The 83202-nt window shown below is 61.7% G+C and carries 90 protein-coding genes (1 of these 90 running past the window's edge); 39 read left to right on the forward strand and 51 right to left on the reverse strand.

The annotated features are described in order from the left end of the window. The 5 genes in view from ACFQ6Y_RS01815 to ACFQ6Y_RS01835 are tightly spaced (at most 45 nt apart) and all read right to left on the reverse strand, a layout consistent with a single transcriptional unit that may run on beyond the window. On the reverse strand, positions 1–185 hold the 5' end (the start) of the coding sequence (locus tag ACFQ6Y_RS01815) for a phosphotransferase enzyme family protein (RefSeq protein WP_378628297.1). It extends 808 nt beyond the left edge of the window; 185 of the gene's 993 nt are visible here — the first part of the coding sequence; it begins with the start codon at positions 183–185; the stop codon falls past the left edge of the window. Between the two features lie 45 nt (positions 186–230). Next, positions 231–1085 (reverse strand): GNAT family N-acetyltransferase, encoded by an 855-nt coding sequence (locus tag ACFQ6Y_RS01820; RefSeq protein WP_378628299.1) that lies wholly within the window; start codon positions 1083–1085, stop codon positions 231–233. A gap of 44 nt (positions 1086–1129) precedes the next feature. Continuing rightward, positions 1130–2212, reverse strand: coding sequence for a PDR/VanB family oxidoreductase (locus tag ACFQ6Y_RS01825; RefSeq protein WP_378628301.1), 1083 nt, complete (start codon positions 2210–2212; stop codon positions 1130–1132). 32 nt (positions 2213–2244) lie between these two features. Further along, positions 2245–3129, reverse strand: a complete 885-nt coding sequence (locus ACFQ6Y_RS01830; RefSeq protein ID WP_378542019.1) for a metal-dependent hydrolase — start codon at positions 3127–3129, stop codon at positions 2245–2247. Continuing rightward, positions 3126–4079, reverse strand: a complete 954-nt coding sequence (locus ACFQ6Y_RS01835; protein WP_378628304.1) for an alpha/beta fold hydrolase — start codon at positions 4077–4079, stop codon at positions 3126–3128. The genes ACFQ6Y_RS01830 and ACFQ6Y_RS01835 overlap by 4 nt, the downstream gene beginning before the upstream one ends. Positions 4080–4224: 145 nt before the next feature. Between ACFQ6Y_RS01835 and ACFQ6Y_RS01840 the strand changes: the two genes are divergently transcribed. Further along, complete coding sequence (locus tag ACFQ6Y_RS01840) at positions 4225–4821, forward strand: TetR/AcrR family transcriptional regulator (protein WP_378530923.1); 597 nt, start codon at positions 4225–4227, stop codon at positions 4819–4821. Between the two features lie 79 nt (positions 4822–4900). Here the strand turns inward: ACFQ6Y_RS01840 and ACFQ6Y_RS01845 are convergent, their stop codons facing one another. Further along, a complete protein-coding gene (locus ACFQ6Y_RS01845; RefSeq protein ID WP_019745679.1) occupies positions 4901–5392 on the reverse strand; it encodes an Lrp/AsnC family transcriptional regulator in 492 nt (163 codons plus the stop codon). Between the two features lie 137 nt (positions 5393–5529). Between ACFQ6Y_RS01845 and kynB the strand changes: the two genes are divergently transcribed. Genes kynB through ACFQ6Y_RS01860 form a run of 3 tightly spaced genes read left to right on the forward strand, consistent with a single transcriptional unit; the run spans position 5530 to position 9009 of the window. Further along, on the forward strand, positions 5530–6261 hold the full coding sequence (kynB, locus tag ACFQ6Y_RS01850) for an arylformamidase (RefSeq protein ID WP_378628314.1): 732 nt from the start codon (positions 5530–5532) through the stop codon (positions 6259–6261). Then, positions 6258–7523, forward strand: coding sequence for a kynureninase (gene kynU / locus ACFQ6Y_RS01855; RefSeq protein ID WP_378628317.1), 1266 nt, complete (start codon positions 6258–6260; stop codon positions 7521–7523). Before kynB ends, kynU begins: the two co-directional genes overlap by 4 nt. A 52-nt stretch (positions 7524–7575) precedes the next feature. Further along, the gene (locus tag ACFQ6Y_RS01860) at positions 7576–9009 is read left to right on the forward strand and encodes an amino acid permease (protein ID WP_378628321.1); all 1434 of its coding nucleotides are present in this window, start codon (positions 7576–7578) and stop codon (positions 9007–9009) included. A gap of 12 nt (positions 9010–9021) precedes the next feature. Here the strand turns inward: ACFQ6Y_RS01860 and ACFQ6Y_RS01865 are convergent, their stop codons facing one another. Then, positions 9022–9708, reverse strand: a complete 687-nt coding sequence (locus ACFQ6Y_RS01865; protein ID WP_378628323.1) for a dienelactone hydrolase family protein — start codon at positions 9706–9708, stop codon at positions 9022–9024. 56 nt (positions 9709–9764) lie between these two features. On the opposite strand from ACFQ6Y_RS01865, the gene ACFQ6Y_RS01870 reads away from it, so the two are divergent. From ACFQ6Y_RS01870 to ACFQ6Y_RS01885, 4 genes are all read left to right on the forward strand, one after another. Continuing rightward, positions 9765–10709, forward strand: a complete 945-nt coding sequence (locus ACFQ6Y_RS01870) for a D-cysteine desulfhydrase family protein (protein ID WP_378628327.1) — start codon at positions 9765–9767, stop codon at positions 10707–10709. After that, positions 10706–11563: a helix-turn-helix domain-containing protein gene (locus ACFQ6Y_RS01875; protein ID WP_378628329.1), complete on the forward strand. Its 858-nt coding sequence runs from the start codon at positions 10706–10708 to the stop codon at positions 11561–11563. Before ACFQ6Y_RS01870 ends, ACFQ6Y_RS01875 begins: the two co-directional genes overlap by 4 nt. A 94-nt stretch (positions 11564–11657) precedes the next feature. Then, entirely contained in the window at positions 11658–12641 is a 984-nt protein-coding gene (locus ACFQ6Y_RS01880; protein WP_378530940.1) for an ABC transporter substrate-binding protein, read from the forward strand. 419 nt (positions 12642–13060) lie between these two features. After that, positions 13061–14227: an alkane 1-monooxygenase gene (locus ACFQ6Y_RS01885; protein WP_378628332.1), complete on the forward strand. Its 1167-nt coding sequence runs from the start codon at positions 13061–13063 to the stop codon at positions 14225–14227. 36 nt (positions 14228–14263) lie between these two features. On the opposite strand, the gene ACFQ6Y_RS01890 is transcribed toward ACFQ6Y_RS01885, so the two are convergent. Next, positions 14264–15181, reverse strand: a complete 918-nt coding sequence (locus tag ACFQ6Y_RS01890; RefSeq protein WP_378628336.1) for a nuclear transport factor 2 family protein — start codon at positions 15179–15181, stop codon at positions 14264–14266. Positions 15182–15213: 32 nt separating this feature from the next. Continuing rightward, entirely contained in the window at positions 15214–15852 is a 639-nt protein-coding gene (locus ACFQ6Y_RS01895) for an NAD(P)-dependent oxidoreductase (RefSeq protein WP_378628339.1), read from the reverse strand. A gap of 167 nt (positions 15853–16019) precedes the next feature. Between ACFQ6Y_RS01895 and ACFQ6Y_RS01900 the strand changes: the two genes are divergently transcribed. From ACFQ6Y_RS01900 to ACFQ6Y_RS01910, 3 genes are all read left to right on the forward strand, one after another. Further along, positions 16020–16991: a serine/threonine dehydratase gene (locus tag ACFQ6Y_RS01900; RefSeq protein WP_378628342.1), complete on the forward strand. Its 972-nt coding sequence runs from the start codon at positions 16020–16022 to the stop codon at positions 16989–16991. Between the two features lie 55 nt (positions 16992–17046). After that, positions 17047–17463: a hypothetical protein gene (locus tag ACFQ6Y_RS01905; protein WP_378447400.1), complete on the forward strand. Its 417-nt coding sequence runs from the start codon at positions 17047–17049 to the stop codon at positions 17461–17463. Between the two features lie 61 nt (positions 17464–17524). Continuing rightward, a complete protein-coding gene (locus ACFQ6Y_RS01910; protein ID WP_378628345.1) occupies positions 17525–18361 on the forward strand; it encodes a DUF1206 domain-containing protein in 837 nt (278 codons plus the stop codon). 19 nt (positions 18362–18380) lie between these two features. Here the strand turns inward: ACFQ6Y_RS01910 and ACFQ6Y_RS01915 are convergent, their stop codons facing one another. From ACFQ6Y_RS01915 to ACFQ6Y_RS01925, 3 genes are all read right to left on the reverse strand, one after another. After that, positions 18381–19688: a serine hydrolase domain-containing protein gene (locus tag ACFQ6Y_RS01915; protein WP_378628348.1), complete on the reverse strand. Its 1308-nt coding sequence runs from the start codon at positions 19686–19688 to the stop codon at positions 18381–18383. Between the two features lie 82 nt (positions 19689–19770). Then, positions 19771–20508 (reverse strand): SDR family oxidoreductase, encoded by a 738-nt coding sequence (locus tag ACFQ6Y_RS01920; protein ID WP_378628351.1) that lies wholly within the window; start codon positions 20506–20508, stop codon positions 19771–19773. Then, positions 20505–21209, reverse strand: a complete 705-nt coding sequence (locus ACFQ6Y_RS01925; RefSeq protein ID WP_378628354.1) for a TetR/AcrR family transcriptional regulator — start codon at positions 21207–21209, stop codon at positions 20505–20507. Before ACFQ6Y_RS01925 ends, ACFQ6Y_RS01920 begins: the two co-directional genes overlap by 4 nt. A 175-nt stretch (positions 21210–21384) precedes the next feature. Here ACFQ6Y_RS01925 and ACFQ6Y_RS01930 point away from each other — a divergent pair, with 175 nt between their 5' ends. Beyond that, entirely contained in the window at positions 21385–22269 is an 885-nt protein-coding gene (locus ACFQ6Y_RS01930) for a DUF4190 domain-containing protein (protein WP_378628358.1), read from the forward strand. Positions 22270–22282: 13 nt separating this feature from the next. On the opposite strand, the gene ACFQ6Y_RS01935 is transcribed toward ACFQ6Y_RS01930, so the two are convergent. From ACFQ6Y_RS01935 to ACFQ6Y_RS01960, 6 genes are all read right to left on the reverse strand, one after another. Then, complete coding sequence (locus ACFQ6Y_RS01935) at positions 22283–22831, reverse strand: hypothetical protein (protein WP_378628362.1); 549 nt, start codon at positions 22829–22831, stop codon at positions 22283–22285. 98 nt (positions 22832–22929) lie between these two features. Continuing rightward, positions 22930–24339, reverse strand: coding sequence for a DUF222 domain-containing protein (locus tag ACFQ6Y_RS01940; protein WP_378628365.1), 1410 nt, complete (start codon positions 24337–24339; stop codon positions 22930–22932). Between the two features lie 116 nt (positions 24340–24455). Then, positions 24456–24887, reverse strand: a complete 432-nt coding sequence (locus tag ACFQ6Y_RS01945; protein WP_378628367.1) for a hypothetical protein — start codon at positions 24885–24887, stop codon at positions 24456–24458. A gap of 21 nt (positions 24888–24908) precedes the next feature. After that, positions 24909–25577, reverse strand: a complete 669-nt coding sequence (locus tag ACFQ6Y_RS01950) for a FadR/GntR family transcriptional regulator (RefSeq protein WP_378628370.1) — start codon at positions 25575–25577, stop codon at positions 24909–24911. A 102-nt stretch (positions 25578–25679) separates the two neighbouring features. Next, positions 25680–26885 (reverse strand): MFS transporter, encoded by a 1206-nt coding sequence (locus ACFQ6Y_RS01955; protein ID WP_378628372.1) that lies wholly within the window; start codon positions 26883–26885, stop codon positions 25680–25682. Positions 26886–27007: 122 nt separating this feature from the next. Next, on the reverse strand, positions 27008–27982 hold the full coding sequence (locus ACFQ6Y_RS01960; RefSeq protein WP_378628374.1) for a helix-turn-helix transcriptional regulator: 975 nt from the start codon (positions 27980–27982) through the stop codon (positions 27008–27010). A gap of 103 nt (positions 27983–28085) precedes the next feature. Between ACFQ6Y_RS01960 and ACFQ6Y_RS01965 the strand changes: the two genes are divergently transcribed. Continuing rightward, the gene (locus tag ACFQ6Y_RS01965) at positions 28086–28553 is read left to right on the forward strand and encodes a VOC family protein (protein ID WP_378628376.1); all 468 of its coding nucleotides are present in this window, start codon (positions 28086–28088) and stop codon (positions 28551–28553) included. Between the two features lie 383 nt (positions 28554–28936). Here the strand turns inward: ACFQ6Y_RS01965 and aztD are convergent, their stop codons facing one another. The 10 genes from aztD to ACFQ6Y_RS02015 form a co-directional block, all read right to left on the reverse strand. After that, positions 28937–30184 (reverse strand): zinc metallochaperone AztD, encoded by a 1248-nt coding sequence (aztD, locus tag ACFQ6Y_RS01970; RefSeq protein ID WP_378628377.1) that lies wholly within the window; start codon positions 30182–30184, stop codon positions 28937–28939. Positions 30185–30246: 62 nt separating this feature from the next. Continuing rightward, entirely contained in the window at positions 30247–31491 is a 1245-nt protein-coding gene (locus ACFQ6Y_RS01975) for a benzoate/H(+) symporter BenE family transporter (RefSeq protein ID WP_378628379.1), read from the reverse strand. Between the two features lie 4 nt (positions 31492–31495). Further along, positions 31496–34198 (reverse strand): LuxR C-terminal-related transcriptional regulator, encoded by a 2703-nt coding sequence (locus ACFQ6Y_RS01980; RefSeq protein WP_378628380.1) that lies wholly within the window; start codon positions 34196–34198, stop codon positions 31496–31498. After that, positions 34195–35580: an MFS transporter gene (locus tag ACFQ6Y_RS01985; RefSeq protein WP_378628381.1), complete on the reverse strand. Its 1386-nt coding sequence runs from the start codon at positions 35578–35580 to the stop codon at positions 34195–34197. Before ACFQ6Y_RS01985 ends, ACFQ6Y_RS01980 begins: the two co-directional genes overlap by 4 nt. Positions 35581–35624: 44 nt before the next feature. Next, a complete protein-coding gene (locus ACFQ6Y_RS01990; protein ID WP_378628383.1) occupies positions 35625–36407 on the reverse strand; it encodes a 1,6-dihydroxycyclohexa-2,4-diene-1-carboxylate dehydrogenase in 783 nt (260 codons plus the stop codon). Next, complete coding sequence (gene benC / locus ACFQ6Y_RS01995) at positions 36404–37957, reverse strand: benzoate 1,2-dioxygenase electron transfer component BenC (protein ID WP_378628385.1); 1554 nt, start codon at positions 37955–37957, stop codon at positions 36404–36406. The genes ACFQ6Y_RS01990 and benC overlap by 4 nt, the downstream gene beginning before the upstream one ends. Before the next feature lie 31 nt (positions 37958–37988). Beyond that, positions 37989–38498 (reverse strand): benzoate 1,2-dioxygenase small subunit, encoded by a 510-nt coding sequence (benB, locus tag ACFQ6Y_RS02000; RefSeq protein WP_378628388.1) that lies wholly within the window; start codon positions 38496–38498, stop codon positions 37989–37991. 11 nt (positions 38499–38509) lie between these two features. Next, positions 38510–39907, reverse strand: a complete 1398-nt coding sequence (gene benA, locus ACFQ6Y_RS02005) for a benzoate 1,2-dioxygenase large subunit (RefSeq protein WP_378628391.1) — start codon at positions 39905–39907, stop codon at positions 38510–38512. A 260-nt stretch (positions 39908–40167) separates the two neighbouring features. After that, entirely contained in the window at positions 40168–41796 is a 1629-nt protein-coding gene (locus ACFQ6Y_RS02010; RefSeq protein WP_378447376.1) for a 4-hydroxyphenylacetate 3-hydroxylase family protein, read from the reverse strand. 11 nt (positions 41797–41807) lie between these two features. After that, on the reverse strand, positions 41808–42377 hold the full coding sequence (locus tag ACFQ6Y_RS02015) for a flavin reductase family protein (protein WP_007729773.1): 570 nt from the start codon (positions 42375–42377) through the stop codon (positions 41808–41810). A 273-nt stretch (positions 42378–42650) separates the two neighbouring features. Here ACFQ6Y_RS02015 and ACFQ6Y_RS02020 point away from each other — a divergent pair, with 273 nt between their 5' ends. Beyond that, positions 42651–43589 carry an AraC family transcriptional regulator gene (locus ACFQ6Y_RS02020; RefSeq protein WP_138870761.1) on the forward strand — a complete coding sequence of 313 codons (939 nt, stop codon included), beginning with the start codon at positions 42651–42653 and terminating at the stop codon, positions 43587–43589. On the opposite strand, the gene ACFQ6Y_RS02025 is transcribed toward ACFQ6Y_RS02020, so the two are convergent. Continuing rightward, the gene (locus ACFQ6Y_RS02025) at positions 43586–44356 is read right to left on the reverse strand and encodes an IclR family transcriptional regulator (protein ID WP_378447374.1); all 771 of its coding nucleotides are present in this window, start codon (positions 44354–44356) and stop codon (positions 43586–43588) included. The genes ACFQ6Y_RS02020 and ACFQ6Y_RS02025 overlap by 4 nt on opposite strands. 199 nt (positions 44357–44555) lie before the next feature. Between ACFQ6Y_RS02025 and catA the strand changes: the two genes are divergently transcribed. The 6 genes from catA to ACFQ6Y_RS02055 all read left to right on the forward strand — a co-directional run bounded on the left by catA (position 44556) and on the right by ACFQ6Y_RS02055 (position 49765). Then, a complete protein-coding gene (gene catA / locus ACFQ6Y_RS02030; RefSeq protein WP_378628397.1) occupies positions 44556–45395 on the forward strand; it encodes a catechol 1,2-dioxygenase in 840 nt (279 codons plus the stop codon). A gap of 29 nt (positions 45396–45424) precedes the next feature. Continuing rightward, positions 45425–46546, forward strand: coding sequence for a muconate/chloromuconate family cycloisomerase (locus ACFQ6Y_RS02035; RefSeq protein WP_378531000.1), 1122 nt, complete (start codon positions 45425–45427; stop codon positions 46544–46546). A 13-nt stretch (positions 46547–46559) separates the two neighbouring features. Then, positions 46560–46841 (forward strand): muconolactone Delta-isomerase, encoded by a 282-nt coding sequence (catC, locus tag ACFQ6Y_RS02040; RefSeq protein ID WP_138870757.1) that lies wholly within the window; start codon positions 46560–46562, stop codon positions 46839–46841. Positions 46842–46847: 6 nt separating this feature from the next. Further along, positions 46848–47765 (forward strand): helix-turn-helix domain-containing protein, encoded by a 918-nt coding sequence (locus ACFQ6Y_RS02045; RefSeq protein WP_378542111.1) that lies wholly within the window; start codon positions 46848–46850, stop codon positions 47763–47765. 153 nt (positions 47766–47918) lie between these two features. Beyond that, entirely contained in the window at positions 47919–49382 is a 1464-nt protein-coding gene (locus ACFQ6Y_RS02050; RefSeq protein WP_378628400.1) for a benzaldehyde dehydrogenase, read from the forward strand. Positions 49383–49399: 17 nt separating this feature from the next. Continuing rightward, on the forward strand, positions 49400–49765 hold the full coding sequence (locus ACFQ6Y_RS02055) for a hypothetical protein (RefSeq protein ID WP_138870755.1): 366 nt from the start codon (positions 49400–49402) through the stop codon (positions 49763–49765). Between the two features lie 21 nt (positions 49766–49786). Here the strand turns inward: ACFQ6Y_RS02055 and ACFQ6Y_RS02060 are convergent, their stop codons facing one another. Further along, positions 49787–50416 carry a response regulator gene (locus ACFQ6Y_RS02060; protein ID WP_378542115.1) on the reverse strand — a complete coding sequence of 210 codons (630 nt, stop codon included), beginning with the start codon at positions 50414–50416 and terminating at the stop codon, positions 49787–49789. Then, on the reverse strand, positions 50413–51600 hold the full coding sequence (locus ACFQ6Y_RS02065) for a sensor histidine kinase (protein WP_378628403.1): 1188 nt from the start codon (positions 51598–51600) through the stop codon (positions 50413–50415). Before ACFQ6Y_RS02065 ends, ACFQ6Y_RS02060 begins: the two co-directional genes overlap by 4 nt. A gap of 169 nt (positions 51601–51769) precedes the next feature. Here ACFQ6Y_RS02065 and ACFQ6Y_RS02070 point away from each other — a divergent pair, with 169 nt between their 5' ends. Next, entirely contained in the window at positions 51770–52360 is a 591-nt protein-coding gene (locus ACFQ6Y_RS02070; protein WP_378628406.1) for a heme-binding protein, read from the forward strand. Positions 52361–52605: 245 nt separating this feature from the next. Next, positions 52606–53556, forward strand: a complete 951-nt coding sequence (locus ACFQ6Y_RS02075; protein WP_378628408.1) for an alpha/beta hydrolase — start codon at positions 52606–52608, stop codon at positions 53554–53556. A gap of 58 nt (positions 53557–53614) precedes the next feature. Here ACFQ6Y_RS02075 and ACFQ6Y_RS02080 read toward each other — a convergent pair whose 3' ends face one another. From ACFQ6Y_RS02080 to ACFQ6Y_RS02090, 3 genes are all read right to left on the reverse strand, one after another. Next, positions 53615–54730: an NDMA-dependent alcohol dehydrogenase gene (locus tag ACFQ6Y_RS02080; protein WP_378628411.1), complete on the reverse strand. Its 1116-nt coding sequence runs from the start codon at positions 54728–54730 to the stop codon at positions 53615–53617. A 79-nt stretch (positions 54731–54809) separates the two neighbouring features. Further along, positions 54810–56537, reverse strand: a complete 1728-nt coding sequence (locus tag ACFQ6Y_RS02085) for a PucR family transcriptional regulator (protein WP_378628415.1) — start codon at positions 56535–56537, stop codon at positions 54810–54812. A gap of 77 nt (positions 56538–56614) precedes the next feature. Then, on the reverse strand, positions 56615–58024 hold the full coding sequence (locus tag ACFQ6Y_RS02090; protein ID WP_378628418.1) for an ABC1 kinase family protein: 1410 nt from the start codon (positions 58022–58024) through the stop codon (positions 56615–56617). A 132-nt stretch (positions 58025–58156) separates the two neighbouring features. Between ACFQ6Y_RS02090 and ACFQ6Y_RS02095 the strand changes: the two genes are divergently transcribed. The 5 genes from ACFQ6Y_RS02095 to ACFQ6Y_RS02115 are packed head-to-tail and all read left to right on the forward strand — an operon-like array spanning position 58157 to position 62039. After that, positions 58157–58576: a MerR family transcriptional regulator gene (locus ACFQ6Y_RS02095; protein WP_003940592.1), complete on the forward strand. Its 420-nt coding sequence runs from the start codon at positions 58157–58159 to the stop codon at positions 58574–58576. Positions 58577–58622: 46 nt separating this feature from the next. Then, positions 58623–59999: an MFS transporter gene (locus tag ACFQ6Y_RS02100; RefSeq protein ID WP_054188462.1), complete on the forward strand. Its 1377-nt coding sequence runs from the start codon at positions 58623–58625 to the stop codon at positions 59997–59999. Further along, complete coding sequence (locus ACFQ6Y_RS02105) at positions 59996–61015, forward strand: ABC transporter substrate-binding protein (protein ID WP_054188461.1); 1020 nt, start codon at positions 59996–59998, stop codon at positions 61013–61015. The genes ACFQ6Y_RS02100 and ACFQ6Y_RS02105 overlap by 4 nt, the downstream gene beginning before the upstream one ends. Before the next feature lie 21 nt (positions 61016–61036). After that, positions 61037–61756, forward strand: coding sequence for a 2OG-Fe(II) oxygenase (locus tag ACFQ6Y_RS02110; RefSeq protein ID WP_054188460.1), 720 nt, complete (start codon positions 61037–61039; stop codon positions 61754–61756). Further along, positions 61746–62039 (forward strand): Ada metal-binding domain-containing protein, encoded by a 294-nt coding sequence (locus ACFQ6Y_RS02115; protein ID WP_007729748.1) that lies wholly within the window; start codon positions 61746–61748, stop codon positions 62037–62039. The genes ACFQ6Y_RS02110 and ACFQ6Y_RS02115 overlap by 11 nt, the downstream gene beginning before the upstream one ends. Here ACFQ6Y_RS02115 and ACFQ6Y_RS02120 read toward each other — a convergent pair. Genes ACFQ6Y_RS02120 through ACFQ6Y_RS02130 form a run of 3 tightly spaced genes read right to left on the reverse strand, consistent with a single transcriptional unit; the run spans position 62002 to position 63300 of the window. After that, positions 62002–62430: a VOC family protein gene (locus tag ACFQ6Y_RS02120; protein ID WP_007729747.1), complete on the reverse strand. Its 429-nt coding sequence runs from the start codon at positions 62428–62430 to the stop codon at positions 62002–62004. The genes ACFQ6Y_RS02115 and ACFQ6Y_RS02120 overlap by 38 nt on opposite strands. Before the next feature lie 40 nt (positions 62431–62470). Further along, the gene (locus ACFQ6Y_RS02125) at positions 62471–62953 is read right to left on the reverse strand and encodes an SRPBCC family protein (RefSeq protein ID WP_003940319.1); all 483 of its coding nucleotides are present in this window, start codon (positions 62951–62953) and stop codon (positions 62471–62473) included. A gap of 2 nt (positions 62954–62955) precedes the next feature. Further along, positions 62956–63300 (reverse strand): helix-turn-helix transcriptional regulator, encoded by a 345-nt coding sequence (locus tag ACFQ6Y_RS02130; RefSeq protein WP_003939956.1) that lies wholly within the window; start codon positions 63298–63300, stop codon positions 62956–62958. Positions 63301–63394: 94 nt separating this feature from the next. On the opposite strand from ACFQ6Y_RS02130, the gene ACFQ6Y_RS02135 reads away from it, so the two are divergent. Further along, a complete protein-coding gene (locus ACFQ6Y_RS02135; protein ID WP_378628427.1) occupies positions 63395–64051 on the forward strand; it encodes an alpha-ketoglutarate-dependent dioxygenase AlkB family protein in 657 nt (218 codons plus the stop codon). A 5-nt stretch (positions 64052–64056) separates the two neighbouring features. On the opposite strand, the gene ACFQ6Y_RS02140 is transcribed toward ACFQ6Y_RS02135, so the two are convergent. Next, the gene (locus ACFQ6Y_RS02140) at positions 64057–64203 is read right to left on the reverse strand and encodes a hypothetical protein (protein ID WP_378628429.1); all 147 of its coding nucleotides are present in this window, start codon (positions 64201–64203) and stop codon (positions 64057–64059) included. A gap of 238 nt (positions 64204–64441) precedes the next feature. Here ACFQ6Y_RS02140 and ACFQ6Y_RS02145 point away from each other — a divergent pair, with 238 nt between their 5' ends. After that, positions 64442–65941 carry a flavin-containing monooxygenase gene (locus tag ACFQ6Y_RS02145; RefSeq protein ID WP_378628432.1) on the forward strand — a complete coding sequence of 500 codons (1500 nt, stop codon included), beginning with the start codon at positions 64442–64444 and terminating at the stop codon, positions 65939–65941. An 85-nt stretch (positions 65942–66026) separates the two neighbouring features. On the opposite strand, the gene ACFQ6Y_RS02150 is transcribed toward ACFQ6Y_RS02145, so the two are convergent. Continuing rightward, entirely contained in the window at positions 66027–66497 is a 471-nt protein-coding gene (locus tag ACFQ6Y_RS02150) for a hypothetical protein (RefSeq protein WP_378628434.1), read from the reverse strand. Positions 66498–66574: 77 nt separating this feature from the next. Between ACFQ6Y_RS02150 and lexA the strand changes: the two genes are divergently transcribed. Continuing rightward, positions 66575–67264, forward strand: a complete 690-nt coding sequence (gene lexA / locus ACFQ6Y_RS02155; RefSeq protein ID WP_317552332.1) for a transcriptional repressor LexA — start codon at positions 66575–66577, stop codon at positions 67262–67264. A 13-nt stretch (positions 67265–67277) separates the two neighbouring features. On the opposite strand, the gene ACFQ6Y_RS02160 is transcribed toward lexA, so the two are convergent. Genes ACFQ6Y_RS02160 through ACFQ6Y_RS02175 form a run of 4 tightly spaced genes read right to left on the reverse strand, consistent with a single transcriptional unit; the run spans position 67278 to position 70617 of the window. Next, entirely contained in the window at positions 67278–67691 is a 414-nt protein-coding gene (locus ACFQ6Y_RS02160; RefSeq protein WP_378628440.1) for a cupin domain-containing protein, read from the reverse strand. 29 nt (positions 67692–67720) lie between these two features. Then, positions 67721–68107 (reverse strand): DUF2255 family protein, encoded by a 387-nt coding sequence (locus ACFQ6Y_RS02165; protein ID WP_378628442.1) that lies wholly within the window; start codon positions 68105–68107, stop codon positions 67721–67723. Further along, the gene (locus tag ACFQ6Y_RS02170) at positions 68082–69554 is read right to left on the reverse strand and encodes an MFS transporter (RefSeq protein ID WP_378628444.1); all 1473 of its coding nucleotides are present in this window, start codon (positions 69552–69554) and stop codon (positions 68082–68084) included. Before ACFQ6Y_RS02170 ends, ACFQ6Y_RS02165 begins: the two co-directional genes overlap by 26 nt. Before the next feature lie 25 nt (positions 69555–69579). Further along, positions 69580–70617: a zinc-dependent alcohol dehydrogenase family protein gene (locus ACFQ6Y_RS02175; RefSeq protein ID WP_378628446.1), complete on the reverse strand. Its 1038-nt coding sequence runs from the start codon at positions 70615–70617 to the stop codon at positions 69580–69582. A 136-nt stretch (positions 70618–70753) separates the two neighbouring features. On the opposite strand from ACFQ6Y_RS02175, the gene ACFQ6Y_RS02180 reads away from it, so the two are divergent. Beyond that, on the forward strand, positions 70754–71638 hold the full coding sequence (locus ACFQ6Y_RS02180) for a helix-turn-helix domain-containing protein (protein ID WP_378628448.1): 885 nt from the start codon (positions 70754–70756) through the stop codon (positions 71636–71638). A gap of 27 nt (positions 71639–71665) precedes the next feature. Here the strand turns inward: ACFQ6Y_RS02180 and ACFQ6Y_RS02185 are convergent, their stop codons facing one another. The 5 genes from ACFQ6Y_RS02185 to ACFQ6Y_RS02205 form a co-directional block, all read right to left on the reverse strand. Then, positions 71666–72808 (reverse strand): diguanylate cyclase, encoded by a 1143-nt coding sequence (locus ACFQ6Y_RS02185; RefSeq protein WP_378531053.1) that lies wholly within the window; start codon positions 72806–72808, stop codon positions 71666–71668. A 118-nt stretch (positions 72809–72926) separates the two neighbouring features. After that, positions 72927–73391: an RrF2 family transcriptional regulator gene (locus tag ACFQ6Y_RS02190; protein WP_378447348.1), complete on the reverse strand. Its 465-nt coding sequence runs from the start codon at positions 73389–73391 to the stop codon at positions 72927–72929. Between the two features lie 61 nt (positions 73392–73452). Then, on the reverse strand, positions 73453–74202 hold the full coding sequence (locus ACFQ6Y_RS02195) for an SDR family oxidoreductase (RefSeq protein ID WP_378628450.1): 750 nt from the start codon (positions 74200–74202) through the stop codon (positions 73453–73455). 74 nt (positions 74203–74276) lie between these two features. Continuing rightward, positions 74277–75125, reverse strand: coding sequence for an LLM class F420-dependent oxidoreductase (locus ACFQ6Y_RS02200; RefSeq protein WP_378628452.1), 849 nt, complete (start codon positions 75123–75125; stop codon positions 74277–74279). Positions 75126–75169: 44 nt separating this feature from the next. Next, positions 75170–75490, reverse strand: coding sequence for a GYD domain-containing protein (locus ACFQ6Y_RS02205; protein ID WP_007729728.1), 321 nt, complete (start codon positions 75488–75490; stop codon positions 75170–75172). Positions 75491–75571: 81 nt separating this feature from the next. On the opposite strand from ACFQ6Y_RS02205, the gene ACFQ6Y_RS02210 reads away from it, so the two are divergent. From ACFQ6Y_RS02210 to ACFQ6Y_RS02225, 4 genes are all read left to right on the forward strand, one after another. Then, positions 75572–75754 carry a hypothetical protein gene (locus ACFQ6Y_RS02210; RefSeq protein ID WP_095972013.1) on the forward strand — a complete coding sequence of 61 codons (183 nt, stop codon included), beginning with the start codon at positions 75572–75574 and terminating at the stop codon, positions 75752–75754. A 44-nt stretch (positions 75755–75798) separates the two neighbouring features. After that, positions 75799–76614 carry a DUF72 domain-containing protein gene (locus tag ACFQ6Y_RS02215; RefSeq protein WP_378628454.1) on the forward strand — a complete coding sequence of 272 codons (816 nt, stop codon included), beginning with the start codon at positions 75799–75801 and terminating at the stop codon, positions 76612–76614. 70 nt (positions 76615–76684) lie between these two features. Next, on the forward strand, positions 76685–77209 hold the full coding sequence (locus tag ACFQ6Y_RS02220; RefSeq protein WP_378628457.1) for a hypothetical protein: 525 nt from the start codon (positions 76685–76687) through the stop codon (positions 77207–77209). A gap of 33 nt (positions 77210–77242) precedes the next feature. Further along, on the forward strand, positions 77243–77698 hold the full coding sequence (locus ACFQ6Y_RS02225; protein WP_030536493.1) for a PPOX class F420-dependent oxidoreductase: 456 nt from the start codon (positions 77243–77245) through the stop codon (positions 77696–77698). A gap of 2 nt (positions 77699–77700) precedes the next feature. On the opposite strand, the gene ACFQ6Y_RS02230 is transcribed toward ACFQ6Y_RS02225, so the two are convergent. Beyond that, on the reverse strand, positions 77701–78141 hold the full coding sequence (locus tag ACFQ6Y_RS02230) for a winged helix-turn-helix transcriptional regulator (RefSeq protein WP_378628459.1): 441 nt from the start codon (positions 78139–78141) through the stop codon (positions 77701–77703). A 120-nt stretch (positions 78142–78261) separates the two neighbouring features. Between ACFQ6Y_RS02230 and ACFQ6Y_RS02235 the strand changes: the two genes are divergently transcribed. Beyond that, a complete protein-coding gene (locus ACFQ6Y_RS02235) occupies positions 78262–78666 on the forward strand; it encodes a PaaI family thioesterase (RefSeq protein WP_069145498.1) in 405 nt (134 codons plus the stop codon). Position 78667: 1 nt separating this feature from the next. On the opposite strand, the gene ACFQ6Y_RS02240 is transcribed toward ACFQ6Y_RS02235, so the two are convergent. Continuing rightward, positions 78668–79183 (reverse strand): MarR family winged helix-turn-helix transcriptional regulator, encoded by a 516-nt coding sequence (locus tag ACFQ6Y_RS02240; RefSeq protein WP_378628462.1) that lies wholly within the window; start codon positions 79181–79183, stop codon positions 78668–78670. Between the two features lie 58 nt (positions 79184–79241). Between ACFQ6Y_RS02240 and ACFQ6Y_RS02245 the strand changes: the two genes are divergently transcribed. Both ACFQ6Y_RS02245 and ACFQ6Y_RS02250 read left to right on the forward strand, forming a co-directional pair. After that, entirely contained in the window at positions 79242–80675 is a 1434-nt protein-coding gene (locus ACFQ6Y_RS02245) for an FUSC family protein (RefSeq protein ID WP_378628464.1), read from the forward strand. A 58-nt stretch (positions 80676–80733) separates the two neighbouring features. Then, a complete protein-coding gene (locus tag ACFQ6Y_RS02250) occupies positions 80734–81333 on the forward strand; it encodes a TetR/AcrR family transcriptional regulator (protein WP_378531068.1) in 600 nt (199 codons plus the stop codon). Between the two features lie 21 nt (positions 81334–81354). Here ACFQ6Y_RS02250 and ACFQ6Y_RS02255 read toward each other — a convergent pair whose 3' ends face one another. After that, positions 81355–81795 (reverse strand): VOC family protein, encoded by a 441-nt coding sequence (locus ACFQ6Y_RS02255; RefSeq protein WP_378628467.1) that lies wholly within the window; start codon positions 81793–81795, stop codon positions 81355–81357. A gap of 172 nt (positions 81796–81967) precedes the next feature. On the opposite strand from ACFQ6Y_RS02255, the gene ACFQ6Y_RS02260 reads away from it, so the two are divergent. Further along, on the forward strand, positions 81968–83131 hold the full coding sequence (locus ACFQ6Y_RS02260; RefSeq protein WP_378531072.1) for an alpha/beta hydrolase family protein: 1164 nt from the start codon (positions 81968–81970) through the stop codon (positions 83129–83131). Positions 83132–83202 lie beyond the last annotated feature (71 nt).

Genomic DNA, 83202 nt, shown 5'->3' on the forward strand with positions numbered 1-83202 from the left:
ACAATCGCGTTCTGGTCACTGATCGCCATTCGGGAGCACTCGAGGGCCGTCAATCCCCAAGTCTGCTCGAGTACCGCCGAGACCCAACGGGTGGCTGCGCCAAAGCCGTTGAATCCGAATCGCTCTTCCAGCGCAGCTTCCGGCTCCACCGTTTCCCAGAGCATGGACAACCCCAGCGGCAACATACTTCGACCTTAGTTGGTGATCTCCGCTGATTGCGGACGATCTCCTCACGCCTTGCGGGAGCTCCTCGACGACCCGGCTGTGCCGATTCCCGAACGTATGCGCACGGTTCGCACGATCTCGTCGAACAGCAAGGGGATCGGGTCGAATGCCACGATGAGCATGATCGCGTCTTTCGGGCCGAGGGAGGCCTGCATCCAGCTGTCGACGGAGTCTTGATCTGACGTGGGCCGTTCGGTCCAAAGCCCGTTCTCGGTGTGTTCGTAGGCATTTTCGATGATCAAAGTGTTCGGGTCGAGTCGGTCGAGCTGACCGAGGTACGCTGCTGCGTCCTTCGCGATTCGCTGGACACGATCGGGAATTTCGGTGGAGATCGGTGACGGATATGCCTTGTCGAGTCCACCTGCGCCTGCCGACCACGCGCCGTAGACGATGGGGTTGGCTGTACGCATGACCGCATACAGTCTGCGCGGCGCCGATTCAACGATTGCGCTACGCAACAGTTCTCGCCAAATTGCGCTCGAGAGACCTGACCCTTGGTAGTTCGGGTGCACTCCCGCCGAGTTGGCATAGAAGCATGACCGTCCGCCGAATTCTCGTTGATTGCTTGCGACCCAGGCTGCGGGAGTACCACTCGCATCGAGCACGACGACCAGACCCTTGAGGTCATCAAGTTTGGCATCGGAGAGCCAGTCGCTCCAGAACTCCGGGGCAGTTCCGGTGAATGTTTCGACCGCAACCGGAACGAAGTCTCTGCGAAGGATTTCCCGGCCGCCGGGCGACAATTGTTTGGCCACGTTTGTCCAATGCAGGCCGGTGAAGCCGGGGCGAACTGCGAATCTCTTGGCGCCGGAGGCTAATTCCGGCGGGCAAAGTGGTGTGACGGAATCGGACGTCGACATGGTTGGTCAGCCTCTCACACTGGGCTTGGATTGATCACTCGCGGTTACAGTTCGATGGTGAGTTGGGCGGAGTTGGCTCGATCGGTGCAGACGAGCATGGTGTCTGGTTCGTCGAGGAACGCTGATCGTCCTCGGCGGTCGACCTCTCCGCTGATGACCCGTACTCGGCACGTGCCGCAGAATCCCTGCTGACACGAGAACCTCACATCGGCCCTTGCGGTTCTTATTGCAGCGAGCGCAGACTGGTCCGCGGCGACGTCAATCGAATCCGTGCTGTGCGCAAATCGGATCTCGAAGGGCTTTCCCCCGACAACAGGTGCGGGGATGAATCTCTCGAAATGCAGACCGGCGGAGCCTGTTCGGTCGAATTCGGCTCGAATGTCGGTCAGGAGGGCCGGCGGGCCACAGAAATAGACGGACGTAGCTGGGCCGGCGTGTGTAAGCAGTTCTGCGGCCGGGCGGCGCGGGCCGGTGAGGATCCGGACCCGGTTGGAGTCCAATTCGCTGATCTCGCCCAGAAACGGCATGGACCGGGTGTCCCGGCCGAGGTAGGTCAGATGCCAATCGACATACGACGACGCCGCGGCACGCACCATGGGCAGAATCGCGGTGATACCGATGCCTGCGGCGATGAAGGTGACTCGGGAGATGTCTGCTCGTGCCAGGTGCGGGTACGCGAAGGGAAACGCGTTTCGAGGGCCGCCTCCGGTGAGTGCGGTACCCGTAGTCACTCGATCGTGAATCTCGGTCGATCCTCCTCCGCCGTCAGCGATCCGGCGGACCGCGATCCGGTAACTACGCGTATCGGTGTGATCGCCGCAGAGCGAGTACTGCCTGATCGTTCCCGAAGGGAGCGTCAGATCGATGTGTGCGCCCGGGTACCACCGCGGCAGGATGGTCCCGTCTGCGGATTCCAGACGCAGGCTCCGCACTCCGTCGGCCTCGAGGTTCGTCTCTGTCACGACGAGGCTCAGTGTCCGGTCGACTGGGGTGGGTTCGATGATGCGCACCCGGCTGGTCACGGCGGAGTATCCGCGGATCAGGGACTGCAGGCCGGACATCAGTCGGTCAGGTTTGTGTGGTCGGCGCAGGGACGCAGGTACGGGTGGGGGACTGAATCGGGTCATTCGCGTACTCCAGATCGGGCGGTGTGCGTTACTCAGGCGGCGGCGCGAGCTGCCGGTGACGAGGCGAGGTAGGCAACTGCTTGGCTGGTCGAGCCGTACCGCGACGGGTGGTAGCCGGGGCGGAAGTACTCGAAGAACATCCGTGTCAGGCTCCACGGACTTGGCATCAGGCCCTTCTTCATCGCCAGGCGAACATCGCGGAGCTTGATCCGCCGGGTGTTTCCGCCGAGCGCAGGATCCACTGACATCATGTAGCGAATGCCCCGCACCCAGAGAATGACGAGCATCGGTGCAGCGATTATCCAAGTACGTACTCTTCGCAGGTAGCCGCCGTCGAGGTGGGTGAAGAGGTCGAACGCCACATGGCGGTGTTCGACTTCCTCGGCCAGGTGCCAGCGGAACAGATCGAGGACTTTCGGGTCGAGGGTTTTGTCCCAGCCTCGGGCGTTGAGCCCCCAATCCCCGAGGTAGGAAGTGAAGTGTTCGAGGGCGGCGACGAGAGCGACACGTTCGAGGAGCCAAGACTGGGCTTTGCGTCCGGTGAGATCACGGTCGCCTAGAAGGCGGCGGAACATCCACCGGATCTGCTCGACGAACGGTTCGGTGTCGAGTCCCTCGCCATTGAGATACTCGAGCAGCGATTGGTGTGCCGAGGAATGTGTCGCTTCCTGGCCGATGAACCCGATCACGTCCGCGCGAACGGCGTCGTCCTTGATCAGGGGCAGTGCTTGTTGGAAGACGTCGACGAAGAACACTTCGCCCTCGGGCAGGAGCATGTTCATCCCGTTTGCCAGGTGCGTAGCGAACGGATTGGCGTCGAAGTAGTGCATCGGCAGCCCGGTCCAGTCCCAGGACACGTTTCGGGCTGCGAGGGCGACCTTGTCTGCGTCTTTGTCGACGTCGGTGTGTGCGCTCATCGTGGTTCTCCGTTCGATTCGGTGGTTTCTTCTGCGTGCTCCCGGGCGAAGGACCGCACGAGATCGGCAACGACTGTCGGGTTGAACAGAGGTATCCAGTGACCGCCGTCGACGGAGTGAACCCGTGAATCGGCTGCCCAGCGACCGATGTCGACTTGGCTTGCGGGAGTGATGAAGATGTCCCGACGGGGAGCAAGAACCTGTACGGGCAGATCAGTGGTGCGCTGTTGCGGGCGAAGCAGGCGCGGAAGCAAGTTTGCGGTGTAGATCCGGAGGGCGCTGCGATTCTCGCGAGCGCGGTGCGCCGAGACCGGGGCGGAACGCGCTGCCGACTCGGAGCTCGAAGTTTCGAAAAGCGAGGCCAGAGTGATTGTTCTGTCGACCAGGCCTAGCCGGCACGCCAGCGGTGCAATCCACGGGAGCTGGAAGAAACCCATGTACAGTGGCGACTTCCACTGTCCCAGAATGTCTTTCCAGCCGGCGGGTCCCGCTGCGAGGCGTGACCGTATCCAATAGGGAACGTGATCGAGGCAAGGTCCGGAGATCGAGGTCAGCGACGCGAAGTGGTGCCTCTGTGCTGAAGCGGTGGCGGCATGCCAGGCCTGCACAGAACCCCAATCGTGCCCGACCAGATGCACCGGACGCCCGGGCGAGACCTCGTCGAGTACCCGACCGATGTCGTCTGCCAACTGGTCGAGTCGATAGTCCCTGATCCGGTTCGGGTGCCCGGACGCTCCCGAACCTCGCACGTCGAAAGTCACCACACGCATCGTCGACGCGAGTTCGCTGGTCACTCCGTCCCAGACCTCGTGGTCATCGGGAAATCCGTGCACGCACAGAACTGTCGGCCCACTCGGGTTCCCCCGCTCGAACACTGCCAGTCGTACCCCGTCCGAGGCTTCGACGAACCGTGTCGCCACGCGAGGAAAAGGTTGGTTCAAGGCTGTCATGTGAAGTCCTTCGTGGATGTGACGGCGGGGTGTACCCGAGCGCCTCGGCCATGTATATGTGAATGGCAGTAACGTATTCTGGATAAGATAGTAGACTGATCGTGCTACCGCAAGGGTCGGTCGCTGAACCCGAGGATGGATACTCATGACACCGAGTCCGCGAGAAACACCGAGTCCGCGAGAACGGCTCATCGCAGGCACGATCGCCCTCGTGCGGGAACGCGGCGTTGCCGGTACGGGAATCACCGACTTGCTGGCTCGGAGCGATACCGCTCGGCGCTCGGTTTATCAGAACTTCCCGAGGGGGAAGGCACAGCTCGTCGAGGAGTCCACGCGGGTGGCCGGGCAGCTGATGAGTTCGATCATCGCGGAATTCACCGCGACGGACGGTCCTGTCGAGAGTCTTGTCGCCTTCGTTCAGATGTGGAAGGACACACTGGAAGCCAGTGATTTCACCGCCGGATGCCCGATCGTCGCTGCGGCACTGGGTGGCACCGAGGCTCCCTTGGCGCCGGCAGTTGCCGCGGAGGTATTCGACGATTGGATGAACCTGCTTGCCGCGCAGCTCGAGCGCGCGGGGGTAGGTGAGTCCGTGGCCCGATCACTTGCCGCGACGACGGTGTGCGCGATAGAGGGCGCCGCGGTCCTCGCCATCTCGTCGCGATCGGTGCGTCCGTTGGATCAGGTTGCCGTGCATCTCGCCGAGCTCGTATCTCTACATCTGGGCGAGCTTCGCTCGTAGAGCGTTCGAGAATCGTTAGACGGGGTGTTCCTCGGCCACCCTTGTTTCAATCTTGCTGTCGTTCAATCGCCCCTGTTGTTCAATCGCCCTGTCGTAGTTCGCTGAAGATCAGGTTGGTCTGTGTGTTGGCGATGGCCGGATCGTTGAGGTGCGCGCTGACGAAATCGCGAAGCCGAGTAGGGGATTCGCACGACACGTGCACCAGAAGATCACGGTCCCCACTCATCAGGAACACTCGCTGAACGGAATCCAGTCCGCTCAGGTGCTCGGCAATTTCCGTCATCCGACTCCTGGCGTGGGAGTGAATCAGAATCGACACCATCGCCGAGATCTCGAGGCCGAGTAGCTCGAGGTCTATGTCTGCGTGAAACCCCTTGATGACGCCCGATTCGCGTAGAGCGCGCATCCGCGCCAGGGCGGTCGACGGCGCTATCCCGACCTTCTCGGCGAGCGCATTGTTGGGGATGCGTGCATCCCGGACGAGTTCGCGGAGAATCGCCGTATCGACGTCGTCGAGCCGAACATGATTCGGCCGCGCCGCGGCAGCTGCCCGTTCGATCGCATTTATCATCCGATTTCTCCCTGTCGTCGCGAAAATATTCAGCAACTATTGACCGCGCCCGTCGATGATTCTAGCTTTTGCCAAACACATCGAATTATCAAACGGTCGAGATCGGCACAGTCGACTGTTGCGACGAAGGGGTCTGGATGCTTCCGAGGATCGGCCGACACACGGGCGACGGACACGCGGGCGACTGGGTGGCACGGTTGATCGACATCAGCCCGACGATCTCCGAATCGACGCCCGTGTGGCCAGGCGATACCGCCTTCACCCGCGCTGTCACGTCAGACCTCGGCGGCAGCGACGCCGTCACGATCAACCGAATCACCACCACTCCGCATATCGGTGCTCACGCCGATGCGCCGGCGCACACCCGCATCGACGGCGCGACTATCGGTTCTGTTCCCCTCGAGCCCTATCTCGGCGAGGCTCTGGTGGTCGACATGACGGGGGTCGACGGTGCCGCCTGCGTCAGGCCCGTCGAAGAGACGGTGGAGCGACTCGGCGGCCATCTGCCGCAACGGCTGATCCTGAGGACGTACCGGAAGTACCCGCGCGAGTGGGACAACGACTTCGCCGGCGTTTCTCCGGAGCTGACGCACTGGTTCGCCGACCGCGGTGGCGTTCTGATCGGAATCGACGGCGCCTCGTTCGATCCGATGGACAGCAAGACCATGGACGGGCACCACGCGGCAAGCGATCGTGGCGTCGCGATCCTCGAAGGACTCTGCCTCGACGACGTCGACGAAGGCTACTACGAGTTGATCGCCCTGCCGCTGAAGTTCCTCGACCTCGATGCCAGCCCGGTACGCGCAGTGCTCCGGACTCTGCCTTCATCACTTTCAACGCCGACACATGCAGGAGAAGAATCGTCATGACATCGACAACCACCCTTTCGTTGGAAGACTGCGTCAAGGCCGACGCAGTGGATCCCTTGAGGGAGTTCCGCCGCGAGTTCGCGATTCCAGAGGGCGTCCTCTACTTCGACGGAAACTCGCTCGGCGCGCGTCCCATTGCTGCACAGGAATACGCCGCGAGAGTGATCGGCGGCGAGTGGGGCAACGGCTTGGTTCGCAGTTGGAACGAGGCTGGATGGTTCGACCTCCCGATCCGCCTCGGTGACAAACTTGCCCCGTTGCTGGGAGCAGGTGAAGGCGAAGTGGTAGTAACGGATTCGACGTCGATCAACCTGTTCAAGGCATTGGCCTCCGCACTGTCCATCGCGGCTGCGCAGGATCCCAGCCGGAAGGTAATCGTCTCCGAGCGAGACAATTTCCCCACTGACCTCTACATTGCGGAGGGCATCATCTCGCTGCTCGATCAGGGATACGAACTACGCCTGATCGACCAACCGGGCGACCTCACCGAAGCAGTAGGACCGGACACCGCCGTAGTGATGTTGTCGCACGTCAACTACCGCACCGGAAACCTGTATGCGATGACGGAAGTCACTGCAGCAGTGCAGGAGCGTGGCGCGCTCATGATCTGGGATCTCGCACACTCGGCTGGCGCCGTCGCTGTCGACCTGGGCGGCGCCGACGCCGACTTCGCGGTCGGGTGCACGTACAAGTATCTCAATGGTGGTCCCGGCTCGCCCGCATTCATCTGGGTCAACCGTCGTCATCAGAACACCGGAATCCAGCCACTGTCCGGGTGGTGGGGGCACGCGCGACCGTTTGCGATGGAGTCGGCCTACGAACCCGGCGCAGGAATACGGCGCTTTCTGAGTGGTACTCAACCCATCACGTCGTTGTCGCTTGTCGAATGTGGTCTCGACGTCGCGCTCAAAGCTGACATGGCCGACATCCGGAGCAAGTCGCTCGCGCTGGCCGATCTCTTCATCGACCTCGTCGAGGAGCGTTGCGCTGCCTACGGTTTGGAGTTGATCACGCCACGCGAACATGAGCGTCGTGGATCGCACGTGAGTTTTGTTCATCCCGAGGGTTATTCGATCATGAAGGCTCTCATCGCGCGGGGCGTCATCGGCGACTACCGCGAACCAGGAGTGTTGAGGTTCGGTATCACTCCGCTCTATCTCGGCTACGCCGACGTGTGGAACGCCGTCGACGTGTTGCGAGACATCCTCGAGAACAAGTCCTGGGATCGCCCCGAATTCCGCGAGCGCGACGCAGTCACCTGATTCTTCCAAGTTTCCGCGGACCGGGAGGTACCGCCTTTCGCAAGGAGCTTTCATGAGTGATTTCAAAAACATTCAGCAGCGAGAATCAGGTCTCAAACGCGAACTCGGCCCCAAGCAGATGAGCATGATCGCGCTCGGCGGTGCAATCGGCACCGGACTCTTCCTCGGCAGTAAGTTCGCCATCGGATTTGCCGGCCCGAGCGTCATCATCAGTTACGCGATCGGTGGGTTGATCGCCCTGCTGCTGATGGGTGCTCTCGCCGAAATGACCGTCGCACATGCGACATCGGGTTCGTTCGGTGCGTACGCAGAGTTCTACGTCGGACCGTTGATCGGCTTCCTCGTTCGCTATCTCTACTGGTCGTGCATCGTCCTCGCTGTCGGTACCGAGGTCACCGCTATCGGTGAATACATGCAGTTCTGGTTCGCCGACGTACCGTCGTGGCTGTGGATCGTGTTGTTCTCCGGAGTGCTGATCGGGGTGAACATGTTCAACGTCAAGGCTTTCGGAACGATGGAGTACTGGTTCTCGACGATCAAGGTCTTCGCGATCGTGGCGTTCATCGTGATGGCAGCGTATGTCGTGTTCGGTAGTGGAAATCCTGACTATGGATTCCACAATTACACGTCGGGTGGCGGATTCTTCCCGAATGGTTTGTCCGGCATGTGGTTTGCCGTGATCGTATCGATCTTCAGCTACTTGAGCATCGAGATGATCGCCATTGCAGCCGGTGAGGCGGAAAACCCGGCAGTGGCGGTGAAGAAAGCATTCCGTGTGACGATCGTTCGGCTGTTCGTCTTTTACATTGCAACGCTTGCCTTGATACTGGCAATCGCTCCGATGGACAAGATCTTGAGCGGCGGAAGCCCTTTCGTCACGGTGATGCAGGTCGTGAAGATTCCGGGCGCAGACAGCGTGCTGAACTTCGTGGTGATCATTGCCGCACTGTCCGCGATGAACAGTCAGTTGTACGTGTCTTCGCGCATGATGTTCTCGCTCTCACGCGCCGGTGACGCACCGGCAATTCTCGGCAAAGTCCGAGCCAACGGCTCACCGGTCAACGCCTTGTTGCTGTCGACGTCGGGTATCGCCGTCGCGACAATTGTCTACGTGCTCTTTCCCGAGCAGGCATTCACCTTGATGATTTCGTTGTCGATGTTCGGGGCTATGGCGACGTGGCTACTGATCTTCGTGACGCACTGGTTCTTTCGCAAGCGGATGAAAGAGGACGGAACAAAGCTCTCCTTTACGATCCCGTTCCTTCCCGTGGGGACAATCCTCGGCGGTGCCCTCATGGTCGCGATTCTGATCACCACGTTGTGGGTCGACGATTTCAAGATGACGCTGGTGTTCGGAGTTCCGTTTGTCCTGGCCGTGATCGGCATCTACTACTTCACTCGATCGCGTCGGGCGCAGAGTCGAGCAATAGATGCCGACCAGATTCAGGACGAGGTCACGGGGACCGTCGTCAAGCGAGTTCCCTGACTCATCTTGGAATCACAGGGTTTCGGCGAAGAACTCCATAGTGCGGGTCCACGCGAGGGCAGCAGAATCTGGGGCATAGTGGCTGGCCGAAGTGTCGTTGTTGAACGCGTGGCCGGCATCGGCATAGCGGTACACCTGGGCGAGGTCGGAGGCAGTTGCGCGCAATTGTTCGACGCTCTCGGGTGGGATGCTCGGATCCAGGTCGCCGTAGTGGCCGAGCCATGGGACCTGCAGTTGCGTAGCGAGTTCGGTGCCTGCCGCAATCCCATTCCATCGGGCTTCTGCAACGCCGCCACCGTAGTAGGTAACGGCAGAATCGACGAGGGGCACCGCGGCGCACCACAGTGACGCGGTGCCGCCCATGCAGAATCCGAGGGAGCCGACCTTGTCTGCTCCCTCGGATCGGCTGTAGTCGACAGCGGCACGTACGTCGTGGCCGATGCTTGTGCTGTCGAGTGCCATGAGCGCGTCCTTGGCGGACGGAAAGTCGGTGAAGGACGTCTGCGCGCCGCGGTGGAAGAGGTGCGGAGCCACGGCAAGGTAGCCGGCATCGGCGAGACGCTCGAGGATGCTCTCGATGTGCTTGTTCACGCCCCACGCCTCTTGGAGAACCACCACCGCATGCTTCGGCTCACCTGGCGAATCCGGTCGGCTGACGGTCAGCGGCACGTCGTGTGTGGTCGTCGTGAAAGTTCCCATATCCAGACTGTAAGCGAGACCAGACTGTAGATGGACCGTCGAACTAGACTCGTCAAATGTTCAGTTCCGCCGTACAACCGATCAGCTTGGGCAGTTGGCCGACGCCCGTCGAACCTTTGGCGCGTTGCGCGCAGGCACTCGGATTGGGGCCGGAAGATCTGTGGATCAAACGTGACGACGTCACCGGCCTGGGCGGCGGCGGCAACAAGATCAGAAAATTGCAGTACACCTGCGCTCAGGCTTTGGCCGTCGGCGCGACGACACTGATCACTACCGGTGCACCGCAAAGCAATCACGCTCGGTTGACTGCTTCGGCAGCAGCTCGGTTGGGATTGCGTTGTGTCCTGGTACTCGGTGGTGCCGAGCCGGAATCCGTGCAGGGCAATCTCATTCTGGATGCACTCGCAGGCGCTGAGATCGTCTGGGCAGGTGGGGACACGGCATCCGCGGTCGACGCCGCGGCGGAGGCTGTCGGTGACTCGGGCGGTGTTCCTTTTGTCATTCCCTTCGGTGGTACCAGCGCGGTGGCCGCGCAGGGATACGTGGACTGCGCACGCGAGATCGAGCAGCAACTCTTCGGCGTCGATCGCGTCGTCGTTGCACTCGGATCGGGCGGAACGATGGCCGGCCTTGTCGCGCATCTCGGCGTCGACAGAGTTGTCGGCGTCGATGTCGGGGCCGTTGCCGACCCGGTGTCGACTGTCGCTGGGTTATTGGACGAGATGCCTGGTCCGACCGTGCGCGCCGAGGAACTTCAGATCCTGCGAAACCAAGTTGGCCAAGGCTATTCGACGCTCACGGAAGCGTCAGCCGGCGCGATCCGATACTTGGCGCGTACGGAGGGCATCTTCCTCGACCCGACGTACACCGGCCGAGCCTTTGCGGGATTGATCCAACTCGCGGAGGACAAAGCCATCACGACGGGATCGAAAACGGTCTTCCTGCACACCGGTGGGTTACCTGGCCTGTTCGGACATCCCGAACTGTCGACGCTGCGGTGAGCGAGCAGATCGACTACCCGCTCAGCAGTCCGCTCGACGAACTGTCCGAGTGGCAACGCGTCGTTCGACCGCTGCGCGTCAGTGCCGACGGGTACCTGCGGTTGGCGACCAATCGGCTGGCCGTCGACTCCGACTACACCTGGGAGATGCACCGCCACAGCGATCACGAATTGCTGTGGGCGATCGACGGTGTTCTCGAGGTCCGTACTCCGGAGACTGTGTACACGGTGCCCAGCGGGGTCAGTCTGTGGATCCCGTCTTTTGTTCCCCACGAGGTGACAGCGCGCAGCGGTACCGAATTGTCGTGCACGTGGTTGGTGGCATCCGACGTGACGGGGTTGGATCGTGTGGTGGCCTTGTCCACCCCGCCGCTGCTCGAACAGGTACTCGATCACCTCACCCGAGACGACTTGACGGATGCGGAGCGTCGGCGAGCCGAGGCGTTTGCCGTCGACCTCGTCGAACCCGTTCCGCGACTGATTTTCGATGTACCGCTGCCGACGACGCCGTGGCTTCGGAAGATCGCAGATCAGTTGGTTGCCAGCCCGGCCGACACCCGATCGGTCGAGGAGTGGGCCACCGACGCGAAGGTCAGTACGAGGACTCTCACCCGAAGGTTTCCGGCCGAGACCGGATTGACCTTCTCGGAATGGCGTATGCGGCTGCGGGCTCATCACGCGATGCAACTTCTGGCGCTCGGTCGAAGCATCTCGTTTGTGGCGCGGAAGACAGGTTTTCGTTCCGAAAGCGCGTTCGGCGCGGCATTCCGTCGAACGATGGGCGTGACTCCGGGCGAGTTTGCAAGCCTGATCGATCATCCGTGCGCGCCAATGACCGATTGGCTACAGGACTAGTCCGAACAGCGACTCAAGGGGCCTCGATCGGACTTGTGTAGCGCCGCAGAATCAACTTAGGGTTGGCTAAACAATCACCCTGTAGGAGTTCTGCGTGCGCGCAATTCGATCATTTTCTGTCGGTTCCAGAGTCATCGCAGCGGCGGCAGCGGCCGTCGTCGGTGCGATGGTGATGACCGGCTGTTCCTCGTCGTCGGCCGATTCCGAGCAGACGGACGTCCGGACCGTCGCGTCGGCGTACGGGGACATCGAGGTTCCGGTTTCACCCGAGCGCGTCGTCGCCGCGTCGTACGACACTCCCTGGCAGCTCATGTCCCTCGGAGTGAAACCAGCTGCTGTGCAGGACTACGGCAAGTGGATCAGTGAATTCACGCCGGAGCAACAGGCCTTCGTCGACGGGCTCCCGACCATCGGGCCTTTCGGGGAAATGAACTTCGAAGCGATCGCTGCGGCAGATCCCGACGTCATTGTCGGCGACGCCGACGAGGTGGACCAAGCGGCGTTCGACCGTCTGTCCGGCATTGCACCCACCGTCATCGTCAAGGGAGAGAGCCGAGGCGACTGGAAAACGATCACCGCCGAGCTCGCTGAGGCAATTGGTAAGACCGACGTGCTCGAGTCGACGCGGACTGCCTACGAAGAGAATCTCGAACGTGTCCGCGGCGAGTACGCCGACGTGATCGCGAACAACAAGTGGATTCACATCTCACTCGGAGACGCCCCCGGCACATTCTCGGTCCAGCAACCCACCGGTGCGATCGGCAATTTGGTCGTCAACGAACTCGGGTTGGCGTACGGGCCTGGTGTACCGACCAATTACACCGACGCCGGATACGAGTCGTATCCGATGGAGCAGCTGGCCGACATCATGAACGGAGTGACGGTCGTGCTGTATCCGCTGAATGCGGACGGATCGACCAGTGCGGCGGTTCAGGCGGTCCTCGACGACAACCTCTTCACAAGGCTGCCGGCGGCGCAGGCCGGGCATGTTTTCGGATTGCAGTCGAGCGTCACCGACTTCGTGACCGCGAACGGTTGGCTGAACGAAGTGACAACGAAGGTGTTCGCAAGGCTCTGACGCTTGCTTACCTTTTGACTGCGCGCCCGCAACTGACCAGTTGAGGGCGCGCAGTCTTTTTGGTCGCCACTACGAGCGGAAATCCTGTCCTCTGCTTATGATTTCTGTCACTGCTGGTTACCGTTACTTCTACGAGGGCGACGCGGTTCGACCTTGCCTTGGCAGGGATCTCCGATCCTCGGCGACGCGCGGAGGTGGTCGCCATCCCCGCAGATCGATGGGGTATTTTGTCCGTATCCACTGTCGGGGTGAACAGTGATGTGCGGGGAGTTTTCATTGAATGCGCGTGCTCTCGCCATGTTTCGTGCAGGGCGCTCTGGATTTCGGGACCATACCCGTCCGGACATTAGTTCTGGTTTGCTGAGCGTGAACGGTGCGTGGGGCGAACCGTTCGAGGGGACGAAAGGCGAGATCGGCGAATGACAGCGACTTCCGACGCACGGCGCACCGAACCGAACGCTGTCCAGAACACAGTCTCGTCGTCCGCCGAAAAGCCGCGCTGGCGCGATCGCAAGAGGTACCTGTGGCCGCTCGGATTGCTCATCCCGCTCAGCCCGTTCATCTCCTGGTTTCTCGTCGACAACCTGCGTCTCGGATTGTTCTGGGCGACTGGCGCGTGGTTGCTGGTCATTGTCATCCCGATCATCGACATGCTGGCCGGTGAAGACGGCGAGAGTCCGCCGGACGATGCGATCCCCGGACTGCAGAAGGACCGCTACTACCGCTGGTGCACTTACGCGTTCCTCCCCTTGCAATATGCCGGTCTGGTCTTTGCCTGCTGGTGCTGGATCAACGCTCCGATGGGAATCGCGGAGAAGATCGCGATGTCGTTCACGGTGGGCGTCGTCGCCGGCGTGGGTATCAACGCAGCACACGAACTTGGCCACAAGAGCGAGAAGGTCGAGCAGTGGCTCGCGAAAGTGGCGCTTGCACAGTCCCTGTACGGGCACTTCTACGTCGAACACAACTTCGGCCACCATGTGCGTGTAGCTACTCCGCAGGACCCGGCCAGCTCGCGGTTCGGTGAGAGCTTTTGGAGGTTCTTGCCACGAAGTGTGGTCGGCGGCCTGCGTTCTGCCTGGCGTATCGAGAGCGCTCGACTCCAGCGGAAAGGCAAGCGAACCTGGAGTTTCGAAAACAACGTCCTCAACGCCTGGGCGATGAGTGTTGTCCTCTTCGCGACGCTGATCGGCATCTTCGGTTGGGAGGTAGCACCCTGGCTTCTGCTGCAGGCAGTCGCCGGATTCACCTTCCTCGAAGCCGCGAACTACCTCGAGCATTACGGTCTGCTGCGTGGCAAGCGTGCCGACGGCTCGTATGTGCGCTGCAGCCCGGCTGACAGTTGGAACAGCGATCACGTGGTGAGCAATCTGTTCCTCTATCAGTTGCAGCGACACAGCGACCACCACGCCAACCCGAAGCTGCGGTACCAAAGCTTGCGCAGCGCAGCCGAAGCCCCGCAACTTCCGGCCGGTTATGCGGTAATGATCGTGATCGCGTGGATTCCACCGCTGTGGCGCCGGGTGATGGATCAGAGATTGTTGGACTACTACGATGGCGACACAGAACGAATCAACGTCGGCTGATCCGCAGCCCTCTCTGAACTGTTCGGAGTTGTCGTCTCAGCGACCGTCGTCCCACACGGTGTTGCCGCTTGCAGTCGTCGACGGGTAGTCCTGGACGGCGTCCCAATGCTCGACGATCTTGCCGTTCTCGTCGAAGCGGAAGATATCCATCGAGCCGCTGCCGGCCGTTCCTTCACCGGACGAAGCGAAGGTCTGGACGAAGACGAAGTCTCCCTCGGCTACCGTTCGCGGAAACTTGGTGGCCTTGTCTCCGGTAACAGGTTCGATCCCGGCCAGTGCCGTGACAAACGCGTCCTTACCGTCTGCGAACGAGGGGTTGTGCTGCGTGTAGGTCGGGCCGACCAGCTGGTCGGCAGCCTCGGCGGCTTTGCCCTCGTTGAAGGCGAGCTGCAGGAATGTCAGGGCGTTGGCAGTGTTGCGCTCCAATACTTCTGACGTCTTGAGCGGCGAAGAGGTGGGCCCGTCGAACATCGTGTTCGGATTCGCGGACGTTTCCGGCACGTCTTGTATGGCATCCCAGTGTTCGACGATCTTGCCGTTGTCGACGCGGAAGATGTCGAACACGGCCTGGCCGCGGTCACCGGGTGCAGAAGTGGTGTGAGACTGGAGGGCAACAAGATCGCCCTCGGCGAAAACGCGAGTGATCTCGGCATGCAACCCGGGTGTGGCCTCGACGTAACCGCCTATGCCGCTGACAAATCCGGCTGCCCCGTCGGCGGCGGTGGGGTTGTGCTGGATGTAGACGTCGCCGATGTACCGGTCGGCAGCCTGCTGAACCTGACGGCCGTTGAACGCCAGTTCGTAGAAATCCGTGACGATGGTCTTGTTGGATTCGAGTTGATCGCCTTGTCCGGCAACAACATTTGCGGACGTCGTAGAACTGCTGGGGGTTGCGGATTCCGTGTCGTTGGAGCATGCGGTGAGCAGGAGGGCGGCGGCAGCGGGGATAGTCATCCAGGCTGCGCGCCTGCGGAGGTTGCCCATGCTCAGTGTGCGACGGTGAAACGCTGGCGACGGTGAGCCGGAGTCTCGATCTCGTCGACAAAAGCGTGTGCGTAATCTTCGCCCGCGATAGCGGAATTGCCTTCGGCGTCCGTCAGGAGAACGTCGCCACCCACCTGGAAGGATCCCTTCGGAGCGACGCCGGCGTGGGCGCCGAACGCTGCGGCCGGGCTCACATAGAACCAGTCGACATTGCTGTCAGTCGCGCGGAGCGCATCGAGGACCTCGGCGTGAGCGAGCGCCTCACCCTTGTATGCATCCGGGAAGTCGGGGGTGTCGACTACGCGTGGCCCGCCCTCGGAGACCAACAAGCTGCCGGCGCCACCGACTACGGCAATGCGAGCACCGTTGCGTGCGGCGGCATCTGCGAGGGGAGTGACGGCGTCGAGCAGGCGCTTGCCGTCGATCTCGCGGGCGGGGATGGCTACGACAACGACGTCGTTGTCCGCCGTGACCTGCTCCACGATCGTGTTGTCGTGAACGGAACCCTGTACGACATTCGCCTCGGTTCCGGACTGCGCACTGCGGGCGACGACGGTCACCTCGTGGCCGCGTGAAGTGGCTTCCTTCGCGATTGCACTTCCTGCAAAACCGTTTCCACCGAATACTGCGATCTTCGACATGGCGTGTGCCTTTCCTTGATGTCGTCGTTGTGCTTGTAGTAGTAAATTTATTCACCTAGAAGGCCGATGTCTCGGTCAGATGCGGGCAGTATTTGGTGAAAAACAGACATCTTGATGACGGTGGACCGACTGCTTCGTGTCGGCGTCGCGAACCGTAGGGTTGGTGCATGACTCTCACCGCCGACAACAACGCAGGTCCGCTGGCAATCGAGCGCTCGGACGTCGAAGCCGCACGGACTCGTATCGCAGGGGTGGCGCGGCATACCCCGATCTTTCGAACTGCGGTGCCGACGCCACACGGCGAGGTACCGGTTCTGTTCAAGCTCGAGTACCTCCAGCACGGCGGTTCCTTCAAAGTGCGCGGCAGTCTCAATGCAGTGGAACGAGCTGTAGCCAACGGCACCATGCCCGATGCCGGCGTGGTGATCGCGTCCGGTGGCAATGCTGCGATCGGAGCCGCGTGGGCGGCGCGGCGACGAGGACTCACATGCACAGTGGTGGTGCCGGAGACCGCGCCCGACGCAAAGGTGAAGGCGCTCGGGGAGTTGGGCGCCACCGTTCACAAGGTAGGCGATCGCTACGCACTCGCTGCTGCCGCTGCGGCGGAGATCGCACGCGCGAGCGGCGCGCTCGAACTGCACGCCTACGACCTGCCCGACATCGTCAGTGGGGCCGGCACCATCGCTCTCGAGATCGAAGACGAGGCGTCCGGACCGATCACGTATTGCATTGCAGTCGGCGGTGGTGGTTTGGTCTCTGGAATCGCCGCGGCGGCACGTCCCGAAGATCAAGTAGTAGCCGTCGAGCCGACCGGAGCCGCCACCTTGCATACCTCGCTCGATGCGGGTCGCCCGGTCGACATCGAAGTGAACAGCATCGCGGGGGATTCATTGGGGGCCACACGCATTGGCGCCATTGCCTGGGCGACACTGCACGAGAGTTCGGTAGACAGTGTTGTGGTCGAAGATGATTCGATCCGGCAGGCTCGGGCATTCCTGTGGCGGGAGTTCCGGATTCTGGTGGAGTTGGGAACCGCAGCAGCATTGGTTCCGGTTCTGAACGGGACGGTTACGCAGCCGTCCGGCGGTGAACTGTGCGTGGTTTTATGCGGCGCCAATACGCATCCGACCGACCTGTAATTTCTGCGGTCTGTTGGGCGTGTGTGAGAAAATCCCAGGTGGGTACCTCCGCAATATGAGTACCAGCAGCATTATCTGGATAATTGTTGCCGTGGTCGTGGTGATAGCGATCGTGGCCGCACTCCTGTGGGTGGCGCGAAACAGACGTGACGAGCGTCGACACATCGAGGCAGAACAGATCCGCGAAGACGTCGCAGACAAGTCGCTGCAAGTCGGCGAGCGCGAGGCGCGGGCAGAAGAGACAGCAGCCAAGGCGCGCATGGTGAAAGCGGAGGCGGACGCCAAAGCGGCGGAAGCGTCTGCGCTGCAACACCATGCAGCGCAGCACCGGAAAGAGGCGACGAGTTCTCGCGAGGAACTGAACCAGCAAAGAGATCACGCAGACACGATCGACCCGAAGGTTCCCAACCCGAAGGTCCCCAACCCCGAAGAACCGCGATCGGCGCCGGATCAGAACCCTCGCAACCCTTGACCTCGAAACCTTTCATGCACGCGTTCGAGGGAAGCGTCGGTCCGTATATGGTTCGTCGATCATGATGAACAAAGAATCGTCACCGCAGAACCAGAAAAGCGTCGCGTCGACGGCCGCTGACGTCGCGCAGAACAACGTCTTCGAGCGCTTTGCCCGTGCCGGATTCATCGTCAGCGGTGTCGTTCACCTGCTGATCGGATATATCGCGATCCGCGTTGCTCTCGGTGGATCCGGGTCTGCGGACCAATCGGGTGCGATGGCCGAGTTGGCAGGAAAGCCAGGGGGCGTCTTCGCCCTGTGGTTCGGCGTCGTCGCCTTCCTTGCCATGGCGTTGTGGAGATTGGCCGAGGCGGCGCTGGGAAGCTCGTCGTCGCCGTCCTCGGACGACAAGAAGAAGGAGTTCTTCGATCGCGCCAAAGCTTTGGGCATCTCGCTCGTCTATTTCGGTTTTGCGTTCACTGCATTCGGATTCGCGCGCGGTAGCGGTAAGTCGAGCAGTGGTCAGAGTGCGGGAATCACGGCACGTCTGATGGAGAACACGCTTGGAACTATCGCATTGGTGCTCGGCGGGATCGTCATCATCGCTGTTGGTCTTTACCACGTGTACAAGGGCGCGAGTCAGAACTTCCTGGATGATCTGAAAGGCACACCCAGCGCCTTCGTGCGCCGACTCGGAACCGTCGGGTACGTCGCCAAGGGCTTGGCCATTGCCGCGGTCGGCATTCTGGTTCTGCTCGCGGTCAACAACTCCGAACCAGGAAAGGCCTCCGGCCTCGACGGAGCGTTCAAGACGCTGGGTGCGCAACCGTACGGAGTCGCCCTGCTGATCCTTGCCGGATTGGGCATCATCACATACGGGCTCTACTGCTTCGTGATGGCGCGCTCGACGAAGATGTAGCGCCCGTAGGTAAGTGGGCCTATCCGAATGATCCGGTCTGGAAGCCGACGTCGCTGCCCGACGAACTTCCGGTCGAGCTACCGAATAGCGGTCGTCTCGGAACCAGATCATGCATCAGGTTCTCTGCTGCAGGGTCGATCATCGCCGCGTTTCCACCGTTCGCCAGAATCGTGATCGACCAGCCACTGTCGGGGACCAACAGGGTGATGCAGTTGGATCCCGTGCTGCCACCGTTCTTCTTGGCGAACCGTTGTGGGAAGTTCGGCGTCGGGGGTTGGAGCTGCCACGCCATTCCCATTCCGAAGGCCGGATTCTCCGGAGCCTGGGTGGCGATCTGATCGAGCGTCGAGGTCAGTACCTGTTTGAGCGGGTTATTGCCGTAGCCGAGAGTTGTTGCGGCCCAGATCGACATGTCCTCAGCGGTGCTGACCAGGCCACCCCCGCCTGCGATCGCACCCGTGTTGTTCCACAGAGGCGCTCTTGTGCCGTCGAGGTAGTACGGAACGGCCAGGTCGGTTGCCTTGGACTCGATCACGGTACCCATCATCCCGAGCGGGTCGGTGATTTCGCGGGCGACTGCCGCCGCGAAAGGCGGCTTTGCCTGTCCCGGAATGATTTTGTCTGCCATGAGTGTGCCGAGCAGTCCGAACCCGAAGTCCGAGTATATCCAGTGGCTACCGGGGGAGAACTCCAAGGCGCCGGCGTCTTGGAGTCCGTCCCAGAGCATATTTCTGGTGTACTTCGCCTTCTCGTCCGTGCACGATTGTGTGGGATCGGCACACCCTGCCGAAAGATTGGGTGGGTCGTCGCTGAGACCGGAGCGGTGGGTGACCAGTTGGCGAAGCGTGATCTCCTCACCACCGCTGCCTTTCGGCAGCGGGTTGCCATCCGAATACTTGCTCGCCAGGTCGTCCAATCCGACTTCTCCCCGAGCGATCAGTTTCGCAAGTAGTGCAGCGGTGAAGGTCTTGGTCTCCGAGGCGATCTCGAATTGCGTTCGCGGAGTGACTCTCACGCCGTTTTCGACGTCGGCATATCCGTAGTGGTACGTCGTCGTGACACCAGCCTTGCGGTTCTTCTCATCCGGTTTGACGATGGCGAAGGCAAGACCGGGAACTCCACTGTTCAACAGTGTCTCTGCGACGCGCTGTACCGCTTGGGCTTCTGCAGGATCGCCGATCCGTGAACCTGGATTGGGTGCCGTGGGGCCGGCGGCGCCGGCGGTCGACGAGGTCGCGAAGGTTATGACGGCGGTTGCCGCCAGCCCTGCAACGCTGATGAACTGTCGTCGTGACGTCCGGGCGGACCCTCGATCCTGGTTTTCCATTGTTTGCACATTACAACCAAAGTCGACTGGTTTGACTGTTTTGTCGGAATTGGCAAGGTGTGGTCCTTAGGGGACAGTGTCGCTAGATCACGCCGCCGTTGACGTAGATGACCTGGCCGTTGACCCAACGAGCTGGGCCGGCGAGGAACGCCACAGCCTCCGCGATATCCACCGGTGTGCCGAGCCGCTCCAGGGGAGCCAGCTTGGACAGATTCTCCACTGTAGCTTCGTCTTTCCCGTCCAAGAACAGATCGGTGGCTGTGGGACCAGGGGCTACCGCGTTGACCGTGATGTCACGTCCGCGTAGCTCTTTCGCGAGAACGAGGGTGATCGCGTCGACAGCACCTTTGGTGGCGGCGTACGCGGCATAGGTCGGGAATGCCAGCTTTTTCACCGAAGTAGAGAAATTGATGATCGCACCGCCGCGCCGGACACGTCTGGCTGCCTGCTGGTCGACCACGAAGGTTCCTCGGACGTTGGTCCGATGCATCCGATCGAAATCGTCGAAGTTCAGTTCGGCAACGGTGGAGAGGATCATGATTCCGGCTGCGTGAACGACGACGTCGATGCCTCCGAACTCCTTCTCTACCGTATCGAACAGTGTGGCGACTTCACCTTCGTCGGCGACGTCGGCATGCACCGCGATGGCGCGACCGCCCGCTGCGACGATGGTGTCGACTGTTTCCTGGGCGCGTTGACGGTTTCCTGAATAGTGCACGGCGACAGCCATTCCGTCGACGGCGAGCTTCTCTGCGGTCGCTCGCCCGATGCCGCCGGAAGCTCCGGTGACGATGGCGACGCGGGTAGTGGTGTCAGTCATGATGTAACTCCTGAACTGGTTTCGGTTGCATCGGACAGCTTGCGGAGCCACTCTCGCAGAAGGCCGACTTCGTTGGCGGAGAGGGAAGTTGAATCTGCGGCGGCCAGTTGGGCGTCGAGAGTGGATGCAACTCTGTTGAGTGAGGTTTCCGGGTGGGCGCCGGGTTCGTCGATGATGGACGCGAAGATTCCGTCGCGAACTCGCTGTGACAGCGTCGGATCAGGGTACTGTTCCGGCCTTACGACGAGCATCAGCGCGACGCCCGCATTGGCGGACATCACCATCTGCGTAGCCACGTCGACCGATACGGTCAGAACGCCTGCGGCAGCACATCGTTCGAGAACCGATCGAAGTAGCGCCTGAGCCTGCAATGCAGTGTCTGCGCTCTGGGCGGAGGGTGAGTGCATCAGCCGGTAGTGAGCGGGATGCGCGAGCGCGAAGGCTGTATGTGCATCCCAGCCGGCCCGTAGATCGGCAACGGGGTCATCGGAAGGTGTCGCAGCGCGTTTGCCTTCGAGATATTCGAAGAAACCTGCCTCGACGACGGCTGCGAGCAGTCCGTCCTTGTCGCCGAACTGGCGGTAGAGCGCGGGGGCGCCGACGCCGGCCATCTCGCACACGGCGCGGGTTGATATGTCGCCGTTGGGGGAGGTGTTGAGCAGCTCGGTCGCTGCGGCCAGAATCTTTGCTTTCGAGCTCATGTAAACAACGCTAACACAAATATGAAATCAACGCTATCAAGGTTTGGGTCATGCGAACGAACTACAGACACAGGGACCAGGGCTTGATCAGATGAGTGAGCCGGTCCGGCGACGGTTCTGTGTGGAGCGACGGCTAAAGCCGTTCTGTTCTCACACTCTGAACGAAGGAATTCTGGTGATCGACTCGGAAACTGCTGTCGCGCCCAATAATTCGCATTCCGGTCATCTGGGTTGGATCCTGCGGGTCGTCAGTGTCGCGGCGTGCGTTGCGGTTGCAACGGTCGTTGTCTCGCTGACGCTCGGGCCGCCATTCGCGCGGGCCTGGGCACAGTGGGTTGCTCGTCATGTAGGTGGGGACTTCGAGACGGGAGTCGTTGTCGGATTTATGGCTGGGCTTCTAGGCATCGCTGTGACTTTGTTTGCAGCGCTGATGAGTTCGTTGGCGTGGCGGCGCCGCGGTGGCCCGGCATTGTCGCTTGGTATCGGTGCCATTGCATTGCTTGCCGTTGTTCCCGGCGCGGTGAATTTGAGTATCGCGGTCGGTGCAGCAGGTTCCGGGGTAAGGGCGGCGGGGAGGATCCTCGACGTCGACGGGCCGGCGTTTCGTGGAGCCTGGGTAGCCGGATCAGTGGCGGGACTGTTGCTGTATATGGTCGGGGCGCTGCTGTTAGGGAGGAGCCTTCGTTCGACATTCGGGCCTGTCAGGCAGGCGGCGGCGGTGCCGCTTCCTGGGGTGGTCGGCTACACCGCCGATGGCCGACCCGTTTTTGCGCAAGTGGGCTTCACATCCGACGGGATTCCGGTACTCGCAGATCAGCTTGAAGTGCGCTATCCAGCGGGACCGGCGGTCGGAACGAATGCCTTGGCCATCGCCGCACTCGTACTTGGAATCTTCGGTGGGGTCTTTGCTATTCCAGTGGGACACGTGTCGCTGAATCAAATTCGCCAATCCGGCGAAAGTGGGCGCGGGTTGGCAGTGGCCGGTCTCGTCCTCGGTTATCTGTCGCTGGTCGTCATCATAGGTTTCGTATTGGTGGCTGTGTCCGCGACGTATCGGTAATTTGGGTCGCGCATCAGAGCGCGGTTGGCTGGAGTGGCTCGATGTCGAAGGTGCGAGGTTCGAACAGACCCAGAGTCCGGGTGCGAATGGAGGGTAAGGCTTCGTGGAAGCTCCCGCCGAGACGGTGGAGGGAGTTGAACGAGCGCGATTCCCAAACCGGAAACTCCCCGTCGGTGCCGCGGGATGCTGTGTCCCACAGCAGTGCGTCACCGTTTTCGCTCCATCCGAAAACCTGCAGCGCGTCGGGGAGTGACCAATTGCCGTCGGGTTCGATCATCCAATCGAACTCGTCATCCCGTCCTTCTCGGTAGACGGACCGAAGATGAGCGGTGAGGTTGCGGGCGCGCGCTTGCCAGCCGTCGGCAAATCCGGGAAGGACGGGCGGATAGATGAGCCAGAGTCCGAAGGTCCGCGCCCAACCTGCGTGCCTGATGAATGCGCGATAAGAATCGGGGAAGCCCTGCCGGTCGGGAAATCGATAGGAATCCATAAGGGCAAAATCGATATGCTCGAGCGTCGGTCGGCCGTCTACCGTAAGCGCGTTGGTTCCCTGTGCAAACACACCCTCAACGCTAGCAATAGCGAATGCCGCGCCGCCTTTTCGGCTATCGAAGCACGCCGGAATGGGTCACCGAGGCGTTTGCTCGGTGACCTCCGGGTTCAGAGTCGTGTGGTGGAGCGGCGGGGTTTCTGGTCCGGGTCGATGCCCGGTGGTGGGATGAACCAGGGCAGGTGATCGGTGCCCATTCGGATTTCCCATTGCCCGGTGAATCCGGGTTTTCGGTGCATCAGGGTGTGGTGGGATCGGCAGAGTAGGACCAGGTTGTCCATGACGGTTGGTCCGCCTTTGGCCCAGTGTTTGATGTGGTGCGCGTCGGTCCAGGCGGGGACGCAGTCGCAGCCGGGGAAGGCGCACCCTTTGTCTCGGGCGATCAGTGCGGTGCGTTGCGCCGCGGTGACAAGCCTTTTCAGTGGGCTGGCGTCGAGTGGGGCACCGTTCTCGTCGAGGAGGACGCTAGAGAGCATGCAGTCGCAGGCGATCATGCGGGTGCGGCCGACGCTCAGCGGTCCCATCCAGGGCATGTGCCCGACATCGAGATCTTGCATGCCAAGATCCGGCCTGTCGAGATCCGGCATGCCAAGGTCCAGGGTGTCGAGGTCGGCACCGTCGGATAGGTCGGGTGTCGAGGCATCACCTGTTGAGTGGCCTGTGGTGGAGGCGCATTCACGATGGAGCGCTAAATCTTTGGCGTTGATGTGCACGTTCAGGTGTGGGCGTTGGCCGCCGTCGATGCCGGTGGCCGCGTTGTCGAGGTAGCGCCGGATGAGTTCTGCCATGGCGTCGGCGTTGCGTGTGGCGGCGGATCGTTTGTCGGGTGTGCCGTCCTCGGCGGGGGTGGGCATCGAGAGGCTGGAGAGGGCTGAGAGAAGCATTTCGCCGGTTACACCGTCGAAATCGCCTCGGACGGCGACTCTTCCGTTGAGGGTGGGGGAGATGCGGAGTTCGTTGCGGTCGGTGTCTTCGCTTGGTGGTGGGTCGTCGGATTCGAACATGTGCTCGAGGACGCTGATGGCGTAGCGCAGTTTGACGGTGGTTGCTTCGGTTCCGGATGCTGCGGCGAGGAGTGTGTCGCGGCAGTGCGGTAGTGCGGCTTCGGGCATTGCTTTGGGTGGGGATTCGCAGAATGCCACGATCAGTGCTGCGTGTTCGAAAGTGAGGTCACCGGCATCGAATTGGTTCTCGATCTCGGGAAATGATCGTAGGGCTTTTCCCAGGGCTGCGATTCTTCTGCCGGCGGGGATTTGCAGCATGGTGTGGTGTGCGAGCCATTCTCCGGTGCCGCGGTAGCAGAGCACTTGTTCGTCTGGGTTCAACGTCAAGGTGTCGAGGGCGGCTACTCGAATGGCTTCCAGGCGAAGGATTTCCGCTGATGCAGCGATGGCGATCTCGCGGACGTCGGTGGGGTGTAGCCGCCACAATCGTGCGCGCACTCCCACGGCGGAGCTGTTGACCACGTCGGCGACAGCATCATTGCCAGTGACAGCGTCGTCGGTGATGTTGATCGTCATGAGAACCCCCCGTTCCACCCCTCATCTTACTCGAACAAACTTTCGAGTCAAGCGCTTTTTTGGGAAGGTGAGGTGGGCCCGTCCGTAGCGATTCTGTTGTTCGAGAGCAGATTCCGTCAATTTTCGGTTCGTTGAAGGAAGGGGCGGGGCCAGGCGCCGAGTGCAAGGACGGCGAGGATCGTCTGGACGAGTCCGGTGGTGAAGAAGATGCCTTGCAGCGGCGACCAGGCGAGAACGATGGCGATCTCGACGAAGATCCAGATCATCATGGTCAGGCCGGCGGCCGCGTGCAGGCCCCACGTCAGGCGGAACCTGTTGTGCTGAGCGAAGAGCGCGGCGGCTTGGATGCCTCCGACGACAACGCCGAGGAGGATTCCGGGCCAGAAATAAGAAGGAAAGACGGTTCCCTCGATCCACTCCGGAGGCAGGCCCATCCCGCCGCCGATCGTCAGGCCCGCCATTCCTACGAGCGCAGAGAGCAGGTTTAGCCACGCGATGGCGGACAGACCGATCCGGAGACCCCGTGGAGGGAGCGATGTGGACGTCATGCCTGACAACGATAGAGAGGGTCAGTCGAGCCCGTCCATGTTCCTGCGCGTTGCCGCGCTGGCAGCGTCGGCATCACCCGCGACGATTGCTTCCACCAGATCTCGGTGGGCAGCGGCTTCGTCGTCGATGGATTGGGGGTTTCGTGCCGTGACGTCGGTGATCACGTCCAGGGCCGAGTTTCGGAGCGTTTCGATGAATGAGTCGAACACCATCGACAACACGCCGTTGTGTGCTGCATTCACCACGGCGCGATGTAGTTCCATGTCAGTGTCGACGAATTCTGTTGGTGTCGAGGCATTTTCACGGGCTTCGAGTGCTGCTCGTAACAGGTCGACGTCGGCAGAGGTCCGACGCATGGCAGCCAGACGGCCCGCTTCCACCTCCAGCAGTCTGCGCACTTCGTAGACTTCGCGGCGGTCCGAGCGTTTGAGCTCTCGCTCGAGTTCTGTGACCGGAGTCGAGGACATGACGTAGGTGCCGGATCCTTGATGAGAGTAGAGCTGTCCCGACGCAATCAGTGCACGCACGGCTTCCCGGCCGGTCGAACGCCCGACGCCGAGGAGTGTGCTCAGATCCTGCTCGTTCGGGATTTTCGTCCCGACCGGCCACTCGCCGTCGCCGATGAGGCGCGCAAGTTCGTCCGCGGCTTTCTGTACCAACGACTGCTGCTTGACCTGGCGCACTGCCATGTATCTGCTCCTGACTGACTCGGTGAACCGCAGTGGAGCGGCCCACCGAGTGATACTTCATGTCCTCCGATGAATCTTCAGACTACGGTGCAGTCTCTTGGTTTATCGAAGGGCGATGACGTCCAGTTCGCGCTCCGTCTCGTCTTCCGGGTCGAGGCGTCGATCGCGCAAGGTGAATGCGATGACGGCTCCGACCAACAGCACTGCAGTTGTCGCCCCGATCGCCATGCGCGGTCCGAAGTGATCTGCCAGGTAGCCGAACAGCGGAGATGCGATGCCTCCCACGGACATCGCGAGTCCGAGCGTCACCCCACTTGCTGTGCCGGGGCGATTCGGTAGGTAGTCCTGAGCCAACGTCACCTGTGGCGCGAAGGGCAGGAACATCGCGAATCCGAGGCAGACGATTCCCAGTTCGGCAATCGCAACCTGCGGGGCGGCAGCGAGCAGTGCCAGTGAAGGTACCGCAAGCAGGTAGCCGAGTCGGATGGATGCGCGTCGACCACGACGGTCCGCGAGGACTCCACCCAGTAGCGTTCCGGCCGCTCCTGCCAATGTGAAGGAGGACAACACGATTGCAGCACTCGAGGATGATCCGTTCAGTCCGTTGAGCACGTACGGTGAGACCAACGACAGTGTGGTCACGTACGGAATCGACCAACAGACCGTTACCAGCACGAGTCGGGTGAACGAGCGCCAATCGTCTGACACGGGACCGTTCGCTGCCAGTTGCGCACTCAGCGACTGGGCTGACTCGGCCTCACCCGTGTTGACCGATCGCGACTGGGCGACCATCCACCAAATAGCCGCCACCACTGCAGGAACTGCGAGTAGGTAGCCGCCGGACAATCCGAGCGAGCCAACGACGAGCGTGACAAACGGTGGCGCCAGCGAGGCGCCCAACGTGCCGCCCACGGAGAACACGCTCATGGCTTTCTGCGAATGACCTCCAGCCGCGCGTGCCAAATTTGTGGCGGGCGGATGGTATGCGGCGATGCCGATGCCTGCCACGGCAATTGCCAGCCAAGTGACGATGTAGGTGGTGCTCATCGCTGCCACGACAATTCCTGCTGCGGCCGTCACAAAACCCGTGGGTACCAGCCAGTTTCGGCTCTTTCGATCGACCAGCATGCCGAATGCGGGTTGCACGACACTGGACAGGCCGGTCGCGGCGAGCGTGATTCCGGCGACTGCGGAGTAGGAATATCCGCGTTCGAGCATCATGAATGGCAGTAGCGCAGGCACAGCCCCCTGGTACAGATCATTCACGACGTGTGTGCCGGTGAGAAATGCAACTTGCCCCTTCTTCATCTCCTTGGGCATCCCTTCGTTCAGGTCTTCAAGTCCTCAGGTCCTCTGAGGACTTGAAAGTTACCACGATCCCGCGGGCGCACGGTTGTGTTGGAGACCTGGATCTCTTTCGAGACGATTGACTAACGCGCAGCAGTCTCAGCATTGCGGGCGGCGAGTTGTGCGAAAGCGTGGGTCAGTTCTGCCGGGCCGACGACTTCGATGTCGGTGTCGAATCGGTTGAAAGAGGCTGCCAGCGCCGTCCACGACCATGATCCGGCTTCCAGGCTGCACTGCTCAGGGCCAAGATCTTCGACGATGCCGTCCCCGACAAAGGGAAGAACATAACTGGCTGGTCGATGGAGAACGACCTTGCCGTGGCACGGCCATTTGTTGATATGTTCCGATCCTTTGAAGCGCGCGGACACGTATTCGCTGACGTCGCCGCCGGGGATTTCCTTCGGCGTGAACCGGGGACCGTTCGGGGTGCGTGGGGTGATGCGATCGGCGCGGAAGATTCGCCAGTCGTCTCGCTCGAGATCCCACGCGACGAGGTACCAGCGACGCTTGGATGTCACCAGATGATGTGGCTCCACTCGGCGTGGGGGTGTTATTTCGCTGTTGTCGGTTGAGTGGTCGTTCGAGTAATCGAAGCGGAGCACCTCGCGAGCGCGTACCGCTGCGGAAATCGCGACGAGCACTTCTGGCGACACAGGGTCTATGCCGCCAGAATCGGTCGGGACCGTGGTGAACGTGAGTGCGTCGAGGCGATGGCGCAGGCGCGACGGCATCACTTGCCGCACCGTGGTCAACGCTCGCACTGCGTCCTCTTCGATGCCGACGCCGGTCAGCGTCGCCGCCTGCAGAGCGACTGCCAAGGCGATGACCTGATCGTCGTCGAACAGCAGGGGTGGTAGCTCGCTGCCGGCGTCGAGTCGGTATCCGCCGTCCGGGCCCATGGTCGCCGCAATGCTGTAACCCATCTCCCGGAGCCGGTCGATGTCGCGGCGGACCGTGCGGTGGCTGATGTCGAGCCGCTCGGCGAGTAGAGCGCCCGGCCAGTCGCGCCTCGTCTGCAAGAGGGACAGCAGATTCAAGAGCCGAGTGGTGGTCGCCATGCCGCCGAGACTACGACGAGTCTAGGACGAAAACAGTCCTATACGGCTGTGAGAGTCGACGTTGTCAGGGAAAACCCGGGCGACGTTCGTACCAGGAGCAGACATGAGCATCAAGACAACGACCCACCTCAACTTCCGCGGAGACGCCCGCGAGGCTCTGGAGTTCTACCAGTCCGTCTTCGGCGGCCAGGTCACGATTGCTACCTACGGCGACTTCGGCATGCCCAAGGATGTGCCTGGCGCTGCGAACATTGTGTTCGGCGAAGTCGAAACCGCGGATGGCTTCAGCGTGATGGCGTACGACATCCCAGGACAGTCGGGCGGTTCGGCCGCCAATGCCGGCACGACGCACCGCGAGAACGGCGCCACGATCACCGACCAACCGTTCTTCGTCTCGGTTCGCGGTGAATCGCTCGAAGAGGTGCAGAGTTACTGGGCCAAACTCTCTGTCGGTGGATCCATCATCGAGGGTCTTGCCGCGGCGGCGTGGAGCCCCGGTTTCGGCATGCTCACCGACGCGTTCGGGGTGACGTGGATCCTCGACGTCGCTGCCGGCGAAAACCCAGCCTGATCATTCAGACGACAAAGCCGCTGGCACCGAAAGGTGTCCAGCGGCTCCAACGCGTCGGTGCCCGTCTTGCGCCTCTCGGCAAGCGGCCACTCGAAGTGGCAATTCTGGGGTGGTACCCGGGGCAAAGAACCGAACACCGACACCATCTCCAACGAGCCTCCACACGGAGTTATTCCATGCTGACTTGTGCCGCGGTCAATCGTGGTCCTGCTCATCGCTCAGCTCCGGCAGAGCTGGCGACAACGGCTTCGATTCTCTGAGGTGCGCGTCGTAGCACCTCGAGGATTGCCTGGGTATGAGATTCCCTGGTCAGTAGGCGAAGCACGAGAACGGCTCAGGCCCTCATCTCGGTGTGAGATGGGGGCCTGAGGTGAGGATCTGAATCAGCCGGTTACGCCGGTCAATTCGTTCGGGGCGTGATCGAGGGTGGTCTCGGTCAGGATGCTGCCGTCCTCGAGGTCGACTGCGATCAGCTTCTTCGACGCGGGGTCGGTGACGTAGGCGGTGTGATCTTCTACGAAGAGCGCGGGCCTGGGCTCTTGCCACTTGGTGGGCTCGGTCCATGCGTCGATAACGGCGATCTTCTTGGTGACGACGCCGGTGTTCGGGTCGATGACATGGATGGCGCCGTCGGTGCCGAGCACCAGTGCCTCTCCGTGCGGTCCGCGGCCGAGTGAGCGGAAGGTGTAGCTGGTGCCGAGGTCGACGAGCTTGAGTTCGGACGTTGTCGTGTTGGTCAAGGAGACCCGTTGCGGCCGTTCGAGTTCGGCGTCCTTGTCAGTCTTGTAGTCACCCAGCACGATATCCGACTCCTCCGAGCCTGCCTGATTTCCGATGCGGCCGTATGCATCCGGACTCTGGACCTTGGTGATCGCTCCGTTCTTGTACACGAGCAACCCGTCCTGGCAGCCCAGCACGATGGCTTCGCCGGCAGCGACTGCTTCGCCGTGGACACCGGGGCACTGTTCGTTGCGCAGGATTTCCTTGCGGTCGGCATCCAGGACGGCAATGCCGTTGCGGGACTCCGAATTTCCGATTGTCGTCAACAGGCTTCCGTCGGCAAGTGCGACGGCAACACCGTGATGGGGTTCCGGGGTGGTGTACGTCTCGACGCGGGGCTGACGTTTTGCCAACTGAACCGGGTCGAAGATCTCGACCAGTCCCGAGCCGTCGTTGAAGAGGACCGTCTTTCCGGCATGGCGTACGACGTGTCCAGGCTCGTTGGCTGCGAACTCGACCTCGGACATCGCGGGATCGGCTGTGTAGTAATGAGAATGGTCACCGTGGGCCGAAGACCACGTGCCGGTGTCGAGCACCTTGAATGCTTCACCGGCAGAGATCATGACGTGGCGACCGTCACCGGCCGGGTTGAGTCGGGTGAAGCCGTCGATCTCGGTCTCGCCGACCACGTCGAGGGAGGTTGCATCCAGCACCAGGACGCCGCCGTCGTACGACACGGCGAGACGTGTTGTTGCCGAGGCCTGTTCGGTTGGTGCGGCCGACGTCGTGGTCGTGATTTCGGGCTGGGCGGAGTCCTTGTTGTCGGACGAGCAGCCCGTAACGAGGGCGAGCGAGAGGCCTACTGATGTGGCAAGGGTGAGGCGCCGCGACATGCGGGTGTTGAGGTGCATGGGTATAGATCTACTGCTTAATGTAAATGATTGTCAAAGTCGTGTATGCGAATGTTCGCATGTCAGGTGTAGTCACCACGCTCGAGCAAGCGCGAGACGATGACCCCGAACACGAGTCCCCAGAAAGCGGCGCCGATATTGAGTAGTTCGATGTCGGAGATCGTCACGAGAAACGCGATCAAAGCGCCGAAGGTGAATTTCCCGCCGAATGCGGTGACGAAGGCTCCCTGTAAGGCCTTGAGCATGGCCAGACCACCAAGAGTGACGATGAACGCAATCGGAGTTCCCAACATCATCGCGACGAACGTCGGGGCGAACAGTCCGAAGACGACGGCGAGTAAGCCGCAGAAGATTCCGGCGGTGTACTGGCGTGTCCGCTCTCCCGACGCCGTGAGCAATGCGTTCGTCGGCCCGGTCAGGCACGTCGACACACAACCCACCGCCGCGTTCACGAGAGAGAACACGCCGCAGGCAACCGTTGCTGTCCCGATCGGCGGTTGATGACCCGCTGCTCGGAGGACTGCGATTCCTTGGCCGTTCTGCACGACGACGACTGTGATCGTCAGCGGTACAACCAGTTCGATCATCGCCTGCCAAGACCAGGTTGGTGTGGTCAGCATTGGATGCGCCAGCCACTCATGAGCGTCGCCGGCGGAGTTGAATCTTCCGGTCGCGAGTATCACGACTACGCCGACGATCAACGCGCCGAGAACGGGCGGAACGAATCTTCCCAACTTGGCGAACACGCTCAGCGCGACAAAGGTGGCGATCATCGGCAGTGCGATCACCGCGTCGTGGGCGGGCGCTTCGACCAAATCAGTTCCGAAATGAAGGAAAACTCCTGCCACCATTGCCATTACGATGGGCATGGGTAAGGTGGCCATGATCGGTGTGACCCACCCGGTCAATCCCAACAACAAGATCAGGGCGCCGGTCGCGAAGAACGCTCCGAGCACGTGCTCCCACGGCAGATGCTCCAACGACGCTCCGACGACTACGGTTCCGGGAATCGTCCAGAAGAAGGCCAGCGGCTGCCGGTACAGCCAGGAAGCCGTGATGGTCAGAATGCCGTTGACGAAGAAGGCACCGAAAAGCCAAGAGGCCAATTGAGCTTGACTCAGTCCACCCGCCAACCCCGCGGCGAGAATGACTGCTACCGGCCCGGTGGCAGAGAAGACGATGCCGATGATTCCGTTGGCGACGGACGTTCCGCCGAAGTCGCGTAAGACCCGCTTCGGGCCGTAGAGCGGGAGGGGTAGTGGCTCGGTGACGACGCGAACGGGCGTGGTCGTCGCAGTGTCCGACATGTTCTCAGTTCTCCTGATGCGGATCCGAAAGCCCCCGGTCGCGGAACAAAGCCGCGAGTTCGCTCCGTGATCGCAGTCCGAGCTTCGCGTACGCGCGCGTGAGGTGATATTGAATGGTCTTGACGGAGAGGAACAATTCGCCGGCAGCTTCCTTGTTGGACTTGCCCGCTGCGACAAGGTCGGCGACGGCTCGCTCTTGCGGGGTCAGGTCGGTGATTCCCTTCTCCGTCCGCGAGAGGTTCAACCCTCCCGCGCGGAGTTCGCGCTCGCAGCGTTCGACGTAAGTAGCGGCGCCCAACGAGTGGTACAGCTCGCGGGCGGCCCGGAGGACGACGTCGGCCTCTGCGCGTTTTCCCGCCCGGCGGAGAGTTTGGCCGTAGGCAAAATTGATTCGGGCTCGGTCGTAGGGGAGCGGCAGCGTCTCGATGCCGAGTAGTGCAGCATCGAAACTTTTTCTTGCCGAGTCGAGTTCGCCCCGTGCGCCGTGGATCCGGCCGCGAACGTAGCCGAGACGTGCCGCAGCTGAGCGGTGCTCACGACGTCGTGCGGTCTGCTCGTGTGGTTGTAGAAAGGCGTCGGCATCATCGACTCGCCCGACCATGACCAATGCATTGGCGTAGAGATCGACCCACGGCCAGAAGCCCGGCTCGTCGAGCCATTGTTGTGCCTTGCTCGAGGTGAGCGGAGCCAGCGCCACCAGGACTTCGGCGTAGTCGGCGGCGGCCTCGGCAACCTGCGCTCTGGCGAGAAGTGCAGGAACGTACATGATTTCGTAGGCGTGAACGCCGGCGTATGCGCGTCGTACGTGGTCACGAGCCAGTTCCCAGTTGCCGCGCAGAGCGTGAATCTGTGCTCCCGACCAGTGAACCAACGGCCGGATGATCTCGATCTCGAACCGATCTACCTCGGCCCCGGCGCCCTCGACGGTTGAGAGCGCTTCGTCCCAGGCACCGAGGGCGAATTGAGTGCGGGCGAGCCAGGCCTGTGCCCACAGCGAGATTCTTGCCGAACCACTGGAAAACTCTGTGGATACTGCGCTTTCGAGGTCGCGTCTGGCGGACTCCGGGTGATCCAACGCAAGCTCGAGCCATCCGCGTCCCATCTGGAAGCGCTGTGCTTGGGCTCCGGGGCGGACGCGATCGGACAGTTCGTCGTATGCCGCGAGCGCATTCTCGGTTCTTCCGGTAGCGCCGAGCCCGAGACCCTTGATCGCTTCGGACTCCACTGCTGCGGGGTCAGAAGGACCTACCAATTCGACTGCGCGGTCAACCCACTCGACGAGGGCCGTGCCATCGAGTCGAGCCAGAGAATGAAGGACCATTCGTTGGGCGATCATCGCAGCGGTGCCTGGCTCACGATCCACGCTGCAGCTGTCCCACGCTCTGGTCAGAAGATCGGCGGCCTCGGTCGGTCGCCCCCGATGAATGGCGAGGTAGCCGAGAACGGCGTCGCGGAGAGGCCCGCGCGAAATACTCTCGATCTCCGGCACGAAGACCATGGCCCGGGGGATGTCACCCGATCCGGTCAGCGCGTCGACTCCGCGGAGCAGTCGGTCCTCGTGTTCGGTTCGGGCCGTGGTGAGACGGCTTGCCGTGACCATGGCATCGGCGACTTCCGACCACGCGCCGTCGGATGCTCGTAATGATGCGTACGCAACGAGTTCGGCGGCGAGGTCCTCGTCGTGGGTGGTGCTGGCAGCGGCAAGGTGGAAAAGCCGTTCACCTTCTCCCCAAGCGATCTCGGCTGCTCGAGTGTGCAGGAGATGCAAGTGTGCGGGTCCCAACGCCGCGTGCACGGCGGCTGTCACCATCGGACCGCTCAGTGACACCTCGGTGCTGCCGCGCTGCTCGTGGACGGAGAGGAGGCCGCTGGCGAAGGCGCTGTCCAAGGCGCCGACCACGTCGTCGACGTCGGCCAACTGAGCAAGGTGGGACAACGTCGTGCTGCGTCCGAGAACTGCTGCGGCTTCGATCAACGTTCGAGCTCCCGCCGAACACGCCACGAGGGCGGCGGCGATCGCCACCGCACGATGACGAGGGACGGGCAAGGTTCGGTGCCACTGGGACCAATAGGCGGGTGGCAGCTCGTCGAGGAGCGAGACGATGTCGAGTGTGTTGCCCGCTGTGAAGTCCTGAAGTTGAAGCGCGACGCCGGAACTGAGGTCGATTCCGCTTCGCATCCGCGCGATGTCGATGATGACGGGTGCGTCGAGCGGGCTGATGTGCAAACGCGTCGACCAGTGCAGGTCGAGAATCTGCCTGACATCCTCGCGCAGGAACGGCGTTTCCTCGGCGACGAGGACGAACAGCAGTGGTGCCGTTCGGCCTCGATGGAGGGCGGAGGTGATTGCCTGAAGCGAGCTGACATCGCTGTGATGGGCATCGTCGACGACGATCAGGGTCAGTTGCTCCGCTGCGTCGACGATCTCGTGTGCAACGGCGACTGGGTCCGAGTCGGAAACCGGACGTTCGAGTAGTTGTTCGATCACTCCGAAGGCGGTGTTCGATTCCCACACCAGCCCACGAGCGCGGCGGAGCGTATGAGCGGAAGAGATTTCGGCGAACCGGTCGACGAGAGTGGACTTACCGCTGCCGGCATCGCCCTCGACCAGCACGAGAGTCGGCACTCCTGTCTCTGCCGCGGCCAAGGCTCGGCCGAGAACGGCAAGCTCGCGTTCTCGGCCGAGCAGCAGGTCGCGAAGTGTCACCCGACTACCGTAACGCCGGGCTCACCACGGGTTTCCTTTTCGGCCAGGTCTTCATCGGATCGAAGTGCAGTGGCGCCCAGGTCGGGTGCTTGCTTCGGCACGAAGAAGGTGACGATCGCGCCAAGCACCGCGATGCCGGCGAAAACGTAGAACGCCGATTCGGAACTGATTCCGGCGCTGATCAGACTGCCTCCGATCAGTGGCCCGAATATCCCGCCCAGACGTCCGAATCCGGCGCACCACGCAACACCTGCGGCCCGAGCGGCCGTCGAATAGTAGTTGGACACGAATCCGTAGATCAGGACCTGAGTACCGATGGTGCCGACACCCGCGATGGCAACGGAGGCGAGGAGTACGGGAAGGGGGAACCCGAATGTGAACAGCAGCAGGGCGAGTGCAGCCAGGCCGAAGGTGGTGGCGACAACCCGTTGCGGACCGGTGACGTCCGCGATCTTGGAGGCGAGAAGTCCACCGATGATGGCACCGCCGTTGAGTACCAACAGGAACGAGAGCGAACCCTTCGCGTTGTATCCCGCGTTTTCCATGATCTTGGGCAGCCAGGTGTTGAGTCCGTAGGTCAGGAGGAGGCCGGCGAAGCTCATGAGGCCGAGAAGCGCGGTGCCCCAGACGTATTGTCTGCTCGCCAACGCTCGGAAGCCGACCTTCTCGGCTACGGCATCGTTGGGTCGATCTGCACCGACAGGCAACGGAATTCCAGTCTTCGAGGAAATGGCGCGAGCTTCCTCGACACGTCCGCGAGCAATGAGCCACGCGGGAGACTCCGGCAGTTTGAACCAGGCGAGTGGGAACAGGAACACCAACGGCAGTGCGCCGATGAGGAACAGTCCGCGCCATCCGATGGAATCGCGGAGAACGATCGCCAGGACGGAGGCCATGACGCCACCGGCAGGGACACCGCTGTAGACGATGGCGTTGAACAGATTGCGGCGTCCCGGCGGCGCGAACTCGGCAATCATGGCTCCGGCGGTGGCGACGAGCCCACCGACGCCGATTCCGGTGAAGAACCGCAGCAGACCGAAGGTGGTGATGCTGGTGGCGAACGCTGCCAGTGCCATTCCGACCGAGAACCAGATGATGTTGATCAGCATCATCTTTCGGCGACCGAAGTGATCGCCGATCGCTCCACATGTCAGTGCGCCGACCATCACTCCGACGAGTGCATACGAACCCAACGCACCGGCCTGAGATGCGGTCAAGGTGCCGATGTGGCTGGGGTCGTCCATGAGCACCGGCAGGATCGTGCCGTAGACGACCAGGTCGTATCCGTCGAACAGAATGGCAATGGCGGCGATGGTGACCACCCACAACACTGACGAGCGATGGCGGGCACTGGCCCAGGAACCACGTTCGATCGAGGACATGGCGAATCTCCGTTCGAGAGATCAGGGATCGGGGGAGGCTGGATTCAGCCGAGGTCGCCACCGGCGACGGGCAGAACCGTTCCGGTGACATACGAAGCCTCTTCGGAGGCAAGGAAAGTGATAGCAGCAGTCTGTTCGTCCAGGGTGCCGTAACGCTTGAGCAGCGACGAGTCGACGGTCTGGTCGACGATCTGCTGGTACCAGGCCTTCTCCTCGTCGGTCTCGGCGCCCGGTCCGCGTGCCACGACCCGTGGTGGCGCCTCGGTTCCGCCGGGAGCGGTTGCCACGACGCGTATTCCGTACTGCGCGACTTCCATCGCCAGTGCAGCGGTGATCGCGCTGACCCCGCCCTTGGCCGCCGCGTAAGGAACACGGTTGACACCGCGGGTGGCGACCGAGGAGACGTTGACGATGGTGCCGCTCGCCTGCTCGATCAGATGGGGCAGTACGGCGCGACACGTCCAGAGCGTGGGGAACAGTGATCGTGCGACCTCGGCTTGTATCTGCTGCGGCGTGTAGTGCTCGTAGGGTTTGGCCCAGATGGTCCCACCGACGTTGTTGATCAGGACGTCGATGCGTCCGAAGCGCTCCAATGCGGAATCTATTGCATTCTGGGCACCTTCGAACGTCTCGAGGTCCGCGGTCACCGAATGGGAACGCTCCAGCGGTGTCGCGATGTCGTGAACCAGTTCGGCTCGATCCACAAGCGCGACGGAACCACCTTCTGCGGAAACTCTTTCGGCAACGCTGCGTCCGATCCCCTGAGCCGCTCCGGTGACGACCACGACCCGGTCGTCGAACCGGCCGGCGAAGAATCTCGTGCTCACGACGCCACACTTTCCCGAGCGTCAGTGATGGCGCGGTGCATCGTCGACTTGGCGTGTTCGCTGTGCTGGACGATCAGATCACGGGCCGCGGCGCGATCATTCTGCTCGAATGCACGCACGATACGTGAGTGATCCTCCGCGACATGTTCGTCCACCCAATCGGCGGTGCGGAGCACTCGGTTCATCAGTTGTGTGACCTCGAGACGGTGGTATGCCTGCAGCAGCACTTCGTTTCCGGTGCAGCGGAAGAGGAAGTCGTGGAACAAGGCATTGGTTTCGGTGAATGCCGCTGCGTCCGTGAAGTGATCGCGGTCGATGGAAGTAGCCGAGTTCTCCGCCAGAATGCGGTACTCCGTCAACTGTGCCGGAGTGAGGCGGCCGATCGTGAGTTCCATTGCTCCGAGTTCGAGTGCCATCCGAGCGTCGAACTGTGCGTCCGACTCCGCGACCGGCAGATGTTCTTCACCGATCTCGTACGTGTCGGCAGCTGATTCTTCGGCCGAGGCTGCCGGTGAATCAGCGGGTGCTGCCGCGTTGTTGAACTTTTCGAAGTAGAAGTTCGTGGGTGTGATCGAGACGTCCTTGAAGTGCAGACGTACGGCTTCGACCATCGGCGGCGGGCCGCACAGGTAGACGTCCACGTTGCCGTCGTCGAGGTGATCGGGCTCGATCAAGCCCGTGACATAGCCCTTGTTCGGTGCTGTGCTGTCGGGATCGGATACGCAGTAGTCGAAGGTGAACTGGGGTAGAGACTCCGCGTAGTCGTGCAGTTTGTCGAGTTCGACGAGATCTGTGTCGGAGCTGACGCCGTAGACCAGATGAACGGGCCGAGTGGAGCTTTCGGTACGCATCTTCTCCAGTATGGAGAGCAGCGGGGCCAAGCCGGTTCCGCCGGCAAGCAGTAGGGCTCTCCGTTGACCTGACCGGAGGAAGAAGCTACCCATCGGTCCGGTCAGTTCGAGAGTGTCACCTATCTGCGCACGCTGACTGAGATACTCGGACATCACACCACCCGGGGTGATCTTGACCAGGAACGACGCCGACTCGACCTCGGGGCCGGTGCTGAACGAGTACGACCGCGTCGCTTCGGTTCCGGGAACGAGGATGTTCACGTACTGACCGGGGAGGAAGACCAGATCTGCGCGGTTGTCGACTTCGACGGTGAAACCCACAGTCGAATCCGAATGGCGAATGATTTCGGTGATCGTGGACGTGTACGAACCGGCAGTGGTCTTGGCGACCGCCGACGTGGTGGGAATCTGCAGCACGAGATCAGATTCCGGCACCATCTGGCACGGAAGGCAGTAGCCCTGCTCGGCCTCGTCGTCCGTGAGGGCCTCCTCGATGTAGTCGCCGGCATCGAAAGTGCCTGACTCACAGAGTGACTTGCAGGTGCCGCAAGCTCCGTCGCGGCAGTCGAGCGGAATGTTGATTCGCGCGCGGTACGACGCGTCCGCGACGGTCTCGTCGGTGTTGCATTCGACGAAGCGGGTGATGCCGTCTTCGAAACTCAGGGCTACTTGAAAGGTCGGCGCAGCTTGAATGCTCATGGGAAACAGCTCGATTCGAAGAGAAGTCGTGTCAGAAGTGGTAGATGTCGACCACGTGATGGATGTAGTCGTTCTTGAGGACTACCTTCTTCTTCATGATCAACGGCTGCTCGCCCGAGAAGTCGATCGTGTAGTGCGAGGTGCCGAAGTAGGTGTCGACGGTGTTGTAGCGGAAGTACAGCGTGAACCAATTGAAGCGGACGTCGACGACGGAGCCGCGTTCTTCGACCACTTCCACGTTGGTGATGTTGTGGCCGGTGCGGGGCTCGGGAAGGCTTGTCGCGCTGGAACGGTCCGTCCTGATTCGGAACACGCGGTCCTCGATGCCGCCGCGATTCGGGTAGTAGATCAGTGAGATCTCTGCGTGCGGGTCCGTGGTCAGTTCGCCGTCGTCCGCCCACGCGGGCATCCAGTACTCGGAATCGGGGTGGTAGCACTCGATCCACTTCTCGAACTCGCGATCGTCCAGATAGCGAGCCTCACGGTAGAGAAACTGCTGCACTGTTTCGAGGGCGACGGCATTGGTGGTGGTGACAGTCATGATGATGGTCCTCAGATGGTCCGGGCAGAAGCGGCTTGCTCGGCATCTACGGCCGCAAGCATGGCGTCGCGCCAGTATCCGTGCTGAATGGGATACAAGCCTTCGTCCTCGGTCTTGGCTCCGCTCGAGAGCACACGATTCATGCCGAGATCCTTCGCGACGTCGTTCGGACCGGGAATCTGGTGTGTGACACCACGGCTGAGGTCGTTCCACGGGGCGCCGGCTGCCTGGTAAGTCTTCTGGCAGGAACGGAACTCTTCGAGATCGTCCGGGGTGGCCATACCGCTGGCGTTGAAGAAGTCCTCGTACTGACGGATGCGGTTACTGCGTGCTTCGGTGCTCTCTCCCTTGGGAGCGATGCAGTAGATGGTGACTTCGGTCTGGTCCACGGAGATCGGACGGAAGTGCCGGATCTGGCTGCTGAACTGATCCATGAGGTAGACGTTCGGGTACAGGCAGAGATTCCTCGACGCACCGACCATGAATTCGGCTTTCTTGGAACCGAATTGAGCTTCCAGCTCCGCTTTGCGTTCGAACAGTGGACGGTCCTCGGGATTGCCCCACCACATCCAGAGTAGGAGGTGGCCGTAGTCGTAGGAGAAGTATCCACCGCCCTGCTTGCCCCAGGTGCCGGCATCCATTGCTTTGGTCTCGTTGGACGATTCACCGGCGGTGCGGCGAGCGGTGGTAGCGGCGTAGTTCCAGTGCGTCGAGGACACGTGGTAGCCGTCAGCACCGTTCTCGGTCTGCAGCTTCCAGTTGCCGTCGTAGGTATAAGTGGAAGCGCCGCGCAGGACTTCGAGTCCGTCGGGTGATTGATCGACGATCATGTCGATGATCTTCGTGGTGTCACCGAGGTGCTCTTCGAGTGGCAGTACGTCGGGATTGAGGCTACCGAAGAGGAAGCCGCGATAGTTCTCGAACCGAGCCACCTTGGTCAGGTCGTGTGAACCGTCTTTGTTGAACTGTTCCGGATAGCCGCCGGTGCGAGCGTCCTTGGCCTTGAGGAGCTTTCCGCTGTTGTTGAAGGTCCAGCCGTGGAACGGGCAGGTGAAGGTGGTTCGGTTGTCGGTCTTACGGCGACAGAGCATCGCACCGCGGTGGCTGCATGCGTTGATCAGCGCACCCAATTCGCCGTCCTTGTTGCGGGTGATCACGATGGGCTGACGGCCCATGTAGGTGGTGAAGTAGTCACCGACGTTCGGGATCTGGCTCTCGTGCGCGAGGTAGATCCAATTGCCCTCGAAGATGTGCGTCATCTCGAGTTCGAACAGTTGCTCGTCCGTGAAGACGCTGCGCCGCACCTGGTAGCGGCCGGTCTCCGGGTCCTCGACGAGCGCGTCGTCGAGGGCAGCGCGGATGTTCGCGAACTGGTCGGTGCCGCGGGCAGCGTCCAACATATCCGTCATGGGTGTCCTCCAGATAAGAGTGGGCGCCGACCGAGAAATCCGAGGGCTGTCGGACAAAATCGGTGGGACCCGCTTTCCGGACGGGGCTGCGTCCGGTACTGAATTCACCTTGACATCGTGTGTCTCGGGTCACACTAGGCAATTGCCTAGTCCTGACCAAGGGTGCAGTGTTCGTCGAATTCTGCTGATGGGCCATGCCTGCTGAAGACGACGACCAGGGCGGACTCGACATCGCGAGTCCGCCCTACCTGCCGAGTGGGTTATCGGTTCTTGAAGAACGAGACGTCGTCGTTGCCGATGAGGTCAGGGACCGTCCAGCCGTCGAGGTCGTATTCACTCAGGCACTGCTCGGCCAGTCCCTTCATGGAACTTGCGTGTCCACGATTCTGGGCTGCGAACAGCAGTTCGGCTTTGACGTTCTCGTGATTGCCGGAGTAGTTGCGCTCGTAGAGTTCGTGTCGACCGCCGAACTCGGTGCCGATCGAATCCCACAGCGCCTTCATGACTTTCACGCGGTCCACGGCGGTGATGCCGTCGGAACCGCGAACGTACTTGTCGAGGTAGGGACGCACGTCCGGGCTCTTGAAGTCGAGTGAACTCGAAGGCAGGTAGATCAGGCCCGACGCGACGTCCTGTTCGATGATCTCCTTGATCCGCGGGTACCCCTGGATCATGAACATTCGATAGGTGAGGCCGTACTCGAGCTTCGGGATCACCGAATCGCCGACCCACTGTTCGGGATCGCGTGCCATCGATTCGGTCAACGACCAGAAGAGGTTTCGCCACCCGATCACCTCACCGACACGGGTCTGGACTCCGCGGAAGCCGCCGGCGCCGGTGGCTTCGAGTGCCTTCATCAACAGTCCGGCGATGAAGTCGAGTTTGACGGCCAGGCGAGTGCAGCCCTGAAAGGTGAAGCGCGGCAGGAAACCCGATTGAGGGAAGAATGCGTTGATCCGGTCGACGTCGCCGTACATGAAGACGTTTTCCCACGGAACCAACACCTTGTCGAAGACGAAGATGGTGTCGTTCTCGTCCATGCGACTCGACAGCGGATAATCGAACGGACTGCCCATCACCGCAGCATGTTCGGTGTACGAGGTGCGGCAGATCAGCTTCACACCCGGTGCGTCCATCGGTACCGTGCAGATCAAGGCGAACTGCTTCTTCTTGATCGGCAGACCGTAGTGAGCGATGAAGTTGTAGTTCGTGATCGCCGATCCGGTGGCGACCACCTTGGCGCCGCTGACGATCAAACCGGCGTCGGTTTCCTTCTCCACCTTCATGAAGACGTCGCCGACCTCGTCCGGTGGAAGTTGGCGATCCACCGGGGGATTGATGATCGCGTGGTTCCAGTACAGAACCTTCTCCTGCGATTCGCGGTACCAGCGTTCGGCGTTGTCCTGGAACGGTGCGTACAACTCCTTGTTGGCGTGGAGGGTGCCCAGGAAACTCGCCTTGTAGTCGGGGGAACGGCCCATCCAGCCGTAGGTCATACGAGCCCACGTCGCGATGGCATCGCGTTCCTTGAGCAGATCGGCCGAGGACGTCGGAGTGCGGAAGAAAGGCATGGTGACACCGCCGTTGCCCGTGTCCGTCGGAACGGTCAAGGCGTCCACGTGCTCGCCCGTATGCAGAGCGTCGTACAGCCTCGCGGTCATGCGGATCGGATTCCGGAACGCGGGGTGCGTCGTGACGTCCTTGACGCGATCACCGTGAAGCCAGATCTCGCGACCGTCCTGCAGGCTCGAGATGTACTCGTCACCGGTCATGGGCCGCGTGGCGAAGTTCTTCGTGCGGTTGGCTTCGCAGTCGGCGGCCGGATTGACCTGTGGCGCTCCGGAATCTGTGGGGTCGACGCCGGTGGGAGGGATTTCGGTGGTCGTCATGGCAAGGCCTTTCAGATCGTTTGGGGTGCGGGCTGAAGATGAATCGGGGTGAACGAAGTGGTGGCGTCGAACCAGCCGCTGTGGGGGTCGTCCTGACTTCCATTCCAGACTGTGGTCGACGAGGTAGCGCCTAGATCGTGAAAAGTGCTTCGGTAGAACAGAAGCGGATCCTTGCCACTCGACTGCGCGTCGACGATCTCGCCGATGAAGATGATGTGGTCACCGCCGTCGTACTCCCTCCACGGGACGCACGAGATGGTTGCTGCGGCGCCGTCGAGCAGAGGAGCGGTCGGTCCGTCGATCCACCTCGGTTCGGTGCGCTGCGGTCGGCCGGCAAAATGCATGGCCGTGTCCACTTGGTCGGAGGCAAGGATGTTGACGGCAAACGGCGCGTTGCCGAGGTAGCCGCACGCCTTGGACTTGCGAGTCATCGTGATCTGGCACAGCCGTGGTTCCAGGGAAATGGCCGTGAATGCGGTGACGGTGGCTCCGTGTGGTTGACCGTCGGCATTGGTACAGGTGATGACGGTGACGCCGCTCGCGAATTGACCGAAGATTCCTCGAAGCTGATTTTGTTCCATGACCGGACCTCCTTGTCGGATGGCGGTTGAGTGAGAGTGCCGCGAAGTGCGGGAGGGAAGTAGTGGGCGACTCGCGCCGGGAGTGAAGACGAACGTACGGCGGGCGCCGGCTTCGGTCGATCCGTACAGCGCGGTGGCTATCCGGATTGCGCACCCGATCGCGGCCCGTACCCGTTTCCTCTTGGAAGTGACCGGGGACACAGTGTTCAATGATGTTCAGCGCCCTTGCTCGGCAATGTGGCTGGTCACGGGTTTGGAAGGTGAAGAAGGACGATGGTCGACTCCATGATCGGTACAGCTCCCCGCGACTGGGACGAGGCGTGTCATGCGGTTTCGGACGCCTATTTTCCGCACACGCTGACGCCGTTGTCGCGGCATGCGGCCAGTGGAGTCGGGGTGTGCACCACCGAGTTGGGACCGCTGAGGATCGCTCATATTCGGTGGGGAGCAGACGTCGCCGTCGAATCCGATCATCCCGGCGCCTATGGCGTGAACATCCCGCTCTCGGGTGAGCTCGAGTCGGTCTTCGCGGGCTCCCACGTGCTCTCGACGCAGGGGGTTGCGACGGTATGTCCGCCCGACATCACCACAAGAATCACGCGGTGGAGTGCGGACTGCGAGATCGTCGGAGTCCGGATGGACCGCGAGTACCTCGACCGCGAGATGGAGAAGGTTCTCGGCAGGCCCGGAATGCACTTGCCTGATCAGGTGGATCTTCGGGGAGACGACGGAGCCAGATGGCTGAAATTTGTTCGCTCACTGTCGGATCAGATACTCGGCCCAGTCGGACTGCTGCACAACGAACTGGTGGCAGGTCAGCTCTCCGGCGCCGTGGTCACGGCATTCGTCCTTGCAGCAATGCCCGAAAGCGAGGACGCGGTGCGACACGCCAGGCCACGCATCGTCAAGCGGGTGCTCGACGAGATACACGACGACCCGGCCCGCGTGTGGACCGCAGCGGAGATGGCCGAAGTGGCCGGTGTCAGCGTACGGAGATTGCAGGAGGGATTTCGGCAGTACGTGGGCCGGAGTCCGTCGGAATGCCTGCTCGACATCCGTCTCGAGCGGGTCCATGCAGATCTGGTGGATGCCGACGACTCGACGACGGTCACCGATGTCGCTGTGAGATGGGGTTTTACGCACACCGGACGGTTCGCGTCTTCCTTTCGGCGTAAGTACGGATTGCTGCCTTCCGAGGTGTTGAGGCGCTAGCTTCGGTAACCCATGTCCGCGCTGAGTTGGTTTGCCTTCTCGACGAGGAAAGGCGCGACGTCGGCGCGGAAGGCTTCCGGGGTTGTTCGTCCGGCCGAGGTCGAGCACGCTGTTACTCCGACGACGCTTCCGCCGGCGTCGCGGACGGGGGCGGCGAGGGAAATCAGGCCGTCTTCCAGTTCCTCGGACGTGAGCGCGTATCCCTGCTCGCGCACCACCCGAAGGGCGGTATGGAATGCGCCTTCGTCGGTGATCGTGGTGGGCGTGAGGGCGTCGAACGTGGAGTTCGCGATGACGTTGTCGACGATTTCGGTTGGCGCCCAAGCTAGCAGGGCCCGACCCATGGAGGTGGCATATGCAGGCACTCTGGTGCCGACGCTGACGTTGATGCTCATGATCCGCCGGACGGGTACACGGGCGGCGTAGACCACGTCGACGCCGTCGAGCACCCCGAGCGACGCCGACTCGTGGGTGTGTTCTGCGATCTCCAGCAGACGAGGGAGCGCCGCCTCCGTCAAGGCATGTGATGCCGAGAAGTGCTGCCCGATGCTCAGAACGCGTGGGGTGAGCGACCACCGACTGTTGTTACCGGTGACGTATCCGAGCTTCTGCAGCGTGAGGAGGATGCGCCGGACGGCTGGGCGGGAGAGACCCGTTTCGGCGGCAAGATCGGCGAGCGACGGGTTGGGGTTCTTCTCGTCGAAGGCCGTCAGCACAGCAAATCCACGCTCGATGCTCTGGATGTAATCGCGATCGTTCTCGCTCACGGAATGGCCTTTCATCTGCGGGTATGCCCGTTCGACGCCTTCGAAGGTTGACAAACCTTGTGACTGGGCGCACAGTACAAGCGTACGCAGAGCGTAACAGATGTACGCACAGCGTACAACCCAAACTTGGGGAGCCGACTCAGCCCAGCAGTACGGCACCCACCCGGTAACAGCCACATACGGCCCCGAGGAGGACCACATGACCACTTCCGAGAGCCCCACCGCAGTAGGTTCGGGCACTGCCGCCACCGACAAGTTCCTCCAGGAACGAGTCAGCGCGGACACCCCGCCCGAGCGCGTCTCGGCCATCGCCAAGGACGTTCTCGAGGCACTCGCCGGCGTCATCGACAAGCACGGCATCACCTACCCCGAGTACCGCGTCCTCAAGCAGTGGCTCATCGACATCGGCCAGTTCGGCGAGTGGCCCCTGTGGCTGGACGTCTTCCTCGAGCACAACGTCGAAGAGGTTGCGTACCGCGGCCAGCACGGCACCAAGGGAAGCATCGAAGGCCCGTACTACGTCGCCGACGCCAAGACGTTGCCTGCCAAGTGTGAACTTCCGATGCGTGACAACGAGGTTGGATCGAAGCTGGTCTTCGAGGGCCAGGTTCGCGATCTCGACGGCAAGGGGTTGAGCGGTGCAACCGTCGAACTCTGGCACGCGGACGACGAAGGCTACTACTCTCATTTCGCGCCGCACATCCCCGACGGCAACCTCCGCGGAACGATCGTCGCCGACGACGAGGGGCGCTTCGAGATCACCACGATTCAGCCTGCGCCGTACCAGATCCCGACCGACGGCCCCACTGGCTGGTTCATCGAGAAGGCCGGCTGGCACCCGTGGCGTCCGGCTCACCTGCACCTCATGGTGAAGGCTCCCGGTAAGCGCACGATCACCACCCAGCTCTATTTCAAGGATGGAGAGTGGATCGAGAACGACGTGGCAACGGCGACGAAGCCCGAACTGATTCTCGATCCGAAGCCGGGTGCTGACGGAACCAACCGGGTCACATACGACTTCGTGCTCGATCCGGCCTGATCCACAACTGCTCAACAGAAAGTGATTTGATGACAGACCTGTCGATCGTCTCCATCGAGACGACCATCCTCGACGTTCCTCTGGTTCGCCCCCACAAGTTCGCCACCACGTCGATGACGGCGCAGCCGTTGTTGCTGGTCGCGATTCGCACCTCCGACGGAGTGATCGGATACGGCGAAGGTGTCGTTCCGGGCGGGCCGTGGTGGGGCGGCGAATCGGTGGAGACGATGCAGGTCATCATCGAGAAGTACATCGCGCCCGTGGTGGTCGGCAGGCGCGTGGATCAGATCACCGCGATCATGGCCGACATCGAAAAAGTTGTCGCCAATGCACGATTCGCGAAGGCCGCCGTCGACGTGGCGTTGCACGACGCCTGGGCTCGTAGCCTGGGAGTCCCCGTGCACACGCTGCTCGGCGGGGCCTTCCGTGAGAGCGTCGACGTCACGTGGGCACTGGGCGCGGCGCCGGCGGCGGAGATCATCGAGGAAGCTCACGAAAAGCTCGAAGCCCGACTCAATTTCAGCTTCAAACTGAAGATGGGCGCACTCGATCCTGCCGTCGATGTTGCGCGCATCGTCGAGATCGCTCAGGCGCTCGACGGTCATGCCGGTGTTCGCGTCGACGTCAACGCGCGGTGGGATCGCTTCACCGCTCTGCGATACCTGCCGCAACTCGCCGAGGGCGGAGTCGAACTGATCGAACAGCCCACTCCGGCAGACCAAATCGAGGTCCTCGCCGAACTCAGCAGGCTTCTACCAATTCCGATCATGGCCGACGAGAGTGTGCAGACCCCACACGACGCTCTGGAAATCGCTCGCCGGAGCGCCGCCGATGTCATCGCCCTCAAGACCACCAAGTGCGGTGGCCTGCAGCGCAGCCGCGACATCGTCGCGATTGCCAAGGCCGCGGGTATCGCGTGCCACGGTGCGACGTCCATCGAAGGTCCGATCGGAACAGCCGCTTCGTTGCACTTCGCGTGCGCCGAGCCGGGAATCAACTTCGGAACAGAACTTTTCGGCCCTCTGCTCTTCAGTGAGGAATTGCTCCAGGAACCCCTGAAGTATTCCGAGGGTCAGTTGCACCTCCCCGCCGGGCCTGGCTTGGGAGTCGAACTGAACATGGACGCCGTCAAGACCTGGACCAGGAACTAGAGGAAAAAGGAACATGGCACTCTTTCACGTTCGGATGGACGTCGATATTCCGCGCGACCTGGATCCGGAAGTTCGCGCCGATACCGTCGCGACGGAGAAGGCGTACTCACAAGACCTTCAGCGCCAGGGCAAGTGGGTTCATTTGTGGCGAATTGTGGGACAGTTCAGCAACATCAGCATTTTCGACGTCGAGTCGGCTGACGAACTGCACGAGATTCTCTGGAATCTCCCCTTGTTCCCGTACATGAGCATCGAGGTCATGCCATTGACGCAGCACGGATCTTCGATCAAGTAGCCCGCCATGTCTGCCGTGTCTGCCACACCTCCGGGCATGCTGGAATCTGTGCAGCAGTGGCACTGCGAGATGTCAGAGACGTTCGGGGGCCTGTCCCCCGAGAGCTCCGTCGATGCCGCGCCTGTAGGCACGGTCAGCGGCGTAAGTCTCGGGGACGTAGGCGCTTTCGATATCACCGGTTCACCTCAGATACTGCGGCGGAGTACGCGCGCAGCAAAGCGACACGGTAGCGATCTGCTCAAGATCTGCACGGTCCGAACCGGGCGAGCGATCCTGCGCCAATCCGATCGCGAGTTGACGGCCCCGCCGGGCGCGATGATTCTCTACGACGTAGAGCGTCCGTACGCGTTGCGTTTCGACGGCCACTGGTCGTGCACCGTCATGACCGTACCCCGCGGTGCAATGAGTCTGACCGAACGAGAACTGAATTGCGCGCTCGCGCGCATCCACGACGGCCGGCGCGGATCCGGTGCATTGCTGCAGAACTTCATCTCGGGCGCTGTTGCATCGCAGGTAGACGGCAGCGCCGCAGGGCTTCTCGGAGATGCCGGAGTCAATCTCGCTGCGGCAGTCCTGGTGCAAGACTTTGCGCCCGCGACACCCGGAAGTTCCTCGCGTGAGGCGATCTTGCGATATGTGCTTCGGAATCTCGATGTACCGGACCTCTCGGTCGCGTCGATCGCCGGTGCGCTGCACATGTCACCGAGAACAATTCAGCGTCATTTCGGCGACGGGGGTCTGACCCTCAACGCGCTGATCCGTCGAGAACGGTTGATCCGTGTACGCCGCGATCTCACCGACGTCTCACTGCGCGATCACTCGATCTCCGTCCTGGCCGCGCGATGGTGTTTCCATGACGCACCGGCGTTTTCGCGTGCGTTCAAAGCGGAATTCGGTACGGCGCCGTCGGAAGTACGTCACTGATCTGTCGCATCCGAACAACAAACGTGTCCGATCACGACAACTCGGAGCCCGAATACCGGGGCAGAGTGTGTTCCAGATCGCTTTTCAAGCTCGCGAAGAGCTCAGGCCCGCGAACAGCGAGGGCCGCAGCGGAAGCTACGAATCGAGGAACTCATGACGAATCTGCTCGCTCATCAGCAATGGCACGGAAAGATTTTCGACGGCCAATGGATCGATGGGGGCGGTGACACCGTCGAGTCCGTCGAACCGGCTACCGGCGAGGTGCTCGGTGTGATCGGGACGGCGACGGTTGCGGATATCGATCGAGCGGCACACATCGCGTCGGCCGCGCAGCCGTCGTGGGCGGCCACGATCGGGCAGGCCCGAGCTTCGGTGATCCGTAAGGCGGCGCAGATTCTGGAAGCCGAGCGAGCCGAGGTGGAGCGCTGGTTGATTCGTGAAGGTGGTTCCGTACCAGGGAAAGCCGCGTTCGAAGTTGATCTTGTCGTCTCCGAACTGTGGGAGGCGTCGGCACTGCCGACACAGCCGTTCGGACACCTCCTGCCTGCCAGCCAGGAGGGGCGTACGAGCATCGGTCGCCGGGTGCCCCTGGGCGTGGTCGGCGTGATCAGCCCGTGGAACTTCCCGCTTCTCCTCGCCATGCGCGCTGTCGCGCCCGCCTTGGCGCTCGGAAATGGCGTCGTTCTCAAACCGGACGTTCAAACTGCGATCAGCGGTGGCGCGGTCATCGCGGAATTGTTCACGGCAGCAGGTCTTCCCGAAGGTCTCCTGCATGTGCTCGCCGGTGACGCGGAGCCTGGTCAGGCATTGTGCGAGAGCGTGAACATCGCGATGGTGTCCTTCACGGGTTCGACCGCCGTCGGCCGTCAGGTCGGAGCAACGGCCGGACGCACGCTCAAGCGTGTCTCGCTCGAGCTGGGCGGGAACAATGCTCTGATCGTCCTCGACGACGCAGACCTCGATGCCGCGAGTTCGGCGGGTGCGTGGGGATCGTTCCTGCATCAGGGCCAGGTCTGCATGACCGCGGGCCGACACATCGTGCTGGAGTCGGTCGCCGATCAGTACCTGGACCTACTGGCCAAGCGTGCCTCGGTCCTACCCGTCGGGGATCCCAATACAGGCAACGTCGCTCTCGGTCCGCTCATCAACGCGAGGCAGATTGCCAACGTCGATCGAATCGTCCAGGGCACCAAGGCGGCCGGCGCCGAAATCCGCGCCGGTGGAACCTACGAAGGGCTGTTCTATCAGCCGACCGTCCTGGCCGGTGTCACCTCGGACATGCCCGCGTTCCGCGAAGAGATTTTCGGACCCGTGGCGCCCGTCGTGGTCGTCAAGGACGAAGACGAGGCCGTCAGACTTGCCAATGACAGCGAATACGGTCTGGTAGCGGCCATTCAAACAGGATCGGTGGAACGCGGCGAGCGGATCGCGGACCGTCTGCGGACCGGCATAGTGCACATCAACGATCAGACGTTGAACAACGATGCCTATGCACCATTCGGCGGTGCGGGTGCCTCCGGAAACGGCGCGAGATTCGGAACTCAAAGCAGCTGGGACGAATTCACCACCTGGCAGTGGCGAACCAGCCGGCCCGCCGCTCAGACCTTCCCGTTCTGAAGTCGAAAGGAACTCCGATGCACACCATCTCGGCTCACGAGCTTCCCGTCGTGTTGCAGGACGGCGAATTCGAACTGCGAATGCGAGAAGAAGGCGACATGATCGTGAACTTCGTCAAAATGCCTGCCGGAGCGAACTTTGCCGAACCGTTCGCGCATTTGGAAGGTGGGCGCTGTCAATGTCCGCACTACGGATACGTCTTGAAAGGCAGGATCTACACAGATTCCGAATCGGGTCGGCAGATCTACAATGCGGGAGAGGTCTTCTACTGGGCACCCGGTCACGTTCCCGGCGCGATCGAGGACTCGGAGTACGTCGATTTCGCTCCGAAGGCCGAATTCCTCGAACTGATCGACGGAGTGCGTAAGGCGATGGGCGGCTGAGCTGTTCGGCGGTTGCAGGGGTCAGCGTATTCCGTCGCGGCGCAATGCGACGGACACTGCGGCAGAGCGGGTATCGACGCCGAGCTTGGCGTAGATGTGCCCGAGGTGGGTTTTCACCGTCGCTTCGCTGATGAAGAGTGCCTTACCCAGCTCGCGGTTGGTCATCCCCTCGGCGAGAAGGCTGAGCAGTTCGGACTCACGCGCGGTGAGGGCTTCCTGCGGGCGCTGCATCTGCTGAACGAGACGAGAGGCCACGGTAGGGGAGAGAACGCTTCGCCCGGCAACCGCGCCGCGCACCGCTCCGAAGATCTCGTCGGGGGTCGAGTCCTTGAGTAGGTAACCGATGGCACCGGCGTCGACGGCCCGCACGACGTCGGCGTCGGTATCATAGGTCGTGAAAACCAGTACGGGAACGTCGACACCGTCGTTTCGAAGCCGTTTGATCGCTTCTGCACCGTGCATGCCGGAGCCCATGTCCAGATCCATCATCACCAGATCAGGCGAGGCGGAAGGTATCGCCGTAGCCGCTTCCTCGCCGGACGATGCTTCGCCGACCACCTCGACGTCCGGCTGAGTGTCCAACAGCGCTCTCAGCCCGGCGCGCACGACCAGATGGTCGTCGACGAGGAACACTCGAATAGCGGTGGTCATCGGATCCTCCGTTCGAGTGGGAACTGGGCTGCGACGACGGTGCCATCTCCCGGTGCGCTTTCCACGGTGAACGATCCGCCGAGCTGAGCCACGCGGCTCCGCATCGCACGTAGGCCGTATCCACCGTACCGAGAATGGTCGGTGAGTTTTTCCGGATCGAAACCGACGCCGTCGTCGAAGATGTCTACGGAGACGGAGTCGTCGAGATACGTGATCGTCACGCCCGCTGTTTCGGCGCGAGCGTGGCGGGCGATGTTGGACGACGCGCTCGAGACCACTCGCACGATGGCGTGAGCCACGTCCGGCGGCACGGCGACCGGTTCGCCCACAGTGCGAACCCGAACATCAGGGGTGAACTGGCGGGCGGCGGCAACGACCAGGGTATCGAAATCAGCGGGGCCACCTTTGGCCGGGGCGAGGTCATGGACGAGGTCGCGGCTCTGCATCAGGCTCGTGCGGATGTTCTCTGTTGCGGCATCGACATCGGCTCGAGACGGCGAACCCGTTGTATTCCAGGTTTGTTCGGCTGCCTCGAGCCGAAGTAGGGCGCTTGCCAGTCCTTGAGTAACGGTGTCGTGGATCTCGCGAGCGAGGCGCTCTCGTTCAGCGGCAACGCCGGCAGCCCGTTCGGTATCTGCCAGTGCCGACTGCGCTTCCGCCACCTGGCGCAGAAGCCGAAGGCGTTCTCGGGCATCACGTTCCATCTGACCGTACGCTGCCGCGACCAGTGCAGCGGTGCACAGAGGTCCAAGTAGAGTCACCAATTCTGCGCGACCGGTGACCCGGTAAAACGCGATACCGGCGAGGACGCCCAGGATCCCGACGAGGGGGTAGGCGATCTTGCTCGGATACAGACGAATGCAGAGGAAGAGAACCGGGAAGGCGCACCACGCGAAACTCGGTGCAAGCCAGACCAACGCTGCCCACGTGCTCAGTACCGGCCACATCCAGAGCCGTTGGCGAACCACCTCTCGCGAGGACACCGTAGCCATGACGGCGTAGAGCAGGGCGAGGACCACGGCCAGGACGAGCACCACCCCGAACCGACCGCTGGTGCCGTGGACTGCGACGTACCGAACGCCGGACGTGGACAGCAGCACGAAGAACGACGCGTGGATCGCATACGCCAACGGACCGCGTAGGCCGAGGTCGGCGTCGGCATCCGTCGTGGCTCCACTGCTCATCCCTCGAATGTTACGGAGTGCGCCTGGCCCTCGTATCAACCATTCGGATGACATCTAGGTAGCCGTTGTGGGCACTGTTCGCCACCCGAGCGCCCGATGTGCGGACCCCCACCGGAACGCGACGCTGTAGTGGACGGTTTCGAACCACTCGACTGAAAGTGTGCCCATCATGAACCACCGCATTTACACACGACTGCCCCGGACGCTTGCTGTCGCCATTCCGGTTGTCGCGATCCTTGCGAGCGCCGCCTGCTCGAGCACCGACACACCGGTGGCGAACGCATCGAGCACCACGTCGATTACTGCTACGCAGCAGCCTGCTGCGAGCGGCGATTCGGCAGTTGTCACTCAGAATCGACTCAGCGCCGACGCAGCAGTGACGGCTGCCGGTGCAGCGCTGGCAAAATGCCGCGCCGACGGTCTCGGCTTCGTCACCGTCTCCGTCGTTGACCGTGCCGGCAATGTCATCGCCATGGTGCGCGGCGACAACGCGGCCCAGCACACGGTGGAGGCCTCACGTGAGAAGGCATACACCTCTGCAGCTTTCGGAGCCGACACCAGTGACCTCTTGCAGCGTACCAAAGGCGAAGGATCGACCATCGCCGACCTTCCCGGCACTCTCTTCCTTGCAGGTGGAGTCACATTGAAGGCGGGAGCCGGGTCGATCGCCGGTATCGGTGTCGGTGGCGCTCCAGACGGAATGCAGGACCAAGCTTGTGCCGCTGCTGGGCGAGACGCGATCGCTTCGATGCTCGGCTGAGTGAGCGCAGAGAGCGTGCTTCGCGAATAGTGCTTTTCGCCACCCGGATTCGCTCGGCATGACAGTTGTCCGTTAGCTGCGATGACCTCGGCTTTGTAACACCGGAGACCCCACAAAGGGACAAACACGTCGACAGTGGAACCGACGATGCACTTACCGAAGCAGTTTCTTCATGCGCAGTTTCGGGGAAAGACACAACCTTGCAGAGAATCAGATTCACGTTGCCCGAACGCAATACACGGCGGGTGCGGGTGCTCGTAGCGGCGTTGTTGTCGATATTCCTTCTCGGCGGTATGTTCGGTCCGACCGCCGCGAGTGCTACTCCGGCGCGCTCGGCGCCATGGGGTGGTTACGACGAGTTGTGGGTCCCGTCTTCGATGGGAAAAATCAAGGTTCAGGTGCAGTGGGCCGCGCGCGGTGGCAACGCCGCGCTGTACCTGCTCGACGGTCTTCGCGCGCAAAACGACAGGAATGCCTGGAGTTTTGAAACGAACGCACTCGATCAGTACCGCAACGACAACATCACTTTGGTAATGCCTGTGGGCGGCGAGTCGAGTTTCTACACGGACTGGTACGCGCCGTCGAACTTCAATGCCCAGCCGATAACGTACAGGTGGGAAACATTTCTCACTCGTGAGCTTCCAGACTTTCTTGCGGGGTACGGTGTTTCGCCTACCAACAACGCGATCATCGGGTTGTCGATGGGTGGTAGCGCGGCATTGAACCTGGCTGGGCACCATCGTGATCAGTTCAAGTTCGCAGGCTCACTGTCCGGGTACATCAACATCTCGGGGCCGGGCATGCGTGAAGCGATCAGGGTGGCGATGTTCGATGCCGGGCGGTACAACGTCGACTCGATGTGGGGCCCGCCGTGGTCGTCAGGTTGGCTTCGCAACGACCCGTTTGTCAACGCGGAATCGCTTCGCGGACTGTCGATGTACATTTCGTCGTCCAACGGCATCCCGGGACCGTATGACCATCCGTCTGCGCCGATCGAGTACTTCCACACGGCGACGGGTATGGGACTCGAGGCGCTCTCGTGGGTTCATGCGCGTGCATTCGAGATTCGCCTGAAATCCTTGGGAATCCCAGCGACGTACAGCTTTCCGCCCGCCGGAATTCACTCGTGGCCGTACTGGTCTGCTGAATTGTGGATGGCCAGAGGACAAATCCTCGACACCATGAACGCTTGGTGAAGCCGTAGTGAGGATCTCTCCGGACTTGCTCTCGATCGAAAGTCCGGAGAGAACTCGCTCAGAAGGTGATGATCCCGCGAAGATTGCGACCGGCATGCATGTCGGCGAAGCCGTCGTTGATCTGGTCGAGGGTGTACCGGTTGGTGATCAGTCCGTCGAGTTCGAGTTTGCCGCTGGTGTAGAGATCGATCATCCAGGGAATGTCGGCGGTGGGATTCGACGCGCCGAACAGGGATCCTTGAATTCTCTTCTGGTACAGCGTGAGTTCCATCAGGCTCACGGGAATTCCGACGTCCGTCATCTTCCCGAGGCCGGTGACGACGCATGTTCCGGCCTTGCGGATGGACGAGAATGCTTGCGCGACATGTTCTCCGGTGGTGACGCCGACGGTGACGATGGCGGAATCGGCGCCCTGGCCGTTGGTGAACGAGCGCGCTATGTCGGTGGCTTCCTCCATGGTGGCGACGGCATGGGTGGCGCCCAACTTCAATGCACTGTCGCGTTTGAAAGCGACCGGGTCCACCGCGATCACGTGGGCGGCGCCGGCGTGCGAGGCTCCGTGTACCGCGTTGATTCCGATTCCGCCGACACCCATGACGATGACGGTCTGCCCGGGATACACCTGAGCGGAGTTGACGGCGGCGCCCCAACCGGTTCCGACGCCGCAGCCGAGCAGGCACAGAGCGTCGAGGGGCAGATGCTTGTCGACCTTCACCGCCGAGAGAGTGCTGACCGTGGTGTATTCGCTGAAGGTGGACAGGCCGCAGGTTTGTGCGACGGGTTGACCGTCGAGAGACATTCTGTAGCTCGAGGTTTCGCCTGGTCTGCTGCCGGTCATGATGGCGGCGCCGTTGTCGCAGAGGTTCTGGATTCCGCTTGCACACCAACGACAACGGCCGCAGGCGGCGAGGAAAGAGAACACGACATGATCACCCTCGGACCACCCTTCGGTGTTCGGCCCGACCTCGACGACGATTCCGGCGCCTTCGTGCCCGCCGCAGATGGGGTAGCGGCCTACGCCGTGGTCGCCGCTGGCGATGTGGTCGTCCGAGTGGCACAGTCCGGAGGCGACCATCTTGACGGTGAGTTCGCCACTGCGGGGTGAGTCGAGTTCGAGATCGACCACCTCGTATGTGCCTGGTGCTTGGCGAATGACGGCTCCACGAGTGCGCAAGGTATCTCCTGAGGTGAGAGTTGTTCTTCGGCTTCCTCAGTTGTCTACTCGAGAGTTCGAGACGGGTCCGAGATCCGTCTCACTGATCGGACGTTTCGTACCGTTCAGACTCGTCCGGGGTGCGTCCCAATATGGCGAGTTGCAGTTCGGTGAGAAGTCGCGTGTCCGGCTCGTCCAACGAAATGCCCATGATCTGTTCAGCGCGCCGGATGCGGTAGCGCAGCGTGTTCGGATGCACTTTCAAAGAGGATGCGGCCTTCTTCACGTCCCCGAAAGCTGTCAGGTAGGCAGTGAGCGTGAATTGCATGTCGGAGGTGTTCTTGTCGTCGTAGGAGATGAGTCTGTCGATACGAGGGTCGCGCAATCGCTCGTGATCAGCGACGAGGTCGAGTATCTCGCCCAGCAATACCGCGGTGCGTGACGCCGCGAGTGTGGTGACCTTCGAGGTTCCGTGATCATCGGTGGTATCGAGCACGCGGTCCACTTCTCGACGCGCCTCGGGTACGCCGTGCAACCGCGCGATCGGCACTGCGACGGCGGCGCGGACGCTGATACCCGCACGTTTTTCGAGCGCTCGCACGGTGTCGTAAGCCCAGTCGCTGATCGCGACCTCGTGCTCGGCCTGCGGGAACAGCACGTAGATCCGGTTGTCGATGATCGTCGTGACGGCATCGTGGCGAAATGCGCTGGCACGCAGGCGCAAGGCGTTGGTGATTCGATCGAGATTCGATCCGGGTGCAAGTGATGTCGCAAATCCGATGACCGCAGCCGGTCCGTCGGTACTGATGCCGAACGAGCCGGCGAGTGAGTGCATGTCGACCCCGCCGGAGCGAACGCCGAACAGTCTTTCCACTTGGGCGTTTTCGCGGCTGGAGGCGTCCAACGTCCGCATGAGAATGCGCGCGGCGACAGCGGCGGCGCCGCGCAATACCGCTCGTGCGTCGTCGGAAAGAGGTCCGGATGCCTGCTGTATCCAGATGCTCCCGAGATTATGTTGGTGCGCAACGGAACCCGTCGGCCCTGGCTGGCCGGGCCGGGTAATGCTCACAGCCAGACGGTGTGCGGCGCCGATGCTCAGCTCGGATGGCAGACTGATGACCTCGTCCGAGCGCCTGAGATGCTCGAACACACCTCTTTTCTCGATCCATTCGGTGTATTCGATCGGCCATTCCCGGCCGAGTATGGAGAGCTGACGAAGCTCGTCTTCGCCTTCATGAGCAGCAGAATATGCAATGACGTGCAGTGCGGTGTCGTCGATCGTGACGAGTCCACCGGTCAATTCGGCGATCGTTTCCGAGAGCGCGAACAAATCGGAATCACCGCCTGATACAGCGCCGGCGGCGGCTCGCGAACGATACAAGCTCTGCACCAGAAGACGTTGTACAAGCGAATAGACGTGGCCGGAACTGGCCTGCGGATGGACCGCGGCCACGGCGATACCGATGCTACGTGCGGCGGTCAGTACCGCCGTCGCCTCGCGTGCATTTTTGACGAGCAGGAGCTTCGGCCGACGCCGTGGCGGCCTGCCCTCGAACTTTCGCAGCCATTGCGTGAGCGTCGATTCGGGAACCCCGACGGGAAGATAGATGTCGGAGATCGCACCTCGGCTGTCGGTGCCGTCGATGTCGGAGGACTCGACGAGGGCGATCGAACGGATTTCGACATCAAGCCCGTCCGGGCTTTCCAGTAGCTCGATCACGGACTTGTCCGTGGATTGCATGAGGGCGCCGAGGGTGGTGCCGACACGCGGCCCGTTACTCCTCGGACCTGTCGTCGCTTGCGGGAGGGCTACAGAAAGTGGCTGCACATTTGCTCCTCGGCCGGTGGGTCATTACAGGCTAACCCCGACAGACGAAATGCAGAATAAGGAAATAGGGGACAAATTTATTCGTCAGGCATGGTGATGCCGAGTTCTCGGGCCTTTTCGGCGACTGCCTCGGGAAATACGTTCTTGAACAGATAAAGGTCTTGTCCGATCACCCAACCAGGTGCCAACGCCGTCGCATATCGCTCGAAGTATCCGAGTTGCTTTCCGAAAAGAACCAATTCCTCTGGACTCGCAACACCCCACTGTTTACCCAATTGAATCAGCGCCATGATCAGCTCGCTGAGCTTGAGTTCACCCAGATCGCGGCCGAGGATCGGAGCTAGAGCAGTGGCGACCTGCATACCCAGTTGGGCGTCGTCGACTTCGTAGTCGGTTGCATAACCCAGGGATCGAATTCCCCGGGCAACGCGGGCGAAATCTCCGTCGACAATCGTTGCGCGGAACATATCGGAGAGTATCGATCGCCACGTTTCCGGAAGAACACCGACAATGCCGAAGTCGAGCATTGCTATCCGGCCGTCATCGAGGACCCACAGATTCCCGGCGTGTACGTCGCCGTGGAAAGGACCGTGAACGATGACTGATTCGAGCCAGACCTTCACACCGCGCCGGATCAACATGCGGGCTTCGTCGATTCCGTCCGGACCGGCGACGAACCGATCCAGTGGAACGCCGCGCATGCGTTCCATACAGATGACGCGGGGACCACAGTAGTCCCAGTACACCTCTGGTGTCGTGACTCCTTTGTTGTCGCCGAACGCACTGATGTTGTTCCGGAAAGTGGTTTGCCGGTCGGCCTCGACCGCGCTGTTCAATTCCGTCATCGTGGCGTTGTGCAGATCGCGAATGATGGCGGTGGCATTGGCAATTCGAAGGAACTCGACAAATTTCTCGAGGATGTTCGCGCCCCAGTACGCCGCCCGCAGGTCGATCAGCATCCGCGCATAGATGTCCGGACGCTGGATCTTGATGACCGCCTCTCGGCCGTCGTGCAGAACGCACGCGTGTACCTGCGCTACCGATGCGGCCGCGAGAGGTACGTCGTCGAATTTCGCGAACAGGTCGTCCACGGAGTAACCGAGGTCCTTCTGCACGACGCTTCTGGCCTGCTCGGCAGGAAATGACGGAACATCGTCGAGGCAGCGTAGGCATGCATTGGCGACGGGGGCCGGGAACAGGCCGGACGACGACGCGACCAGTTGGCCGAGCTTGACGAAGGTGGGTCCCAGCGCGATGAAGCCGTCGACCATCCCGTCGGAAGCAGCGTCCGCCCAGGTGCGTCCACGCTTGCGGAAAGGCCACACGATCAGTGCCAGCATGATCGATGTGGACAACACGACGGCGATGATCGCGGAACGCCACAACTGGGCGAGGCCGAAGCGTTCGAGGTCCGGCATGCGGACTTCGAGGGCAGTGGCGGGCACTCCTGACGAGTACGGCCCGACAGGTCGCGTTGGATCCAGCACAGCTCTCCCTCGTTCAACGAGCGCATCCAGCATTTTGCCGTGAGATCACTTACGCGACCCCTTCCGTTAGTCAGTATGCCAAGTCACACATAACTGCCGGAACCGCCTACGCGTTCAGCCTACGATCGGTGAATGCGTGAGCACTTGATCCCGATCGGCGAGGTTGCAAAATCGTTCGGAATCGCGGCGTCGACCTTGCGGTATTACGAGGACGAAGGACTGCTGTCCGCGCGGTCGCGAACTGGCGGCAAACGCTGGTACGGGCAGCGTGAGCTGCGACGGCTGGCATTGATCCGGATGTACACCGAGACGGGAATGTCCTTGGAGCAGGTGCGGTCCTTCATCGAAACCGACACCACGTCCGAGCAGTTCTTCACAGTTCTCGCAGATCAAGTGTCGACGCTCGAGGCACAGATCTCCGCAGCCAACCGAGCGAAACTGATACTCGAGCATCACCTGACGTGTCGGCAAGAGCGTCCGATGCAGTGCCCGTGGTTGCTCGAGCAGCTCGACATTCGTGTCGAAGCGGCGCTTGACTTCAAGTTGACTTGAACCTTCATAGTTAGGGCGCACTTACCGTCCTACCCGGAGGTTGACCATGTCGGCACGACGATGGCTGCCGCTCATCGCCGCATGCATCGGAACTTTCCTGTTACTGACGTACGCCACGATCACAACGATCGCGGTGCCGGCCATCGCAGTGGGTTTGGACGGCAGTACGGGCGCGATGTCATGGGTCGTCGACGCCTACACACTGGCCCTTGCTGCGCTTCTTGTGGGCATGGGCGCACTCGGCGATGCGTGGGGACGCAAACGCCTCTACATCTGCGGACTGGTCGTGTTCCTGGTTGCAACGGCCGTGTGCGCGATTGCTCCGGACGTCACGGTTCTGGTCGTTGCTCGCGGCGCGCAAGGAATTGCCGGTGCGGCGATGTTCGCGACACTCTTGCCTCTGCTCGGCGACGCATATTCGGGCCGCGATCGGCACGTGGCTTTTGCCGCGTGGGGTGCCGTCGCTGGATTGGCGGCGGGAATCGGCAATGTTGCAGGAGGGCTGCTGACGCAGTTCTTCGACTGGCGTGCGGTCTTCTATTTCGGAATCCCCATGGCCGCAGTGGCGCTCGCAATGGGTGTGTTCTGTTTCGCCGACAGTGAGCGCGGCGACGACAACATCGACTGGGCCGGAATCGTTTTGTTCACCCTCGCTGCCGTTGCCGCGGTTCTCGGCGTGACGTGGGGCGGCGACATCGGGTGGGCTTCGTCGTCGACAGCTCTTGCCTTCCTGATCGCAATCGGTGCGCTGACGGCGTTTGTGTTCTGGCAGCGTCGAGGCAGCAGTCCGATGCTCGATCCGGCATTGTTCCGATCCCTGAAATTCGACGGCGTCCTCGTCGCTGCTTTCGGGTACTACCTCGCGGCCTACGGCCCGCTCGTAGTCCTTTCACTGTGGCTGCAGAACGGGCTGGAACTGTCGGCATCGGCGGCCGCACTCGTGCTCTCGATTCAACCGCTCGCTTTTGTCTTCGTATCGGCCTTGTGTGGATCACGGCTTCAGCGAGTCGACCTTCGACTGTCGATCGGATTCGGGACGATCCTTTGCGGAATCGGTTGCGTGGCCATGCTGTACGTTCTCACCGAGCCGGTCTGGCCCGCACTGATCGCCGGGCTGATTCTGACCGGTGTCGGTTCGGCGATGGTGTCGCCGGTGCTGCCGGGTGCCGCGATGTCGGACGCCCCGGCAGAGCGCGCCGGGACGGCTTCGGCAACAGCCAACTCGTCGCGTCAATTCGGGCTTGCCGTCGGAATCGCGTTGTGCGGCTCGCTCTTCGTCGGTCCGGACGAGTTCGCCTTGCTGTGGCCGTTGGTCTTCTGTGCCGGCGTCGGAATGCTCACGGGTTTGGTGTCGATCCTTCTCTTTTCTCGTTCGTCAACTCCTGCAACAGTTCAACCAATCGCCGAAAGGGCACACACATGACCACGCTGTTCACTCCACGACCGCACCGGCGTATCGAGATGGACTGGAATCGCCGCAGGTTCCTCGGCGCTGCAGCAGGATTGGCTGCTGCGCTGGCAGCGGCCGGTTGCTCGCGTTCGGACGCAGACGCCGGGGGCGAAGGCGATGCAGGCTGGTCCTTCACCGATGATCGCGGCAATCTGATCGAATTGGATTCACCACCAAGGAGATTTGTCACCTACACCGGTATCGCGGGTGCTCTGTGGGATTACGGACTGGTGCCTGTCGGAGTTTTCGGGGCACTTACACGATCGCCGGGATCAACGGACACCAGCATCTCCGGCAATTTGGATTTCTCGAAGACCGAGATGGTCGGGCAGCTCTGGGGACAAGTGGAACTCGAGAAGATCGCTGCGCTGGAGCCGGACGTCGTCATAGTCCCTCAGCTGCGTGGTTCGGCACTACTCGACGAGGCGAACTTGGATGCGGTGAAAGGCTTGTCGACAGTACTGTTCGTGGAAACGGCAGCAGGAACCATCGACCGAGCCGTGCAAGAGATCGTGGAACTGGCCGTGGAACTCGGGGCGGACCAGGATATGGAGGCTCAGCGAAAAGACTACGACGCTGCGCGTGCACGGATCTCCGAAGTTGCTTCTTCGCTGAATAATTCACAGGTTTTGTTCGCGTCCGCAGATCCGGACACGATTCGTGTCAGTCGTTCGGGCTTCCCGATCCTTGCAGATCTGGCGGGATTGGGCCTTGCCGTCGTCGATCCGGCCGCGGGATCGTCGGTCTACGTCGAGAAACTGGCTTGGGAGATGGCGGACCACTATCCGGCCGACATGATCTTCCTCGACGATCGCCCGTCCAGTTTGCAACTGGATACGCTCGGAACCAATCCTGCGTGGTCCAACTTGCCCGCGGTGAAGGCGGGGAAGATCGGGACCTGGAATCCGGAACCCGTGCTCAGTTATGCCGGGATCGCCCGTACGTACAACGATCTGGCTGACCAGCTGCTGGCATTCTCACATTCCTGACCGCCGCGTCGTCTACGACGTATGGACCTCTTCACCGCTCTGTCTGCTCGTGTTGAATCCCTCGATTGGCCTGCGCTGATCGAGGGAATCGACTCCAGTGGGTGTGCCCAGACGGCGCCGATACTCGACGAGTCGGAATGTCGCGAAATTGCTTCCTGGTACTCGGAGGTCGACCGGTTCCGGAGCACCGTCGACATGGCTCGATACCGTTTCGGCCAAGGGGAGTACCGATACTTCGGTGATCCCGTACCGGAGCCGATCACGGCTATGCGATCCGCCTTCTACCGACACCTCCTGCCCGTGGCGCGGGAGTGGGCGTTCAAGCTGGGCGAGGGTGCACCGTGGCCGGATTCTTTCGAAGAATGGATCGATCAGTGTCACGACGCCGGTCAGAATCGCCCTACCCCGATCCTTCTGTCCTACGGACCTGGTGACTGGAATGCATTGCATCGGGACTTGTACGGAGAGTTGGTGTTTCCCTTGCAAGTCGTGATCGGGCTCGACAGACCTCGCATCGACCACGTCGGCGGCGAGTTCTTGCTCGTGGAACAGCGGCCGCGCGCCCAGTCGAAAGGGACGGTGACAGTTCTCGGGCAAGGTCACGCTTTGATCTTCACCACGCGGGATCGACCGGTGCAGAGTTCTCGTGGGTGGTCGAGAGCCCCTGTGCGACATGGTGTCAGCGTGGTGCACTCGGGTACGCGTAGAACATTGGGATTGGTGCTTCACGATGCCGAGTAAGACGTACATTCTCCGCGACGCTCGCAACAAACCCTACGAGAGTTCGACGCCCGGTGTGCTTGGCGGGCACCGGAAAACGAAGATCTACGGGCGACTCGACTGTCGAGGGGCCGCGCAGGCAATCGCGCGTGGCGGGTATGTCGCCAGTCGGGTGTTCTTCGCGGACGAGCCGACCGCGATTGCGGCCGGCTATCGCCCCTGTGCCGTCTGCATGCCCGAAGGTTACGCAGCCTGGAAGGCAGTTGCTACGCGCCGAAGCGGTCGCGGTACTCCTTCGGAATGAGCGGCTTGTCGCCGCGGACCTTCAGCTGCTGGACAGCCCAGGTATTGCCGTCCGGGTCGGCGAATCCGAAGAAGGTGCCCCCGTCACGCTCGTCGAAGACGGTGACCTCACTGGCATCGACGCCGCGGCCGATGAGCTCTTGGCGAGCCGCTGCAGCGTCGGCCACGACCAACTGCAATCCCTTCAACGAACCAGGGGTCATCTCGGTCTGCGACGGCAGGTTCCCGATGACGATCGAGCAGCCCGAACCACGCGGAGTGAGCTGGGCGACCGTCATGTGTTCGTTGACGGTGTGGTGGTCGAGATCGAAACCGACCTTGTCACGGTAGAACTCGATGGAGCGGTCGAGGTCACTGACGGGAACGATGACTACTTCGAGGGTCCAGTCCATGAAACTGCCTTTCGCTGAGGAGGTTCGGGCAAACAGGTGGTCAGAGTTGCGCGACGATCTTGTCCAGGCGTTCGTAACCTTCGGTGACGCCGAGCTCCATATTGCTCTCGATCATTCCGTCTCGCGCTTCGAGGCTCGGATATACGGAATGGCCGGAGAGGCGGGTGCGTCCGTTGCCCAGATCCTCGAACGTGATCGATTCGATGCTGACGACGTCGGGAAATCCCTCGTATTCGAAGGTCTGGATGGCAAAGTCGTTCTCGCGAACGACGTGAAATACACCGTTGAACCGGAACTCTTCGCCCTCGGGGTTGCGATGGACGTACTTGTATCGACCGCCGCTCACGAACTCGTATTCGTCGATCTCCATCTCGTATCCGTTGGGGCCGAGCCACTGCTTGACCAGATCGGGATTCGAATGAGCTGCGAAGACGGCACTGACGGGTGCGTCGAATTCGCGGGTGATGTCGATGTACGGCACGCCCTCAGGAGCCGTGATGGTGACGGGATTGGTGGTAGCCATGGCTAAGTCTCCTTCTGTGTGGTGCTGAGTAGGTGATCGAGCTTGCGGAACTGTTGTTCGTGGATCAGTCGATAGCGGTCGATCCAGGCGGTCAAAGCCTCGAGAGTTGCGGCGTTGAGATGTACCGGCCGCCTCTGGGCTTCGCGGCTGCGAGTGACCAAACCCGCGGCTTCGAGTACCTGAATATGTTTGGAGATGGCCTGTTTCGTGATCTCGAACGGCTCGGCCAACTCGTTGACCGTTTGGGGGCCGGTGCTCAGGCGGGCGATGATCCGCCGTCGTACCGGGTCGGCAAGCGCCATGAACGCTTTGTCGAGACGCTCGTCTGCCCCTGGATCCACGATCACTTGTCAACCATCTCCTTTATCAACCAACCTGTTGATTACGGTACGAGCCCATGCCGAGGGTGTCAATGCTTCGAAACCGATTAGCGTGGAAACCATGAACGCTCTGATTCCTCGGCCACGATTGGAAGTGGCGCCGGGGGCGATCCTCGTTCCGGATTGGCTCAGCGTCGAACAGCAACGCTTCTTGGTGGCCGAGTGCCGACGGTGGGCGACCGCACCCGTACCGATGCGCTCCGCTGTTGTCCCTGGTGGGCACAAGATGTCGGTGCAAACAGTCTGTCTCGGTTGGCATTGGCAGCCGTACAAGTACACGCGCACCGCCGACGACGTGAACGGTGCGCCTGCCGCAGCGGTGCCTGACTGGCTCGCCGAACTCGGCCGGGCCGCAGTTGCCGCTGCCTATGATGATCCGACTGCGGGGGAGCGGTACACGCCGGACACCGCGCTGATCAACTTCTACGACGAGGGCGCTCGGATGGGCATGCACCAGGACAAGGACGAGCGCTGCGACGCTCCTGTCGTCTCACTGAGTGTCGGGCAGAGTTGTGTCTTTCGGTTCGGGAATTCCGAGAACCGGAACAAGCCGTACACCGACGTCGAATTGCACTCGGGTGATCTCTTCGTGTTCGGCGGAGAGTCGAGGTTCGCGTATCACGGTGTGCCGAAAGTTATTGCAGGAAGTTCTCTTCCGGGCATCGGTCTGCCATCGGGGAGGCTGAACATCACGTTGCGAGATACTGGAATGTCCTGACTGTCTCACCCCTGTTGTGTCACTGGTTCAGCAGGGTCGAAGTCTGCGCTGGAAGGTCCGTCCCCGACCATCTCGACCAACTCGGTCGACGGCGGAGTTGGCAGAGTGCGCCAGCGCTCTCGTTCGAGGTTGCGGGGTTGTATCTCGTTCATGCCCTCATTATCGACTTCCTACTCCACTCCGTCAGCTATTTGTGGGTGGACATTCTGCTAGGCCTCGTGTCCGACGTCGATATCGAGTCGGGTCGAGATATTGACTGTTACCGTAAGTCGCACATACTCTGGTTACTGGCGCTGACCGTAGGGAACCCGGCCTGAAACAGCCGACCGTTCTCGGCCACCGCCGACGCCAGATGTAGCTTCGCGACGACCTACGAAACGAGTTTCCTCCATGCCACAGCATGTCGACGTACTGATCATCGGCGCTGGCTTGTCCGGAATCGGCGCGGCTTGTCACCTCATTCGGGAGCAGACGGGAAGCACTTACGCGATCCTCGAGCGCCGGGAAAACATCGGTGGCACCTGGGACCTGTTCAAGTACCCGGGCATCCGTTCGGACTCCGACATGCTCACCTTCGGATTCGGTTTCCGTCCGTGGATCGGCACCAAAGTGCTCGCCGACGGCTCCAGCATCCGGGACTACGTCGAGGAAACTGCCAAGGAATACGGCATCACCGACCACATCAACTTCGGCCGCAAGGTCGTGGCAATGGACTTCGATCGCGCGACTGCTCAGTGGACCGTGACCGTCCTGATCGAGGCCACCGGAGAGACCGAGACGTGGACCGCGAATGTCCTCGTCGGCGCCTGCGGTTACTACAATTACGACAAGGGCTACCGCCCCGCCTTCCCCGGTGAGGACGACTTCCGCGGTCAGATCGTGCACCCACAGCACTGGCCCGAGGATCTCGATTACACCGGCAAGAAGGTCGTGGTCATCGGGTCCGGTGCCACCGCGATCACGCTGATCCCGTCGATGGCCCCCACTGCCGGCCACGTCACCATGCTGCAGCGCTCGCCCACGTGGATCCAGGCGCTGCCGTCCGAGGACCCTGTTGCGAAAGGTCTCAAGCTCGCACGCGTTCCCGACCAGATCGCTTACAAGATCGGTCGAGCCCGCAATATCGCACTGCAACGCGCCAGCTTTCAGCTCTCACGTACAAACCCGAAGCTGGCGAAGAAGCTGTTCCTCACCCAGATCCGCTTGCAACTCGGCAAGAACGTGGACCTGCGTCACTTCACCCCCAGCTACAACCCGTGGGATCAGCGTCTGTGCGTGGTTCCCAACGGAGACCTGTTCAAGGTGCTCAAGAGCGGCAAAGCCGACATCGTCACGGATCGTATCGCCAAGTTCACCGAGAATGGCATCGTGACCGAGTCGGGTCTCGAACTCGAGGCCGACATCATCGTCACGGCGACCGGCTTGAACGTGCAGATCCTGGGCGGGGCGACCATGAGCATCGACGGCGAGCCCGTCAAGCTCAACGAGACGGTCGCCTACAAGAGCGTGCTCTACTCCGACATCCCGAACTTCCTGATGATCCTCGGTTACACCAACGCATCCTGGACGCTCAAGGCCGACCTGGCCGCGTCCTATCTGTGTCGCGTACTCAAGATCATGCGTAAGCGCGACTACACGACTTTCGAGGTTCACGCCGAACCTGAGGACTTCGCGGAAGAATCTCTCATGGGCGGAGCGCTGACCTCGGGCTACATCCAGCGCGGCGACGGAGAAATGCCGCGTCAGGGTGCCCGCGGTGCGTGGAAAGTCGTCAACAATTACTACCGCGACCGCAAGCTGATGCACGACGCCGAGATCGAAGACGGTGTGCTGCAGTTCAGCAAGGTCGATATTGCTGTCGTGCCTGATAGCAAGGTCGCCAGCGCATAGTCGACTCCACCTGAGGCGAACCGGTCGCACCACTGGGGACGTCGGCGAATGTGCTGGAGATGTTGCGTCGACGTACCCGATCGCATCACGGGCTTGGTGATCGGTGAGTTTGCTTCCGCAGTCGTCGGTTGTGCATCACGACGGGAAGAACATAGGCAGCGACCATGATCACTGCAAGCAGTCCGAGGTATAGGTAGGGCCGGGTCCATTCCGCTGCTCGTATGGCCAGCAACGATCCGCCCATGATCAACGGCATCCCGGCCCCGGCGAGCAGGTCGACGTCACGGGGGGACACGGGTGGGGTTCCCAGTACCGGTACACGCCTGCCCGAGTTTTCTCTGATCGTGCGCATTACTGAAATGAAGTAGAGGGCGGCGCCGGCGATCGCGATCATCGCGCCAAGCGCAACTTCGACCACGCCGGTTCTCGTGGACATCAATGCGTAGGCAAATACGCCCATCGTTCCCAAAGTGACCGGCGCCGACTTCCAGATCGGGGTCGACGTATGGGTGTCGGCGGGAACACTCACCGAGCGCATCGGTTCGAGAGGCTCCATCAGCTCAGAGTGCCATGTGCTGCTCGGGAAACAAACTGTGACCGCTGTTTCTTTTCCGGCCTCCCTGCCTGGCCGAGATGTCGGGACCTCTCACTACGATTCTCGTCGTGACCGATTACGACGATCTCGACATGTTCGGTGGCCTCGACGCCTCCTCCCTGCCGCTCCGCCAGCAACAGATTCTGATGACCATCCGGGATCTCGTTGCTGCCAACGGGTGCACGCCGAGCACGCGGCAGATCGGAGACGCGGTTGGCTTGCGCTCGACATCGACGGTGTCCAAGCACCTCAAGAGCCTCGAAGAGAAGGGCTTCCTCCGCCGGGGAGCGGCCATGGCTCGGCAGTTGGACGTGCGGCCTTTCCTCGTGGGCGCGAAGGAACAGTCGTCGTCGAATACCGTCACGGTTCCAGTGGTCGGCGACATTGCCGCCGGCGCGCCGATCCTCGCGGAAGAGCACACCGACGAGGTACTCGCGCTTCCTCGCGAGCTCGTCGGTTCCGGCACGGTGTTCGGTCTTCGGGTGCGTGGTGAGTCGATGGTCGACGCAGCTATCTGCGACGGTGACGTCGTCGTGGTGCGGCGCCAGGACGAGGCCCATTCCGGTGAGATCGTTGCCGCGATGATCGACGGTGAGGCCACCGTGAAGGTGCTCCGACGCCGCGACGGTCACGTGTATCTCGAGCCTCGCAATCCCGCATACAGCGTCATCGACGGCGACCGAGCGGCCATCTTGGGCAAGGTTGTTTCCGTGATGCGACGTATCTGAGGCGTATCCGGTCTCAGTGACGGTTGGCGCGGAGGCCGTTGTATTCCTCGTCGGTGACTTTGTCGCCCCACGTGGTTTCGGCGCTACCGTCGCCGGGTCCTTCCCACAGTGCGAGGTGGCTCATGAAACGATCTGGTGCCGCGCCGTGCCAGTGTTCTTCTCCCGCCGGGGTATAGATGGTCTCGCCCGGGTGTGCTTCGATGATCTCGCCGCCGCGAGCTTGAATCAGCGCGGTGCCGGAGACAATGTGGAGGGTCTGTCCGAGGGCATGTGAATGCCAGTCGGTTCGCGCACACGGTGAAAAGCGAACCATGTTGGCGCGCATCCTCGACGGCTCCTGGCCGGCGTAGATGACGTCCCACCAGACGTCGCCGGTGAACCAGTCGCCGGGTGCCTTGCTGGTGGGCTGGGGCGTCAAGATTTCCATGAGTTCTCCTCGGGATCGAAAGGGTGAGTTCAGTTCTGCGTCAGCGGAACAAGTCGAATTGTGTTGGGCGCGGCCTCCGGCCCGGTCACGGAGCCGACAATCTGTGGGCCGTAGCGGTCGTATTTGGTGTGATAGGCGGAGTCGATCACGGAGTGGGCATCCGCTGTGGCGGCCTCGAAAGAGACGTCCCGTTCAATTCCTCCTGCTCGGATTCGGCCCGTTCCGCTTGCCGTTGCGCGGACGAACCAAGGGTTGTCGGTTCCGTATGCCGAGCGCACGTACAACTCGTTGTCGGCCCGAACAACCCATATGGTGACGTACGGCCTCGCGGTGCGGTCGCGGCGGAACGAGGAGATCTGCAATTCCTCGGCACTGCCGATCTTGGCCAGTTCAGCCTCGGTCCACGAGTGCGACATCTCTGGTTCCTTTCTCCGGTTCGAATTGCTGTGTGGTACTTCGCGTTCTCGTAGCCGGGACGATCAGTGCGAGAACTATGACGAGACAAGCGGCGAGCAGGACGGTTCCTGTGGCGAGAGCCGTTGATACGTGATCGCTGAGTGCGGTTGCAGCGTCGTCGGCAGTGGATCCGGCTCCTGCCGAGACCGCGACGAGGATGCCGAGCCCGAGAGCGCTGCCCAGTTGGTGGGCAGTGTTGACCAATCCTGATGCGGCACCTGCATCCTCGGCCTGTACTCCGGAGATACCGGCGGAGGTCAGTGGCGCGAATGCCAGCCCCTGCCCGGCGCCGATCAAGATCATCGGAAGCGCAATCGCAGTGAGATACGAGCTGTTGGGATGGACCAGGCTGAGCCAGCCCATGCCGGCGAGAGTAACGGCAATGCCAACCGAAAGAAGCGCGGAGTTGCCGAATCGCGGCGTCAGTCGCGGAATAAGCATCGCCACAGCAAAATTGACGATCGTCATCGGGAAGAAGGCGACGCCGGCTTGGAACGCGCTGAAGCCCAAAACACCTTGGAGCAGCTGAGTAGTGAAGTAGAAAAATCCGATCATGGCACCCAGATAGAGCATTCGGGCAGCGTAGGCACCGGATCGCTCTCGGCTACGGAACAATCTCAGGGGCATGATCGGTTGTTCCGCACGCGCTTCGTTGAGGAAGAGCAGGATCAGAAGTGTCGCCCCAGCCGCCAGGGTCGAAACAGTGATCGGTGAGGTCCACCCCGCTTCGGCCGAGTTGACGGTGCCGAAGACGAGTGCGGTCATGCCGAGTGTGGCGAGAACGGCGCCGGTCACATCGAAACGTCCGGTGTTCGGCTCGGTTTCCGGAATGAACCTGGGAGCGAGCACGATCATCGCGATACCGATCGGAACGTTGATGAAAAAGCCTGCGCGCCATGACACCCAGTCGGCCAGAGCACCACCGATCACGAGTCCGAGGCTGGCGCCTATCCCTGCTGCAGCGCCGTACCAGGCAACAGCGCGCGTTCGCTCCCGGCCGGGTGGGAAACTGGCGGTCAACAGCGACAGCGACGCCGGGGCCACCACCGCAGCTCCGACGCCTTGGAGAGCGCGTGCCGCGATGAGCCACCACCCGTTCGGTGCGACGCCGACGAGAAACGACGCAATCGCGAAAATCGCGAGCCCGGAGACGAATACGCGACGACGACCGAAGATGTCCCCGAGACGAGCGCCCAGCAGGAGAAGGCCGCCGAACACCAGGGTGTAGGCGTCCTGGACCCAGGAAAGACCGGTCGCTGAGTAACCCATGCTGATGTGGATGCTGGGTAGACCGGTGAAGATGATCGAATTGTCGAGCAGGATCATGAAATAGCTGATCAGAATGATCGCCAGGATCGCGGTGGAATTGATTCGACCGGCGGCCGGGTTGTCGGCAGTGAGAGTCACGCACTTCTTCTTCGCAGGTGCTGGATTACGGGCGGACGAGGACTTTCAGTGATTCGCGGGAATCCATGGCTCGGTAGCCTTCCGCAACGTCGTCCAGTCCGACGGTGCGGTCAAAAACCTTGCCCGGCTGGATCTTTCCGTCGAGAACATCGGGCATCAGTTCTTCGATGTACGCGCGAACGGGAGCCGGTCCGCCGGTGAGAGTGATGTTGGGCCCGAAGAGTGTCCCGAATCCGATTGGAGCTTCTTCATATTGGGGTATTCCGACTCGGCTGATGACGCCGCCCGGTCGGACAACTCCGAGTGACTGCTGGTAGGCAGGCATGTGACCTACCGCTTCGAGAACGACGTGAGTGCCGTCCCCGCCGGTCAGTTCGCGGACTTTTTCGATGCCCTCGTTGCCACGTTCGGCAACCACATCGGTTGCCCCGAACTCGCGGCCGAGGTCCGTGCGGGTCCGGTGGCGCCCCATGAGGATGATGCGCTCGGCGCCGAGGCGTTTGGCGGAGAGCACTGCCATCAGGCCCACTGCTCCGTCTCCGATGACCGTGACTGTCGTGCGTTGGTTGACACCACCCTTTACCGCCGCGTGATAGCCGGTGCAGAAGACGTCGGAAAGCGTCAGCAGTGACGGCAGGAGTTCGGAATCCTCACTCACGGGCGCTTTGACCAGGGTGCCGTCTGCCAACGGCACGCGGATGGCTTCCGCCTGCCCGCCTCCGATCCCGTTTCCGGCCCAGAATCCGCCGTGTCGGCAGGACGACTGCAAGCCTTCGCGGCAGAAGTCGCACGTCCCGTCCGACCAGGCGAAGGGGGCGATGACGAAGTCTCCCTTCTTCAAGGTGGACACCTCGCGCCCTGTCTCTTCGACCACTCCGACGAATTCGTGGCCCATCGGGGAACCGCCGGGCGTCGCCGGCATGTTGTGGTAAGGGTGCAGGTCAGAGCCGCAGACGCAGGCCCTGACGACCCGTACGATCGCGTCCGTCGGCTGCTGAAGTACTGGATCCGGCACGTTCTCGACGCGAACGTCTCCGGCGCTGTACATGATGGTTGCGCGCATGATGAATCCTCTTGGTTGTTCGGTTCGCTGTGTCGATACCCAGTGAACCGTCCGAATCATCCTGGCGGGAGTTCCTGTCGTTCCAGGTACCGGCAGTACCTCCCTGCGGTCCGACGACTCGAGTAACGTAATAGGCATGGACAACCGAGCCGAGATCCGTGAGTTCCTCAGCTCCCGTCGTGCGCGCATCACTCCCGAGCAAGCGGGGCTTCCGGCGTACGGCGGTAACCGTCGAGTCAAGGGATTGCGCCGGGAAGAAGTTGCCTTGCTGGCTGGTGTCAGCGTCGACTACTACGTGCGCATGGAACGCGGCAATCTGGCCGGAGCGTCGGACTCGGTGCTCGAAAGTCTCTCCCGAGCACTTCAACTCGACGAGGCTGAGCAGGACCACCTGTTCGACCTGGCGAAGACCGCAAGTGCGTCAGCTCCGCCGAAGCGCCGATCAGCACCCAAAGGCGTCAGTCCGGCCATTCAGCAGATACTCGACGCCATTGCCGATGCCCCGGCGTGGGTCCGCAACGCCCGTCACGATATGTTGGCCGCCAATCGCATGGCCCGGGCACTGTATTCGCCGGTACTGGCCGATCCGCGTCGTCCGGCCAACAATGCGCGCTTCGTGTACCTCGACCCGGCTTCGCAGGAATTTTTCACCGACTGGGAACGTGCTGCCGATGATATTGCCGCAATGCTCCGATCTGAGGCAGGGAAGAACCCGCACGACAAGGCACTCACCGAACTGATCGGTGAATTAGCCACGCGCAGTGAGATATTCCGCACGCGGTGGGCGAAACACAATGTGCGCTTTCATCGAACCGGTTTCAAGAAGGTGCATCACCCTGTTGTCGGAGACCTCGAGCTGAACTTCGAGGCTATGGAACTTCGGTCCAACCCCGGGCTGACACTGCTGGTCTACACCGCAGCGCCTGGGACGCCGACGGCCGATGCACTCAAACTCTTGGCGAGTTGGGCGGCTACCCAGGATCAGTTGGATCCGGCGAACGACAGCGAAGCGTCGCTCTAGAAGTTGATCGGTATGTGACGTGCTGATTCAGCTCAGATGCGTTACCGCCCAGGCTACCTGGTCTCCACCTCGTCGCTTCGCCCGATACATCGCGTTGTCGGCATCGGCAAGAATCCGATCGATGGTTCCCGAAGCGTCCGGGATTGTCGAGGACAGCCACACGCTGGCGCCGACGCTCACCGAGATCGACTGTCGGCCGGCAGGCTTCGATATCGAGTTGTGAATGTCCACCACGGTTTTTTCGATACGACGTGGCTCGACCGGCATGAGAATCACGAACTCGTCGCCGCCCGTCCGCGCCACCAACCCGATCTCTCCGACGGCCGAGTTCAATCGTCGACCCACGGTCACCAGCATCCGATCGCCTTCTGCGTGACCGAGTTTGTCGTTGACGCTCTTGAACGAATCGACGTCGATCACTATCGCAAGGACTACGTGTCCCCGGAGTTCTTCGACATCGAACAGCTGGTGCCAGACATTGTGCAGCCCACGCCGATTCAGGGCAGCGGTGAGCGGATCTCGCCAAGCGTGTCGTGCATCGTCGGTCAAATACAGGACGAGAAAATGCACGGTCATCGCGGCTGAGGCGATAACACACCCGATGACCAATCCAGTGGACACCGACAGCGAGGAATCGGTATCCGGATCGGTGACCGCTCGAATTGTCAGTAGGGCTACGACCAGCAGTGCACCGGCGATCTGCGCAGTCACTATCCGGGGGCTGTGAAACACCGACGAATAGTTCGCGACGACTACGAAGAGCACCGCACCGGTCAGTGCCAGGAAGCTCGCATGGATTCCGGCGAGCAGGATCAAGGACAAACAGATGTTGGTGAGCGCAATGAATCGAACGGATTGTCGGTGGCTCGGCCAGGATCGTCCGAACGACCAACGAATCATGCAGTACAGCGCGATCACACATGCTGTCCCAGCAGCGAGCCGTTCAGGGACTTCGGTCGCGCCGCCCTTCACGAATTGAGCCAGTACGGCGAGTGCGACGAACACCGCACACCAGAAGGTGACGACGACCCTGGCTGTCCCCAGCATCGATCGAGCAGCCAGAAACCTGGGGAACCACTCGCCGTCGTACGCAAGGGACCACCAGCGACGCAACAGTCCCGTTGTCTGACGGATATTCTGCCCCAACCCCGCAGCGCCACTGACTCCCATGAAACCCCCTCCGAGATCTTGCGAAAATTCCCGGAGGTTTCTTCGTCAAGATTTGATCCCCGAACAAGGTACCCGATAGTTGAAAGACGCATTAATGCATCGTGAGGCGTAGACGACTCTAGGGCGAGATCGGTTCCGTCAAGATCTTTCTGAGGGCCGGAAGGTCCAGGGTTGCAGCTAGATCGGCAATCGTGACCCCCGACAGTGATGCGCGCCAGGCTTTTTCGGCGTCAGCCATGACTTTGGCTATTCCGCAGGCGGAACGGCACTGCTCGGGCGGAGCGGCGAGGATTCCTTGCTGCCGAATCTCCGTGCACCGGAACGCAGGTTCGGTGCCGTCAACCGCCTGTACGACGTCGAGAACCGTGATGCTCTCGGGAGCCCGGGTGAGAACGTACCCACCGTCTCGGCCCTCGGTCGGATTGACCAGACCGGCGTGCGCGAGCGCTCGCAGATGCTTCGCCAGGTATGTCTTCGACACCCCGTGAAGTTCGGCGAGTCTGGCTGTGGGTACCGGCCCCTCGGCCTGGCTGAGAACCACACAGCAGTGGAGTGACCACTCCACGCCTCCGGAAAGCTTCATGATTGGACTCTATCGACGCCGCGGAAAGCGGTGCGGGTCGGACATCGGTCGAGGGTGTACGTCAGGCCTTCTCGGCAAGCCACGCGTCGTATGTTGTCGGCGCAATCCATGCATCTGCACCGGGTGTCGGGGTGAGTGCCGAGTTGTCGAGTTTCGCGCCGAAGTAGCCGGCCTCGGGATCGGAGATCACCGAACGCTTGTCGCCGGTGACGAGGAACAGGCGCCGGACCAGTTCGTCGATGCCCAGCGGTTCGGGCCCGGCAATCTCGACCGTGCCGTTTTGCGGCGCGGCGGTCACTACCTCGGCGACGTGAGAAACGACGTCTCGAGACGCGATGGGTTGCAGATGTCCCGGCGTTGCGTGGACAGCGCCGTCGGTGGTTCCCGCGTCGGCGATTCCGGCGACGAACTCGAAGAACTGGGTCGAGCGGACGATCGTGTAGGGGATCGGGCCCGCTTTGACCAGGTCTTCCTGGGCGACCTTGGCTCGCATGTACCCCGAATCGGGCAGTCGATCGGCACCCACGATGGACAGAATGACGTGGTGCCCGACGCCGGCCTTCTCTTCGGCGGCGAGGATGTGGCCGGTTCCGTCACGGAAGAAGGCCAAGACGTCTTCGTCCGACCAGGACGGGGAATTGGTCAGGTCCACCACGACGTCGGCGCCCTCGACGGCTTCGGCGATACCTGTGCCGGTGGTGATGTCGATCCCGTCGGCACGACCGAGTGCCTTCACGTCGTGCCCGGCGTCAGTGAGCTTGGCGGCGACCTGGCTTCCGATGAGCCCGCTCCCGAAAATGACGATCTTCATGATTTCTCCTTTACTCGGATAAGTCATGTCCAAGTATACTCGGACATAACTTATCCAAGTCAAGGGTTGTCCGGTCAGCCGAAGAGTTCGGCGGCCAGTGCTTCGTAGGTCGCGAGCGGATCACCCTCGGCAGGAAGTGCTTGGATCGCAACGTGATCGGCACCCGCCGCGACATGCTCGCGAAGTCGATCGGCGATGGACTTCGCGGTACCGCGTGCAACGAGGGCATCGATCACGCGATCGTTTCCCTCGTTGGCCAACTCTTCGGGTGCAAAACCGAGGCGCTCGAGATTGCTCGTGTAGTTGCGCAAATACAGATAGGGGTTGGCGACGGCGGGACGTCCGATTGCTCTGGCCTTCTCCGGATCGGTTTCCAGAACAACCTTGTGCTCAGGAGCAAGAATCTTCGAGGGTCCGAGGATTTCACGAGCTTCGGCCGTGTGTTCGGGGGTGGTCAGGTACGGATGCGCGCCGGCGGCGCGATCGGCGGACAGTTTCAACACCTTCGGTCCCAGTGCGGCGAGGACACGGCGAGATTCCGGGACCTGGGCTGCGTCGAGTTCGTCGAGGTAAGACACCAGCGAGGCGTACGGCTTGGTGTAGTCACCGGTCGCCTCCGGATGGCCGACGCCTACGCCGAGGAGGAATCGCCCCGGATGTGCGGCTTCGAGTCGGTGATAGGACTCCGCCACCTCAGCCGCAGGTGAGGACCAGATGTTGACGATTCCGGTTGCCACGGTGATGCGCTCGGTCGCATCGAGGAGTTTCTCGGCGATCCGTAGATCGGCCCGCGGTGAGCCGCCGATCCAGATGGTGCCGAAACCGAGTTTCTCGATCGCTGTTCCCAGTTCGGGCGGCAAACCAGCCGCTCCTCGCCAGATTCCGTAGGTGCCAAGGTCGGGTGTTTGCGTAGTCTCCGTCACAGCGGGTGCAACTCGGGCGCTGCCGGGATCTATTCCTTCCGACGTCATTTGCCCGGCGCGCGGTAGTCGGTCGGTCGCTTGACTGCCTCGTCGATCTGCTCCGGCGTGAGCAGTGTGATCGACTCCGAGCGTGCTGCACCTGCCGCAGCTGTACGAATGCTCAATGCGGCGGCCGCGACGTCGTCCGGCAGGTTGCCGATCACGAACATGTCGTGACCGCCCAGTGCGAAGTGGCAGGATTCGACTGTGCCGCCGATGCTTTCGACCATTCGGGTTATCGCGTCGCGTCGCGCAGTGCCTCCCTCCTGCTGTAGGCCGGCGGCGCCGGAGGGCGAGTAGGTCACTTGCCAGAGGTATTTCGGCATTTCCACTCCTTGCTCGGGATGGGTACTTCGATCGTGTACCCGTAGGGCGCTCGGTGGCAATGGGTAGGGGACAATCACGGCATGGTTGGAACTCCGGTGATCGTGACTATCGTGTCCGTGTGTGTAGGTTTTGTGATCTTCATGCTGGCTGCCAGCGGTGCACGCGGAAAATGGGACCGTCGCCTCGTGATCGCATTGTTCGTCGCCGCGGTGGTGTGCCTGACCGTCGTACCGGTATCCGTCGCGCTCAGTGCCGGAGTTTGAAAACACGGAGTGTAAAACACTGGAGTGCCGCTTAGTCTGAAGCGATGGCGGATATTCGGGTAGGTATCTCCGGGTGGACGTATCCCGCGTGGCGCGGAGATTTCTATCCGAAAGGTCTTGCTCACCGCAAAGAATTGTCTTACGCCGCAGAGAGATTGACGTCGATCGAGATCAACGGCTCGTTCTATGCGCTGCAGAAGCCGGAAAGCTACACCAGATGGCGCCGTGAAACTCCCGAAGATTTTGTGTTTGCCATCAAGGGCGGCCGGTACATCACGCACATGAAACGGCTGCTCGACGCCCGTGACGGACTCGCCAACTTCTTTGCCGCCGGAACACTCGCCCTCGGCCCCAAGCTCGGGCCGATTCTGTGGCAACTACCTCCGACGCTGCAGTTCGAACCGCGGCGGTTGGCGGATTTCTTCGACGGTCTTCCCCGTACCACCCAGGCTGCTGCTGATCTGGCAGCGCAGCACGACGACAAGCTGACCGACGAGAGAGTATTCGCACAGACGGAGAAGGATGTACCAATCCGTTACGCGGTGGAGGCGCGGCACGCCAGCTTCGAGACCGACGAAGCCGTGGACCTGATGCGCGAGCACTCCATCGGTTTTGTCGTGGCAGACACCGCCGGTAGGTACCCCCGCATCACCACTCCGACTACCGACTTCGTCTACGTGCGGATGCACGGAGACAAGGAGTTGTATGCGAGTGGGTACACCGACGAAGCTCTGGACAAGTGGTCCAAGCGATTTCAGGCCTGGGCGGACGAGGGCCTCGACGTGTACGTCTACTTCGACAACGACATGAAAGGCTTTGCGCCGCATAACGCAATGTCCTTGTTGGGGCGGCTGCATTGACGGATCGTCTGGCCTGTCGGTGGGCTGTGGCAGGCTTCCGCGTGAACGCGAAGACCGAGGAGACACCACGATGATGCCCGAACAGCGGACGCCCGAACAGTGGATGCCAGAACAGGGCTGGCCGGCGGCTTGGCCGAACGTGGCCCGTGACATCGCCGATGCCACGGCCGACGCACTGGTCGCGGTCCGGGCGGCAAATCGTGACGGATTGCTCGCCGCCGTCGAAGAACTGCGCGGGCTCTCCTTCGAGCAGGTCAGCTCCGTTCACGCGGCGATCGTGCGCGAATTGCTCGAGGACACGCATCCGGACGGCTTGTCCAGTGAGGACGTGCAGGATGCGCTGACTACTTGCGCCAAGTCCACGATCGTGTGGCTGCCGGATCTGGACGTGCAGGCACTGGCCGCGGTCTACACCGGGGCGCTCGGGATCTCGGATCTGGAAGACGATTCTTTCCGCATCGGGCACGGCGCGTACCTGCGTTCGGCGGTCCTGGTCATCGGGAGCTTGTCCACAGGAGTGAAGAAAGCTCAGAGCGCCTACATCATTCGTGCAATCGGCGAGATCGCACGTGCTCAGACCATCGAGATGCCCTAGGCGTCAGCTCGTAAATCGAATTAGGCTGAGGCCATGTCCAAGATCGCCAGCGCAGATCGTGTGTCGTTTGCAGAACTCCTCGAATTCGTCAGGCCGCGCCATCGGGCCACCTTCGTGACGGTGAAGAAATCGGGCGAGCTGCAGATCTCGCCGGTGACGTGTGGTGTCGACGACGAGGGTCGGATCGTCATCTCCACGTACCCGGAACGGGCCAAAGCGGCGAATGTTCGACGGACGCCGGCGGTGTCTCTATGTATCCACTCTGACGAGTGGAACGGTCCCTACGTCCAGGTGAACGGAACCGCGGAGTTGATCGATCTCCCGGATTCGGTGGAACCGTTGGTCGACTACTACCGATCTATCGCCGGTGATCATCCTGACTGGGACGAGTACCGCGAAGCCATGCGCAAGCAGGGCAAGAGCCTGATCCGTGTCACCGTCGACTCGTGGGGTCCGATCGCAACCGGCGGGTTTCCACCCGGACGTTGACGCTATCGAGCAGGTGGCGAGAGTTCGACTACGTGCGCGTCTCTGGCGGCCAGCGGCTCTTTGCAGTGTGCGCACACAACTTGGGCGTGCATGATTTCACCGCAACGATGCTCGACGACGGTTGGCGGCGGACCCGTCGTCGCAAAGGTGTCTCCCCATTCCATGAGTGCCATCAGGATCGGGTAGAGCGCCTTCCCTGATTCGGTGGCGACGTATTCGTAGCGCGGCGGATGTTCTTCGTACCGACGCTTTGCGAGGACGTCGGCGTCGACAAGGGTGCGCAGACGCGCGGCGAGGATGTCGCGGCTGGCTCCCGTGCCCGCGGCGATCTCGTCGAACCGTCGTTGCCCGAGAACGATTTCTCTGAGCACCAGAAGTGACCACTTCTCGCCGACGACCTCCAAGGCGTTGGCGATGGAGCAGTTACGTCCTTTTGCTGCCATCGTGTCTGTGTCCTTATTGGCTGAAGACGTTAGTTGGGAAATCCAACTTAGCACTTGACGGCACGTATTTCGGGGCGGAAGGTGAGTCGAGAAATCCAACCGAGCAGATGAGGGGTCGACATGACGGAATTGAATCTCGAGGCAGCAAGCGGATTTGTCAGTGCCGCCGGATTGCAACTGGACGAGGTCTCCGGCACCAAGGTTGTCGGGCACATCGATCTGTCCGAGGCGCACCACACTCCGTGGGGCGTTGTCCACGGCGGCGTTTACACGACTGCCGTCGAGTCGGCCGCGAGCATCGGGGCGAGTACCGCAGTGGCGGACCGTGGCGAATTTGCCGTCGGAGTGCACAACGGAACGGATTTCCTGCGCGCCCGCACGGGTGGGCGCGTGGACGTCGTAGCTCTCCCGATTCAACAAGGACGGGTTCAGCAGTTGTGGTCGGTGGTCATCACCGATCCGGAATCGGGCAAAGAGGTGGCACGCGGTCAGGTGCGTTTGCAGAACGTACCGCTGCCGAAGTAGGTCAGTCCCAGATGCCTGAGTCGATGTTGAGTGAGATTCGTTTGAGCAGTGCCGTCAGTTGGGCTCGTTCGCTCTCGTCGAGTCCGGTCAGAACCTGACGGTCTCGCTCGACTCGTCGGGGAAACTCTGCCTCGACTAGTTCGCGACCGGCATCGGTGAGTTGAAGCAGAACCACCCGCCCGTCGTGTTCGAAACGCTGACGCTCGACAAAGCCCAGTTTGGCCAGGCGGTCGGCGTGTTTTGTGGTGGCGGCGCCGCTGACCATCGTGACGGCGGTGACCTCGCTCGCTCGCAGGGGACAGTCGCTGCGAGCGAGTGCGCTCATCACGTCGAATTCGGCTCGAGAGACTCCGCTCGATGCCAGCGCCCGGTCGAGCTGGTGGAGAGACTGCGCGTTGATGCGGGCGATCCGGCCCATCACCTCGACGGGAGCAGTGTCGAACTCGGGGTAGGCGCGCTTCCATTCGCGACGGACTTTGTCGATGAAGTCGTCTTCGGATCTGTTCGCCGCGCCCATGGCCCCATCTTAGCGACAGATTTCACATTACTTCACAAGTAATTTACTAGTGAAATAAATGTATGCTGGGTGGGTGACCCGAACCGAAACCGCAGCCAGGACGCCCAGCCGTCTCACTCATTCGAGTGAGGCCATTGCACATACCGTCTCCGGGGCGACGTGGCGAGCGGCTTTTCGTATCGGATCCGCGGACGCGACCATCGCCCCAGCGATCAGGGTCGGACTCGCCACCGCCGTAGTCCTCGTGGTCGGCGGACTGCTCGGGCATCGGGAATTGGCCGGCTTCGCGGCCTTGGGTGCGCTGTGTGCCGCTTTCGGCAGGTACGAGCCGTATCCACGGTTGGCCGGCAAGCTGGCAATGGTGGGCGCTGCACTGGTGGTTTCGATTGCCTTCGGCGGCGCCATGGGTGTCGCGGGCGTTCCGATATGGGTGCAGATCGGCATCCTGTCGTTGCTTGCCGGTGCGTCGTATTGCTTCATGTCGGGCTTCCGGATCACCGGGCCGGGGCCCGTCATCCTCGTCTTCGCAGCGACCGGTGCAGCCGGATATGCCTCCAGCTTCGATGATTTGGCGAGGTTGGTGACTGTCGGTGCGCTCGGAGTTCTGGTCGGGTGGATAGCCGCGATGCTTCCGGCACTCGTGTTGCCGATGGGGCCTGCTCGCCTGGCAGTGGCTCGTGCCGTCTCTGCCGTCGGGCGCCTCGAACAGTCCGGCAAAGACGGAGTGGACCCAGCACTCGCATCAATTGCCAACGCGCGCTTGGTCATCGCGTCGAGTGGCCGGATCAAGTCGACCGTCGATCACGGCCGCGAACTGGTCGCAGTGCTCGACGAAGCAGAAGCGGCAGTTCAGGAGTGGCAGTTGCACGCCGACGCCACCCTGATTCGCAGCATCGCTCGGCACGAGAAGGAGCTTCGGAAGCTCAAGCGTTCCAGCATGATCGAACACGACCTCGCACCGGCACAGACCCTGGCCACACCCGAAGGCTATTTTCTCGAAGGATTGAATCGGCTGTATTCGCGCCCGGTGCGGATGAACGCTCTCCGCATCGTGGCAGCGTCGGCTCTGGCCGGTTGGCTCGCGGCGGGAGCCGGGTTGGAGCATCCACTCTGGGCGTCGATGGGTGCCATCGCAGCGATGCAGGGGCTGAACTACAAGCAGACCGTCCAGCGTGGGATTCAGCGGTTGGTGGGAAATGTCGGTGGCGCCGTCGTCGCTGCTGCTTTCATCGCATTGACGCTCGGCTACTGGCAAGCGGTAGCCGTGGTCGTGATTCTGCAAACCGCTGCGGAGCTGCTCGTGATCAAGAACTATGCACTGACATCACTGGCCGTCACCCCGATGGCACTGCTCCTCATCGGTTTCAGCGCTCCGATCGGGACCGAAGCGGCAGTGGCTCGCGTCGCGGACACTCTCATCGGTGTGGTGATCGGTGTTGTCGTCGCCGCAGTGACGATCAGTCGATCGGATCGCCAACACGTCACCGTGTAACCGGTACTGCTGTGTTTCCGGTACTGCTGTGTTTCCGATACTGCGTAGGCTCCTGCAGGTGGAGGACAGCACGCCGATCGACGGCCGGAAACTGCGTTACCAGCATCGCCGTGCCGAATTGCTCGAGCAGGTGACCGCGTATGTCACGGCGAACGGCGTCGGTGAACTGTCCATGAGGCCGTTGGCCAAGGATCTGGGGATCAGTCATGCGACACTCATCCATCATTTCGGTTCGAAGGAACAACTGCTCACCGAAGTAGTCGCCACCCTGCGAGACAGCTCTTCTCTCGACATCTCTTCCGGGACCGACATCGTCGAGATGTTGACGAGTTACTGGAATGGGCGCACATCAGCGGAATCGTTGCCGAACTTTCGCTTGATGTTCGAGATCTACGGACAGGCGTTGTTGCATCCGGAGCGGTATCGCGAGTTTCTCGAACACGTAGTGGGGGACTGGTTGGGTGGTTTGGCAGATGCTGCGCTCGCACATGGATGTCCGCCCGATCGCGCTGATCGCTACGCGACGATCGTGTTGGCGCAGATTCGCGGGCTGACACTCGATCTGGTGACCACCGGTGACCGCGTCAGAATCGACGCGGCGTTCGCCGAATTCGCGGCCGCGATGGGCGCTCTGGCCAGCTCGTGGAAGGCGATCTGACGGTCCGATTGCCGTGACTCTTCAGGCGATCTGCTCGAACAGGGACACGATGATCCCTTCAGGCCCCCGGACGTAAGCCATGCGCACGCTGTTCTCGTACTCACCGATCCCGCCGATGAGCCCGTACCCGTCTGCAGCCACCGCGTCGACCGCCGCCTGGAGGTCGCCCACCTCGAAAGACACGTTGCGCAGCCCGATCTCGTTGGCCATCGGAGCAGGCGATCCGGGTGTGTGGTCGGGCGTGACGAAGGACGAGAGTTCCAGCCGTGACCCTTCGCCCGGCGGGCGCAGCATTGCAATTTCACACTTGGCTCCAGGGATACCGCAGACGGTTTCGACGAACTCACCCTCCACGGATCCGGTGCCCTCCAGTTCGAGGCCAAGTCCGACGAAGAACGCCGTCGCTGATTCGAGGTCCGCGACGGTGATGCCGATGTGGTCGAAGCGCTGTACGTGGGCCATGGATCCATCCTCCTACTTTTTGGTGCCGGTTCGATGCTAGGTCGGAGTCACGGTCGGGATTTCGACATGTCTTTATGGTCAAACTGCAAAATTTTGCTTGACCGATCGGTTAAACAAAATCTACGATAGCGTCCAACGAGGTCGCCCATCGCACGAACCGGAGTCGTCAGACGTGAAATTCCAGTCGAAGTCGTTCGCACGCATATCCATCGCAGCCCTCTGTGCTGCAACGATCGGCTCCGCCGTTGCTGCGCCCATCGCGTCCGCACAGGCACCGAGCGCGTCGCAAGCCACGGGCACTCTGGTGTCGAGTGAGCCGCTACCGAAAGATCTGTGGATTCCGGGTACCGCCGACGCCAAGCGATTCACCTACTGGACCATCGGTTCCAACGGCGGGCCCGCGCTGAGCAGTGGCGCCTACTACGTCCCGGCCGGTCCGGCACCAGAAGGCGGGTGGCCCGTCATCGCGTGGGCGCACGGCACCACGGGACTCGACGATTCCTGTGCCCCTTCGCTGGTCGGTCCAGGCCTGCCCGAGCGTGACTACCCCTACCTGGGGCGTTGGCTCTCCGAGGGCTACGCCGTAGTCGCCACCGACTACGTCGGTCTGGGAACACCGGGACTGATGCCGTATCTCGACGGAAAGGTGGAGGCGCACAGCGTCGTCGACTCGGTCAAGGCGGCTCGGGTGATCGACCCCACCATCTCGAATCGGTGGGCAGTGGTCGGGCAGTCGCAGGGCGGCGGTGCGGCCATCACGACGGCGCGCTACGCCACCGAATACGGTGGGGATTCTCTCGACTATCGCGGCGGTGTGGGTACCGGCGTGCCGGCCAACATCGAGTTGACGCTCCTGCCTGCAGGTCCGGGCTTCCCGCCCATCGCCCTCGGCGGCGGCTTGACCTCGTACGCGCTCTACATCCTCGCGGGCCTGCGCGAAGCGCACCCCGAGATCGACCTGAACTCGTACCTCAACGAACTGGGCAGGGAAAAGGTCGACTCGGCCGAAAAGCTCTGCGCCGCAGACTTGGACGAGGCATCCAAGGATCTGGTGCTCGGTGACATCTTCTCCCGCCCGCTCAGTCAGATCCCGAACTTCCAGGGTCTGTTGAACGATTACATGGGTGTGCCGACGAGCGGATACGACCGCCCCATCTTCATCGGCCAGGGTCTACTTGACGTGGATGTTCCTGCACCGTCGGCACTTTCGCTGGTGGCAGCGTTGGTCGCCAACGGTGAACCGGTCACCTTCAAGACCTACAACACCGATCACAGCGGTGCTTTGGTCGAATCGCAGGCCGACACGATTCCGTTTGTCGCGAACCTGTTCCGTTAGGCCTGCCGAGAATCCGGACCGTCCGAGGGGTGGCTGTGGCGGGAGTGGGGCACCGACCCCCAGGTGCTTTA

The organism is Rhodococcus sp. NPDC056516, assembly GCF_042794655.1.
GTDB lineage: Bacteria > Actinomycetota > Actinomycetes > Mycobacteriales > Mycobacteriaceae > Rhodococcus_F.

Bases quoted from the DNA above. Each gene is read 5' to 3' on its own strand.
- ACFQ6Y_RS02055 (WP_138870755.1), top strand. From the start codon at position 49,400: ATGCACACCATCTCGGCTCACGAGCTTCCCGTCGTGTTGCAGGACGGC.
- ACFQ6Y_RS02110 (WP_054188460.1), top strand. From the start codon at position 61,037: ATGGACCTCTTCACCGCTCTGTCTGCTCGTGTTGAATCCCTCGATTGG.
- aztD (WP_378628377.1), bottom strand. From the start codon at position 30,184: ATGCACCTCAACACCCGCATGTCGCGGCGCCTCACCCTTGCCACATCA.
- ACFQ6Y_RS02065 (WP_378628403.1), bottom strand. From the start codon at position 51,600: ATGAGCAGTGGAGCCACGACGGATGCCGACGCCGACCTCGGCCTACGC.
- ACFQ6Y_RS02045 (WP_378542111.1), top strand. From the start codon at position 46,848: ATGTCTGCCGTGTCTGCCACACCTCCGGGCATGCTGGAATCTGTGCAG.
- ACFQ6Y_RS02035 (WP_378531000.1), top strand. From the start codon at position 45,425: ATGACAGACCTGTCGATCGTCTCCATCGAGACGACCATCCTCGACGTT.
- ACFQ6Y_RS01830 (WP_378542019.1), bottom strand. From the start codon at position 3,129: ATGAGCGCACACACCGACGTCGACAAAGACGCAGACAAGGTCGCCCTC.
- ACFQ6Y_RS02115 (WP_007729748.1), top strand. From the start codon at position 61,746: ATGCCGAGTAAGACGTACATTCTCCGCGACGCTCGCAACAAACCCTAC.
- ACFQ6Y_RS01845 (WP_019745679.1), bottom strand. From the start codon at position 5,392: ATGATAAATGCGATCGAACGGGCAGCTGCCGCGGCGCGGCCGAATCAT.
- ACFQ6Y_RS01825 (WP_378628301.1), bottom strand. From the start codon at position 2,212: ATGACCCGATTCAGTCCCCCACCCGTACCTGCGTCCCTGCGCCGACCA.
- ACFQ6Y_RS02165 (WP_378628442.1), bottom strand. From the start codon at position 68,107: ATGTCGCACTCGTGGACCGAGGCTGAACTGGCCAAGATCGGCAGTGCC.
- ACFQ6Y_RS02010 (WP_378447376.1), bottom strand. From the start codon at position 41,796: ATGACGACCACCGAAATCCCTCCCACCGGCGTCGACCCCACAGATTCC.
- ACFQ6Y_RS02205 (WP_007729728.1), bottom strand. From the start codon at position 75,490: ATGCCGAAATACCTCTGGCAAGTGACCTACTCGCCCTCCGGCGCCGCC.
- ACFQ6Y_RS02020 (WP_138870761.1), top strand. From the start codon at position 42,651: ATGGTCGACTCCATGATCGGTACAGCTCCCCGCGACTGGGACGAGGCG.
- benB (WP_378628388.1), bottom strand. From the start codon at position 38,498: ATGACTGTCACCACCACCAATGCCGTCGCCCTCGAAACAGTGCAGCAG.
- kynB (WP_378628314.1), top strand. From the start codon at position 5,530: ATGCTTCCGAGGATCGGCCGACACACGGGCGACGGACACGCGGGCGAC.
- ACFQ6Y_RS01860 (WP_378628321.1), top strand. From the start codon at position 7,576: ATGAGTGATTTCAAAAACATTCAGCAGCGAGAATCAGGTCTCAAACGC.
- ACFQ6Y_RS01835 (WP_378628304.1), bottom strand. From the start codon at position 4,079: ATGACAGCCTTGAACCAACCTTTTCCTCGCGTGGCGACACGGTTCGTC.
- ACFQ6Y_RS01955 (WP_378628372.1), bottom strand. From the start codon at position 26,885: ATGAAGAAGGGGCAAGTTGCATTTCTCACCGGCACACACGTCGTGAAT.
- benA (WP_378628391.1), bottom strand. From the start codon at position 39,907: ATGACGGATATGTTGGACGCTGCCCGCGGCACCGACCAGTTCGCGAAC.
- ACFQ6Y_RS01920 (WP_378628351.1), bottom strand. From the start codon at position 20,508: ATGACTGACACCACTACCCGCGTCGCCATCGTCACCGGAGCTTCCGGC.
- ACFQ6Y_RS02210 (WP_095972013.1), top strand. From the start codon at position 75,572: ATGGTTGGAACTCCGGTGATCGTGACTATCGTGTCCGTGTGTGTAGGT.
- ACFQ6Y_RS02050 (WP_378628400.1), top strand. From the start codon at position 47,919: ATGACGAATCTGCTCGCTCATCAGCAATGGCACGGAAAGATTTTCGAC.
- ACFQ6Y_RS01905 (WP_378447400.1), top strand. From the start codon at position 17,047: ATGAGTACCAGCAGCATTATCTGGATAATTGTTGCCGTGGTCGTGGTG.
- ACFQ6Y_RS02135 (WP_378628427.1), top strand. From the start codon at position 63,395: ATGAACGCTCTGATTCCTCGGCCACGATTGGAAGTGGCGCCGGGGGCG.
- ACFQ6Y_RS01975 (WP_378628379.1), bottom strand. From the start codon at position 31,491: ATGTCGGACACTGCGACGACCACGCCCGTTCGCGTCGTCACCGAGCCA.
- ACFQ6Y_RS02125 (WP_003940319.1), bottom strand. From the start codon at position 62,953: ATGGCTACCACCAATCCCGTCACCATCACGGCTCCTGAGGGCGTGCCG.
- ACFQ6Y_RS02120 (WP_007729747.1), bottom strand. From the start codon at position 62,430: ATGGACTGGACCCTCGAAGTAGTCATCGTTCCCGTCAGTGACCTCGAC.
- ACFQ6Y_RS02145 (WP_378628432.1), top strand. From the start codon at position 64,442: ATGCCACAGCATGTCGACGTACTGATCATCGGCGCTGGCTTGTCCGGA.
- ACFQ6Y_RS02150 (WP_378628434.1), bottom strand. From the start codon at position 66,497: ATGGAGCCTCTCGAACCGATGCGCTCGGTGAGTGTTCCCGCCGACACC.
- ACFQ6Y_RS02140 (WP_378628429.1), bottom strand. From the start codon at position 64,203: ATGAACGAGATACAACCCCGCAACCTCGAACGAGAGCGCTGGCGCACT.
- ACFQ6Y_RS01890 (WP_378628336.1), bottom strand. From the start codon at position 15,181: ATGACTATCCCCGCTGCCGCCGCCCTCCTGCTCACCGCATGCTCCAAC.
- ACFQ6Y_RS02225 (WP_030536493.1), top strand. From the start codon at position 77,243: ATGTCCAAGATCGCCAGCGCAGATCGTGTGTCGTTTGCAGAACTCCTC.
- ACFQ6Y_RS02215 (WP_378628454.1), top strand. From the start codon at position 75,799: ATGGCGGATATTCGGGTAGGTATCTCCGGGTGGACGTATCCCGCGTGG.
- benC (WP_378628385.1), bottom strand. From the start codon at position 37,957: ATGAGCATTCAAGCTGCGCCGACCTTTCAAGTAGCCCTGAGTTTCGAA.
- ACFQ6Y_RS02245 (WP_378628464.1), top strand. From the start codon at position 79,242: ATGTATGCTGGGTGGGTGACCCGAACCGAAACCGCAGCCAGGACGCCC.
- ACFQ6Y_RS01915 (WP_378628348.1), bottom strand. From the start codon at position 19,688: ATGGAAAACCAGGATCGAGGGTCCGCCCGGACGTCACGACGACAGTTC.
- ACFQ6Y_RS01895 (WP_378628339.1), bottom strand. From the start codon at position 15,852: ATGTCGAAGATCGCAGTATTCGGTGGAAACGGTTTTGCAGGAAGTGCA.
- catC (WP_138870757.1), top strand. From the start codon at position 46,560: ATGGCACTCTTTCACGTTCGGATGGACGTCGATATTCCGCGCGACCTG.
- ACFQ6Y_RS01820 (WP_378628299.1), bottom strand. From the start codon at position 1,085: ATGTCGACGTCCGATTCCGTCACACCACTTTGCCCGCCGGAATTAGCC.
- ACFQ6Y_RS01985 (WP_378628381.1), bottom strand. From the start codon at position 35,580: ATGTCCTCGATCGAACGTGGTTCCTGGGCCAGTGCCCGCCATCGCTCG.
- ACFQ6Y_RS02160 (WP_378628440.1), bottom strand. From the start codon at position 67,691: ATGGAAATCTTGACGCCCCAGCCCACCAGCAAGGCACCCGGCGACTGG.
- lexA (WP_317552332.1), top strand. From the start codon at position 66,575: ATGTCGGGACCTCTCACTACGATTCTCGTCGTGACCGATTACGACGAT.
- ACFQ6Y_RS02190 (WP_378447348.1), bottom strand. From the start codon at position 73,391: ATGAAGCTTTCCGGAGGCGTGGAGTGGTCACTCCACTGCTGTGTGGTT.
- catA (WP_378628397.1), top strand. From the start codon at position 44,556: ATGACCACTTCCGAGAGCCCCACCGCAGTAGGTTCGGGCACTGCCGCC.
- ACFQ6Y_RS02015 (WP_007729773.1), bottom strand. From the start codon at position 42,377: ATGGAACAAAATCAGCTTCGAGGAATCTTCGGTCAATTCGCGAGCGGC.
- ACFQ6Y_RS02095 (WP_003940592.1), top strand. From the start codon at position 58,157: ATGCGTGAGCACTTGATCCCGATCGGCGAGGTTGCAAAATCGTTCGGA.
- ACFQ6Y_RS02180 (WP_378628448.1), top strand. From the start codon at position 70,754: ATGGACAACCGAGCCGAGATCCGTGAGTTCCTCAGCTCCCGTCGTGCG.
- ACFQ6Y_RS02195 (WP_378628450.1), bottom strand. From the start codon at position 74,202: ATGAAGATCGTCATTTTCGGGAGCGGGCTCATCGGAAGCCAGGTCGCC.
- ACFQ6Y_RS02185 (WP_378531053.1), bottom strand. From the start codon at position 72,808: ATGGGAGTCAGTGGCGCTGCGGGGTTGGGGCAGAATATCCGTCAGACA.
- ACFQ6Y_RS01945 (WP_378628367.1), bottom strand. From the start codon at position 24,887: ATGACGTCCACATCGCTCCCTCCACGGGGTCTCCGGATCGGTCTGTCC.
- ACFQ6Y_RS01950 (WP_378628370.1), bottom strand. From the start codon at position 25,577: ATGGCAGTGCGCCAGGTCAAGCAGCAGTCGTTGGTACAGAAAGCCGCG.
- ACFQ6Y_RS01840 (WP_378530923.1), top strand. From the start codon at position 4,225: ATGACACCGAGTCCGCGAGAAACACCGAGTCCGCGAGAACGGCTCATC.
- ACFQ6Y_RS01885 (WP_378628332.1), top strand. From the start codon at position 13,061: ATGACAGCGACTTCCGACGCACGGCGCACCGAACCGAACGCTGTCCAG.
- ACFQ6Y_RS01900 (WP_378628342.1), top strand. From the start codon at position 16,020: ATGACTCTCACCGCCGACAACAACGCAGGTCCGCTGGCAATCGAGCGC.
- ACFQ6Y_RS01960 (WP_378628374.1), bottom strand. From the start codon at position 27,982: ATGGCGACCACCACTCGGCTCTTGAATCTGCTGTCCCTCTTGCAGACG.
- ACFQ6Y_RS01965 (WP_378628376.1), top strand. From the start codon at position 28,086: ATGAGCATCAAGACAACGACCCACCTCAACTTCCGCGGAGACGCCCGC.
- ACFQ6Y_RS02175 (WP_378628446.1), bottom strand. From the start codon at position 70,617: ATGCGCGCAACCATCATGTACAGCGCCGGAGACGTTCGCGTCGAGAAC.
- kynU (WP_378628317.1), top strand. From the start codon at position 6,258: ATGACATCGACAACCACCCTTTCGTTGGAAGACTGCGTCAAGGCCGAC.
- ACFQ6Y_RS02220 (WP_378628457.1), top strand. From the start codon at position 76,685: ATGATGCCCGAACAGCGGACGCCCGAACAGTGGATGCCAGAACAGGGC.
- ACFQ6Y_RS02235 (WP_069145498.1), top strand. From the start codon at position 78,262: ATGACGGAATTGAATCTCGAGGCAGCAAGCGGATTTGTCAGTGCCGCC.
- ACFQ6Y_RS02060 (WP_378542115.1), bottom strand. From the start codon at position 50,416: ATGACCACCGCTATTCGAGTGTTCCTCGTCGACGACCATCTGGTCGTG.
- ACFQ6Y_RS02240 (WP_378628462.1), bottom strand. From the start codon at position 79,183: ATGGGCGCGGCGAACAGATCCGAAGACGACTTCATCGACAAAGTCCGT.
- ACFQ6Y_RS02230 (WP_378628459.1), bottom strand. From the start codon at position 78,141: ATGGCAGCAAAAGGACGTAACTGCTCCATCGCCAACGCCTTGGAGGTC.
- ACFQ6Y_RS01870 (WP_378628327.1), top strand. From the start codon at position 9,765: ATGTTCAGTTCCGCCGTACAACCGATCAGCTTGGGCAGTTGGCCGACG.
- ACFQ6Y_RS01925 (WP_378628354.1), bottom strand. From the start codon at position 21,209: ATGAGCTCGAAAGCAAAGATTCTGGCCGCAGCGACCGAGCTGCTCAAC.
- ACFQ6Y_RS01910 (WP_378628345.1), top strand. From the start codon at position 17,525: ATGATGAACAAAGAATCGTCACCGCAGAACCAGAAAAGCGTCGCGTCG.
- ACFQ6Y_RS02105 (WP_054188461.1), top strand. From the start codon at position 59,996: ATGACCACGCTGTTCACTCCACGACCGCACCGGCGTATCGAGATGGAC.
- ACFQ6Y_RS02100 (WP_054188462.1), top strand. From the start codon at position 58,623: ATGTCGGCACGACGATGGCTGCCGCTCATCGCCGCATGCATCGGAACT.
- ACFQ6Y_RS02255 (WP_378628467.1), bottom strand. From the start codon at position 81,795: ATGGCCCACGTACAGCGCTTCGACCACATCGGCATCACCGTCGCGGAC.
- ACFQ6Y_RS02070 (WP_378628406.1), top strand. From the start codon at position 51,770: ATGAACCACCGCATTTACACACGACTGCCCCGGACGCTTGCTGTCGCC.
- ACFQ6Y_RS01865 (WP_378628323.1), bottom strand. From the start codon at position 9,708: ATGGGAACTTTCACGACGACCACACACGACGTGCCGCTGACCGTCAGC.
- ACFQ6Y_RS01940 (WP_378628365.1), bottom strand. From the start codon at position 24,339: ATGACGATCAACATCACCGACGACGCTGTCACTGGCAATGATGCTGTC.